This window comes from Nostoc sp., assembly GCF_036917935.1.
Lineage (GTDB): Bacteria > Cyanobacteriota > Cyanobacteriia > Cyanobacteriales > Nostocaceae > Nostoc.
This window is the reverse complement of sequence record NZ_JBALEL010000037.1, coordinates 230,687-346,029: the sequence shown is the minus strand read 5'-3', so window position 1 is coordinate 346,029 and position 115,343 is coordinate 230,687. Positions and strand designations below refer to the sequence as shown.

The 115,343-nt window shown below is 41.6% G+C and carries 100 protein-coding genes, 2 tRNA genes, 2 pseudogenes and 1 CRISPR repeat array (2 of these 105 running past the window's edge); of the genes and pseudogenes, 60 read left to right on the top strand and 44 right to left on the bottom strand.

All coding sequences use genetic code 11. The features are described from left to right. Both V7K62_RS16625 and V7K62_RS16620 read right to left on the bottom strand, forming a co-directional pair. Nucleotides 1–2,227 carry the 5' portion of a choice-of-anchor D domain-containing protein gene (locus V7K62_RS16625; protein WP_334865768.1) on the bottom strand. Its footprint begins 662 nt before the window's first position, so only the first 2,227 of its 2,889 coding nucleotides appear in the window; the start codon lies at nucleotides 2,225–2,227; its stop codon lies beyond the left edge, outside the window. Nucleotides 2,228–2,487: 260 nt separating this feature from the next. Continuing rightward, the gene (locus V7K62_RS16620; RefSeq protein WP_334865766.1) at nucleotides 2,488–2,679 is read right to left on the bottom strand and encodes a hypothetical protein; all 192 of its coding nucleotides are present in this window, start codon (nucleotides 2,677–2,679) and stop codon (nucleotides 2,488–2,490) included. 420 nt (nucleotides 2,680–3,099) lie between these two features. Between V7K62_RS16620 and thiD the strand changes: the two genes are divergently transcribed. The 3 genes from thiD (at nucleotide 3,100) to V7K62_RS16605 (ending at nucleotide 5,440) form a co-directional block, all read left to right on the top strand. Next, nucleotides 3,100–3,933: a bifunctional hydroxymethylpyrimidine kinase/phosphomethylpyrimidine kinase gene (gene thiD, locus V7K62_RS16615; RefSeq protein WP_334865764.1), complete on the top strand. Its 834-nt coding sequence runs from the start codon at nucleotides 3,100–3,102 to the stop codon at nucleotides 3,931–3,933. Between the two features lie 207 nt (nucleotides 3,934–4,140). Next, nucleotides 4,141–4,749, top strand: coding sequence for a cell division protein ZapB (locus tag V7K62_RS16610; RefSeq protein ID WP_334865762.1), 609 nt, complete (start codon nucleotides 4,141–4,143; stop codon nucleotides 4,747–4,749). A gap of 352 nt (nucleotides 4,750–5,101) precedes the next feature. Beyond that, nucleotides 5,102–5,440 carry a P-II family nitrogen regulator gene (locus tag V7K62_RS16605; RefSeq protein ID WP_012410794.1) on the top strand — a complete coding sequence of 113 codons (339 nt, stop codon included), beginning with the start codon at nucleotides 5,102–5,104 and terminating at the stop codon, nucleotides 5,438–5,440. 116 nt (nucleotides 5,441–5,556) lie between these two features. Here the strand turns inward: V7K62_RS16605 and rdgB are convergent, their stop codons facing one another. Beyond that, a complete protein-coding gene (gene rdgB / locus V7K62_RS16600; protein ID WP_334865760.1) occupies nucleotides 5,557–6,135 on the bottom strand; it encodes an RdgB/HAM1 family non-canonical purine NTP pyrophosphatase in 579 nt (192 codons plus the stop codon). Nucleotides 6,136–6,214: 79 nt separating this feature from the next. After that, nucleotides 6,215–7,651, bottom strand: coding sequence for a phosphoglucomutase/phosphomannomutase family protein (locus V7K62_RS16595; protein WP_334865758.1), 1,437 nt, complete (start codon nucleotides 7,649–7,651; stop codon nucleotides 6,215–6,217). 309 nt (nucleotides 7,652–7,960) lie between these two features. On the opposite strand from V7K62_RS16595, the gene V7K62_RS16590 reads away from it, so the two are divergent. Further along, nucleotides 7,961–9,133: a DNA cytosine methyltransferase gene (locus tag V7K62_RS16590; RefSeq protein WP_334865756.1), complete on the top strand. Its 1,173-nt coding sequence runs from the start codon at nucleotides 7,961–7,963 to the stop codon at nucleotides 9,131–9,133. 43 nt (nucleotides 9,134–9,176) lie between these two features. On the opposite strand, the gene V7K62_RS16585 is transcribed toward V7K62_RS16590, so the two are convergent. The 5 genes from V7K62_RS16585 to V7K62_RS16565 form a co-directional block, all read right to left on the bottom strand. Beyond that, a complete protein-coding gene (locus V7K62_RS16585; protein ID WP_334865754.1) occupies nucleotides 9,177–9,920 on the bottom strand; it encodes a SinI family restriction endonuclease in 744 nt (247 codons plus the stop codon). A gap of 217 nt (nucleotides 9,921–10,137) precedes the next feature. Beyond that, complete coding sequence (locus V7K62_RS16580; protein ID WP_334865752.1) at nucleotides 10,138–10,617, bottom strand: plasmid segregation centromere-binding protein ParR; 480 nt, start codon at nucleotides 10,615–10,617, stop codon at nucleotides 10,138–10,140. Nucleotides 10,618–10,622: 5 nt separating this feature from the next. Continuing rightward, nucleotides 10,623–11,777, bottom strand: a complete 1,155-nt coding sequence (locus tag V7K62_RS16575; RefSeq protein WP_334865750.1) for a ParM/StbA family protein — start codon at nucleotides 11,775–11,777, stop codon at nucleotides 10,623–10,625. 240 nt (nucleotides 11,778–12,017) lie between these two features. Then, nucleotides 12,018–12,641, bottom strand: a complete 624-nt coding sequence (locus tag V7K62_RS16570; RefSeq protein WP_334865748.1) for a DedA family protein — start codon at nucleotides 12,639–12,641, stop codon at nucleotides 12,018–12,020. Nucleotides 12,642–13,237: 596 nt separating this feature from the next. Beyond that, nucleotides 13,238–14,320 carry a Gfo/Idh/MocA family oxidoreductase gene (locus V7K62_RS16565; protein WP_334865746.1) on the bottom strand — a complete coding sequence of 361 codons (1,083 nt, stop codon included), beginning with the start codon at nucleotides 14,318–14,320 and terminating at the stop codon, nucleotides 13,238–13,240. A 339-nt stretch (nucleotides 14,321–14,659) separates the two neighbouring features. Between V7K62_RS16565 and queC the strand changes: the two genes are divergently transcribed. Next, nucleotides 14,660–15,337 carry a 7-cyano-7-deazaguanine synthase QueC gene (gene queC, locus V7K62_RS16560; RefSeq protein WP_334865744.1) on the top strand — a complete coding sequence of 226 codons (678 nt, stop codon included), beginning with the start codon at nucleotides 14,660–14,662 and terminating at the stop codon, nucleotides 15,335–15,337. Nucleotides 15,338–15,375: 38 nt separating this feature from the next. Here the strand turns inward: queC and V7K62_RS16555 are convergent, their stop codons facing one another. Together V7K62_RS16555 and V7K62_RS16550 are read right to left on the bottom strand one after the other, a co-directional pair. Continuing rightward, nucleotides 15,376–16,770: a hemolysin family protein gene (locus V7K62_RS16555; protein ID WP_334865742.1), complete on the bottom strand. Its 1,395-nt coding sequence runs from the start codon at nucleotides 16,768–16,770 to the stop codon at nucleotides 15,376–15,378. Nucleotides 16,771–16,901: 131 nt separating this feature from the next. Further along, nucleotides 16,902–17,603: a hypothetical protein gene (locus tag V7K62_RS16550; RefSeq protein WP_334865740.1), complete on the bottom strand. Its 702-nt coding sequence runs from the start codon at nucleotides 17,601–17,603 to the stop codon at nucleotides 16,902–16,904. 296 nt (nucleotides 17,604–17,899) lie between these two features. On the opposite strand from V7K62_RS16550, the gene V7K62_RS16545 reads away from it, so the two are divergent. After that, nucleotides 17,900–17,972 (top strand) — tRNA-Ile (locus tag V7K62_RS16545). Nucleotides 17,973–18,201: 229 nt separating this feature from the next. Here V7K62_RS16545 and V7K62_RS16540 read toward each other — a convergent pair. Then, on the bottom strand, nucleotides 18,202–18,636 hold the full coding sequence (locus V7K62_RS16540; RefSeq protein WP_334865738.1) for a hypothetical protein: 435 nt from the start codon (nucleotides 18,634–18,636) through the stop codon (nucleotides 18,202–18,204). A gap of 100 nt (nucleotides 18,637–18,736) precedes the next feature. Here V7K62_RS16540 and pyrE point away from each other — a divergent pair, with 100 nt between their 5' ends. The 11 genes and pseudogenes from pyrE (at nucleotide 18,737) to V7K62_RS16480 (ending at nucleotide 33,509) form a co-directional block, all read left to right on the top strand. Further along, nucleotides 18,737–19,360 carry an orotate phosphoribosyltransferase gene (gene pyrE / locus V7K62_RS16535; protein ID WP_334865736.1) on the top strand — a complete coding sequence of 208 codons (624 nt, stop codon included), beginning with the start codon at nucleotides 18,737–18,739 and terminating at the stop codon, nucleotides 19,358–19,360. A gap of 521 nt (nucleotides 19,361–19,881) precedes the next feature. Beyond that, nucleotides 19,882–22,938 (top strand): response regulator, encoded by a 3,057-nt coding sequence (locus V7K62_RS16530; protein WP_334865734.1) that lies wholly within the window; start codon nucleotides 19,882–19,884, stop codon nucleotides 22,936–22,938. Between the two features lie 155 nt (nucleotides 22,939–23,093). After that, nucleotides 23,094–24,008 (top strand): annotated as a pseudogene (locus V7K62_RS31590) (DUF4058 family protein). 57 nt (nucleotides 24,009–24,065) lie between these two features. Next, a complete protein-coding gene (locus tag V7K62_RS16515; protein ID WP_334865728.1) occupies nucleotides 24,066–25,028 on the top strand; it encodes a GGDEF domain-containing response regulator in 963 nt (320 codons plus the stop codon). Nucleotides 25,029–25,429: 401 nt separating this feature from the next. Continuing rightward, nucleotides 25,430–27,184, top strand: a complete 1,755-nt coding sequence (locus V7K62_RS16510; RefSeq protein ID WP_334865725.1) for a Mu transposase C-terminal domain-containing protein — start codon at nucleotides 25,430–25,432, stop codon at nucleotides 27,182–27,184. A gap of 3 nt (nucleotides 27,185–27,187) precedes the next feature. Next, a complete protein-coding gene (locus tag V7K62_RS16505) occupies nucleotides 27,188–28,018 on the top strand; it encodes a TniB family NTP-binding protein (protein WP_334865723.1) in 831 nt (276 codons plus the stop codon). Next, a complete protein-coding gene (locus V7K62_RS16500; protein WP_334865721.1) occupies nucleotides 28,018–28,521 on the top strand; it encodes a TniQ family protein in 504 nt (167 codons plus the stop codon). The genes V7K62_RS16505 and V7K62_RS16500 overlap by 1 nt, the downstream gene beginning before the upstream one ends. Before the next feature lie 67 nt (nucleotides 28,522–28,588). Next, complete coding sequence (locus V7K62_RS16495) at nucleotides 28,589–29,503, top strand: PD-(D/E)XK nuclease family protein (protein WP_334865719.1); 915 nt, start codon at nucleotides 28,589–28,591, stop codon at nucleotides 29,501–29,503. Next, complete coding sequence (locus tag V7K62_RS16490) at nucleotides 29,500–31,896, top strand: hypothetical protein (protein ID WP_334865717.1); 2,397 nt, start codon at nucleotides 29,500–29,502, stop codon at nucleotides 31,894–31,896. The genes V7K62_RS16495 and V7K62_RS16490 overlap by 4 nt, the downstream gene beginning before the upstream one ends. A gap of 20 nt (nucleotides 31,897–31,916) precedes the next feature. After that, complete coding sequence (locus V7K62_RS16485; RefSeq protein ID WP_334865715.1) at nucleotides 31,917–32,354, top strand: hypothetical protein; 438 nt, start codon at nucleotides 31,917–31,919, stop codon at nucleotides 32,352–32,354. Between the two features lie 9 nt (nucleotides 32,355–32,363). Next, nucleotides 32,364–33,509, top strand: a complete 1,146-nt coding sequence (locus V7K62_RS16480; RefSeq protein WP_334865713.1) for a hypothetical protein — start codon at nucleotides 32,364–32,366, stop codon at nucleotides 33,507–33,509. Nucleotides 33,510–33,723: 214 nt separating this feature from the next. Here V7K62_RS16480 and V7K62_RS16475 read toward each other — a convergent pair whose 3' ends face one another. The 4 genes from V7K62_RS16475 to V7K62_RS16460 form a co-directional block, all read right to left on the bottom strand. Continuing rightward, nucleotides 33,724–33,867, bottom strand: coding sequence for a hypothetical protein (locus tag V7K62_RS16475; protein ID WP_334865711.1), 144 nt, complete (start codon nucleotides 33,865–33,867; stop codon nucleotides 33,724–33,726). Between the two features lie 59 nt (nucleotides 33,868–33,926). Beyond that, nucleotides 33,927–34,127, bottom strand: coding sequence for a hypothetical protein (locus V7K62_RS16470; protein ID WP_334865709.1), 201 nt, complete (start codon nucleotides 34,125–34,127; stop codon nucleotides 33,927–33,929). 103 nt (nucleotides 34,128–34,230) lie between these two features. Next, nucleotides 34,231–34,533: a helix-turn-helix domain-containing protein gene (locus V7K62_RS16465; RefSeq protein WP_334865707.1), complete on the bottom strand. Its 303-nt coding sequence runs from the start codon at nucleotides 34,531–34,533 to the stop codon at nucleotides 34,231–34,233. Then, on the bottom strand, nucleotides 34,533–35,087 hold the full coding sequence (locus V7K62_RS16460) for a hypothetical protein (protein WP_334865705.1): 555 nt from the start codon (nucleotides 35,085–35,087) through the stop codon (nucleotides 34,533–34,535). The genes V7K62_RS16465 and V7K62_RS16460 overlap by 1 nt, the downstream gene beginning before the upstream one ends. 172 nt (nucleotides 35,088–35,259) lie before the next feature. On the opposite strand from V7K62_RS16460, the gene V7K62_RS16455 reads away from it, so the two are divergent. The 5 genes from V7K62_RS16455 to V7K62_RS16435 all read left to right on the top strand — a co-directional run bounded on the left by V7K62_RS16455 (nucleotide 35,260) and on the right by V7K62_RS16435 (nucleotide 43,683). Then, entirely contained in the window at nucleotides 35,260–35,430 is a 171-nt protein-coding gene (locus V7K62_RS16455) for a ribbon-helix-helix domain-containing protein (RefSeq protein WP_334865703.1), read from the top strand. A 296-nt stretch (nucleotides 35,431–35,726) separates the two neighbouring features. Further along, nucleotides 35,727–37,985 (top strand): type I restriction-modification system subunit M, encoded by a 2,259-nt coding sequence (locus V7K62_RS16450; protein ID WP_334865701.1) that lies wholly within the window; start codon nucleotides 35,727–35,729, stop codon nucleotides 37,983–37,985. Next, a complete protein-coding gene (locus V7K62_RS16445; protein WP_334865699.1) occupies nucleotides 37,982–39,208 on the top strand; it encodes a restriction endonuclease subunit S in 1,227 nt (408 codons plus the stop codon). The genes V7K62_RS16450 and V7K62_RS16445 overlap by 4 nt, the downstream gene beginning before the upstream one ends. A gap of 135 nt (nucleotides 39,209–39,343) precedes the next feature. Further along, nucleotides 39,344–40,192 (top strand): DUF3800 domain-containing protein, encoded by an 849-nt coding sequence (locus tag V7K62_RS16440; RefSeq protein ID WP_334865697.1) that lies wholly within the window; start codon nucleotides 39,344–39,346, stop codon nucleotides 40,190–40,192. Between the two features lie 278 nt (nucleotides 40,193–40,470). Next, the gene (locus tag V7K62_RS16435) at nucleotides 40,471–43,683 is read left to right on the top strand and encodes a type I restriction endonuclease subunit R (RefSeq protein ID WP_334865695.1); all 3,213 of its coding nucleotides are present in this window, start codon (nucleotides 40,471–40,473) and stop codon (nucleotides 43,681–43,683) included. Nucleotides 43,684–43,694: 11 nt separating this feature from the next. Here the strand turns inward: V7K62_RS16435 and V7K62_RS16430 are convergent, their stop codons facing one another. Further along, the gene (locus tag V7K62_RS16430) at nucleotides 43,695–44,147 is read right to left on the bottom strand and encodes a MerR family transcriptional regulator (protein WP_334865693.1); all 453 of its coding nucleotides are present in this window, start codon (nucleotides 44,145–44,147) and stop codon (nucleotides 43,695–43,697) included. 81 nt (nucleotides 44,148–44,228) lie between these two features. On the opposite strand from V7K62_RS16430, the pseudogene cas12k reads away from it, so the two are divergent. Beyond that, nucleotides 44,229–46,148, top strand: a pseudogene (cas12k, locus tag V7K62_RS16425) (type V CRISPR-associated protein Cas12k). Between the two features lie 445 nt (nucleotides 46,149–46,593). Next, a CRISPR array of direct repeats spans nucleotides 46,594–47,494; the repeat unit is 37 nt; unit sequence GTCGCAACCCTTCTTCCAGCGATGGGAGGGTTGAAAG. A gap of 297 nt (nucleotides 47,495–47,791) precedes the next feature. On the opposite strand, the gene V7K62_RS16420 reads toward cas12k, so the two are convergent. Beyond that, nucleotides 47,792–47,863, bottom strand: a tRNA-Thr gene (locus tag V7K62_RS16420). Between the two features lie 143 nt (nucleotides 47,864–48,006). After that, nucleotides 48,007–48,225, bottom strand: a complete 219-nt coding sequence (locus tag V7K62_RS16415; RefSeq protein WP_334865691.1) for a hypothetical protein — start codon at nucleotides 48,223–48,225, stop codon at nucleotides 48,007–48,009. A 7-nt stretch (nucleotides 48,226–48,232) separates the two neighbouring features. Here V7K62_RS16415 and argF point away from each other — a divergent pair, with 7 nt between their 5' ends. From argF to V7K62_RS16375, 8 genes are all read left to right on the top strand, one after another. Next, a complete protein-coding gene (argF, locus tag V7K62_RS16410) occupies nucleotides 48,233–49,153 on the top strand; it encodes an ornithine carbamoyltransferase (protein ID WP_334865689.1) in 921 nt (306 codons plus the stop codon). Nucleotides 49,154–49,378: 225 nt separating this feature from the next. Beyond that, entirely contained in the window at nucleotides 49,379–49,984 is a 606-nt protein-coding gene (gene lexA, locus V7K62_RS16405; protein ID WP_334865687.1) for a transcriptional repressor LexA, read from the top strand. Between the two features lie 150 nt (nucleotides 49,985–50,134). Continuing rightward, a complete protein-coding gene (locus V7K62_RS16400; protein WP_334865685.1) occupies nucleotides 50,135–51,610 on the top strand; it encodes a DNA phosphorothioation system restriction enzyme in 1,476 nt (491 codons plus the stop codon). A 438-nt stretch (nucleotides 51,611–52,048) separates the two neighbouring features. Next, nucleotides 52,049–52,222, top strand: coding sequence for a hypothetical protein (locus V7K62_RS16395; protein WP_334865683.1), 174 nt, complete (start codon nucleotides 52,049–52,051; stop codon nucleotides 52,220–52,222). Then, entirely contained in the window at nucleotides 52,219–54,291 is a 2,073-nt protein-coding gene (locus V7K62_RS16390) for an AAA family ATPase (RefSeq protein ID WP_334865681.1), read from the top strand. Before V7K62_RS16395 ends, V7K62_RS16390 begins: the two co-directional genes overlap by 4 nt. Before the next feature lie 11 nt (nucleotides 54,292–54,302). Next, the gene (locus tag V7K62_RS16385) at nucleotides 54,303–54,872 is read left to right on the top strand and encodes a Uma2 family endonuclease (protein ID WP_334865679.1); all 570 of its coding nucleotides are present in this window, start codon (nucleotides 54,303–54,305) and stop codon (nucleotides 54,870–54,872) included. Between the two features lie 200 nt (nucleotides 54,873–55,072). Then, complete coding sequence (locus tag V7K62_RS16380; RefSeq protein WP_334865677.1) at nucleotides 55,073–55,624, top strand: Uma2 family endonuclease; 552 nt, start codon at nucleotides 55,073–55,075, stop codon at nucleotides 55,622–55,624. Between the two features lie 115 nt (nucleotides 55,625–55,739). Continuing rightward, entirely contained in the window at nucleotides 55,740–56,201 is a 462-nt protein-coding gene (locus V7K62_RS16375; RefSeq protein WP_334865675.1) for a DNA phosphorothioation-associated protein 4, read from the top strand. A 29-nt stretch (nucleotides 56,202–56,230) separates the two neighbouring features. On the opposite strand, the gene V7K62_RS16370 is transcribed toward V7K62_RS16375, so the two are convergent. Both V7K62_RS16370 and V7K62_RS16365 read right to left on the bottom strand, forming a co-directional pair. After that, the gene (locus V7K62_RS16370) at nucleotides 56,231–57,421 is read right to left on the bottom strand and encodes a DNA sulfur modification protein DndB (protein WP_334865674.1); all 1,191 of its coding nucleotides are present in this window, start codon (nucleotides 57,419–57,421) and stop codon (nucleotides 56,231–56,233) included. Between the two features lie 108 nt (nucleotides 57,422–57,529). Further along, on the bottom strand, nucleotides 57,530–59,131 hold the full coding sequence (locus V7K62_RS16365; RefSeq protein WP_334865672.1) for a DGQHR domain-containing protein: 1,602 nt from the start codon (nucleotides 59,129–59,131) through the stop codon (nucleotides 57,530–57,532). Nucleotides 59,132–59,303: 172 nt separating this feature from the next. Here V7K62_RS16365 and dndC point away from each other — a divergent pair, with 172 nt between their 5' ends. The 10 genes from dndC to V7K62_RS16315 all read left to right on the top strand — a co-directional run bounded on the left by dndC (nucleotide 59,304) and on the right by V7K62_RS16315 (nucleotide 69,695). Continuing rightward, a complete protein-coding gene (dndC, locus tag V7K62_RS16360) occupies nucleotides 59,304–60,923 on the top strand; it encodes a DNA phosphorothioation system sulfurtransferase DndC (RefSeq protein WP_334865670.1) in 1,620 nt (539 codons plus the stop codon). 176 nt (nucleotides 60,924–61,099) lie between these two features. Next, nucleotides 61,100–61,741: a Uma2 family endonuclease gene (locus V7K62_RS16355; RefSeq protein ID WP_334866033.1), complete on the top strand. Its 642-nt coding sequence runs from the start codon at nucleotides 61,100–61,102 to the stop codon at nucleotides 61,739–61,741. 346 nt (nucleotides 61,742–62,087) lie between these two features. Continuing rightward, nucleotides 62,088–64,076, top strand: coding sequence for a DNA sulfur modification protein DndD (dndD, locus tag V7K62_RS16350; protein WP_334865668.1), 1,989 nt, complete (start codon nucleotides 62,088–62,090; stop codon nucleotides 64,074–64,076). Nucleotides 64,077–64,137: 61 nt separating this feature from the next. Then, nucleotides 64,138–64,524 carry a DNA sulfur modification protein DndE gene (gene dndE, locus V7K62_RS16345; protein ID WP_334865666.1) on the top strand — a complete coding sequence of 129 codons (387 nt, stop codon included), beginning with the start codon at nucleotides 64,138–64,140 and terminating at the stop codon, nucleotides 64,522–64,524. Nucleotides 64,525–64,575: 51 nt separating this feature from the next. After that, a complete protein-coding gene (locus tag V7K62_RS16340; RefSeq protein WP_334865664.1) occupies nucleotides 64,576–66,033 on the top strand; it encodes a DNA phosphorothioation-associated putative methyltransferase in 1,458 nt (485 codons plus the stop codon). 143 nt (nucleotides 66,034–66,176) lie between these two features. Further along, entirely contained in the window at nucleotides 66,177–67,478 is a 1,302-nt protein-coding gene (locus V7K62_RS16335) for an AmpG family muropeptide MFS transporter (protein WP_334865662.1), read from the top strand. Continuing rightward, nucleotides 67,463–67,879, top strand: a complete 417-nt coding sequence (locus V7K62_RS16330) for an ABC transporter permease (RefSeq protein ID WP_334865660.1) — start codon at nucleotides 67,463–67,465, stop codon at nucleotides 67,877–67,879. Before V7K62_RS16335 ends, V7K62_RS16330 begins: the two co-directional genes overlap by 16 nt. Before the next feature lie 183 nt (nucleotides 67,880–68,062). Beyond that, on the top strand, nucleotides 68,063–68,251 hold the full coding sequence (locus tag V7K62_RS16325) for a hypothetical protein (RefSeq protein ID WP_334865658.1): 189 nt from the start codon (nucleotides 68,063–68,065) through the stop codon (nucleotides 68,249–68,251). Between the two features lie 22 nt (nucleotides 68,252–68,273). Further along, nucleotides 68,274–68,762, top strand: a complete 489-nt coding sequence (locus V7K62_RS16320; protein ID WP_334865656.1) for a GNAT family N-acetyltransferase — start codon at nucleotides 68,274–68,276, stop codon at nucleotides 68,760–68,762. A 174-nt stretch (nucleotides 68,763–68,936) separates the two neighbouring features. Next, a complete protein-coding gene (locus V7K62_RS16315; protein WP_334865654.1) occupies nucleotides 68,937–69,695 on the top strand; it encodes a HEAT repeat domain-containing protein in 759 nt (252 codons plus the stop codon). 118 nt (nucleotides 69,696–69,813) lie between these two features. Here V7K62_RS16315 and V7K62_RS16310 read toward each other — a convergent pair whose 3' ends face one another. From V7K62_RS16310 to V7K62_RS16280, 7 genes are all read right to left on the bottom strand, one after another. Further along, entirely contained in the window at nucleotides 69,814–70,200 is a 387-nt protein-coding gene (locus V7K62_RS16310) for a phosphomannose isomerase type II C-terminal cupin domain (protein ID WP_334865652.1), read from the bottom strand. Between the two features lie 216 nt (nucleotides 70,201–70,416). Beyond that, nucleotides 70,417–71,763, bottom strand: coding sequence for a PQQ-dependent sugar dehydrogenase (locus V7K62_RS16305; protein WP_334866031.1), 1,347 nt, complete (start codon nucleotides 71,761–71,763; stop codon nucleotides 70,417–70,419). Nucleotides 71,764–71,923: 160 nt separating this feature from the next. Next, the gene (locus V7K62_RS16300; RefSeq protein WP_334865650.1) at nucleotides 71,924–73,135 is read right to left on the bottom strand and encodes an EAL domain-containing response regulator; all 1,212 of its coding nucleotides are present in this window, start codon (nucleotides 73,133–73,135) and stop codon (nucleotides 71,924–71,926) included. A gap of 92 nt (nucleotides 73,136–73,227) precedes the next feature. Next, nucleotides 73,228–73,914: an ATP-binding protein gene (locus tag V7K62_RS16295; protein ID WP_334866029.1), complete on the bottom strand. Its 687-nt coding sequence runs from the start codon at nucleotides 73,912–73,914 to the stop codon at nucleotides 73,228–73,230. A 301-nt stretch (nucleotides 73,915–74,215) separates the two neighbouring features. Beyond that, complete coding sequence (locus tag V7K62_RS16290) at nucleotides 74,216–77,047, bottom strand: family 10 glycosylhydrolase (RefSeq protein ID WP_334866027.1); 2,832 nt, start codon at nucleotides 77,045–77,047, stop codon at nucleotides 74,216–74,218. Between the two features lie 1,022 nt (nucleotides 77,048–78,069). Beyond that, entirely contained in the window at nucleotides 78,070–79,395 is a 1,326-nt protein-coding gene (locus tag V7K62_RS16285; RefSeq protein ID WP_334865648.1) for a TIGR03279 family radical SAM protein, read from the bottom strand. Nucleotides 79,396–79,637: 242 nt separating this feature from the next. Continuing rightward, on the bottom strand, nucleotides 79,638–80,462 hold the full coding sequence (locus tag V7K62_RS16280; protein WP_334865645.1) for an undecaprenyl-diphosphate phosphatase: 825 nt from the start codon (nucleotides 80,460–80,462) through the stop codon (nucleotides 79,638–79,640). Between the two features lie 447 nt (nucleotides 80,463–80,909). On the opposite strand from V7K62_RS16280, the gene V7K62_RS16275 reads away from it, so the two are divergent. The 3 genes from V7K62_RS16275 (at nucleotide 80,910) to nadB (ending at nucleotide 84,563) form a co-directional block, all read left to right on the top strand. Continuing rightward, nucleotides 80,910–81,689, top strand: coding sequence for a DUF3120 domain-containing protein (locus V7K62_RS16275; protein ID WP_334865643.1), 780 nt, complete (start codon nucleotides 80,910–80,912; stop codon nucleotides 81,687–81,689). Nucleotides 81,690–82,209: 520 nt separating this feature from the next. Beyond that, entirely contained in the window at nucleotides 82,210–82,638 is a 429-nt protein-coding gene (psbU, locus tag V7K62_RS16270; protein ID WP_292736746.1) for a photosystem II complex extrinsic protein PsbU, read from the top strand. Nucleotides 82,639–82,886: 248 nt separating this feature from the next. Then, a complete protein-coding gene (nadB, locus tag V7K62_RS16265; protein WP_334865641.1) occupies nucleotides 82,887–84,563 on the top strand; it encodes an L-aspartate oxidase in 1,677 nt (558 codons plus the stop codon). 151 nt (nucleotides 84,564–84,714) lie between these two features. Here the strand turns inward: nadB and V7K62_RS16260 are convergent, their stop codons facing one another. The 4 genes from V7K62_RS16260 to btpA form a co-directional block, all read right to left on the bottom strand. Beyond that, nucleotides 84,715–84,921 (bottom strand): hypothetical protein, encoded by a 207-nt coding sequence (locus V7K62_RS16260; protein WP_334865640.1) that lies wholly within the window; start codon nucleotides 84,919–84,921, stop codon nucleotides 84,715–84,717. Between the two features lie 1,033 nt (nucleotides 84,922–85,954). Further along, complete coding sequence (locus V7K62_RS16255) at nucleotides 85,955–88,159, bottom strand: CHASE2 domain-containing protein (RefSeq protein WP_334865638.1); 2,205 nt, start codon at nucleotides 88,157–88,159, stop codon at nucleotides 85,955–85,957. 484 nt (nucleotides 88,160–88,643) lie between these two features. Next, complete coding sequence (locus V7K62_RS16250) at nucleotides 88,644–89,627, bottom strand: vitamin K epoxide reductase family protein (RefSeq protein WP_334865636.1); 984 nt, start codon at nucleotides 89,625–89,627, stop codon at nucleotides 88,644–88,646. 139 nt (nucleotides 89,628–89,766) lie between these two features. Next, nucleotides 89,767–90,615, bottom strand: coding sequence for a photosystem I biogenesis protein BtpA (gene btpA, locus V7K62_RS16245; RefSeq protein WP_334866025.1), 849 nt, complete (start codon nucleotides 90,613–90,615; stop codon nucleotides 89,767–89,769). 757 nt (nucleotides 90,616–91,372) lie between these two features. Between btpA and rimO the strand changes: the two genes are divergently transcribed. The 3 genes from rimO to V7K62_RS16230 all read left to right on the top strand — a co-directional run bounded on the left by rimO (nucleotide 91,373) and on the right by V7K62_RS16230 (nucleotide 95,276). Then, nucleotides 91,373–92,692, top strand: a complete 1,320-nt coding sequence (gene rimO, locus V7K62_RS16240) for a 30S ribosomal protein S12 methylthiotransferase RimO (protein WP_334865634.1) — start codon at nucleotides 91,373–91,375, stop codon at nucleotides 92,690–92,692. Nucleotides 92,693–92,961: 269 nt separating this feature from the next. Next, a complete protein-coding gene (locus V7K62_RS16235; RefSeq protein ID WP_334865632.1) occupies nucleotides 92,962–94,494 on the top strand; it encodes a DEAD/DEAH box helicase in 1,533 nt (510 codons plus the stop codon). 203 nt (nucleotides 94,495–94,697) lie between these two features. After that, nucleotides 94,698–95,276, top strand: a complete 579-nt coding sequence (locus tag V7K62_RS16230; protein WP_334865631.1) for a Uma2 family endonuclease — start codon at nucleotides 94,698–94,700, stop codon at nucleotides 95,274–95,276. Nucleotides 95,277–95,286: 10 nt separating this feature from the next. Here V7K62_RS16230 and V7K62_RS16225 read toward each other — a convergent pair whose 3' ends face one another. From V7K62_RS16225 to V7K62_RS16210, 4 genes are all read right to left on the bottom strand, one after another. After that, nucleotides 95,287–96,234, bottom strand: coding sequence for an aldo/keto reductase (locus V7K62_RS16225; protein WP_334865629.1), 948 nt, complete (start codon nucleotides 96,232–96,234; stop codon nucleotides 95,287–95,289). Nucleotides 96,235–96,459: 225 nt separating this feature from the next. Then, nucleotides 96,460–96,684, bottom strand: a complete 225-nt coding sequence (locus V7K62_RS16220) for a hypothetical protein (protein ID WP_334865627.1) — start codon at nucleotides 96,682–96,684, stop codon at nucleotides 96,460–96,462. A 458-nt stretch (nucleotides 96,685–97,142) separates the two neighbouring features. Next, a complete protein-coding gene (locus tag V7K62_RS16215) occupies nucleotides 97,143–97,394 on the bottom strand; it encodes a hypothetical protein (RefSeq protein ID WP_334865626.1) in 252 nt (83 codons plus the stop codon). After that, complete coding sequence (locus V7K62_RS16210; protein ID WP_194003523.1) at nucleotides 97,391–97,606, bottom strand: DUF2811 domain-containing protein; 216 nt, start codon at nucleotides 97,604–97,606, stop codon at nucleotides 97,391–97,393. The genes V7K62_RS16215 and V7K62_RS16210 overlap by 4 nt, the downstream gene beginning before the upstream one ends. 223 nt (nucleotides 97,607–97,829) lie before the next feature. Between V7K62_RS16210 and V7K62_RS16205 the strand changes: the two genes are divergently transcribed. Further along, nucleotides 97,830–98,168 (top strand): hypothetical protein, encoded by a 339-nt coding sequence (locus tag V7K62_RS16205; protein WP_334865623.1) that lies wholly within the window; start codon nucleotides 97,830–97,832, stop codon nucleotides 98,166–98,168. A gap of 46 nt (nucleotides 98,169–98,214) precedes the next feature. Here V7K62_RS16205 and V7K62_RS31585 read toward each other — a convergent pair whose 3' ends face one another. From V7K62_RS31585 to V7K62_RS16195, 3 genes are all read right to left on the bottom strand, one after another. After that, nucleotides 98,215–98,493 (bottom strand): AbiU2 domain-containing protein, encoded by a 279-nt coding sequence (locus tag V7K62_RS31585; protein WP_442937302.1) that lies wholly within the window; start codon nucleotides 98,491–98,493, stop codon nucleotides 98,215–98,217. Then, on the bottom strand, nucleotides 98,480–98,869 hold the full coding sequence (locus tag V7K62_RS16200) for an AbiU2 domain-containing protein (protein WP_334865621.1): 390 nt from the start codon (nucleotides 98,867–98,869) through the stop codon (nucleotides 98,480–98,482). The genes V7K62_RS31585 and V7K62_RS16200 overlap by 14 nt, the downstream gene beginning before the upstream one ends. 353 nt (nucleotides 98,870–99,222) lie before the next feature. Next, nucleotides 99,223–99,606, bottom strand: a complete 384-nt coding sequence (locus tag V7K62_RS16195; RefSeq protein WP_334865619.1) for a surface-adhesin E family protein — start codon at nucleotides 99,604–99,606, stop codon at nucleotides 99,223–99,225. A gap of 391 nt (nucleotides 99,607–99,997) precedes the next feature. Here V7K62_RS16195 and V7K62_RS16190 point away from each other — a divergent pair, with 391 nt between their 5' ends. Then, nucleotides 99,998–100,270, top strand: a complete 273-nt coding sequence (locus V7K62_RS16190) for a hypothetical protein (protein WP_334865617.1) — start codon at nucleotides 99,998–100,000, stop codon at nucleotides 100,268–100,270. Continuing rightward, nucleotides 100,267–100,632, top strand: a complete 366-nt coding sequence (locus V7K62_RS16185) for a clan AA aspartic protease (RefSeq protein ID WP_334865615.1) — start codon at nucleotides 100,267–100,269, stop codon at nucleotides 100,630–100,632. The genes V7K62_RS16190 and V7K62_RS16185 overlap by 4 nt, the downstream gene beginning before the upstream one ends. Nucleotides 100,633–100,899: 267 nt before the next feature. On the opposite strand, the gene V7K62_RS16180 is transcribed toward V7K62_RS16185, so the two are convergent. Next, nucleotides 100,900–101,733, bottom strand: a complete 834-nt coding sequence (locus V7K62_RS16180) for an Rpn family recombination-promoting nuclease/putative transposase (RefSeq protein ID WP_334865613.1) — start codon at nucleotides 101,731–101,733, stop codon at nucleotides 100,900–100,902. 246 nt (nucleotides 101,734–101,979) lie between these two features. Between V7K62_RS16180 and V7K62_RS16175 the strand changes: the two genes are divergently transcribed. The 4 genes from V7K62_RS16175 (at nucleotide 101,980) to V7K62_RS16160 (ending at nucleotide 106,120) form a co-directional block, all read left to right on the top strand. Beyond that, a complete protein-coding gene (locus V7K62_RS16175) occupies nucleotides 101,980–103,413 on the top strand; it encodes a BCD family MFS transporter (RefSeq protein WP_334865612.1) in 1,434 nt (477 codons plus the stop codon). A 63-nt stretch (nucleotides 103,414–103,476) separates the two neighbouring features. Beyond that, nucleotides 103,477–104,283: an inositol monophosphatase family protein gene (locus V7K62_RS16170; protein ID WP_334865610.1), complete on the top strand. Its 807-nt coding sequence runs from the start codon at nucleotides 103,477–103,479 to the stop codon at nucleotides 104,281–104,283. Between the two features lie 218 nt (nucleotides 104,284–104,501). Beyond that, nucleotides 104,502–105,074: a hypothetical protein gene (locus V7K62_RS16165; RefSeq protein WP_334865608.1), complete on the top strand. Its 573-nt coding sequence runs from the start codon at nucleotides 104,502–104,504 to the stop codon at nucleotides 105,072–105,074. 89 nt (nucleotides 105,075–105,163) lie between these two features. After that, nucleotides 105,164–106,120 (top strand): MDR/zinc-dependent alcohol dehydrogenase-like family protein, encoded by a 957-nt coding sequence (locus V7K62_RS16160; RefSeq protein ID WP_334865606.1) that lies wholly within the window; start codon nucleotides 105,164–105,166, stop codon nucleotides 106,118–106,120. A 160-nt stretch (nucleotides 106,121–106,280) separates the two neighbouring features. Here V7K62_RS16160 and V7K62_RS16155 read toward each other — a convergent pair whose 3' ends face one another. From V7K62_RS16155 to petP, 4 genes are all read right to left on the bottom strand, one after another. Further along, nucleotides 106,281–106,568: a hypothetical protein gene (locus V7K62_RS16155; protein WP_334865604.1), complete on the bottom strand. Its 288-nt coding sequence runs from the start codon at nucleotides 106,566–106,568 to the stop codon at nucleotides 106,281–106,283. Between the two features lie 315 nt (nucleotides 106,569–106,883). Further along, nucleotides 106,884–107,948: a chlorophyll synthase ChlG gene (gene chlG, locus V7K62_RS16150; protein WP_334865602.1), complete on the bottom strand. Its 1,065-nt coding sequence runs from the start codon at nucleotides 107,946–107,948 to the stop codon at nucleotides 106,884–106,886. A 141-nt stretch (nucleotides 107,949–108,089) separates the two neighbouring features. After that, nucleotides 108,090–109,190, bottom strand: a complete 1,101-nt coding sequence (locus V7K62_RS16145; RefSeq protein ID WP_334865600.1) for a Get3/ArsA fold putative tail anchor-mediating ATPase NosAFP — start codon at nucleotides 109,188–109,190, stop codon at nucleotides 108,090–108,092. 119 nt (nucleotides 109,191–109,309) lie between these two features. After that, on the bottom strand, nucleotides 109,310–109,501 hold the full coding sequence (gene petP / locus V7K62_RS16140; protein WP_292832168.1) for a cytochrome b6f subunit PetP: 192 nt from the start codon (nucleotides 109,499–109,501) through the stop codon (nucleotides 109,310–109,312). A gap of 157 nt (nucleotides 109,502–109,658) precedes the next feature. Between petP and V7K62_RS16135 the strand changes: the two genes are divergently transcribed. The 6 genes from V7K62_RS16135 to V7K62_RS16110 all read left to right on the top strand — a co-directional run. Then, nucleotides 109,659–110,471, top strand: a complete 813-nt coding sequence (locus V7K62_RS16135; protein ID WP_334865595.1) for a Uma2 family endonuclease — start codon at nucleotides 109,659–109,661, stop codon at nucleotides 110,469–110,471. Between the two features lie 18 nt (nucleotides 110,472–110,489). Beyond that, nucleotides 110,490–111,245, top strand: a complete 756-nt coding sequence (locus V7K62_RS16130) for a Uma2 family endonuclease (protein WP_334865593.1) — start codon at nucleotides 110,490–110,492, stop codon at nucleotides 111,243–111,245. Nucleotides 111,246–111,482: 237 nt separating this feature from the next. Continuing rightward, nucleotides 111,483–112,328, top strand: a complete 846-nt coding sequence (locus V7K62_RS16125) for an ABC transporter permease (RefSeq protein WP_334866023.1) — start codon at nucleotides 111,483–111,485, stop codon at nucleotides 112,326–112,328. A gap of 62 nt (nucleotides 112,329–112,390) precedes the next feature. Further along, complete coding sequence (locus V7K62_RS16120; protein ID WP_334865591.1) at nucleotides 112,391–113,749, top strand: ABC transporter ATP-binding protein; 1,359 nt, start codon at nucleotides 112,391–112,393, stop codon at nucleotides 113,747–113,749. Nucleotides 113,750–113,763: 14 nt separating this feature from the next. Further along, nucleotides 113,764–114,486 (top strand): N-acetyltransferase, encoded by a 723-nt coding sequence (locus V7K62_RS16115; protein ID WP_334865589.1) that lies wholly within the window; start codon nucleotides 113,764–113,766, stop codon nucleotides 114,484–114,486. A 7-nt stretch (nucleotides 114,487–114,493) separates the two neighbouring features. After that, nucleotides 114,494–115,343: the 5' portion of an acyltransferase family protein gene (locus V7K62_RS16110; protein WP_334865587.1), read on the top strand. 359 nt of this gene lie beyond the right edge of the window; 850 of the gene's 1,209 nt are visible here — the first part of the coding sequence; it begins with the start codon at nucleotides 114,494–114,496; the stop codon falls past the right edge of the window.

The following is a 115,343-nucleotide window of genomic DNA, read 5'->3' as shown; positions in this document are numbered from 1 at the left end:
CTAGCTTTTCTAAGTTAAAGTTTTGCAGAGTAACTTTGGTATTACCCAGATTTTCAAAGGAGACTTCTAAATTGTTGCCATTTTGAGTTAATTGCAGATTTCTTGCAGTCAAGTCAGTCCCAATAAATTGCAAGGTGTCTACTTTGGCAATCACCGCAGCCGGAGGGTTTGAGCCAAGACCTACACCACCAAAGTCGGCGATGCTGTAATTGCCATCGCCTCGTCGAATAATAAAGGTGTCATTGTGGTCAGTGGCATTGAGAACTTGAATTTGCGGGGCAGGAGCGGGTCTAACTGTGCCACTAATCGCAAAGTTAAAGGGGCTTTCATTAGTATCGTTGTTGTTTAAACTGAAGCTGCCACCATAGGTGCCGGATGTAGTGGGGTTGAGTGCCACCGATAGAGTGGTAGAAGTATTAACAGCTATGCTCGTTGGAAGAGTTCCGACCAAACCAAATCCGTCTGGAAGTTTAAGATTACTCAGCTTGAGTGCGCCTGTACCGCTGTTCTTGATGGTAAAGGTTTTGGTCAAGGTGTCACCAACAGTCGTTTCACCAAAGTTAATGGCGCTGGTGCTGCCATCTGTAATGTCAACAGTACCATTGAGAACTTGAATTTCCGGGGCATTAACTGTGCCACTAATCGCAAAGTTAAAGGGGCTTTCATTAGTATCGTTGTTGTTTAAACTGAGGCTGCCACCATAGGTGCCGGGTGTAGTGGAGTTGAGTGCCACCGATATGGTGGTGGAAGCATTGGCAGCCACGCTCGTTGGAAGAGTTCCGACCAAACTAAATCCGTCGGGAAGTTTAAGATTACTCAGGTTGAGTGCAGCTATACCGGTGTTCTTGATGGTAAAGGTTTTGGTCAAGGTTTCACCAACAAGGGTCTCGCCAAAGTTAATAGCGCTGGTGCTGCCATCTGTAATATCAACAGTGCCATTAAGAACTTGAATTTCTGGGGTTTTGGTAGATCTGCCTGGAGCTTCGTATGCACCAATATCAATCACTGTGCTGCCATTACCATCACCATCCTGAGGAATGTTCTTAGTGACGCTATTGAAGGCATTGGAACCAGCATCGATCGCAACACTTCCAGGTTTGAGTGCAAAATTCCTTTTGTCTGCATCAACAAATTGAGGATCTTGGCCCAAAATATTCTGCAACCCTGTGGCGTTTAAATTATCTGAAGCTTGGAATAGGTTCGAGTTATAAACAAGATTGTGATCGAAGGTTACATTTGTGGCATACTTGATGCTGTTAGCATTTTGATTGTCGCTTGCGTACAAAATGTTGTTGTAGACACGTACATTTTCTGAGTAAAGAACACCAATCTCTCCAGCACCTGTAAGAACTTGACCATTCTGGTAAGCCGTGTTATTGATAACATCAACATTGGTAGCTTGGAAAACTTCAATGCCTCCACCTCCATTGTTGTAAGTGATGTTATTTGCAATTAATGCCTTACCTGTATAGGCCACATTATCTCTGGTGAGATTGGTAGTATCAAGCATAATCCCATGTCCCTCGGTGATTTTGTCAGTGCCACCGTCTTTCCACGGAACTAGACTTTGGTTATCGTAGACAATGTTGTCTCGATAAATCATCCTGTAGTCAGTGGTATTGTTATCAAAATTAAAACTGCGGAGAGAGGTGATTCCCTGATTGCCGTGAGGCGAATACCAAGCGTTTCCAGATACAATGTTTTTCTCAACAGTGATGTAGTCTGAATTATTGAATCCTATGCCTCCACCTGGAAAGTTACGGACTGTGTTACCAGTGATGACAATATGATGGGGATTAGTACCACCTACACCAGCGGTGTTTTTCCATGCATTAACAGCAATCCCATTACTATTAGTCAAGGGGTTATTAAGGTTATTCTTCTCTTGTAAGGCATATTCTAGAGTGATGTTTTCCCGATTGCCTTCTAGATCAAGTCCTTCAATCCGCACGTAGGATGAACTAAGTATATTAATGCCACTTCCGCTTGTTGTTATCGTAGGCGTAGCACCTGCATAAGCTTTTATTGTTGTCCAGTTATCTGATGAACCATTTAAGTTAAAAAGCGTAATCCCTCTCGTTTCATAATTTCCATTCATGACGTAGAGCGTATCGCCTGTTTTCATCTCATACACGGCTCTGCCCAAGCTGCGAAACGCAGATCCTTCATTTAAGCCATTACTTTTATCATTGCCTGTTCCAGAAACGTAGTATGTTTTGCCAGCCATCTGTTTACTCCGAATTATGTGTAAGGGGAATTGGTAGTACAATCTCAGCAACTTTCTTCAGTTACTAAGTAGTTATTTGAATGGGTGATCTATCTGGGCTTTTCAGCACAGTCACAGTTGTGCGATCGCGACTTCAAATCGCGTCGGTTGTAGAAACGCTGTTGTAAAACTGAAAATTTTTTTGGTGTCAACCGTTGATGGTTAAACCAGGAATATCGATACCGTCAATCGTCAGGGTTTTGTTGAGGGTGATCGGACGATTAGCGCGTAGACGCTTCGCCTCCAGACTTGTTGTCAGACATCATCTGATTAGCAAGACTGGATGGAGTCGAATTAAATCGTATCTTCATGTTTAGCAACCGTGACGCCGAATAGCCCGTCGTAGACATCGCTGCTCTTTGCAAACCAGCTTTAGCATCTGCTGTATTCGATAAAAAGATCGTATTTGGCATAGTAATTCCTCTGAACTTTATGCGTTGTTTTAGGTAAAGAGGTTGCCAAATCTGCATGGTAAAATTCACCCTTAGCTGATAACTGGGGACTTAAAGTTAAAGCGATCAAAGTTAAATTGGTTGAAACTTTAGTTAGGTTGACCCTTTAACTTAAGGGGACTAATGTAACAACTTAGTTGAACCTGTTATTAAGCGGTGTAACTGAGCGTTGTGAACTTAGTTAAAACTAACCTTTACAAATAGCACTTGTTATCAGTGAATCCCCGGAATGTGGTAAGTTTTTTTACAACAAAATCAAAAAAACTATGGAAGTGTCTGGTGGAGATCCTATTAATTTCCAGAGTGATATGGGAATAAAGAGCGCTAGATTTAAGAATCCTCGTGTCTTTAGACGGGGGAGTGTCAATTAATCTTCATAATATGAACACTGAAATAAACTCCAGAATACCTGTTGCTTTAACCATTGCTGGTTCAGATAGCGGTGGCGGTGCCGGAATTCAAGCTGATTTACGCACCTTTGCTTTTCACTGTGTCCACGGTACTAGTGCTATAACCTGCGTCACGGCACAAAACACTCTCGGAGTGAAGAGGGTTGATGTCATGCCGACAGAGGCTGTTGTGGCGCAAATTCAGGCAGTAGTTGAGGATATTGGCGTACAAGCTGCCAAAACGGGAATGTTGCTCAATCAGGAAATTATCTTTGCTGTTGCCCAGCAAGTGGAAGCTTTACAAATCAATAATCTTGTAGTTGATCCAGTAATGGTGTCACGTACGGGAGCACAATTGATTGATGATGATGCTGTGAAGACTCTGTGCCATACCCTGATTCCCAAGGCGGTTATAATCACGCCCAATCGCTATGAAGCCCAGATTTTGAGCGGTTTACAAATTAATTCTTTGGAAGATATGCAAGCCGCTGCTGAAATTATTCACAAGACTTTAAAGACAAAGGTTGTTTTAGTCAAGGGCGGAGGTATGCAGGGAGATTTGCGTGGCGTTGATATCTGGTTTGATGGGGACAAGTTGGAAGTTTTGACTTGCCAGCAAGTAGAGACAAAAAATACCCACGGTACTGGTTGTACACTATCGGCTGCGATCGCTGCTAATCTAGCTAAGGGAAAAGATTTGTGGCAGGCAGTGCAACAGGCAAAGGAGTATGTTACTACTGCACTCACTTACGCCCTAGATATTGGCGAAGGGCAAGGCCCTGTGGGACACTTCTTCCCATTGTGGGGACTGCGGACTAGGGAGTAGGGACTAGGGACTGGGGACTAGGGAAAAGTTTTCTTAATACCCAATACCCAATACCCAATACCCAATCCCCAATCCCCAATACCTCATAATAAATTCTTTGCCCTTTCGCCATTTTTCTATTATTCTTGGGCATAGTTTCAGGGGTGACTATCTCTGTTAGCATCTCTGTACGATCTAATTACCTTGATTTTTAATACCAAGCCCCCGATGCGAACAACCATAGGTTCTGTTCACAGGAATTCGCCAACACCGACTACTCAAGCCTACCCTTCCTCTGTACCACTATCTGTATACAGGGAATTGTCAACAGAGTTGCAAGCAGCACAGGCGAGGCTAAATGCACTCACCACCCAAAATCAGCAACTAGCACAAGAAAATCAACTATTACGCCAAGAAATTACCAAAGTCGTTGAGTCTTTTTCTCGTTTGCAAAATTTTGTGGATTCTCATGGTACACCTAATTATCACCAAGCTACCCAAGCTTCTGGCGATGTTAAAAGTGCCGTCAAACAGCCAGTAACAGAAGCGCGTCCACCTCAGCCGGTTTCTCGTTCGCGTCCATCTGTTGTGCCCAAAGCACCACCCGAAAAAAGCCGCCGCCAAGACTTTGCTACACCTGTAATGGAAATGAATTTTCCGATACCAGAACCAGTTTTTATAGAAGAACAACAAGTAAGTTATTATTCCACTACTGAGCCAGATGCCAAGGGACTGAATGGCTGGTGGTTAATTATTACCATCTTGTTAATCATGCTGACTGCCTTTAGTGCTGGATATTTCGTTGTGCGTCCTTTGTTTGAACATCAGAAACGTTAGTTGACAATTCCCACAGTCAGCAGGCTTTCGGGCTACCGTGCAATTTGTCTGCAATCACTTTCTAAATATCCGAACAAATCTGCCACATCGCGGAAATGATCTATTTTTAGGTTATAAAAGCTACATAAAATGCTAAATTGACAGCAACTTCTTTATCTTAGAACCTCAAAGATTATCCAATTAATAAATCCTTGCCGCTTCTCATGTCCCAAACCCTCAAGCAAAGCATCTAGACTTTAAAAAAGTTGTAATTATTACATATCTTTTAGGAAAAGCACTGCTAGTTACAGCTTCAGACAGCGGATCTGGTTAGATATATAAACGAAGCTAGTAGAAGTCAGGAGTCAAGAAGATGAAAAAAGTAGAAGCTATTATCCGCCCATTTAAGCTAGATGAGGTAAAAATTGCCTTGGTTAACGCTGGTATTGTTGGCATGACTGTTTCTGAAGTCCGAGGGTTCGGACGGCAAAAAGGTCAAACTGAACGGTATCGCGGTTCTGAGTACACCGTTGAGTTTCTGCAAAAACTCAAAGTGGAAATCGTAGTTGACGACAATCAGGTTGATATGGTGGTAGACAAAATTATTGCTGCTGCCCGCACTGGTGAAATCGGCGATGGTAAAATTTTCATCTCGCCTGTTGAGCAAGTGATTCGGATTCGCACCGGCGAAAAGAACACAGAAGCTGTTTAAAAAAGTTATGAGTTAAGAGTTCAAAGTTATGAGTTGTGAGTCAGGACTAATGAATGAAGATTTAGCAGAATTCATAAATCCTAACCGGAGCAACGGAAACGTCTCCGGCTCCGCTCTTAACTCTTAACTCTCTCTAGTTGCGGAAGTAAAGCTGTAAAAGCCTTACCTCGATGGCTAATTGACCCCTTCAACTCCCGTGTCATCTCCGCAAAGGTCAATTGCAACTCTTGCACATAAAAAATTGGATCGTAGCCGAAACCACTATCACCACGAGGTGCGTGGAGAATTTCGCCGCGACAAATACCTTCAGATTGTAATACGATCGCACCATCAGGACGAGCGATCGCTACTGCACAGACAAATTGAGCTTGCCGATTTACCTCGTTGCCTAATTCGCTCAATATCCTAGCAATGCGTTCTGAGTCGGTTTTGGCGTAACGTGCAGAATAAACTCCTGGTGCGCCATTTAGGGCATCTACTTGCAAGCCCGAATCATCAGCAATTGCCCAGTTTCCCGTAGCTTTAGCAATTTGTGACGCTTTTAGACAAGCGTTGGCGGCAAAAGTTTCGCCCGTCTCTTCAATTTCCAATTCTTCAGGTTTGAGGGTTAATTCCCAACCAGAATTTTCCAGGTAAGCTTGCATTTCCCGCAACTTACCTGGATTTCCTGTGGCTACTACAAGTAATTTAGTCATTGGTCATTAGTCATTGGTCATTGGTCATTAGTCATTAGTCATTTGTCCTTGGTAAATGACTCATGACTAATAATGAATTTTACTCCGCCCACTGTTTCGCCCAAGCAAGAGTTTGATGCACTTGCTCAATTGTTGGGGCTTCGCAGTAGAGGCGTAAAACTGGCTCAGTACCGCTAAACCGAATCATTAACCAGCTTTTATCAGCTAGGCGATATTTGTAGCCATCAATTGTTTGGCAATCAATGACTGCTAACCCGGCAATTTCCGTTAAGGGTTGGGTTTGCAGTTGTTGCAAAAGACGCGATCGCACTTCCATACTTGCTAAGGGTAAATCAATGCGATCGTAAGCTGAGGTAAACCCTGTTTGTTTCTGCAACTGGCGATAATACTCACCTAAATCCAAACCAGATTCTACAATCGCCTCTAGGACGTACAATGCTGACAGCAGAGCATCGCGTTCGGGAATATGACTACCATAGCCAATTCCTCCCGACTCTTCGCCACCCAGTAACACTTTTGCTGCTAACATTCTGTCAGCGATGTATTTATAACCAACTGCTGTCTCAAATACTGACAGGTTATGTAGTGCTGCCACAAGGGGCATCAAGTCGGAACCACTGACAGTTTTGACTATTTCACCACTAAAGCCGCGCCGTAGGGTTAAGTGGTCAATTAATATCGGGATTAATACTTGGGAACTTAGGAAGTTGGCTTCTCCATCTACCGCTGCAATGCGATCGCAGTCTCCATCAAATACCAACCCCACCGTTAAACCTGATTTATCGGTTTCTCGGTGAGTCTTGATGACTTCAAATAGCTTTGAAAGGTATTTAGGCAAGGGTTCCGGCGCACCGCCACCAAATAGGGGATCGCGATCGCTGTTGATTTCTTTGACCTGATTGCCTAGTAGTCTCGCCAATCCGCCAGCCGCAGCGCCATGCATGACATCGGCAAATAACGTTAATTTACCAGAGGCGATCGCTTCTCGAAGTTTGGCAATATCAACTTTACCCTCTAGTGCTTGCGTATAACTAGGCCAAGGATCGAATTTCTCTTGCTTACCTGGGGTAGCTGCTAGTGGTACTCCAACCGACAACTGCGCTTCTATCTCTTTTGTGACTTCTGGCGGTACTGAACCACCAAAATAACCCTTGACTTTTAAGCCCAAATATGTGCCTGGATTATGGCTGGCTGTAATTACTAGTGCCCCTAAAGCATTGAGTTGTTTTGCTGCCCAACTATAAGCTGGGGTTGGGGCATAGCTTTCGCTCAGTAGCACATCAAAGCCGACAGCGGTGACAGTATCAGCAACAGCACGAGCAAAGTCTTCAGCCATAAATCGGCGATCGTAACCGACAATTATTGTCCGGCTACCCACCGTAGAAAAATATGTATTATATAATACTTTTGCGGCAACTGGTGCGACCAGGGCTAGGCGTTCAAAGGTGAACTCGTCACCAATAATGCCCCGCCAGCCGTCTGTACCAAACTTGATTGAGTTAGCTAGAACTGGCATCTAAGTATCCTAACTGTCTACTTGAGGATTTTAGCATTTCTACAGTGTGTAAAGTAAAAAAAGAATCTAGTAAAAATATGTACTAATAATATTCAACACAAAAATGAGCAAATTTGTGTATTGTACAGGTGCAATGTTTAACGATAAGCCCGTCTACGCGTGCCAAATTTGAAAGAGAATAGCGCCTCTGTAACATACTGTTTCAAAAGTCTTACACTATTAGAATTGCAGGTATCTATCGTTAGCATGAAGTAGACTTGAGGGTTCCAGCAAATCGTATATTTTATCAAGGCTGTAAGGATAAAAGCAGTGATAGACAATCGGGCAATATCAATCAGTTTATTTACAGGAGCAGGTGGACTAGATATTGGGATAGAACAGGCAGGTTTTCGGGTAGTAAGTGTTGTTGAGAAAGATCCTGATGCTGCGAAGACTATAGCTTTCAACCGGCCTCACCTAAATAGTGCCGTAGCAAGAGATATACAGAACATCACTGCTCAAAATCTTTTGGAAGAAGGGAGATATGTTATTAACCTTGGTAGACCCCTACGCATTGGAGAAGTAGATTTAGTAACTGGCGGTCCCCCTTGTCAACCCTTCAGCACAGCAGGAAAACGTGGTTCAGTTATGGACCCGCGTGGCAGCTTGTTTATGGACTTTATACGTATTGTTGAACAAGTGCAGCCACGCTTTTTTGTCATGGAAAATGTTAAAGGTTTACTCTCGGCTCCTATTCGTCATAGACCTCATCTGGAACGGGGAACGGGTTATGCTCCTCTGGAACTAGATGAAATGCAAGGAAGCGCTCTTGAGATTGTTCTAGAAGAAATGAAGCGCCTTGGTTATCAAGTTATTTATAAAGTAATGGAAGCAGCAGATTACGGTGTCCCGCAAAACAGAGCGCGAGTCATCTTTATTGGCTCAAGAGATGGTGAATCAGCTACATTCCCTTTACCTACTCATAGTAAAGATGGCTCTTTATTACCTCAATGGCGCACTCTTAAAGATGCCCTAATCAACTTAGAAGATCCACAACCGGAGTATACTTCGTACTCAAAAAACCGTCTTCAATATTTAAAGCTTTTAAAAAGTGGTCAAAACTGGAGAGATTTACCTAACGACTTGATAAAAGAAGCAATGGGAGGAGCTTATAAATCTGGAGGCGGAAAAGTAGGGTTTTACAGAAGGTTATGTTGGGATAAGCCGTCTCCTACTATCACCACAAGTCCTTACCAAAAGGCTACAGATATGTGTCATCCAGAGGAACTGCGACCTCTAAGTATTCGAGAGTGTGCCAGGATTCAAACCTTTCCAGACTCATGGATTTTCTATGGTTCAACAGCCTCTAAGTACCGACAGATAGGTAATGCTGTACCTGTACTCTTAGCTCAAGCTATTGGTGAATATTTACATAGTTTAATTAGACAGGAGAAACCTAAAGGAATACCAGTTTTTGAACAGCTTTCACTATTTAATCACTAAATTTATAGCCTGGTAATTATTTTTAGGACTTTAATTACTGAATTTATTGCCAATAATTACTATTTTCTACATAGAATGCTCCGGGATTGTTAGCTATAGTTTTTCTAACAAAGGCAGCATAGTCTTGTTCAGATAGATCAGAACATCCTATTAATTCATTCAGTTTTGACCAACAGTGTGATCCATTCTTAGCATTGAATCTATGCCATTTCTTAATTTTAGTATCCTTTCGTGTACTGACACCTGAACTATTTTCAGTGCCACTGCCGGATTTAATTTGTAGCAAATCACCTTTCTCGGTGCAAAAATCTATTTTATTCATAGTCGCACCCCAAGCGCATTGCCAACCATAAGACGACAACTTTTCAGCAAGATATTCTTCTAAAAGAAGACCTAATATGTTTTCTGCCGACATGCAAAGACGATGAGCATACTTTATGTGATTAATACTGTCAGTGCTGAGAGTAGGTAAACGATCTGAAATAATTGTGTCAATAATATCGTCTGAAACAGTGCCTATCTTCTTACTAATTCGCTTTGAGGGTCGGTTATTATAACCACCAAAATACTTTTTTAACCACTTGGTAATGTAATCTTCATTTGAACTCCAGCTTTTTATTTCTGGAAATAGAGTAGGCGAATCACAACAAACGGACAAAACTGTTTTCACGGAATCATTCCATGACATCTCAGTCATATTTGTAGCTTTTATTTCAGCATAAGAGATTATTTCTTTGCTATCGAAATTAGATATCTTTTTATTAGATGTCTCTTTTTTTATACTCACAGTTACTATTGGGTAAAATCTACTGTTTCAGTTACTTGTTATAGTTTTCCCAACAATTCACAAGGAGTAACGGTAAACCAAAAAGTTTTTTCCCAAAGTGCTATCGCCCCCATCTACACAAATGTTTTTCTATATATAAATATTAATAATCCTTAATAGTATTAACTATTAAGGATTGTTGAGATGAGCAAAAACTGCTCACAAACCTGATTTTTCCTTAAAAATCATCGAGAAACTGACTAAGGCGACTGATTACGGGGTCAACCTCTTGAGGAGGGGTAGCAACAGTATAAGAAGTATTATTTACTACTTCTAATTGAGTTGGAGACGGAATGAACGATCGATCATTGACTATCAGCGCCAGTTGTGCAACTTGTTGAGAAAGTTGCAGTAGATGGTGTTCCATCGCCTCCAAACGATTAGATCCCTTGGCAAAAAAGCGTTCCTCAAGTCCAGCCACTTGACGTTGCAGTTCACCAATTTGTTGTTCAATCGGTGTTGTTGCTGCTGTTTGTGGAGCAGGTTGTACAGGTTCCGGTACACATAAAGATTGCCATAAGGCTTCTTTACAGAGGTCGCTGAAAGTCTTGTCTGGTTGTTTTTCCAAATAACTTTCTACTTGCGCTAACAAGCTTTCATCAGCAAGCTCTGGGTTGAACGTGACGGATTTAACTACCTTTTTTGACCATTGGAACATCAGCTTTATGCCCTAGCAGCGCGATTGGAGGATAATTGTGCCTCTCCATAAATATACTGCCCCAAAGCATTCGCCTGTCGGGAAGGTGCTGCTAAATGAGCATTAATCTTTGCTTCTTTGAGCAGACGTTGAACGTCGTCCCAGAAGAACTCACCACCCCCGCCAGTGAGAATTACATCAGTGACGCGTTCTGGCAACCAGGCTAGCACACGGCTACAGATTTCGCGCGAAAACATCTCCGTAAGGTTGGGAAGAAAATCGTCTAGGTTGGTGGGCTTGCTAGCGCCTTTAGGACGGTAATAACGTTCACCTCTGGGTTTGTTAACAGCAGAAATCAGCGCTAGAGATTGACTATCTGCTCCCTCGATTTCGGCAGACACCAATTCATAAAACTTATTCATCCCGAAGTCTTCGCTTTTAGAAGCACCTCTGGCAAAACGGAAGTTATCTACCATCAAAAGATCGACGGTTTGATGTCCAATATCAACGATCGCCACCGATATTTTTGTAAAATCGGGACTGCCAGGACTTTTCTTCGGTTGAGCTTCAGACCACAGCAGGCTGCCGTAGCCTTCTGGCATTACCCATACCTTACTGACGTTCAGCGATACAGATTCGCCTCGGAAGTTCAACACATGAGGGCCACCTACTTGGCTAATCAACTGGGCTTTTTCCTTTTCAAATTGTTCTAAAGAAAGAAAAGGCAGACCCAGTACGACTGAGATATCGTCTCTAAGTTTGAAGTAGCCAGCACTTGCTAACACTTTTACCAGTGCAGCCTCTACTTTAGATTGGCCCACTCCTAGATTTGCCCCAAAATCGGCTGCTAGTTGACCAACAGCATATCCATTTCCTTGATACTCCAGCCACAAATCCATTAAGGGGTCAGTAGCCCTGGCTTCAAAAACACCACCGCGTACTTGTTCTATTGACATCTGCTTGACGTTGGCAGGTACGAACACCACATTGCCGGGTTCGCGACTCACACAAGTTTTTGTGGAAGTTCTGCCTAAATCAACACTGAGAATGGTTTTCCCTGGAACACCGCCTGTCTTGGGAGGAACATTATTAACAGCATTGATGGGAGTGGATGCTGACACTCTATTCATGGGTATAGCAGCAGCATTGATTGGGGTAGCGGCGGAAGGTTGGTCTGTCATGAAAGCTCCTAGTTCAAACTTAACTGTAAAAAGTTGTCATGCTCATCTTACAAAAATGCGAGCAACCAGAAATTCTAGGTTGCGTCAAGTGTAGCTAGAAATACGCCAAAAATTAATTCCGGCGATACCTCCGATGGGCTTATGCCAACGCACATCTAGTATTATTTGGCATAGTGTAGGCGAATTTTGGCCAGATGTAACCCCTGCTTTCACTGCTTTCAAACCAAAAGCGTCCGTGTTTCATCTTCTAGTACGTCTTAACTGGCGCTTAAATATCCAGAAAACAAATGCTAGAACCAAACCGCCAAGTACGATTTTGGATACAGGAGCAAGGTACTTGTCCACAAGTTCATACTGACTACCCAATATGTATCCTGAGTATGTTAGCAAACCCACCCAAACAGCGCTACCTAATGTTGTGTAAAACAAAAATGGTAGCAAAGGCATATTGCTGATCCCTGCGGGAACAGAAATCAAGGTGCGGATTCCTGGTACAAGACGACCAATTAATACTGCTTTTCTACCTTGTTGGTCAAACCACTCTTTGGCCTTGGTGATATCTTTACTGGATATAGCCAACCATTTGCCATACTTGTCAGCCCAAGCTTTCAAACGGGTTTCGCCCAAAAACTTACCTGGATAGTACCAAATAAGTGCGCCCAATACAGAACCTAAAAGGCCTGCAAAAAACACACCAACGATATTCAGCTTTGCCCCTCCTGGTTGATATGGACTTGCTGTAAATCCAGCCAGTGGCATGATCAATTCTGAAGGAATGGGGGGAAAAAGGTTTTCTAGGAACATTAGTAGGGCGATTCCCCAATAGCCAAAATAGTTGATAGTATTAGTTATCCATTCAAGCATTGAGTCAAGTCCTGAAATTGCTGCACTAGTCTTGTTACTAAGATTGATTCAGCCTTAGCTTTTTTAAAAGGTAATTATCCCCGCTTGCTAGAGTCAAGGTAACTTGACTGCACTAGAATTTGGCATCGCAACGAAAAAACAGAGTAAGACGAGTGGAAGCTAGGGGTCTGTTTGATTAATTTTGAGGGTTATTAAAAGTTCGTAAGTAGCTCTAAACCTTAGACCTCTTGCAAAAGTCCCCTAACACCCCACCCCCAACCCCTCCCCGCTCTTCGGGAGGGGAGACTTTGACGTAAGTCAAAGGCGGGGTGGGGTTCTTTTTTTGATTTATGCAAGAAGTCTCTTGAAATTTAGCGGTTTATCGCTCACTACGAACCTGATAAAATTGATGCAACCAACCACTAGATTTTGTTTTCTAATTTTTTAGATCCCCCTTAGTCGATTTTTTAAAAGGACTAGGGAGGATCTAAAGATTTGATGGCAAATTCAAAAACACACTTGAGGTTTTTTTCTCAGGTTGAGGTTGTGGGAAAGATGAGGGAGGGTGGAGAGAGAAGGGAGAAAATTTTACCTTATCCCCCTCATCCCCTCTTTTTCTAGGCTGTCGGGGTCAATGATTGTACCCTTGGTTCCGATTGCCAGTCTAAGGGATTCCAAACTCGATCTTCCAGCGCCATCTGCTCAATTAAACTTGCGAGTCTTAGGGCTTTGAGAGCTTGTTCACCGCCTACTGAGGGTTGATTGCCACCATGTACACAGTTGACAAAATGCTCTAATTCTGCGCTAAGGGGTTGAATATTGCTGGTGTAGACTTTTTCAATTACACCATCTTGCCTGTAAAGTACTTGTCGGTGGTCGGTGAGAGAATTGGCAGTGGTTTGCCGATGAATCAAAATTTCATTCTTGAGGAAATCTGCCTCAGTAAATGAATTTTTGCAATGGGCGACAATCCGGCGAATTTTTCGGTGGGTGACTTTACTGGCAGTCAGAGTAGCAACAATACCATTGGCAAACCCCAAGGTGGCGGTTACATAATCTAAATAACCAGAGTCTAGGGAGCGAGTACCGCTAGCAGTCAATTTTGTAACTGGGGAAGCAGCTAATTCCAGAAGTAGGTCGATGTCATGGATCATTAAGTCCAGCACAACTGAAACATCGTTTGCCCGATCTGAGTAAGGACTCATTCTGTGGGCTTCTAGCGCCAGCAATTCTTCTGTTTTCAGCACTTGGCTAAGTTCTTTAAAAGCTGGGTTAAAACGCTCAATATGACCTACTTGCAGGATACACCCAGACTCAGCTGCGGCATTTACTAAAGACTCTGCCTCAGAAATACTGGCTGCGATCGGTTTTTCAATCAAAACATGAATTCCCGCTAACAGACAGTTGATGCCCACGGCATAGTGCAGACGGGTGGGAACAGCTACACAAACTGCTTCCACAAGGGGTAGCAGATCGCAGTAATCTTCAAAAAAACGCACCTTGTACTTGCTGGCAGTTTCTAATCCTCGCTCGACGTTAATATCTGCCACTCCGACTAGTTCAACATCTTTCATTGAACTCAGCACGCGAGCGTGGTGTTGTCCCATGTTACCCACTCCAATCACGCCTATGCGGATCGGTCGTGGCTGGTTGCGCTGTGTATATGGATTCGGTTCTGCCACTGACATGCTATTTTGCACTATTATTCTCTCCTCAACCACCAAATTTAGAGACGCTACGGCCGTTGGCGTTTATACTCGAAAGCCGGTTACGATCCGTCTAAAACCATCCAGATGGTAACATAGAGCCTATGTTTATGAAGAATTTCAAAGTTTGTGATCGGTTCCCGTAATCCAAATATCTTTTGTATAGATATTTCGGGTTTGCTTTAGATTTTGCACTTTCTACAAAAAATATATGTCTTTTGATTAACTTTAACAATTTCAGTAAGACCTAAGTATAAATTCTCCTTGGCATTGCTTTCTGGCATCTTGTTAAGGTTTGATTTGGCGATTTGAAATCCAAAATTTGCAACTGAGATGAAAGCTGTAATTCTGTTATCTGGGGGATTGGACTCTTCCACAATTCTGTACAAAGCTCAGGCTGATGGCTGTGAATGTCATACTATTTCCTTTGATTACCAGCAGCGACACCGACGAGAGTTACAGTCAGCCCTGACTGTCGCAAAAAAAGCTGCGATCGCAAAACATCAGGTAGTTAACTTTGACTTACGACTATGGGGCGGTTCAGCACTTACCGATGACGCCATTGATTTACCCCAGGAGCGATCGCTAGATGAAATGTCTCAAAATATTCCTGTCACTTATGTTCCGGCTCGTAATACCATATTTTTAAGCTTTGCTCTTGGTTACGCCGAAGCGATCGCAGCAGAGCGTGTCTATATCGGCGTCAATGCCCTAGATTACTCAGGATATCCTGATTGTCGCCCCGACTATATCCAAGCAATGCAAGAAGTTTTTCGCCTGGGAACTAAACAAGGGCGTGAGGGACAACCAATTAATATTGTTACACCCCTAATCAACCTGAAAAAAACCGAAATCATCCAACTGGGGAACCAATTGGGAGTTCCTTGGGAGCTAACTTGGTCTTGTTATGCCGGTGGAGATGTCGCCTGTGGTGTGTGTGATTCTTGTCGCTTGCGGCTAGCAGCTTTTGCCGAATTGGGACTTGTTGATCCACTGGCGTATGCTTCTTGAGTGAGGAGTTAGGAGTTATCAATTTTAAATCCTAACTCCTAACTCTCAACTCCTAACTCTTCTAACCGTCGCAGTTGAATCTGATGCAGTCGTGGCCCAACAATTGATACCACAGTGAATTCGAGATTTTGATAACGGAAGATTTCGCCTTTGACAGGAATTTTCTGTAACTGATACAGCAGAAAGCCCCCTAGTGTTTGGTATTCTCTTGTCAAAGGCAAATTGAGATGCAAAACTTCGTTGAGGTCTTCGAGGTTGATTTGTGCCTGCACCAGAAATTTCTGCTCATCTAACATCTGAATCAGTAAGTCGTCGCTGTTTTCAGGTTCGCTGGGGTCGCCAATGATTTCGGCAATGACATCTTTGATTGTCACTAGTCCGACAGTAGAGCCAAATTCATTCACTACCATGACCATAGCGGGTTTCTCTTGCTGCATCATGGGCAAAAGTTCACTCAAGAGCGTGTGTTCTGGAACGAACCGGGCGGGACGCATCCAAGGTTGGATCTGTGTCTCTAAACTTAGTTTTCCTACAGCTAAAGGTTGTGCCAAATCTTTAAAATAAACAATGCCGCGAACATCGTCCAAAGATTCACCAATGACGGGATACCGAGAGTAACCAGTAGAAGCCATTTCCCTGAGTAATGTCTGGAAGGTAGCATCTTTTGGCAGCGTGACAATACTGGTGCGGGGGATCATCACATCTTGGGCCATGACATCCCCAAACTCGAAGACATTATTCAGCAATTCTCGCTCCGCACGCTGTAAACCAGTAGTTCCCCATTCTGTAGAGATAATCAGTTGCAATTCTTCGGGAGTTACAGGCGGTCGCCAGCCTTGACCTGTGTATTGGATGCCAAAAATCCGTAATAAAAAACGAGTTGATTGGTTAAGAATCCAGATGAAGGGGCCAAAAAAACGCACGATCGCTTTTACCGAAGGCCCCAAAAACCGGGCTAGCTGTTCTGAGTACAGCATTGCTAAGGATTTAGGACATAGTTCTCCGATCACAATTTGCAAATAGGCAATTAAGAAAAAAGCAATGGGAATTGATAGAGAATGGGCAAGGAATGTAGTCATCCCACTCGGTAGAGGCCAGGATCTCAACCATGCATTCACCAGGACGACAATCGTACTTTCGCCAATCCATCCCAGCGCCAAACTAGAAAGGGTAATGCCTAACTGGGTGGTAGATAGCAGTCGGTCAATACTGCGTTGTAGCATTTCCACAGCGATCGCGGGAATATCTCCAGCCTTAACTAGCTGGTGAATACGCGATCGCCTTACGCTCACCATCGAAAATTCCGCCGTCACAAAAAAGGCATTTATGGCAATCAGTAGTAGCACTGACAACAACCGCAGCGCCACATCTGTCCAAATTAAATTAGGAAAACCACTCACCGCCAAAGCTCGTGTAAAACTCACGCCCTCCATTCTTGAATTTGGGATTTGGGATTTGGGATTTGGGATTAAATTTTGAGTATTAGGGATTAGGTAAATTACTTAGTACCAAGTCCCCAATCTAAAATTTAAAATCTAAAATCTAAAATCTCCAGTTGCCCAATCTACCTGCCTACAGGAATATCCGATGCCTCTAGCTTCAATTTTTGAGCGGGATAATCAGTGAGAGCAAGTGATATTTTCTTGACATCATCAAGTAAAGCTGTGGGAATGCTCACTGTACCTGAAAATGCTGGCCCATTTACAGGCAATTCTGTTGGTAAGCCCTCTGTACTAGCACTTAGGGTTCGTCCTTTATCATCGGTAACATCTAAAAAACTATACAGGAAGCGCACAGAATCCTTACCTTTGTTCTGCATTTTCACTTTCAGTAGCAAATCACCACCAGAGTAGCGAGCAGATTGCACAGTCATGGTTACACCCTCACTCTGGGCAGTAACCGGAAAACCTGGCAGGGGTTTTTCTTCAACCACTTCTGGGGGTTTTTCCTCTGGCTTCTGCTTGCTGCTATTGGTTTCTTCATCATCTTCCTCTAGCTTTTCTGATTTAGCAGCCTTGGTCTTACCCTCAATTCGCGCCTTGACAATTTTCAGAATCTCTTCCTCTTTTAATAGCACTAGCCCTCCCTGTTGGGAGTTATTTGTCTTATTGCTGGCAAATTTGGTTGTGGGACGCCCATCTGGTGCGGTAACGCCTTTAAGTGCTGAACTCCCTAGTTCAAACCCCAAAAGCGCGCTCACCGAACCTGCTCCCATCATCAGAATTAACAAAATCAAAGTAAGAAGTACAGTAGAATTTATTTTCATCGCTGACAAGCTATCACAATAGAATGCTGGTCTATTTAAGAATAGTGAAGCTTTTGACCTCAATCCTTAAAGGAACTTAATCAATATTAGTTTGCACTATATCCATGATCAAATTATGTAGTATAAAAATCTGGGAAATTATTGTCCAGTATTCACAAGCGGTAAATTTATGCTATAATTATGGAATTGGCTAAACTCAGTGCATGAGGTATTTTCCTCAATCTAAAATTAGCAAATAAAGTTGACCTAAGAGTGAAAGCAATTTACTCATAGCAACCCGAAACCCAACAAAACATGCGCCTTTGGCCGATTGGGGAGGCAGCGAACTCATAATTCGCCTTAAGGCTGGTTCGATTCCAGCAGGGCGCACTGAATCATCAAAAACTAGTAATGTGTTGTTTTATCAGGCTCTCAATGATGATTGAGGTATGAGTAATAGTACATTCTCTTGATAATTGACTAGTAGTTAAACTCCTACACTCTAGATTAATCAGTCCTAAGTACTCAGCACAAAGGGGCAAAGGGGTAGGGGATAATTTCTATAACTCCCAACTCCCCATTACCCCTTATCCCCAGGGGGGGGCCACCTGACCCAATCTTACCGAGATGGTAAAGTTTCAAACCGGAATTCAGTTCCCACTTTGAGTTTGTTGCTATTTAAACGAGGAGACATCATCAGCGACGTGTTATAAGGATTTGGTAAATCAGGAGTGCGAATATAAGGATCGTTGCCAACTTGCTGAGTCATGACATCATGATATAAAGTGTTAACCAACTCAGCATCGTGGGCAATTTCATTTTCTGGGAAGGAACCACCGAAACCGGAACCTGATCCGAAAAATGAGTCTAGCTGACGCTTGAGGCTGCCATTTTCGTAGAAATTGCGATCGTGACTAAAATAAGCTCGTTCAAATACATCACTGGTAGTTTCATAATTGGGTGTTGCGGTTTGGGCAGATGCAACTGAGGGAAAAACAATACCAGCAGCAAGCAGCACTAATAAACCACCAAAGGTTTTGAATTTTATACCCACGTTTCTGACTCCTCAATTTTTGGGCAATCTTAATTTATGCTTAAGTTCAGAACTCTGATAAGTTCAACCTTTGGTGTAGCACAATTTTTAATGTTTTGTAATGACGTATCCTACTGAAACTCTTACCCACTCAGATATTTGGGCAACCACTACTGATTTGACTACCTTGCGCCACAAGTTACTAGATTTATTTTGCCAACTTGCTTATCAAGAGGGTGATTTCGTTCTCGCTTCTGGGCTACGTAGTTCTTATTACGTGAATAAGATGCAGGTAACACTCCATCCTCAAGGGGCTTTGGCAGTTGGACGCTTGCTGTTTCCTTTGTTACCTGTAGATACACAGGCTGTAGGTGGTTTAACAATGGGGGCTGACCCAATTGTGACAGCAGTGAGTATAGTTTCTGTTTATGAAAACCGACCAATCCCAGCGCTGATTATTCGCAAGGAAGCCAAGGGTTATGGGACGAGAGCTTGTATAGAAGGCCCCAATTTACCAGAAGGCGCAAAAGTAGTAGTTTTGGAAGATGTGGTAACAACTGGGCAATCTGCTCTGAAAGCGGTTGAGCGTCTTAAAGATGCAGGTTATACCGTAAATCAAGTAATTTCACTGGTAGACAGAGAGCAAGGGGGAGGTGAGTTGTACCAGTCTGCTGGGTTGAAGTTTGAAACTTTGTTTTCGATTCAAGAAGTTCAGCAACGCTTCCGGCAACTTGCGAATTTATGAACAATAGGACTTGTGCTAATTCGTAATTCGTAATTAAGAATTACAAATTGGTAGAAGTCCTGAATATGAAACAATAGGGTTCAGTTAAAGAGTTACGTATTAATAAAAAATAGCAACTTGAATTAATCGGGTAAAAATTCTTCATATAAATATTTATACGCACTTGTACATTCATAAATTCAATGTCGGCATTTCACAAAATGATGTCGCATTTTTTGGCTACAACCCTTGTAGAGCATAGGTTGTATTTATTATTACCAAAGTCTGCTGTAAATGGGTATTTCACATAGATATAGCAGTTTTCGTTTGGATACAACAGATGGTAGGGGCACAGGATTGCGGTGCCCTTACGAGTAGTCTGTATTCCATACAATTGAGAACCGCTATAGTTAAGTAAAGATGTATTTTTAGTTACAATTCTTAGCCGCATCTACGCCCAATTTAGGCATCGCTCTTTTGAAAAAAACTTTTCAATTTTTAGATTCACAATTTTTTGATTTCCAAAACCGCTTACCTAAATTATGCAATCACCAAATCAGATATCGTTCTCCTCACTCACCTCTGTACTGACGGCTTTAGAAGTGTGCAGTGATGAATCAGTCTATGCTCCCGGTTATATTCAGCCACATGGAATGTTGCTGCTGCTGCAAGAGCCACAGCTAAGAATCTTGCAGATTAGTGAAAATGTGGAACAGTTTTTTGGGATTTCGGCAGAAGCATTGCTGGGTCAACCCTTACAACGGTTGTTTTCCCGCGATCAAGTGCAGCAACTTGCTGGCTATCTGTCTCAAGATAATCTGGAGCTTTACAATCCGTTTCAGCTAAAAACGCGGCGGGTTACTGAAACTGGGCAAGGGAAAAATCAGACATTCACAGGTGTAATGCACCGGATAGTAGATGGGTTGATCCTGGAACTAGAACCTCAAGGATCGCTCAAAAGCACCCATTTAATCGAGTTCTATCATCGCCTGCAAGCTGTGATCGCCAATTTCCGTAATGCCACTAACCTGAAAAGTCTGGCTAAAACCCTTGCCAAAGAGATGAAACAAATGATTGGGTTTGATCGGGTTATGATCTACCGCTTTCTGGAAGACGGCAGTGGTGTGGTGATTGCGGAGGATAAACAGAGCCATCTAGAAAGCTTTTTGGGACTGCACTATTTGGCCATAGACATTGCCGCGCCAGCCCGCAAGTTGTTTTGCCGCAACTGGATGCGATTCATTCCCGATATCAATTACACCCCTGTCTACCTGATTCCCACCAACCATCCTCTGACGGATACACCCCTTGATCTGAGTAATTCTGTGTTACGAGGAGTATATCCGTGTCACATTGAATACTTTAAGAATATGGGTGTTGCTGGGTCGATGACGATTTCGTTGATCAACGAGAAAGGTCTTTGGGGATTAATTTCCTGTCACCACTACAGCCCGAAATTAGTGGATTATGAAACTCGCAAAGCCTGTGAATTTTTAGGACAGTTTGCCTCGATCGAACTGGTGTATCAGCAAGAACGAGAATTGGATGTTTACCGAACGCATGTGAAAGCGATTCAGGATCAACTGCAACAGACGTTATTGCAGGAGTCCAATTTTATTGAGCAAGTGTTGATCCGAAATACTTCTCAATTGCTGGATCTAGTTCATGCTCAAGGAGCCGCGATTTTGCTTGACGGTAAGCTGACATTAGTTGGTCAAACGCCATCGGCTACCCAGGTGCAGGAACTTGCGGCGTGGTTGGTGCAACACAAGGTGAAACGAGTGTTTGCTACCGATTCCCTCTCACGTTTATATCCAGAAGCGAAGGCATTCCAAGATCAAGCTAGCGGCCTCCTGGCAATTTCAATTTTATTCAACCATGCTAAACAAAAGTCTTACCACATTATCTGGTTTCGACCGGAGCAAATCCAGACGGTGAATTGGGCAGGCAACCCTCAGGATTCGTTAACAATGAACGAAATTGGAGAGATGCAATTGTCTCCCCGCAAGTCCTTTGCAATGTGGAAAGAAACCGTGCGGGAAACTTCCTTGCCTTGGGAGGTTGCGGAACTGGAAGCCGCTACTGAAATGCGAAATATGCTGATGTTGGCAGTGCTGGAGTTTTCCCAGATCGCCCTAGAACAAGCCGCAGAACAAGCCGCGATCGCCAACCGCGCCAAAAGCCAGTTCCTCGCTAAAATGAGCCACGAACTGCGGACTCCCCTGAATGCCATTTTGGGATTTACTCAGTTGATGAACCGCAGCGACAAAATTCCATCGGAGTTTCAAGAGGATTTAGGCATCATCAGTCGCAGTGGAGAATACTTGCTAACTCTGATCAACGATGTGTTGGAAATGTCCAAAATTGAAGCGGGTCAGTTACAGCTAACAGAAAACTCTTTCGATTTGCATCAGCTAATCCACTCGATCAGAGATATGGTTGCCCTCCAAGCTTTAGAGAAAGGAATTGATCTCAGAACAGAACAGCATCCCAGCGTTCCTCGCTATGTGTATGGTGACGAATCAAAACTGCGGCAAATTCTGCTGAATCTGTTAAGCAATGCGATCAAATTTACGACAACAGGTAGTGTCACCCTGCGATTAAAAGCTTTGACCGGGAGAGTGGGCAAGGTCAACTCCCTGGATTCAATTTCTAGCGATGATTCCAAACCAATCATCACCCTTCATCTGGAAGTTGAAGACACTGGATGTGGTATCGCTCAGTCGGATATCGAGGCTGTGTTTAAAGCCTTCACGCAAACAGAACAAGGTCGCCAGGCTAAAGGTACAGGCTTAGGCTTATCGATTAGCCGTCAGTTTGCCCGTTTAATGGGTGGTGATATTACAGCGCAAAGCATCCTGAATCAGCAGTCAACCTTCATTTGTGAGGTTTTACTGAGTTTGGTAAGCTCAGTGGATGTCATCGCGCCGGAAATGACTGGCGCTGTTATCGGTCTGGAACCGGGACAGCCCACTTATCGGATTCTGGTGGCGGAAGACGTTAAAGAAAATCGTCTGTTGCTCGTCAGGTTATTAGAATTAGTTGGGTTCGAGGTCTGTGCAGTCGAGAACGGAAAGGAGGCGATCGCTCTCTGGTCAGAATGGCATCCCCACCTGATTTTAATGGACATTCAAATGCCCGTGATCGATGGCCACGAAACTACGCGGCAAATTCGAGGGAGGGAGGGAGGTAAAGACGTGGTGATTATTGCGCTGACAGCTTATGCCTTTGAGGAAGACTACACCACCAGCATTCAGACAGGCTGCAACGACCACATCACCAAACCATTTCTAGAAGCTGTCCTCTTTGAGCGGATTGCACACTACTTAGGAGTCCGCTACCGCTACAGCGAACAAGCTTTACCGGGGTTAGACCAGCAAACCTTAGTTCATAAATCCCTAACCGCCAAAGATTTACAGGTAATGTCGCCAGAGTGGATTATTCAGGTACATCAAGCAGCTCTGGATCTTAACGATACCGAACTCTACAATCTCATTGCTCAAATCCCCAACCAGGAGCTAATTCTCGCCAATGCTCTGAAATCTCTGGTGGATAACTTCCATCTGGAGGCGATCGCAACTCTGACCCAAACTCAGTAAAGGACGAAGGGGGAAAGGAATGGAAAAGAAGAGAATTGAAACTTTTGAGGATTTAAGAATGTGGCAAAAAGGGATTGAGTTACTTATTTTATTCCCCAGAAGCTAGCGCGTTAATTTAGAATCATCCCAATCCCCCATTTCGGGATAGTAAAACTATGAATTCTCCATTTCCCGGAATAAATCCTTATTTAGAAAATCCTGTGTTTTGGTCAGAAGTACATCATCGATTGATTACAGCGATCGCAGATACTATTGAGGAAAATATTCCCCCACAGTATCGAGTTGCAATTGAACAACGTACTTATTTAAGCGATCGCTCCGATTCTGTATTAGTTGGGATACTTGATATTTCTGTTTTTTCTCAACAAAAATCACCGCAGCAATACTCATCAACTGCTACCCAAACAGCGACATCAGAAGCCATGACGGTGATGATACCGTTACCTGAACATATTACGGAAAATTACTTAGAGATTCGAGAAGTTTCTACAGGTTTTGTGGTGACTTTTATCGAAGTTTTATCTCCTAAAAATAAACGCCCAGGCGAAGGTAGAAAAGCATATCAACTGAAACGCAAACAAGTTTTAGCTAGTCTTTCTCACTTAGGGACTGACAAATAAAAAAATACTCAACTACTTCTTGTGGGGTGGGTGTCTCACCCGCCCGTATACAAAGGCGCTCATGTTGCCCACCCCACAAGATTGGGTAATTTATTTGTTGTCAGTCCCTTAGTTGAAATTGATTTACTCAGAAGTGGAAAACCGATGTTAATTTTAGGGGAAGTTCCTGTAACAGATGATCAAATTATTGTGAGCAGAAGTGAAATACGTCCTCAAGGTAAATTATACGGATTTAGCATTAGAGAAACGATTCCCGTATTTCCATTACCATTACAGTCAGAAGATACAGAACCGATTGTAGATTTGCAATCTTTATTGCATGGTATATACAATCGTGCGAGATATTACTTAGCTATTGATTATAATAAAGAATCAGTACCACCCCTAAAATTAGAAGATGCTGTATGGTCTGATACCCTTTTACGCGAACAAGGGTTAAGGAGGAATTAGTAATTGGTAATTGGTTAAGAATTTTTCCCATTCCCCATTCATTCCCCCTTTCCCCTTATGGCTAATTTACTTAAATCCCCTTTGGAAACGAATATCCTAGTCGTAGACGATACCCCCGACAATCTAAGATTGTTAGCCAAAATATTAGAGTTGGAGGGTTATATCATCCGTAAATCCCTCAACGGAAAAATGGCATTACAAGCTGCTTCTCGACATCCGCCCGATCTGATTCTGCTTGACATCAATATGCCCGAAATGAATGGCTATGAGGTTTGTCAACAGTTGAAAGCATCAAAAGCAACAGATAAAATTCCGATTATTTTTATTAGTGCCCTTGACCAAATCAATGATAAATTGCAGGCATTTGAAATAGGTGGACAAGACTATATCACCAAGCCCTTTCAAGAACTTGAAGTGCTAATGCGAGTCAGAAACCAGCTAATCATTAAACAGCAACACCAAGAAATTATTGAACAAAATCAACGCCTAGAGCATGAAATTCAGGAACGCCTGAAGGCTGAAGCAGAGGTAATGGAGCTATCCATAACTGATGAGTTGACAGGGCTATATAATCGACGTGGTTTCTTTTGGTTGGCAAATCAGCAATTTAAAATTGCCCAACGCACACAAATATTCTGCTGTCTTTTATTTGTTGATATAGATGGTTTAAAGCAGATTAATGACTCTCTAGGGCATGAAATAGGAGACAGAATGATCGTTGACACAGCCCAAATACTAAAGCAAACCTTCCGTGATTCGGATATTGTTGCCCGTCTAGGAGGAGATGAGTTTGTAATATTTGTTCCTATCTGGCCCAGGAATACAGATGAATTTTATCCTCGATTGCAAGCAAATATTGATCGCTATAATCAAGAGCATAATTACTCATATCAAATATCCATAAGTGTTGGCATGACACAATCTGCCTTAAATGAAAACGTTTCACTAGAAACATTGATCCAAGAGGCTGATAGGCTCATGTTTGAGCAGAAACGCCTTAAACGCCTCCTAGATCATTAATTGTTCTATATGAACTACCCCACCCTACTACGTTAGAGGATGTTTGAAAAGTCCTTAGTGATGTATCAAATACTCTTAGATCCCCCTAAATCCCCCGATAAATTGGGGGACTTTGATTCCGTTTCCCCCCTTTTTAAGTGTACAGTGACTAATTATCTGTCATCATGACAAATTAATGTCATCGATAAAACCCTTGTACAGCATAGATTATAGAGCTTTCGCATGATTAGCATCAACTTCTTGATAGTGACAAAATAGATGTCATTGTCCGTAAGTGTGACAGATTAACTGTCGCTTCATCGAAGAGAAAAAAGCTTTTGTGTATTTTCATAATGACAAATTGACTGTCGCTTTGTGTACATCTAGAATAACAATATGTATTTATAAAAAATTTATGTATTATGAACAGTCAGCAAAATCTTGATTTAGCTGTTCATACCTCGGCAATGCCTACAGAAGGCTTACAAGGAGAAAGCGATAAAACTCTTGAGAGGAATGTGATTGTCACAGCACTCTCAGAGGAAGCCCAACTTAAGCTAGAGGTAATTCAAAGTTTGCTTGAACCTTGCGATCGCACAACTTATGGACAAAAGTTGCGGGAAGCAGCAGAGAAACTAAATGTATCGTTGCGAACGGTACAAAGGTTGGTAAAAAACTGGGAACAAGATGGTTTAGTCGGACTCACTCAAACAGGTAGGGCTGATAAAGGAAAACATCGTATTGGTGAGTTTTGGGAAAAATTCATTACCAAAACCTACAACGATGGTAACAAGGGTAGTAAACGTATGACCCCTAAACAAGTTGCTCTCAGAGTCGAGGCTAAAGCCCGTGAATTAAAGGACTCTAAGCCGCCCAATTACAAAACCGTGTTACGGGTATTAGCGCCCATCTTGGAAAAACAAGAAAAAACTAAGAGTATTCGTAGCCCTGGATGGAGAGGGACAACGCTTTCAGTTAAAACTCGTGAAGGAAAAGATTTATCCGTTGATTACAGTAACCATGTTTGGCAATGTGACCATACCCGCGTAGATGTGTTGCTCGTGGATCAACATGGTGAATTGCTCAGTCGTCCCTGGCTAACAACAGTAATTGATACTTACTCTCGTTGCATTATGGGTATCAATTTGGGCTTTGATGCGCCCAGTTCTGGGGTAGTAGCATTAGCATTACGCCATGCAATTCTACCCAAACACTACGGTTTCGAGTACAAACTGCATTGTGAGTGGGGAACCTATGGTAAGCCAGAACATTTTTATACTGATGGCGGTAAAGACTTTCGCTCTAACCATTTAAGTCAGATTGGGGCGCAGTTAGGGTTTGTCTGTCATTTACGCGATCGCCCTTCTGAAGGCGGAGTAGTGGAACGTCCCTTCAAAACATTAAATGACCAAATATTTTCAACACTTCCTGGATACACCGGATCTAATGTGCAGGAACGTCCAGAGGATGCAGAAAAGGATGCAAGACTTACTCTGCGAGAACTCGAACAGCTTCTTGTGCGTTACATCGTAGATCGTTACAACCAAAGTATTGATGCGCGAATGGGTGATCAAACTCGCTTTGAGCGTTGGGAAGCAGGATTGCCCACAGTACCAGTACCAATACCAGAACGAGATTTGGATATCTGTTTAATGAAGCAGTCACGGCGCACTGTGCAAAGAGGTGGTTGCTTGCAGTTCCAGAACTTGATGTATCGAGGAGAATATCTGGCAGGTTATGCCGGAGAAACTGTCAACTTAAGGTTTGACCCCAGAGACATTACAACAATTTTGGTTTATCGCCAGGAAAACAATCAGGAAGTATTTCTGACCCGCGCTCACGCTCAAGGTTTGGAGACAGAGCAACTGGCATTAGATGAGGCTGAGGCAGCAAGTCGCAGACTCCGCACCGCAGGCAAAACTATCAGTAATCAATCATTATTGCAAGAAGTCGTTGACCGAGATGCTCTTGTAGCAACCAAGAAAAGCCGTAAAGAGCGTCAAAAATTGGAACAGGCGGTTTTGCGATCTACTGGGGTTGATGAAAGTAAAACTGAGTCCTTGCCTTCCCAAGTAGTTGAACCAGATGAAGTGGAATCTACCACTGAGGTTAACTCTCAATATGAAGACATGGAAGTGTGGGACTATGAACAACTTCGTGAAGAATACGGGTTTTAAACAATGACAGAAGCTCAAGCGATCGCCAAGCAATTGGGTGGGGTAAAACCGGATGATGAGTGGTTACAAGCTGAAATTGCTCGTCTCAAGGGTAAGAGCATTGTGCCGCTACAGCAGGTAAAAACTCTCCATGATTGGTTGGATGGCAAGCGCAAAGCACGGCAATCCTGTCGAGTAGTTGGGGAATCACGGACTGGCAAGACAGTTGCCTGTGATGCCTATAGGTACAGGCACAAGCCACACCAAGAACTTGGGCGACCTCCGATTGTGCCTGTAGTTTATATTCAGCCTCCGCAAAAATGCGGTTCTAAGGATTTATTCAAGGAGATGATTGAGTACCTCAAGTTTCGGGCAACAAAGGGAACTGTTTCTGATTTTCGTGGGAGGGCGATGGAGGTACTTAAGGGGTGTGAGGTAGAAATGCTGATTATTGATGAAGCCGATCGCCTCAAACCAGAGACATTTGCTGAGGTGCGAGATATTTATGACAAGTTAGGAATTGCTGTGGTATTGGTGGGAACAGATCGCTTGGAGGCAGTAATCAAGCGAGATGAACAAGTTTATAACCGCTTTCGGGCTTGTCATCGCTTCGGCAAGTTATCGGGGAAAGATTTTCAAGATACTGTGCAAGCCTGGGAAGATAGAGTTTTGAAGCTGCCTGTTTCTTCTAATTTAACTAGCAAGGATATGCTGCGGATTCTCACATCAGCAACTGAAGGTTACATTGGCCGCCTGGATGAGATTCTTAGGGAAGCAGCGATTCGTTCTTTATCTAAGGGATTTAAGAAGATTGATAAGGCTGTTTTACAAGAAGTGGCGAAAGAGTACAAGTAATGACAGCACCAGATGTTAAGCCTTGGCTTTTTATTATAGAACCCTATCTAGGGGAAAGCCTGAGTCATTTTCTAGGTCGGTTTAGACGTGCTAACCATTTATCTCCTGCTGGGTTGAGTAATCTAGCTGGGATTGGTGCTGTAGTGGCACGGTGGGAAAGATTTCATTTTAACCCTCGCCCTAGCCAAAAAGAGTTGGAAGCGATCGCATCTGTAGTAGAAGTAGATGCAGACAGGTTAGCTCAAATGCTTCCACCGGCTGGAGTAGGAATGCAACATGAACCCATTCGGTTATGTGGGGCTTGTTATGGAGAAACACCTTGTCACCAGATTGAGTGGCAGTTTAAGGAAACGGGGGGATGCAATCGCCATAATTTGCGTTTACTGTCCAAATGTCCCAAGTGTGAGGATAGGTTTAAAATACCTGCTTTATGGGAGTATGGACTTTGTGGCAGATGTAGAACACCCTTTGCTGAGATGACTGAGTGCCAAAAGAAGATTTGAGTCTTTGTCTTGTCGATTCAGCCTAAATAATTGAGAATGTAAAAATAAAGACTTAACCCTCTTGATAATGAAGTGGTCTATATCTACCCATAATTGTTTTCGTAGGTGTCAAAAACAGTACTTCTTCAGCCAAACGATGGCATCTCACAATGCCAAAGATACTCTTCGTCGGGAAGCATTTATACTTAAACAGTTAAGTAGCCTTGATGAATGGCGAGGATCTCTAATTCACAAAGCTCTTGAAGAGTATCTAGCACCATCTTTACAACAGCACCAAATCATCTCTGTTAATGAACTCATTGAGCAAACAATTTCTTTGGCGAAAAAGCAGTTTGAATTTTCAAAACAGAAAAAGTATAGAGACGCTAATATGAGTAAAAAAGCAGCAGGCGACTCATTTTTGGCTTTGCGACATCACGACTATGATATCATAATTCCTCAAACATTTATTGATGATTTATATAAAGAAATAAAGCAGTGTTATGAATATTTATATTCTCAAGAAAGATTCATTCAATTTTTGCAGCGAGGAAATGATTATTTCACAGAATGTTTAATACAATTTAATATTCATAATTGTCCGGTTTCAGCTAAATTAGATTTAGTAATGGATTACGGAAAAAATAAGTTGTGTGTTATTGACTGGAAAATTAGTCGAAGCAAAACTAGTGATTATTCCAAGCAGTTAAATCTATATGCTCTAGCAGCTTTAAATAAATGGAAATGGAAAAAATATAATCCAGAAGATTTATTACTAGTTGAAGCTAATATTTTTCAAGGTAAGCTGACAAAACATTATGTGAATGAAGACAGCATAAATACCATAGATAATTTTATTTATCAAAGCATTTCACAAATAAAAGCTTTATCTGGTGATAGTAAATATAATCTCGATAATCTAGAGGATTATGATTATGCAAATAGTCATTTATCTTGTGAATATTGTAATTTTCAACAAATGTGTGTGAGGCTAACTTCATGACGAATCACATTCTAAATTTATTTGCCATCAAAAATTTATCTGAACTATCCTATAAGTACAGATTGTTGGAAGTCACTAAACTTCCACAGAAAAATAAAAACTACCTCGAAAATCTTCATCGATTAGCTGGAATGGTTGCATCTTCATTATGCAAACCTGTTTGTCTATATTGGCAAGGAAACAAAGTCTACCTTGCTACTACTGAGCTTACAAAGGATATAAAAACAGAATGGCGTTTAATTCCGCACGTAGCAGTTCTTGTACCAGATTCCAATATCTATGAACTGAATTTTAGTGATATTACTCCTCATCAAATCAAGTTAGCACTTAGACTGTTAAGCTATAATATTCGCTCCGCTTTAATAAAAGTACCAGAAATTTGGAATGATAGCTATGGCTCATTTTATTTTCGAGAAGCTATCAATGCAGGAGATGATAGCCAAGTCGATGTATTACGAGGCTTTGTTTATCGTCTTCACTATTTAGCGGACAAAAATATTTATATATCCTTAGATCCAACAATCCGTTATGTAGATAGAATATCTCTTTGGGCGCGTGTAATTAATGGTGAAGATGTAAATCATTACAGAATGCACCATTTTCTGTATAAATTTGGCGTTCAATGGTATCGAATACAATTTTTAGCTTCTACAGATTACTGTATTAGCGAACAAATCTTTTATTCTGAAAGAGATAAGAAAACTTATAATGTGTATGATTACACTAAAAAATTTGCGACTGCTTCTGATTTAGAAGTTGCCACACAAGTAGATCCAAATTCAATAGCTATTGTTTACCAATATCCTTATAAAAATCTAGAAAGATATGGAGCATCTGATTTATGTTACAAAACCTATAAAACTAATGATCAAAAAGTGGCAAAATTGCATCCTTATTCCATTTTAAAGCCAATAGACAGATTAGAAAAAAGCAAAGAACTGATAGATAAATACTTTCACAATATTGATTTTGGCAATAATTTTCAATTAGTCATACCCGCAGAACCTTTAGAAAAAAATATAGATAAGTTTGAAATACCTGATTTAATTTTTGGTAATAATAAAATCTTACACATTAAAAGAAATGATGAAAACACAGGAATAAATATTCAAGATTATGGAAAAACTAGGTTGAAATTATTACTAGAGAAAGAAGCAGGATTATTAACTAGAGATTCACTTCAGGTTCAGTATATATTTATACCTAGTTCTATAGATCGCTCTATTGCTCAGAAGTTTCAAGAGGATTTTGAGTATCAAATGGGGAAATTTTTTCCCCATTCTTACAAATTTAAAAAAATAATCTATGATGACAAAAAAGCCAAAAACTTGCGCCAGCAAGTAGAAGTTATTAAAGCAGAAGTAGAGAAGAATGAAATTGATAGAGGTTGTGCTTTATTAATACTACCGGAGAACGCACACTCTGATTTCCATAATTTCATTAAAAGAGAATTGTATGAAACTTTGCAGTTTCAATGTGTGGATGCAGGTAATGTAAAGAAGTTCTTTATATTACAAAATAATGAATATCAAATAAATGAAAATCCAAAACAAAAACAAAGATATTTCTCTTATATACGCTGTACAGCTTTAGGAATGCTGTTGGTTAATCGTCAATGGCCTTTTGCTCTCAAAGATTCTCTGCATTATGAAGTATATATAGGAATTGATGTACTCAACAATGTTGCGGGATTTACTTATATATACAATGGGGGAAAAGATTGCTATTTTCGTCCATATCCATCTGCTCAGGGAGAAAAACTTACAGAAAGACAAATTCTGAGCATACTAAAGAAAGATTTACAGAAAGATATTAACTCTCTAGATTTGCACCCGAAATCAATTATCATTCATCGAGATGGGCGAAGTTATATAGAAGAATATCAGGGATTTATCAAGGCAATTAATGCTTTACAGCAAGAAGGATTTTTAGTAAAAGATGTTCAGGTAGGAGTAATAGAAATTCACAAAAGCAGTTCATCACGTTTACGGTTGTACTACAAGCCAACCAACGAACTAAGTAATACTGTAGAAAATCCTAGTATCGGTGACTACTTTATAATTGATAATGCAGAAGGTATTGTCTGTACAACTGGATGGCCATTTAATTTTTCAGGTACAGCGAATCCATTACATATTAAAATTGCATATAGCAATTTAGAGTTAGATATAACACAGGTACTCAGTGATGTCTTTAGCCTATCACAATTGGGGGCTTGGGCTGCCCCTGACAAATCTGCTCGATATCCCGCTACTATAAAATTAGGAGATACTTTCTTAGAACCTATAGCTAGTGAGTCTGATGATCAAGCTGCTCTTTATAGTGAAGATGAGCCTGATGAAGAGGAAAGAGGTGCGTATTTAACTGATGAAGATAAAGATGAAGATGAATAAAATAAGTGGGGTAACAGATTATGAGCGGAATTGGAATAATTTCTCAAGAATACAAAAATACCGCTAACTTGTTCAAAAATCTTAACGATTATATTATTCTGCTAAAAAAGCACCACTTTAAGCTACAGAGTGCAAATAAAATAACGTATCAAGAAATTATTACGGCACGAAATTATCTTGCTAATATCTTAGGACAAATAGTTGCACAACTAAGTGACAGTAATGGGGTAGGGGAAGGTGAACAAAATCTTTCTCAAGTACCACCCTTTTTTATTAAGCGTTTACAGGAACAACATAAAGGAGATATCTCTTGGTATAAAAATGATCTTGAAGAAGTTCAACAGGGTCTAGTTGGCAATGAACCTCTAACAGAGAAGTTTATTGGTCATCTTGATGAACTATGTGAACAACTTGACGCTGAAACTACAAGGCTATATCGCAAATTGCGAAGAAGGTAGATAAATTTTATGATGTCACAATTTTTCTGCGGACAAGTAATGTTATTACTTAAACGTTGCCATACATTAATTGAACATTTGAAAGATTTAAACAATTTACCAGAAGAATTGAAATTACATATTAACAATGTATCTACAGAATTAGAAAAATTGGCTTATGATATAGAGGAAATTATTAATGATCCTGATTTTGGTGTAGAAATTCTACTAAAAAATCAAATTAACTCATATAGACGTTATGCAGAAGACGTAAATATTTTAGAAACATCTAAGCTGACTTTATTATATCATTTTAATAGAAAAGATTACTATTTTTATAAATTTGCTAAACTCTTTTGTGAGCAAGTAAATTACTGTTGTGAAGAGTATCCTTTAATCAGTACTCACAGTTCAGATTATTTTTCTGCCCTTCCTATAGAAAATATAATTAATGTTCCTTTATGTGAAGATAATTTTTTACTAGCTATACCAGATTTTGTACATGAACTAGGACATTTGCTATATAACTATTACGAAACAGAAATTACTCAACCTTTCTCAAAAATTCTATGTAAATACATTAAGGAACAAAGGGACATCCTAAAAAATAAAACTCCATCAAAAGCTTATCAAAATCATTTTAAGCTATTAGAGCAAACATGGTTACAGGAATATATAGTTGAGTTTTCTTGTGATATCTGTGCTACTTACTTAGTTGGTTCTGCGTATGGCTGGTCTCATTTAAGATTGTTGCTGGAATCTGATCCAGAAATTTACTATCCAAGTTTTGGGGAAGAAGGAAGTCATCCTGCCGACGAAGCAAGAATGAGAGCAATTTTATTAACACTAGAGGAACTTGGAGAATCTGAACAAGTAGAAAACATAACTCAAGAATGGGAACATTTTAAGTTAATTCTAGTAGATTCTCCTGATGGAGAATATGAATACTGTTACCCAAATGAAATTTTACGGCAACTGGCTAAACAAGTAATAAAGGTATGGGAAAAAGTTGGTCTAGTTCCTTACCACAAGCAACCTGATAGTAAGGACAATCTACCATTTCTTATGCGGAAAGCATGGGAAAAATTTCATGAGAACCCAAGAGAGTATACGAAATGGGAAACAAAGACAGTAACAGAGTTACAATCAGTTTTGTTGAAAGACACAAATTATTAATAAAAGTTATTCATATTTGTATACATTTAAAAAATCCTAAAAACCAACCAAACTTCTTAAGCATTCTACACTCTTAATTGGCACAATTTAGTTTTTAGTGCTTATGAGTAAGCAATAAAAATATCTAAAATACTCTGCCTGAATGTTCACGTAGCAGGACTTATAAAAACTTCGTGATGTACTGAATGTTATCCTCCAAGGTGTAGAATGTTTGCTAAAAGTCTTCAGCAAGATTACTAAAGCTTTTGAGATTATCCCTTAATTGTTGATGAATGCGATCGCCCCAAAAAGGAATCATAGTTTGTCGTTGACAAAGTGCTTTTAGCGCCACTTGTTTGTCAAACTCTGTCAGTTGCAAAGGTTGTTGTTGCGATCGCCCAGTGACGGTTTCAGGTGATACGAGGATGCGATCGCTACTTACTTTAAAGCAGTCAAATCTTGTTGCTCTACCCCCACATTGAAAATTAGTGTAAAATTCACACCGGGGATGAGTCGGCGCAAAACTTGTAAATGCGCTTCGGCATCACTGCGGCGACGAAAACGAGCTACAATCTGGTTCTGCATATTAGGTAAAAGCCGGACTATACACCAAGGACTGAGTTTTTCAAGGTATGTCATAAAGTTCTCCTGGTAAAATCTGTAATTTCCAAGACAAAAGCCAGCCTACTTTGACGGTGGCTGGCAAGAAATATCATTTTGATATTGAAATTAGATGCAGTTTCTACTCACTTTCGTCTGGAAAACACAGCTTCTGCAACAGTTCTTCGGGAATCTCTTCAAAGTGTTCCAGTAGAAAATTCATCAGTGCAAGGTGGCGTAAATCGGCTGGCATGGGACGGCGGTAGTTTTTACCTCTAGCAAACCAGCGTCGAACTGTGGACAAGGAACGATCGCAAATCTGAGCAATTTCTTCGTGGTTCACTTGCCACTTGGTGTAAAACTGCTTAGGAGTTATTCCCAATTGACAATAACTATAGAATTGCATCAAATCTTGCTCTCGCTGCTTGAGTGGATGAGGATTCATCAGTGTGTCTCCTCACTGATTGGTTCTAAATCTTCTTCCCAAGCAATATCGGCAGATGTCCAAGCAGCACTCTGGCTCTCTTTGCTCAACCAAATCAGGTAGCACCAACTCCAACAGCAGCGATCGCAAGCAAAGCTATAAAATCGACCTATGACAATACCCCAGTCAGTATCGCTTTCACTAGAGAGCCAACGCAAGCGATCGCCATATAAAAATCTGGGTGTCTTCGCTACATTAGGAAAGTTAGCGGGAAGCTCAATAGATGCGTCTGGGTATTTGAGGTTAATCAAGCCTGGGGCTATATCTTGGTGATTGTGCCGGATGAGATTGAGATAATTGGCAATCAATTTACCATTGATGCTGTGAGTTAACTGTGAAATCAGAATCGCAGCTAGACTTTCTATTTCTTGCTGCTGGAGTTGCATCCAAGTGCTATCAAAGTCTGCGTCAGAGTAGTTGTTGAGTTTTGCTAGTAATTCTGTAATACCGAAATCATCTAAAGCTTGTTGATAAGCTCTGTGTTGATCTGTTTTGTAGCTAACAGGCTTTAACATTGTATATGTCTCCTGTGATATGGGGGCCAAAAGCCAGCATCCGCCCTGAGAAAGTTGATGGCTGGCTTTTGACTTATAAGTAATTATACGCTAAAATAAAGTGTTTTTGTGTTAATCAGTGTGTTTTAATGCATTTAACATAAAAACAATCAAAATTGCTTATGATAATGACATGGCAAAAGTAACTGTAACTATTTATATGGAAGAAGAAGACAAAGAAGCTCTCCAACAATTGGCTGATACAGAGGAGCGGTCTTTGTCTCAGATGGCGGTGTTAATTGTGAAACGAGCGATTAAACAAGCTCAGAATGACGGGAAAATTCCACCAAGTCAGGGGAAATAAGGTGTAAACGCTTAGTGGGTTGAAGTTGCGATCGCCTAATGTGTCAAGAAATAATTAACGAATAGATTTGCTGTAGAGACGGCGATTTATCGCGTCTCTCTCCAACCGTCTGATCACCTTTAGGACGTTATTTTAGGTTAAAAAATTCCTATCAAGGGATTAAACGTGCTATGTATATTTGTTTGGACTAGGCGAAAGGATAACAGATTACCTAGTTGCCAAAATAGTTAATATGTAAACTCCTAATTTTTTAGGCGAAGTAGACAGTCATAATTTCGCCTAATTGCTCACAAAGCATGCTCAATATCAGTCAACTTGAATCTTCCCTCTGGGAAGCCGCAGACCAACTCCGTGCTAACTCAAAACTCAATGCCAATGAATACAGTATGCCCGTACTGGGGCTAATTTTTCTTCGCCATGCGACAAATCGCTTCAATGCTGTACAAGCGGAGATTGAAAAGGGTTTATCCTCGCGGGGTGGAAAAAAACGCCCGATTACCAAAGATGACTTTAAAGGAAAGTCAGCAATTTTTTTACCAGAAGAAGCTCAGTACGATCGCATCTTGAATTTGGCAGAAAATGCAGATATTGGCAAGGCGATCAATACAGCGATGAAAGCCATTGAGGATGAAACTGAGATGTTGCAGGGGGTGTTACCGAAGGAATACACCAGTTTTGAGCCGGATTTGCTGTATAGTTTGGTGCGAATTTTTGACCGGGAGGAGTTACGGAAAGCCACGGGTGATGTGTTTGGGCGAATTTATGAGTATTTTCTGAATAAGTTTGCTATGAGTGGCGCACAGGAAGGAGGAGAGTTTTTTACACCGCCTTCTTTGGTGCGGACGATTGTAAATATGATTGAACCTGACCGGGGAAATGTCTTAGATCCGGCTTGCGGTAGTGCGGGTATGTTTGTGCAGACAGGACATTTTGTCGAAAATCGCGGTGAGGATGCATCAGCGAAAATCACTTTTTACGGACAGGAAAAATCGGATACCAACACCCGTTTAGCGCGGATGAACTTGGCGGTTCACGGGTTAGAAGGGATAATTCGCCAGGGTAATACTTTTTACGATCGCTGGGAAGAGTTGCTTGGTCAATGTGATTTTGTCATGTCTAACCCGCCGTTTAACGTCGATGGGGTGAGTCCAGAGAAGGTGAAGACTGACTCCCGGCTGTTTACTGAGAAAAAGATACCAGGAATTGCTGCCAAAACTAAAGCAGTGAGCAATGCAAATTACCTTTGGATACAGTATTTTTACAGTTATTTAAATGAGCGGGGTAGAGCCGGGTTTGTGATGGCGAGTTCTGCATCGGATGCGGGACACGGGGAAAAAGAGATTCGAGAGGAGTTAATCGCTACCCAAGCGGTGGATATGATTATCTCTATTGGCACAAACTTTTTTTACACAAAATCTCTACCTTGTACATTGTGGTTTTTTGACAAGGGAAAACCAGCAGAACGCCAAGACAAGGTGTTGATGATTGATGCGCGGAATGTTTACCGGGTAGTGACGCGCAAAATCCGCGATTTTAGTGAAGAACAACTCCAGAATATCACTGCGATCGCTTGGTTGTATCGCGGACAGCAGGAACGTTATTTAGGATTGGTGGGGGAATATTTAAATAAAACCCATCAGGAAGCGGGGACTATTGCGGGTGCGTTGACAGAGTTAGAGTCACCGTTAATTAAGTTGACGCAGTTGTTGCAGACTTTTAGTGATAGTCTTGGCGCTTCCCTTCCTTTATTAAAGAATTTACCGGAAGTTGAGGGATTAGTTGCTGAAGATATCGCTAATCAGAATGTAGAGACTTTCCGCGCTACTTTGTCTGAATTGGAAGCGGGAATTCAAGAATTTACTGCGGTAAGAGTTGGTTTAATTAGTGAGTTACAAGTGCATCTTGCATGGTTTGCAGAGAATAACCTAACCCCCCTACCCCCCTTCCCTACTAGGGAAGGGGGGAAAGATCATAACTCCCCTCCCCTCTCTCCGAGACGCTACGCGAACGCAGGGGAGGGGTTGGGGGAGAGGTCAATCAACGAAGCGCAAAAAGAATGTGCAGCAAGGTTTGCACCTTTTATTCCCCAATTGAAAACTCTGCAAAAGCACATCAACGAAGTGCATAAAGTCGGTACTCGCGCTGTGGATCTGGCGGAGAAAAAGCTAGAAGCGCGGAAACAGGATACTTGGGATGGGAAGGAAGTTAAAAAACAACGTGATGCACTGGATACGGTGCGAGATCAGGCTATTTTTGCTATTAAGTCTACGCTGTATATGAAAGCGCAAGTTACCTGGTTACAATCTCGCTTTCCTGAAGCGGTGTTTGTGGATGTACCAGGGTTGTGTAAGGTGGTAACGCGGGATGAAATAACCCAGCAGGATAGTAGTTTAACACCAGGGCGTTATGTGGGTGTGACTGCGTTGGATGGGGAAGATGAGGAGGATGTTGAGGAGAGGTTGCGGAAAATTCATTTAGAATTGGCGAGTTTGAATGAGGAAGCGGTGGAGTTAGCAATGGCTATTGCTAAGAATTTTGAGGAGTTGGGAATATGACGTGGAGTAAAGCAACTCTTGGTCAAATTGCTGATGAAGTTGGAGGAAGCATTCAAACCGGTCCATTTGGTTCTCAACTACATCAAAGCGATTACCAAAGTTATGGTACACCCGTTGTCATGCCACAAAATATCGTCAACGATAAAATTACAGAAGATTCTATTGCTTATGTAGATGATGTTATGGTGCATAAGCTATCCCGCCACGTTCTCCAAGTAGGAGATATTGTTTATCCTCGTCGTGGTGAACTTAACAAAAGAGCAATTATTAGCGAGAGAGAATCAGGGTGGTTATGCGGTACTGGATGCGTCAAAATTAGCTTAAATAATAGTCCTCTTGTACCATCATTTTTATTTTATTACCTCAAGCAATCTCAGGTTGTAAAATGGATTGAAAATAAAGCAGTAGGTTCAACAATGCTGAACCTAAATACTGGAATATTGAGGTCAGTTGAAGTTCAATATCCTAATTACCCAAGCCAACAACGTATTGCTGATATTCTCTCAAGTTACGATCGCCTCATCGACAACAACAACCGCCGAATAGCACTGCTAGAAGAGTCCATCCACCTGCTTTACAAGGAATGGTTTGTGCATCTGCACTTCCCTGGCTACGAGTCAGGGAAGGTAGTTGATGGCATTCCAGAAGGGTGGAAGGTGTCTTCTATAGGTCATCTTAGCGAGGTAATCACAAGAGGTATAACTCCAAAATACGATTCAGAATCAAAAACTATAGTCCTGAACCAAAAGTGTATTCGTAATTATCAAATCAACTTCGAGTTTGCACGACAACATCACTCTCAAGTATCAGAACATAAAAAAATCATATTTGGAGATGTCTTAATTAATAGTACAGGCATTGGTACTTTAGGTAGAGTTGCTCAGGTTCTTGCTAATTTTGAAGACCTAACAGTAGATACCCACATTACTATAGTTAGACCAAAGGTTGAGCTTGAGAAGCATTTTTTCGGGGTAGCCCTTGAAAATCTTCAAGATTATTTCGATACTTTAGGGGAAGGAGCCACTGGTCAAACTGAACTCAAAAGACAGCTTCTTAACGTTGTTCCACTTCTTTTACCAGATGAAAATATCAGAAGATATTTTGACGAAAAAGCTTCAGTTGCTAGGCTATTAGTACAAAAACTATTAGAGCAAAATTACAAACTCAAAGAAGCCCGCGACTTACTCCTCCCTCGCCTCATAAATGGAAGTATAGCTGTATAAATTAAAAATTTTCCTGATAATATAGTACAAATTAACTAGCAATTAACTAGCTGGTAGCATTACCATAGGAAAAAACAAATAGTACAAACCAACTAGTAATCAACTAGCAGGTAGCATTATATAGGAGAAGAGAAATTGTCTAAAGAGTACATAATTGATTGTGACGAATCGATTGGCAAAGGACGTTTCTTTTCTCACTTTTATGGTGGTGCGTTAGTACGTTCTCAGGATTTGCGCGAAGTCCAGAAAGTTTTAATAGCGAAGAAAAATGATTTAAATTTGCATAACGAGGTTAAATGGTCAAAAGTAACATATCAATATTTGGATAAATATATTGATTTGATGGAAGCATTTTTTGACTTCATCGAAGCTGATATCGTCAAAACCAGAGTCATGTTTACTCAAAATTGTAATATTCCTAACAACTTAAGTACTGAGCAGGATCATAACGAGTATTTTTTACTTTACTATCAATTTATTAAACATGCTTTCGGATTGCAACACTCTAACTCAGAACAGGAAAGAATAAGAGTTAGGCTTTATCTAGATGACCTTCCTGATACACGAGAAAAAGCAGCCAGCTTTAAAAACTTTTTGCTCGGCTTAAATAAAAATCCCCAATTCCAAAATGCAGGTATTTTCCTTGATAAAAACCAGATAGCTGAGATCAAATCACACGACCATCCAGTATTACAATGCTTAGACGTGGTTTTAGGAGCAATGCAGTTTAGGCTAAACAATAAGCATAAAGAAAAACCTGATGGAGCAAGATATAGAGCTAAACGTACAATTGCTAAAGAGAAACTATACATTCATATTTACCAGCGCATCAGCAAAATATATCCCCGCTTTAATATCGGAGTCAATACTTCTGTGCGTGGAGATATAACAAACAGATGGTTTCATCCTTATCGACACTGGCTGTTCAAGCCTGAAGATTTTAGTGTAGATACCAGTAAAACAAAATCTAACTCAAAAATTTAAAGCCCCGCTCTTGCTATGCCCGTAACATATCCCGAAGGATTGCTTTTGGGCGTATCCCAAGTGGAACTTGAGACTTCGCAAGTAGCAGGGTAAATATATCATAACAAAATTTTAGTAAATTTACAATAATAACATATTTGACATTGTGGCGACTGGATATCCACAAGATTAACCAAAAATCAGATAGATATTATTTACGTGCATTATAAGTGATAGTTGCTACTTTACCATTAGCAAGGCTATTTTTAGAATAGCTACTCCTATTACCTATCACCCCCATGAGTGCCGAATATTCCGAAGACCGCCTGGTGCAACAAACTACCGCTAATTTTCTAGAGCAATCCCTGAAATGGCACTCAGTTTACGCATACAAAAAAGAAACTTTCGGCACTAACGGTACACTAGGACGCAAAGACAAACGGGAAGTTGTCCTCACACGCTATCTGCGCCAAGCACTAGAGAAACTTAACCCTGGTCATCCACAGCAAGTATACGACGATGCGATCGCGCAATTTACCACCTACAACATCTCAGACCAATTAATCACCATCAACCAGAAAAAATACCAACTCATCCGCGAAGGTATCCCAGAGAAACCCTACAAAAACCCAAAGGGTGAAACCATCAATCCCCGCCTCAAAGTGATTGATTTTGAACACCCCGAAAATAATCATTTCCTAGTAGTGCGGGAGATGTCTATTCAAGGTTCCCTCTACTCCCGTCGTCCTGATATCATCGGTTTTGTTAACGGAATACCTTTACTATTTATAGAACTCAAAGCCATCCACCGCAACGTTAGGGTCGCTTACGAAGACAACTATACCGACTATAAAGACACCATCCCGGAACTTTTTTACTACAACGCCATAGTCATGTTGAGTAATGGCATAGTGGGAAAAGTCGGTAGCATTACCAGTCCTTATAGCTACTTCCAAGAATGGAAACGTCTAGAAGAAGAAGAAAAAGGTAAAGTTGACTTCCAGACAATGCTAATGGGAATGTGTCCTCAAGATAATTTCCTCGACATCCTCGAAAATTTCATCGTCTTTGATGACAGTAGCGGTAAAACTCTCAAAATCCTGGCTCGAAACCATCAATTTCTAGGCGTTAACCGTGCCTTTATCGCCATTCAAGAACGGGAAGTCAGGAAAGGGAAACTCGGCGTTTTCTGGCATACTCAAGGTAGTGGTAAATCCTATTCCATCGCATTTCTCACCCGCAAAGTCCACCGCCAGCTAATAGGTAATTTTACCTTTGTCATCGTTACAGATCGTCAAGAATTAGATACCCAAATTGTGAAAACTTTCGCTGGTGTTGGTGCTATCAAAGATACCAACACTCAAGCCACAGGTGGTGACAACTTAGACGAATTACTAAAAGATAACCATCGCTACGTTTTCACCTTAATTCACAAATTCAATAAACCCAATCACATTTATTCCCGCCGTTCCGATATTATCGTGATCTCTGACGAAGCACACCGCACCCAATACGGTAAGCTCGCGGAAAATATGCGTAAAGGCTTAAAAAATGCCTCTTTTATTGGCTTTACTGGTACACCCTTGATGGGGTTAGAAGAAGAACAACTCACCCGCAATGTTTTTGGTGACTACGTTTCTACCTACGACTTTCAACGTGCAGTCGAAGATGGTGCTACAGTCCCCCTCTACTACGACAACCGGGGCGAAGAATTATATTATGACGATCAAGGTACTCAACGCCAAGTCGCCGCTTCTGAGGAATTAAATAAACGTCTAGCCGCAGCTATCGAACAATTTAACCTTGACACCGAACAGGAAGAAGCTGTTTATCGTCGCCTGGGGCGAGAATATTTAATACTAACAGCCGAAAAACGTTTAGATCGTATTGCTCAAGACTTAGTAGCTCACTATACCCAACGTTGGCAAACAGGAAAAGCCATGCTTGTCTGTCTGGATAAAATTACATCGGTGCGAATGCACGGGTTGATTGATAAATATTGGAAACAAGCAATACAAAACCAGCAACGCCTACTTAAGCAAGCCACTGATGAACAAGAAGCCATTGAACATCAACAACATTTGCAATGGTTGGAGGAAACAGAATATTTAGTCGTCATCAGTGAAGCTCAAAATGAAGTTAAAACCTTTAAAGATTGGGGTTTAGATATCACTCCCCACCGTCAAATTATCAAAAACCGCAATTTAGAAGAAGAATTTAAGAAGGAAAAACACCCTTTCCGTCTCGCCATTGTCTGTGCCATGTGGTTAACAGGCTTTGATGTTCCCAGCTTGGCTACCCTTTACATGGATAAACCCTTGCAAGGCCATAATCTCATGCAAACCATCGCCCGTGCAAACCGTGTCCATGAGGGGAAAAACAATGGTTTATTAATTGATTACAACGGTATCTTGAAAGCCTTACGTGCTGCCCTTGCCAGATATGCCCGTACAGATGTAGACGATAGCAACGATGGTATTTTACCTTACAACGATCTGAATCAATTACAGGCAGATTACGCAACTGCCCTTGACGCTTGTATTAACCACATTGCTAGTCTGGGCTTTGATTTGCAAGAATTGGTAGAATCGACAGGATTTGATAAAATTGCGGCTCTAGTCAGTGCGGTTAATGCAGTCTGTACCAATGATGAATCCCGCGCACGCTTCGACGTACTAGCCAGGGAAGTCTTCAAGAAGAAACAGGCATTAATTACAGAGCCAAAATTAACTGCGCCCTATCAAGACAAATATAACGCTATAGAAGCCATCCAAAAGCATTTACAAGAACAGCACAAAAAATCTGTTGACATTAATGCTGTTCTTTATTCCCTACAAAATGTCGTTAGCGATTTAATCAATGTTGATACTTCCCGTCTCCCAGGTGCAGATTCAGGGAAAATTTACAATATCAGCAAGATTGACTTTGATGTATTAAAAGCAGAATTTGCCAATTCCCCAGCTAAAAATATTTCTGTCCAAAGCCTGAAAGAAGCCGTTGAACGCCAACTTCAGAGAATGTTAAAACAAAACCCATCTCGTATTGACTACTACGCATGTTATCAACAAATTATTCAAGACTATAACCGTGAAACAGACAGAGTAACCATTGAACAAACTTTTGAGGAATTGCTAAAACTTGTTCAAGACCTATCAGAAGAGGATACCCGCGCTGTCCGCGAAGGCTTAAGTGAAGAACACTTAGCTGTCTTTGACTTACTCTGCGCCTCTAAAGATAATTTAGATGCTAGAACAAGAAACCGTGTCAAACAAGTTGCTCAATTGTTGATTCAAGCCGTAAAAGTACAATTAAAGCAACTGGAAAATTGGCGGGATAAGGAATCAACAAAAGCTACAATTAAAAGTTTTATTTATGATTATCTCTACAGCGAAGATAGTGGCTTACCGATAGATGCCTATGATGATAGTGATGTAGATAACCTCAGTAATGTAGTATTTCTCCATGTCTATCAGCAGTATGAAAGTGCTGATAATAACGCTTATGCAGCGTGATATTGCTGCTATTACTCAGTAAAAAGTTTGAGGTTTTGGTGCAATAGTTCGTGAATGCGATCGCCCCAGAAAGGAATCACAGTTTGTCCCTGACAAAGTGCTTTTAGCGCCACTTGCTTGTCAAACTCTACCAGTTGTAAAGGTTGTTCAGGCGATCGCGTGGGTAATAACATTAGCCGCTTCATCTTTTCTTCGGGGACAGACTCATCAAATAACCAAGGTTCCCGTTCGCGCAGTGTTTCCAATGCTGCATGGCAAACCTCAAAATTTAAACCGATTGATAGCAACTGTTCCATTACCGTTAACGCCAACAGGTCAGCTTTGGAGTAGTAAACATTACGACCTTTGCCAGTACTGTTAACCGTAGGTACTATAACTCCCTTCTCCCGCCAATACTGCAACTGGCGGCGAGAGCAATGAGTAATTTCTGCTGCTTCTGTGCTTGTGTAGAACTTTCCTTCCATAAGAATCATCCTATAGAAGCATCTCTTAAAACACATTAGTTTTCTGTACAACATTATGTGTTTTTATGGTATTTTATTTTTATGAGCCAGATTACTATTCAATGTCGTCTAATTGCTAGTGAATCTACCCGCCAAAAACTCTGGAAGTTAATGGCAGAATTGAACACGCCCCTAATTAACGAACTACTTCAACAGCTTAGTAAACACCCAGATTTCGAGAAATGGCGAAAAAATGGCAAACTGCCGTCAACTGTTGTTAACCAACTTTGCCAACCCCTGAAAACTGACCCTAGCTTTACAGGTCAGCCCAGCCGTTTGTATATATCAGCAATTCATGTTGTGGATTACATCTACAAATCTTGGCTGGCCATACAGAAACGGCTACAGCAGCAGATAGATGGCAAGATACGCTGGCTAGAAATGCTCAATAGCGATGCCGAATTAGTAGAAATTAGCGGTTGTAGCTTAGAGGCAATTCGTACCAAAGCTGCTGAGATTTTGGCAATGGCTACGCCAGAATCTGACATAGCTGCTCCTTTGACTAAAAGAGGAAAGACTAAAAAATCCAAAAAATCATCCGCTTCTAACCCTGACCGTAGCTTATCTCATAAATTATTTGATGCTTACCAAGAAACGGACGACATACTCAGCCGTAGCGCCATCAGTTATCTGCTGAAAAATGGCTGCAAACTTAATGATAAAGAAGAAGACCCCGAAAAATTTGCTAACCGCCGTCGTAAGCTAGAAATCCAAATTCAACGGCTAACAGACAAGCTAACAAGTCGAATTCCCAAGGGGCGAGATTTAACCAATGCTAAATGATTGGAAACGCTCTTTACTACTATAACCACCGTTCCAGAAGATAATACTGAAGCCAAACGCTGGCAGGATATTCTGTTAACCCGATCAAGTTCTCTTCCTTTTCCCCTGGTTTTTGAAACGAACGAAGACCTAGTTTGGTCAAAAAATGAAAAAGGTAGACTGTGCGTTCACTTTAATGGCTTAAGCGATTTAACTTTTGAAGTGTACTGCGATAGTCGTCAACTGCACTGGTTTAAACGCTTTTTAGAAGATCAACAAACTAAACGCAAAAGCAAACATCAGCATTCAAGTGGTTTATTCACCCTCAGAAATGGTCGTTTAGCTTGGCAAGAAGGTGAAGGTAAAGGAGAACCTTGGAACCTTCACCACTTGAGTCTCTATTGCTGTGTTGACAACCGGCTTTGGACTGCTGAAGGAACAGAACAGGTTCGCCAGGAAAAAGCTGATGAGATTACCAAATTCATCACTAAGATGAAGGAGAAAAGTGGCTTAAGCGATACACAACAAGCTTTTATTAAACGTAAAGAATCAACGCTAACTCGAATTAACAATTCCTTTGAGCGTCCTAGTCAACCCGTTTACCGAGGTCAATCACACATTTTAGTAGGTGTCAGCCTGGGGCTAGAAAAACCTGCAACTGTTGTTGTAGTAGATGCGATCGCAGGCAAAGTTCTAGCTTACCGGAGTATCCGCCAGTTACTTGGGGAAAATTACGAACTCCTAAATCGCCAAAGACGACAACAGCGATCATCATCCCATGAGCGCCACAAGGCACAAAAAAGCTTCTCTCCCAATCAATTTGGTACATCTGAGTTAGGGGAGTATGTAGACAGACTATTGGCTAAAGAAATTATTGCGATGGCACAAACCTATAAAGCTGGCAGCATCGTTTTGCCTAAGCTAGGGGATATGCGAGAGATTCTCCAAAGTGAAATTCAAGCCATAGCCGAAGCAAAATGTCCTGGCTCCGTAGAAGTTCAGCAAAAATACGCCAAACAGTATCGAGTTAACGTACATTCCTGGAGCTACGGCAGATTAATTCAAAGCATTCAAAGTAAAGCCGCTCAGATAGGAATCATGATTGAAGCGGGAAAACAACCTATTCGCGGCAGTCCCAATGAAAAAGCAAAAGAATTAGCCTTTTCTGCTTACCATCTGCGCCTAGCTAGGCGAAGTTGACAAATATCTGAACCTTGATAATAAAATAATAAATAGCGCCGCAGTTCATGCTGCTTGCAGCCTCTGAACTGTGTTAAATGAGGGTTAGTTTGACTGTAGCAATACAGTCTTGCTTTCTGACCCTAGTAGCTGCTCACCCTGATGCTGCTGTCTTCGGACAGGATAGGTGCGCTCCCAGCAATAAGGGCGCGGATGTACTGCTGTAGTGGCTACTGAATCACCTCCGATCAAGGGGGAACCCTCCCCAATTCTTCATTTGACGCTTTTTAGCAAAGTTAAATTTGCTAGTAAATTCGCGCAAACTCTGAAAACCTTACCATACAAGGAATTTAGTTATAAATTTATTTTGTGAACAATTCAAAAATTACATCCTGGAAGGATATTTGACGAGGTTCGCGCAAGTACGCTCTGGAAACCTTGCTAGGCAGGCGTTTGATCTACTGGCGTCGCAACCCTTCTTCCAGCGATGGGAGGGTTGAAAGGACATGATAATTAATTGTGAGTGTGACAGCTTGAGTCGCAACCCTTCTTCCAGCGATGGGAGGGTTGAAAGAAAAAGAGTAGCAGTATTTCGCTGGCAAAAAAGCGTCGCAACCCTTCTTCCAGCGATGGGAGGGTTGAAAGTAACGTAACAGCAGGGTTGCTAAGACGTAGAAAAGGTCGCAACCCTTCTTCCAGCGATGGGAGGGTTGAAAGATATACGTCGTACAACTACGACGTTCTCAGAAGTCGCAACCCTTCTTCCAGCGATGGGAGGGTTGAAAGTAGATATTAAATCACAAAGAGCAGCAGCTAGCCTGTCGCAACCCTTCTTCCAGCGATGGGAGGGTTGAAAGCTACTTCTCTTGTTGCACTTAATAGTGTAGAAGAGGTCGCAACCCTTCTTCCAGCGATGGGAGGGTTGAAAGTATCCAAGTTTGATAGTCCATCCCATAACTCAAGTCGCAACCCTTCTTCCAGCGATGGGAGGGTTGAAAGGTCCTCTTCAAATTCAGGGGCATTCCAAACATCATGTCGCAACCCTTCTTCCAGCGATGGGAGGGTTGAAAGGGCACTGTTACGTCTGCTGAGGGGACTGCTGGTTTTAGGTCGCAACCCTTCTTCCAGCGATGGGAGGGTTGAAAGTGTAACGGCGTAACTATGCTTGTATTCGAGGCAAAACTGTCGCAACCCTTCTTCCAGCGATGGGAGGGTTGAAAGTTGATGCCAAAAAAACCTAAAACCAAAAAAATTACTTGTCGCAACCCTTCTTCCAGCGATGGGAGGGTTGAAAGATAACTATAACGGGTGAATAACAGACCTCCCGCGAGTCGCAACCCTTCTTCCAAGGATGGGAGGATTGAAAACCAACTTGATATAAAATTGCCTTATTCTGTCTGATGTCATAATTTATTCCCAAGAATTAAGAGGGTTGAAAGCAAATCCCGCTGCTGGCTTGATATCATATACATTAAAGCCTACAGGAGTGATGAATTCTATATTAGATGACATTAATTAGTCACTAATTCTCTAAAAAGGCTTAACTAGTTTCAGTGACATCAATTTGTCTTCAACGACAACAATTTGTCACCGACGACAGATAATTAGTCACTGTACAACAGCGACATCTAATTTGTGAATGTACACCTGCCAAAATCAACAAAAGCCAGCAGCGGGATTTGAACTCGCGACCTTCCGATTACAAGTCGGATGCACTACCACTGTGCTATGCTGGCAACCTTGGCGTAGGCCACCGTAGTGTATCGCTTTTAAATTAGCAACCACGATTTTTTATTGTATCATAATCTATTTATTTGTCTAGCTGTAGTTGCTAAAAAATATCTACCTCTGACTAAATTAGGCTAGAAGACCAAAGATTTTAGCAATATGGCTGCTTTTGTACGCCTAGATGGTTGAGTTGGGGTTGCAATTGTGATGAACCAGAAAAAATCACCGATAAAGTTGATAAATTAATATTCATCGCAAAAGCTAACTCAAATCTTGGGCTGGACGCAAAAATATCTGGTACAGTTCTCAAATTGTATTTTTTTGATCCGGCTAGTAAAGCAACAGAAATATATAATTGTTGTTTACACATCACAAGCATGGCAGTGTTGATCGGACGAGATTTATTAAGTTTGGCGGACATCAGTCCAACGGAACTTCAAGAACTCCTGCAATTGGCAACTCAACTGAAATCACAACAGTTGAAGTTGCAGTGTAATAAAGTTTTGGGGTTGTTGTTCTCCAAAGCTTCAACTCGCACGCGGGTAAGTTTTACTGTGGCGATGTACCAACTGGGTGGACAGGTAATCGATCTCAACCCCAATGTCACTCAAGTTAGTCGCGGGGAACCTTTGCAGGATACGGCGCGGGTGTTAGATCGATATCTAGATGTTTTGGCAATTCGGACTTTTGCACAGCAGGATTTGGAAACTTTTGCTCACTATGCCAAGATTCCGGTAATTAATGCGCTTACCGATGCAGAACATCCCTGTCAGGTTTTGGCTGATTTATTGACGATTCAAGAAGGCTTTGGTACCCTTGCTGGGTTAACTTTAACCTACGTGGGTGATGGGAATAATGTGGCTAATTCTCTGATGTTGGGCTGTGCTTTGGTGGGGATGAATGTCAGAATTGCTACTCCTAGCGGGTATGAGCCAGATTCTAGGATTGTAGAACAAGCAAGAGCGATCGCTAATCACAAAACTGAAGTCTTGCTCACTCACGATCCAGAATTAGCTGCTAAGGGAGCTGCTGTACTTTACACTGATGTTTGGGCGAGTATGGGGCAAGAAGCAGAAGCAGATAACCGGATGCCAATTTTCCAGCCTTACCAAATTTCTGAGCAGCTCTTGAGCCTTGCTGATCCAGAGGCAATTGTTTTACACTGCTTACCAGCCCATCGCGGTGAAGAAATTACCGAAGAAGTTATTGAAGGTTTGCAATCACGAGTTTGGGAACAGGCAGAAAATCGCCTCCATGCCCAACAAGCTTTGCTTGCGAGTATATTAGGAGCAGAGTGAAAGAAGTTAGGAGTTAGGAGTTAGGAGTTAAGAGTTAAGAGTCAGAATAGCGAGTGTGCGGCTGGCTCTTGACTAGTTAATTTGCAAAAAATCCCAAATAAATGGGTAAAAGAAAAGAGAATATTCTTGCTTTTGCCTTTCATATTTTTACTTTTCTCTTGTTATCGGGAGTTTTTTGTAGTACTAATGTTCTAGAGACATTAATAATTACTTCCCGCTTTCTTTATGGAACGTCTAACTGAAGCTCAACAAGAACTTTACGAATGGTTGGGAGAATACATCCGATCGCACCAGCATTCGCCTTCTATTCGGCAAATGATGCAAGGGATGAATTTGAAGTCACCAGCACCAATTCAAAGTCGTTTGGAACATTTACGCACTAAAGGATATATAGAATGGACTGAAGGCCAAGCGCGAACGATTCGGGTTTTGCGTGCTGTGAAGCAAGGTGTACCAATTTTGGGAACGATCGCAGCTGGTGGTTTAATAGAACCATTTACTGATGCTGTAGATCATTTAGACTTTTCTAATTTCGAGTTACCTCCCCAAACTTATGCTTTGCGCGTAGCTGGCGATAGTATGATTGAAGATTTAATTGCTGATGGCGATGTAGTATTCCTGCGTCCAGTCGCAGAACCAAATCATTTGAAAAATGGCACCATCGTCGCCGCCAGAGTTGATGGTTTTGGTACCACATTAAAACGTTTTTATCGTCAAGGCGATCGCGTTACCCTCAAACCAGCAAATCCTAAGTACAATCCCATTGAAGTCAGTGCTGTGCAAGTGCAGGTGCAAGGTTCACTGATTGGTGTTTGGCGTGGTTACAACTGAGTAATGGGGAATGGGGGAGCAAGAATTTTAGATTTTAGATTTTGGATTTTAGATTGAAATTTAATCCAAAATTTAAAATCCAAAATCTAAAATTGAATTGCCCAATGCCCATTAATTAGGGTTCGTTACCATCTTTGTGCTTAACATTTTATGTACCTGACGAAAAATTCAGTGCAGCAACTGCCCACTTTCCGCTTGAAATTTCCAATTGCAAGGGAAAGTCAGGGCAGTTATTACACTTCGCAACCATTACCAGGATGCCCAAGAATGCCTCTATCTCTGCAATTGCGGCAATATCAGCGAGAAGCGATCGCTAGCTGGTTTACCAACAATGGCAGAGGGACGCTGAAAATGGCTACTGGTAGTGGTAAAACGATTACTGCATTAGCGATCGCTTGCGAATTATATCAGCAGATTAATTTACAAGTTCTGTTGGTGGTGTGTCCCTACCGCCATCTTGTCACCCAATGGGCGCGAGAATGTGAAAAATTTAATTTGCAACCCATTTTAGCTTTTGAGAATTTACGCACTTGGCAAAGTCAACTATCTACGCAAATTTATAATCTGCGTTCTGGTTCTCAACGGTTTGTGACGGTGATTACTACGAATTCCACTTTAATTGGAGATGGGTTTCAGTCTCAACTCAAATATTTTCCCGCCAAAACTTTAATTATTGGGGATGAGGCGCATAATTTAGGCGCACCCAAGTTAGAAGAAAGTTTACCGCGCACTGTTGGGTTGAGATTGGCTTTATCTGCCACACCGGAGAGGTATTTTGATGATTTTGGTACGCAATCTCTGTTTGATTATTTTGGCCCAGTTTTGCAACCAGAGTTTACTTTGAGGGATGCGATCGCTCAAGGTGCTTTGGTACATTACCTGTATTATCCGGTGTTGGTGGAGTTAACTGAAGCTGAAAGTATTGCCTATTTAAAGTTAACTAAAAGAATTGGGCGATCGCTACTTTATCGAGATCGAGAAAATGGCGGAAATTTTGAAGACAATGAAGATTTAAAGCCATTGTTGATGCAAAGAGCAAGATTAATTGGTGCGGCGGAAAATAAATTAACTGCTTTGCGGGATTTAATGGCAACTCGCCGCGAAACTACTCACACTCTTTTTTATTGTAGTGATGGTTCACAAGATGCGGGAGAACGTTCATCCCTACGCCAACTTAAAGCTGTTGCTAAAATTTTGGGAGTGGATTTAGGGTATAAGGTAAGCACCTATACGGCTCGAACAACTTTACAAGAAAGGGAAATTTTGCGCTGTCAATTTGAAAGTGGAGAGTTGCAAGGTTTGGTGGCAATTCGTTGTTTAGATGAAGGTGTTGATATTCCGGCAATTCAAACTGCGGTGATTTTATCAAGTTCTGGAAATCCTCGCCAATTTATCCAGCGACGGGGGCGAGTTTTACGTCCCCATCCGGCTAAAGAACGCGCCACTATATTTGACATGATTGTTTTGCCACCAGATTTAGATAGAGAAACTATCGAAGTTGAGCGTAATTTGTTGAAAAAGGAATTACGGCGCTTTGTAGAGTTTGCTGATTTGGCTGATAACGCAGGCGTTGCCAGAATGAAATTGCTGGATTTACAAAAGCGATATGGCTTATTAGATATTTGATCATGAATCAGAGAATAGTTGTATTTTTTTGTAAAATTTTTCGAGTTTTAAAAAAAGGTGTATTAAGTATGAAATAATAAGATTATGAGTTTGATAATAATGGGATGTAAGCTGCGTTAAAAATTTCACTTACATCCCATTATCATCAAGATACTTTAATAATAACAGAAAACAATTAAAGAATAAAGTGTTTTTTCAAAAAAAATTAGGATTTTAAAAATAATATCATGTCCGGTTAATTAGTTGTGATTCCCATAGTCATTGCACCCCTCCCCGCTCTTCGGGAGGGGAGACAAAGCATAGCTTTGGCTCTTTGGGGTTCTTCGGGTTTAATAAGCAATCAAGCGGACATGATATAACACAAACAGTGGCTTTACTGATGCTATTCCAGCACTAGAGAAAGTTAAAATATAGAAAAAGTATATTTGAAAACTCAATATGTCACAAGAGGCGAATATCGAAGATGTGCAGGAGCCAATAACCAGCGCACCGCCGGAAGTACGGCAAATTATTGAGCGGGTATGGAAGCTGGAAAAAGGCAGGCTAGATAAGAAGATTAACAGCCATATAAATGATAATATTTTGGACATTATTAAGGAAGAGGTGCGATGAAGCTAACTTCAATCAAGCTCTGCAACTTTCGCTCCTTTTATGGTACGACACCAGAGATGCTTCTGGCTGGTGGAGATGTTCACAACACGACGATTATTCATGGCAATAATGGCTCTGGAAAAACCAGTTTACTAAATGCCTTTACGTGGGTATTATATGATAAATTTAGTGCAGCATTTGCATCGATAGAGCAGTTAGTGAATAAGCGTGCGATCGCAGAAACTCAAAAAGGTCAAGCTGTAGAATGTTGGGTAGAAATTGGCTGGGAACATGAAGGTAAACGCTATCGAGTCAAACGCGCCTGTCGGGGTTATAAAAACGAAGGTGATTTTGATGCTGGTAAAACTCAATTAACCATGTGGGTTGGTGCGGATGATGGTAAATGGAATATACCAATTCAGCAACCAGAGGATATAATTAATCAAATTTTACCCGCTACTTTACATCAATATTTTTTCTTTGACGGCGAACGAATTGAAGAAATAGTTCGTTCTGACAAAAAAGCTGAAATTGCCGAAGCTACAAAAATTTTCTTGGGTGTGGAAGTAATCAACCGTTCCATCAGACATTTGGGAGATGCCAAAAAAGCTCTAGAAAATGAGTTAAAAGCTATTGGTGATTCTGAAACCAAACAGCTATTACGACAGCAAGAGAAGATAGAACGAGAACGTGAACGCATTACCAAACGGCAAACTGAAATTAAAGAAGAGTTAGAATATCAACAAACTTTTAAAAAAGAGACAAGTAATCGTTTGCGAGAACTGAGTGCTGCTAAGGAATTGCAAGAAAGATGGCAGGATTTAGAATCACAGAAAGCAGCGAATCAAGAAGAATATAAAAAAACCAAGGAAGCGCTGAAAAAAGTTATTTCCGCGCGGGGTTATACCGTTTTACTGTCAGAAACCACAGCAGAGTTTCGCGGAATTATCAATGATTTGAAGCAGCGCGGCGAGTTAACATCAGGAATTTCGCGGGAATTTGTGAATGATTTACTGAATTCTCAACGCTGTATTTGTGGCGCAGAATTACACGAGGGTAATCATTCTCATACTCATGTGAGTACTTGGTTAAATAAAGCAGGTTCTTCGGCGGTAGAAGAAACTGCAATTCGGATGAGCGCTCAAGTAGATGAAATTGATAAGCAAGCAATAGGATTTTGGGAAGAAGTTGATAGAGAACAAACTAGGATTAATCAGTTAAGGCAAAGCATATCTCAAATTGAAGGCGATTTAGACAATATTCAAGAACGGTTGCGAAAAGATGCTAATGAAGAAATTAGCAGTTTGCAAAAACGGTTAGATGAAATTGAAAGTAAAATTGACGAATTAAATCGAGAACAGGGTGCAAATCAGCAGCAAATTGCTCAACTGACAACTGAAATTGAAGGTTTAAACAAACAAATTGCTAAACAAAAGCTGAATGAAGATAAGCAAACTTTGGCACAGCGACGAATTAACGCGACTCAAGATGCAATCGAGCGATTAACGGAAGTTAAAAATCGCCAAGAACAACAATTTCGCCTGCAACTAGAAAAGCGAGTGCAGGAGATATTTATGGAGATTTCTGTTACTCCATACATTCCTAAAATTAGCGATAAATATGAACTGACATTAGTAGAAAATACCACGGGTATAGAAGCACCAGTTGCAGCTTCCACCGGGGAGAATCAAATTCTTAGTTTATCTTTTATTGCCAGCATTATTGACAAAGTACGGGAATGGAGTGAGAAGCGAAAAATGATGATGATTCCCGATAGTAGTACTTTCCCAATTGTCATGGATTCACCCTTCGGTAGTTTGGATGAAAGTTCGCGGCGACACATTGCTAAGACAATTCCCCAATTAGCGAATCAATTGATAGTTTTAGTTACTAAGACTCAGTGGCGGGGTGAAGTAGAAGCAGAAATGACAGACAGAATCGGTAGAGAATATGTGCTTACGTATTATTCATCTAAGCCGGATTGCGAACAAGATTATATTGAGTTGGGTGGGGAAAGATATCCTTTGGTGAAACAAAGTCCGAATGAGTTTGAATATACGGAAATTATGGAAGTCGAACGTAATGTTTAGAGGATAAAGTTATGGTTGCGAGTCCAGATGGAAATTATATGTCCCCCCAGGAATATCTGGAATGGGAAGAACGCCAAGAAATTAAATATGAATATATTGATGGTGAAGTTTTCGCCATGACTGGGGGTACTCTTCCCCATAATGATATTGCTTTAAACTTCGCTTCAGCGTTAAAAAGTCACCTGCGAGGGAGTGGGTGTCGTGTGAATATGGCAGATGGGAAAGTAGGTGTATCTGAGAAGGGGCCTTTTCATTATCCCGATGTTGTGGTGAGTTGCGATGAACGGGATAAACAAGCTATTCAATTTCTCGAATATCCTTGTTTAATTGTTGAAGTTCTTTCCCCAAGCACGGAAGCTTACGACAGAGGTAAAAAATTTACGCGGTATCGTCGTATTCAGACTTTGCAAGAATACATCCTCATCGATGCTGAAAAAATTGGTTTAGATTGCTTCCGGTTAAATGATAGAGGACTCTGGGAGTTACACCCTTATGAAGCAGGGGATGAGGTTCATTTAACTAGCGTTGATTTCCACTTTCCGATTTCTTTGGTGTATGAGGATGTTCTGTTTGCAATATAAGTTTTGGAGAAACGTAGACGCATAAGCGGCTTGCCGCAGGCTACCGCAGAGGCGCAGAGAACGCGGAGAGAAGAGAAGATGTAAAATTGAGATTATCGCTAACTAATTAGAAGATTAAAACCTCACCCCCAACCCCTCTCCTTAGTAAGGAGAGGGGAGATAAAGCTTAAGCTGTACCTCACTAGATTAGGAAACGCTATATGAATATTAAAACTGAAGCAACTATTGAAGATTTGTACCACTTACCTGACAATTGTAAAGCAGAGATTGTCAATGGAAAATTGATGCTGATGTCTCCAACTGGATTTTTACCAGGACGTGCAGGCGGTGAAATTTATGGTAATTTGCGTGATTATGAAAGACTAACAAAAAGCGGTTATGCTTTACCTGATAATGTCGGTTTTATTGTCAATCTCCCTCATCCTCGTTCTTTAAGTCCTGATGCCGCATTTTATACTGGGAAACCTACGGGTGGGAAGTTCCTTAATGGTGCGCCTGTGTTTGCTGCTGAGGTGAGAAGTGAAAATGATTACGGTGATAAGGCTGAAAAAGATATGGAAAGTAAACGCCGTGATTATTTTGCGGTTGGTACTTTGGTAGTTTGGGATGTGGATGTACTCAAAGAGGAAGTTATCAGAGTATATCGCGCTAGTAATCCCGAAGAACCGCAAGTGTATCGTCGTGGCGAGGTGGCGGAAGCTGAACCCGCGTTACCAGGATGGACTATGTTGGTGGATAATTTGTTTGTTTAGTGTTTGTTTAGCGAGCGCCCACATACTATCATAAAATCATACCTTGGCAAGTGCGTAAACGTAGCGATCGCTTTTGCCTATCGGTTAAGATGGCAACAATGTAAATATTAAAACAATGGCTGCAAATAGAATCAGGGTTGCTAAAGATAAGGCTGAGTTAGTGAAATCTCTAGTCGCATCAAAAGACACAACTGGGCCTTTTCAAACTTATGTAGAAGTAATGGTGTTTGCAGCAGCATTGGGCGTTAAAAATAAAAAGCGCATTCCTTTAGACTTAATTTCTAAAGATTTATCCCCACTGCGACAAGATTATTTTACTAGCAGCTTCACTTTATTAATTAATTTGTTGGCTATCACCGAAACAGAAAACATTAAAATTATAGATGATGATAATGTAGCTGACGAGCAACGCATTCACATTTTTGAAGAGTATGCTAATGCTGGTTTAGAAATTATACAAAATGAACTGCGTGGAGCAGTAGACTATTCAGAGCGACTTTTATTGATTATTAGTTATGAAAGAACGAATGTAGAGCAGCAAGATGAGGAATTTGATCTAACCAAATTCCTATCTTAATTTTTAAGTAATGGTTAAAAGCAATAACTTTACATCCACCCCAGTGTAATTTTTACTGTTTTGACTGCATCTGTTACTGCACTAACAGTAGCAGATATTCTATATGGCTTGTCTGGATTTTTAGGTTGGGCATCTATTCTAATTACGTTATCCTTCCAAAGTTGGTTTTCTCTTGACCAATCTAACTGTGCTAGTTGTGAAATTTTTTCTTCATGAAAATAATTATTTTCTGGATCATATATATAGTGCAATAAACGCCCTAAAACTTCCAGTCCAACGCTTATACCTAGAATACAGTCTTCTTTAAATGCAGTTACTTCATCTGTTGTGATTTCTTCAACAGTTGTATCAGCAATATACTCAGTGTTACTACATTCTGAGAAAAATTTATTAAGACAGATAACCAAAACATCAGATGCTTGATAAACATCATAATCTCGAAGCTGATTACCTGGATCGTTAGTGAAAACGCAACTTACAAACCTAGCTATAAAATTGGTTGTGTAAATCAGCTTTTGTTTAGTTGCAGGACTTGCTTTAATCTTTTCTGTCTTATCCAGAAACATTGGTACTCGTTTTATTAATTCTTTAGTAATACCAACTCGGCCAGAGAACTCACCAAATGATAATAATAATGATTTATCTAGTTGTTTGGTTTGAGCCATATCTCTGAAATCTGCCTGACACTGTTGAAAATCACCCTCTAAAACTAGAGTAATTGCAAAATCATCATCACTGATTAAGTGGCTTTCAGTACTTTCTATCAATTCGTGAATTGCACGTTTACGGTGTTGTCCATCAGTTATGTCCAACTTGACTCCACGACGAATAACAACTAGACAAATGCCCCTACCAAGTTCAAGAATTGTTATGTCTTTTGGAGCTACATTAGCAGTCAAAGTTCCTACAATCCAAGGTTTTTCTTTTCGAGAACGGTCAACAATATATTTTTTAATTTCATCAGCATGACCTTTAACCTCTGGGCGATTTTTACCAGAATCAGGATCATTCCCAGTGGATGGTTTAGCTTGGAGAAGACCAGAAAAGTCACTTGCAGGTACATTAATTTGCAGCATTGTCCGCTTTCCCTGCCTAAAAATAAGTCCTGGATAGCAGCGATCGCGATGATATTGTGAGAAAAATGGCTCAATAAAGGAGCTAAACTGAGCTTTGATCTGAGGAGAAATGTTATTATTAGCATCCTCAATTGGTTGAACCATATCAATACCTAATATAAATTAGTAGTAGATGTTAGCAAACATGATATGCAACCCTTATAGGCTGTAGCATCGGTAAAAACCACACCGAAAAATCCATACTTAACTTGGCTAGTTCAGGATATGTGGAAGTCCTACCGCTTTCGGTTCAACAAACTCGCCATCAAAACTTATAGTTTTATCTTCCACAGTCCTAGCATCCGCCAAAGCCTTACGCAGTTCAGCACGTTCCATCTGTTCCTGAATTCCACCCAGGATATAAACCAATAACTTCGCCGCCAAATCTCGTCCAGCAACCTGCACCCGCTTTTTATTTGGGTCATACAAAACCCCATACCAGAGGGATTGCGGATACTCCATACCACTAAAACCACCTTGCTGGTCAAACTTCCGCAGTTTATTAAAAATATCTGTCAGCGAAAAACCTTTTTTAAATACCAAAATTCCCAAAGCTTGGGCTAATGCAACTTGACCAACTGGACGGAAAAGCATATTTCCTTCACCTCCATCTTTCTCAAAGCTGAAGCGCCGTAAAGCTGGTGTATCCTCGTGTTCTAAAATCTTATAACTGGAAAGACTAGCCAAATAATCAAATAGCTTGCTAAATTCCTGAATCCCCTGCTGAAGTTCTTCATCCTCTGGACGCATGGGAATTAGACCTTTCTCCAAGGGTTTCCAGTGGGGGAACTTTTGAGCCAAATATCGCTCAGACATATCTTGCAGAGCTTGCAAAGTCGTCAAAACTGTAGAATTGGAAGCCACTGTTGCACTATTCCAATTAACACGAGGATTGCGCTCTTGTCGTTGTTCTAATAGTGGATGTGTAACTGCAATTTTTCTAGCAACGATCGCAAAACCATCATCCTCATTCAACTGTGTTAGTTGCCCTTTAGTCAAGGGTGCAGCCATCAAGTTGACATGAACAAAAATCGATCTTACCCTCCGCCTCGCCTGGGTGCGAGTTTCCCCAGCCGCTACCGCACAGATGAACTCAATACCAATTTTTTCCTTGGGTAAATTTTGCAAGTAAGCAAAGTCTACTTGATACTTTTCTATCAAATCATTGACTGTAATAAAACTGTCATCAGCACCTTTATCTTTTTTATAGCGCTGGAGTTTGCGAGTTTTAATTAACTCCATCAACCCCTGTACACCCATTAATCGGTGTTGACCATCTAACGCATAAATAGTTACATCATCCTCAGAAATATTTAACAGACCTACTTTAGCGTCTTTATCTAGGGGTATAAAATCAGTCGTAGACTTTGTGGCGCGTCCTTCGTTATCCCACTCAGCAGCTTTGGGATTATCCACCCACGGTTGATTAATTACTACCAGCACCGGCGGAAATTTATGATTTTGTCGAGCTGCTAAATACTGGACTAGCGGTGCTTGACGTGACCAATCAAGGGGACGCTGCTGAATTTCATCAATACTATCCGCGTCAATCTCGACATTATCAGTCTCATGATTATACTTTTTTTGAAACAGAGGTAAGCCAGAGGCGAAGTGAACCCGACCTGCAAACCATTCCAAGGTAACAGAGCTAACATAAGCCTCAGTACCACCCATTTCGGTTTTTTGAACGAGAATCTGATCTTTTCTCCCTAAAAAGTTCTCTAGGAGTAAAGCTAGTACCTGTTTTTCCTTGTTTTCCCGTTCCAGGTACTCTCTAGCGATGTCAGCAGTTGGGTCAGATGTACTATCTTTCATGTTAAATTTTAAAAACAGAATAGAATTATGTCGTTTAATTATCCAAAAATTTGGATATTAGCAGTAAAGTTTTTAAAAACTTTTATTCAACCCACGGAGGTGGGTTTTGTTTGTATAGCCGCAAATTCTATTCGCCCAGATATTACGCCAGTGTTTCCAGAGAGAAGGAAAAATGACTACAGCACAACAACCAGAAAATAAAGTTCAGCAAACACGTACTGTAGCAGAGTTAGTGGACTCTATCCAAGCTCTCAACACTGAAATTCAAGAATTGTATTGTTTAGATGAGATACCTTGGGTTTTAGGCGTGTCTTGGGGAAAAGACTCTAGCACAGTATTGCAGCTTGTGTGGAATGCGATCGCTGCTCTTCCTCCAGAAAAAAGAACTAAAACAGTCTATGTAATTACAACTGATACTCAGGTAGAAAATCCTGTAGTGTCTGCTTGGGTTCGCAAATCCTTGCAGAATCTCAAGGTAGCTGCGAAAGAACAGGGGATGCCGATTGATCCACATTTACTACAACCAGTAATTCAAGACACATTTTGGGTAAATCTTATTGGTAAAGGATATCCAGCACCTCGTAACCAGTTTCGCTGGTGTACACCACGTTTAAAAATTAATCCTGCTAATCAATTCATCCGTGAAATAGTTAGAGCTAACGGTGAAACAATTCTTGTATTGGGTACTCGCAAAGCAGAAAGCGCCAAACGTGCTGCCACAATGAAAAAGCATCAAGTTGATCGAGTACGCGATCGCCTGAGTCCTAATGCCAGCTTACCCAACTCCTTAATCTATACCCCTATTGAAGATTGGAGTAATAACGATGTCTGGATATACCTGAATCAGTGGAATAATCCTTGGGGACAAAGCAATAAAGAATTATTTACTATGTATCGAGGTGCAACAGCCGATAATGAATGTCCACTAGTTGTTGATACTTCTACTCCTAGCTGTGGTGATTCACGATTTGGCTGCTGGGTTTGTACACTAGTAAATAAGGATAAATCAATGGAGGCAATGATCCAAAATGATGAAGAAAAAGAATGGATGCAACCATTATTAGATATCCGTAACGAACTAGATATTAAAGATGATCGGGACAGAAGAGATTTTAGAAGAATTTGGGGTGAAGTCCAACTTTTTGAGCGTAACAAAGATGGAGAAATATCTGTTGAACCAATACCTGGCCCTTATACTAAATATTGGCGTGAACATTGGCTTAGACGATTATTAGAAGCGCAAACAAAAACCCGTCGTACAGCGCCAGAAAATATGCGCGATATCACCCTAATTAGTCTCGAAGAAATGAGCGAAATTCGCCGCATTTGGCTAGAAGACAAACACGAATTTGATGATAGCTTACCCCGGATTTATCAAGAAGTGACTGGCGAAGAATTTCAAGATCCCCGTCCTGGTGCTGACTATAGCCTACTAGGTCGTGATGAATGGATAGTATTAGAAGAAATCTGTGAAGGTGACGCGATGCACTTGGAACTCATGGCGAAATTGTTAGACACAGAACGCCAGTATCGCAAAAAAACTCGTCGCGTGGGAATATATGAAACCCTAGAAAAATGTTTTAATACGAGTTCCCGTTCTCCAGAAGACGCAATTAAAAATGCTCGTTTAAAACGCGAATTAAGTGAAGCAGTTAGTCAAGGTGACGTTGCAAAAGTCAAGCAGATGACTTTGGGCGATGTTGCAGCAATCGATGAAGTAGATGAAGGTGAAAGTGATGAACAGGTAACTTGGGCAAGTATGAAATTTAAAAAGGAAAATTTAGAAGAATAGAAAACAGCAGTCAACAAACTACTAGTCTGTCAAATTCATTTTGACGAGTTGGTAGTGCTCGCGTCTCGCTCACGACGCGAGCAAGATGCTCGCACTACCCATCAATTTAACCTTGACAGACTACTACTTAAAGAACACTTGACAAACTTTGGTTATCTTAAGACAAGCGAGGTTCTATTATTCAAGCCATACACAAATTAGTAACTTTTGAAGATTTTGCAGCTTGGCTGCCTGAGGGTGGAAGATACGAATTACATGATGGCGTGATTGTTGAAATGGCTCAACCAGTGGGAGATCATGAGGATGTTGTTGGTTTTTTGGCGCTAAATATATCTATCGAAATTGGGCGACAAAAACTTCCTTACTTCATTCCAAAAACTGTATTAGTCAAGCCATTTGAAGTTGAATCAGCTTATTCACCAGACATCTTAATAATCAATCGACCAAATTTAGTGAATGAGCCTTTATGGAAAAAACAATCAACTGTATCTCAAGCTACATCTATTCCATTAGTTATTGAAGTTGTTAGTACTAATTGGCGAGATGATTACTACAAAAAATTAGCTGATTATGTTCGCGTAGCGTCTCGAAGAGAAGCTATAGGTATTCCCGAATATTGGATTATAGATTACGCGGCTTATGGCGCTAGGAAGTTTATTGGCAATCCTAAACTGCCTACTATATCCATTTATCTATTAATCGATGGTGAGTACCAAGTTACTCAATTTAAAGGCGATACCCATATTGTCTCGCCTACTTTCCCAGAATTGAATTTAACCGCCGAACAGATTTTTCAAGCTGGAGGTGTGCAAATCTAGCCACGCTTACCAATACCGAGACAGATGCGATCGCATTTCTTAACAGTTAGTGATGGTATTATCTATATTTTATAGATAATATTTTTTCTCAATGCGTCAGACAAAATCATCTAATTAGTTTTATCTTATTCATTTTATCACGAACTTTCTGCTTCTGCGATCGCCGTCGAACTCATGTTAATCTTAGAGGATATTTTAAAAGTCGTGATTGATGTATCAAATATTTTTACCCCACCCTAACCCTCCCCTTATAAAGGGGAGGGAACTTGATTTTATTGTTTCCCCCCTTTATAAGGGGGGTAAAAAATCACACCGTATAACTTTTCAAACACCCTCTTAAAAACTAATGATATTTCTTGAACTCGTTCTACAAAACTTTGGTCCCTATAGTGGGAAACAAGTAATCAATCTTAACCCAAAAATTGATGAGGAAAACTCGCGTCCAATTATCCTATTAGGTGGCATGAATGGCGGCGGAAAAACTACGCTGATGGATGCCATTCGTCTCGCTCTTTATGGGCCCCGCGCCCAATGTTCTACCCGTGGTAATTTAAGTTATAGCGATTTTCTCAATCAATGTGTTAATAACAAAATAGATCCAGTTGCAGATACCCGGATTGAATTACTTTTTGAACATATTGAAAACGATAAACCAATAAAATACCGTGTTGTGCGTAGTTGGACAAAAAATCCTAAAGACGGTAAAGATACATTAGGTATTTTAGGTGACAGTGATACCTGGCCTGATGCTTTAGTTAATATCTGGGATGAATATATAGAAAATCTTTTGCCATTAGGAATTTCTAACTTATTCCTATTTGATGGTGAACAGGTTAAAGAACTCGCAGAACAGGAAATACCACCACCGATTGTTGTTGAAGCTATTCGCGGACTTTTCGGGCTAGAGTTAGCAGATCGTTTAGCTGTTGATTTAGATATTTTAGTTAACCGTAAACGCAAAGAATTTGCTGATACTAAAGATTTAGCTAACCTAGAAGAAATTGAAAAAAGATTGACCCAACAGCAACAAGATTATCAAGAAAATGAACAGAATTTAGAAAATATCAAAAATCAGCTAGAAGAATTAGAAGTAAAGCAGCAAGAAGCTTTTGATAAATTCATTTCTGAGGGTGGTAAAATTGCGGCAGAACGCAATCAACTAGAACTACAACAGAAAGCGAAAACTGCGGAAGTTGAACAAGTGCGTCAGTTAATGTGTGAATTGGCGGCTGATGTTTTACCCCTAGCATTAATTCCCAATTTACTTAGTCAAGTGCAAACGCAGGGAGAAAAAGAATTTCGCCATCGACAAATCCAAATTTCCAAAGATTTGTTAATTGAGAGAGATCAGCGCTTACTTAGTTGGCTAAGTCAGGTAGAAATTGCTCTAACAGAAGTTGAAAAAATTCAATCATTTCTAGTCGAAGATGTCGATAATTTATATGCAAAGACTCTCCAAATGGAAGCACCTTGGTTATTAGCTGATGATGAAACGTTAAGTCAGCTAGATAATCTCATATATCACTTGCAAAATTCTCAAATCTCTGCGAAAGAAAAATTAGCTATTATCAAAAATAAAGAAGAAGAAATTATCACTTTGGAAAGACAAGTACAAACAGCAGCAGCACCAGAAGATTATACAAAGCTGCGTCAGACAGTAGAAGCGGCACAAAATCAAGTTGTTGAAGCTAAAGCAAATTATGAAACAATTCGCCGCCGTTTAGCTGATTTAGAAACTATTATTGCTAAGTCAAAAAAAGAATTAAGTGATTATACTGTAGAAAATATTAAATATAAAAATAACGAACATATTATTACCTCTGCGGCTAAAGTTCAAGAAACACTCAAGATTTTTCGTGAAAAATTAACCTTGAGAAAGCTCAATAAATTAGAGGAAGAAGTTAAAAATTGCTTCCTTTATCTCCTCCACAAATCAGACTTAGTGCATCGTATCGCCATTGATACTAATACTTTCGGACTTTCCTTATATGATTTCAATGGTAAACCCGTCCCTAAACATCGCCTTTCTGCTGGTGAAAAACAACTACTAGCGATCGCATTCCTCTGGGGTTTAGCCAAAGTCTCTGGACACCGCCTACCAGTAGCAATCGATACGCCACTTGGTAGATTAGACTCCTCCCACCGCAGCAACTTAGTTGAACGTTACTTTCCATCCGCCAGTCATCAAGTAATTTTGTTATCTACGGATACTGAGATTGGCAAGAAAGAAGTCGAAACGCTGCGAGAAAATGAAGCGATCGCTCGTGAATACCTGCTAAAATACGACTCCTCCACCCGCCAAACAACAGTGCTAGAAAATCAATATTTTTGGTAAAAGTCCACCTTTCCTTCGGAACGCTACGCGAACGTGGACTAATACAAATTGACGAACTATTATGGAATCCCCAATCGAAAGAATAAAACTCTCCCAAACAGCCAAAGACCAACTTACCAAACTTAGGCGCAGCACCAAAATCGACCAATGGAATATCTTATGCCGTTGGGCGTTTTGTCGCTCCCTCGCAGAACCAACCACACCCTCACCCGTCCCAATTCCCCAAGATAGCAACGTCGAAATGACTTGGCGCGTCTTTGGCGGCGAAATGTCCGATATTCTCCTCCTCGCCCTTAAGCAACGCTGTCACAATGACGGTTATCCCACCGACAAAGAAACCCTCGCCACCCAATTCCGCTTACATTTGCATCGCGGTATTGGCTACTTAGCAGGCGATCCAAATATCAAGAAAATTGAAGATTTAATTGAACTAGCGGTTAAAGATTGAAAGGATATTAGTTGACTGTTAACTGTTCACTGTTAACTGACAACTAATATTATGCCTGAAGCGCTAGAAATTGAGCGTCATAGAGCTGCGATCGCTCGCACTGACCTATCCCGCCCTGTACGATTGGCTATAGAATGGGCAATCCTCAATCCAGACACCACTTTTTTTGATTACGGTTGCGGCTACGGTGGTGATGTCCAGCGAGTAAAAAACTTAGGCTACACCAGCGCAGGTTGGGACCCTTACTACTATCCTGATGTACCACGCACCGCCGCCGATGTGGTCAACTTGGGCTATATCCTCAATGTCATTGAAGACGCAGAAGAACGCCGTCAAAGCCTAATCCAAGCTTGGGAACTCACCGGTAAAGTTTTAATTGTCGCGGCTCAAATACTGATTAACGCACCCAGCAAAACCCAACTTGCTTACAACGATGGCATTGTGACGCGCCGCAATACTTTTCAGAAATATTACGAACAAGAAGAACTCAAAACTTATATTGATGAAGTCCTAAAAGTTGATGCAGTACCGATCGCACTAGGCGTATACTTTATTTTTCGAGATGAAGCCGAAAAAGAAAGTTACAAAGCTATCCGCTTCTTTTCTACCACCTCTACACCGCGAGTCCGCATCCCCATCAAGCGGTTTGAAGACTATCAAGAACAGTTACAACCACTCATGGCTTTTTTTACCAAGCGGGGTAGACTACCTGCCAAAGGCGAATTGGAAAATGAACAGGAATTACTGAGCGAATTTGGTAATTTTCGCCGTGCCTTTGGTGTAGTTTTACAAGCTACTGACGAAGCAGAATGGGATGCGATCGCTTACCGTCGTTCTCTAGATATCCAAGTTTATCTCGCCCTCACCCATTTTGACCAACGCCCGGCATGGCAAAAGCTAGCAGCAGAAATGCGTCACGATATCAAAGCCTTTTTTAGTAGCTACGAGGAAGCTTGTCAAGTCGCCGATCAAAAGCTTTTCAGCTTAGGTAAAGCTGGGGTGATTCAAACTGCTTGCGAAAAAAGCAAAATTGGTAAACATACGCGCGGTGCCCTTTACGTCCATGTTTCGGCACTAGCAGCACTTGACCCCGTGCTGCGAATTTGTGAAGGTTGCGCTAGCCGTACCATTGGGCGTGTAGATGAAGCCACATTGATCAAATATCACACTGATAAGCCGCAAATATCCTATCTGTGTTACCCTGATTTCGACACTGATCCCCATCCAGCATTAAAAGCTAGTATAACTATTGACTTAAAAACCCTAGTCGTCACTCACCGAGACTATGCAACTAGAGCAAATCCGCCGATTTTGCACCGTAAAGAAACATTTGTTACCAGTAACTACCCTGGTTACGAAGAATTTGCTCAACTCACCCAACAAGAAGAACAATTAGGATTGCTCAATCACAAAAGCGACATCGGTACGCGAGAAGGTTGGGAAAAATGCCTTGCTGCACACGGGGTAGAAATCAGGGCACATCAGGTTTATTCCATTAAGGAAAATTAAGCAATAATCACACTGTTAGAGTATTGCTGATATGTATCTTAAATAAAGAAAATCTTAGCAGGTTTGTGTGCTTACACGAAATTAGACAGCAGTTATGGCAAGATAACTGCAATTCAATTAAATAAAAAGGAATCTTCAAGATTGTGGAAGTAAATAAATCGCTGCTACGAATTTTTGGCAGCCCGAAGATGGGAGCTTTGTTATTTCTTGGCTTTTCATCAGGGTTGCCGTTATATTTAACCAGTCAGACATTACAAGCATGGTTGACCAAAGAAGGAATCAGCTTGGCAGCGATCGCCGCCTTTAGTTTAGTAAAGCTACCCTATTCTTTAAAATTTCTCTGGTCGCCTTTACTAGATAGATTTGTACCGCCTTTTTTGGGGCGGCGTCGAGGTTGGATGGTAATTACACAAGTAGCATTACTGTTAAGTATAGCTGCAATGGCTGTACAACACCCATCCCAAGGGCTACAACCTTTAATAATTGCTGCTGTGGCTGTTGCTTTTTTTAGTGCCAGCCAAGATATTTTAGTTGATGCTTACCGCACTGATGTAGTGGAAGTAGAAGAAAGAGGTGCTGGAGCATCTATTTACTTATTGGGTTATCGCATTGCCATTCTAGTAACCGGTTACGTCACCCTATTTTTAGCAGACAGAATGCCTTGGCAAGCTGTTTACTTGTTGATGTCGCTGTTGATGCTCGTAGGCGTGGTAAGTTGTATTTTTGCGCCAGAACCAGTCCTACGCGATCGCCCGCCTCAGACTTTAGGAGCCGCCGTCAAATTACCCTTCATTGAATTTTTCCAGCGTCATGGCTGGCTACAAGCACTTTTAATCCTGATATTCATTGTGATCTACAAGTTAGGGGATTCTTTACTAAAGAATGTATCCACCCCATTTTTGTTAGATAAAGGCTTACATTTCACTCAAACCGACATCGCATTTCCTGGTGCGCTGGGAATTTTCGCCACTATTATTGGTACCTTGGCCGCAGGAGCAATAATGACCAAAATTGGTGTTAATCGCTCGCTCTGGATATTCGCTATATTGCAAGCTGTCGGCAATTTGGCTTTCTTTGCGTTAGCAGTAGTAGGTAAAAACTTTTATCTAATGTTAGCTGCCGTTAATATAGAACAATTCTGTGCTGGTTTAGAAACTGCTGCTTTTGTAGCATTTTTGATGAGTCTTTGTAACCAAAGCTTTTCAGCTACACAGTACGCCTTACTTTCCAGTTTGCAAGCTTTTAGTAGAGATATTGTCACGGCTCCAGCAGGTACATGGGCACAAGCCACGGGCTGGTCTACATTCTTTCTACTGACAGCAATAGCTGCTTTGCCAGGATTACTATTATTGCCATTCTTTGCCCCTTGGAATCCAAAGCCAGTGGTAGTATTATCCAGACCAGGATTGGAGAACGAAGAAGAGGATATATGGGGAATCAAGTAGTTATTGCTGTCGGCACATTTATTCTCTTACTCACTGGTTTATTACTTGGCTATGTTCTCTCGCAGTTAGTTCTGGGATTCCTAGCATTTAACCTCCTAACTTTTTTCGGAACACTCAGCCTAATTTTAATTTTTGGTACACTTTATTACGTTTTATTTTGGCAATTGCGGAGAGAACAATCCCGACCATCAACTCCATCAACCATAAATCAAGGGATACCAAACCAGGTAGACGATGGTGGATCTGATAGCTATCTCAAAAATAGGCTAATCGCTAAATTATCCGGTGATACTGCCGCTGTCGAAAGATTAATTGAACAGGCAAAGGAGACTTATCCTGGGATGCCGGAGAATTGGTATTGCGAAAGAGTACTCGATGACTTAGAACGCGATCGCCAATAGTGCCGAAGCAGGGGAGCAGAGGGGCAGGGGAGCAGAGGAAGAAGAACTATTAATAATTGACCAATGCCCCATGCCCAATTCCCAATTTCCATGCACAGAAAATTGCTAAAATAAATCAAGAATACTTCACAAATCTTCAGCTAAGTTCTCATAAAAGTTCGTAGCTCCCTTTGCAATTAAAATATGGCTATTTTTCGTCAATACATCGCCCCACTGCTTGCAGTATTGGTATTTCTCTTTGCCCTAGTCGCAGTCAGCGCCCGGATCTTTTTACCTTCTGATATGGCAGCACCCGCACCAATTGAAGAGGTAGGGATAATTTCTCAACCGACTCCAACTGATTTCCCACCAGCAGCACATAACGCGAGCTAGCTAAGTCAATAAACATATTTAAGTGTCTGAGCAACTACTACCTGGGTATATTATTCGCCGTGGCTCTGCTTTGGAGCGATCGCTGCTGCTTAAATTCATGCAGCGAACTTACCAGGATCTCTTTCCCAATGAGGATTTTTCCCACCTAGAGCAAACAGTTAAGCAATACTTTTCTAGCGATACGCCCTTGTGGTGGGTAGAAGAAGAGGGGGAGCAGGCAAGAAATAACCAATACCCCATCGCCTGCCTCTGGGTGGGCAATGCCATAGATCAAGTACATGGGAACCGTCATGCTCACATCTTTATCCTCTACGTTGTACCAGAACATCGGCGACAGGGTATTGGTACAGCCTTGATGCGATATGTGGAAAATTGGGCTATTCAAAGAGGCGATCGCCAGATTGGACTGCAAGTGTTTCAATCAAACAAACCTGCATTAAATCTTTACAATCAGTTAGGTTATCAAACCCAATCCATCTGGATGGTAAAATTCCTGAATGCAGAAAAATAAACTAAAGAATAGCGATAACATACTGTAGCGTCTGAGTTATAGAGGTTCTCGTTTGGATAAAACTCAACGAGGAAGAAGGGAAAATGTATAAGAACCCAACTAATATATATAAAGCTTTAAGTTATTGGCGCAGGAGATTATGTGTTAATCCCTTTTCGGGATTGAAATGAAATTATGTATGACGAAGACGATCTAAGCCTACTCGATATTGAGGAGGAGCTAGAAAGCCCCTTAGATAAAATAGAGCCGCTAACTGCCGAATCAGTTGTGGCCAAGCCTGATCCAGAAGTGATGCTAGCCCTGCTGGAAAATCCCCAGCCCCAGCAACGAATGTTAGCGGCGCGTGCTTTTTGTGATATTGAAGATGCCCGTGCTACTCCCCATCTGATTCGCCTGTTAAGTGATATCTGTCCCTTAGTGCGGGTGAGTGCAGCTTATGGCATCGGACGCAATCCTAGTTTAGAAGCAGTCAGTCCATTAATTGCTCAACTAAACAGTGATTGGAATGGCTATGTACGTAAAGGTGTTGTTTGGGCTTTAGGAAACTGTCGCTCACGCCGTTCTTTAGCACCTTTAGCAGATGCCCTAAGAACTGACATTTCCGCAGTGCGTTTGTGGGCTGCTAGCGCCTTAGCACAAATGGCAGAAGTCGGTTATGAAGCAGTTATAGGGGCAATACCACCATTAATCGAAGCCTTAGTCCAAGATCCCGTGGCAGCAGTCCGTAGTAACAGTGCCTGGGCAATAGGTCAACTGTGCCGCGAACTACCTTCTAATGTAGTTTATGCCACAGCGATCGACGCCCTAATTCAAGCCTTTGCCGAAGACCAAGATTTGGGAGTCCGGGAAGACGCCAAAGCTTCACTGTTAGGAGTGGGTGATCCCCGTGGCTTGCAGCTGATTGAAACCCTAGAACAAGAAGGGTGGTTTTGATTTGGCATTGGGCAATTCAATTTGGGATTTGGGATTTTAGATTGAAATTTAATCCAAAATCCCAAATCTAAAATCTAAAATTCTTACTCCCCAGCCCTTACTGACCTTCAGCTACAGGTTAAACCAAATTTAAGTCATAAGGACGCTCAGTATCATCCTCACCCAAATATTCACCATTTTGAATTTCGAGAATAATTAGCGGGATATGTCCAGGATTTTCTACCTTATGTAGTGTTGCTGCGGGGACATAAGTTGATTCGTTTCGATTCAGTAATATTTCCGCATCGCCACAAGTCACCTTCGCCACGCCGGAAACTACAACCCAATGTTCATTACGGTGATAATGAATTTGTGGTTTAATGCCGTGCCTGGGCTTGATTTCAACACGACTAATTCTATAGGTTTCTCCCTCCTCGATTACCTCTACTTCACCCCAATATCGTGTACCTGAATGTGGAGACAATTCGTTGATATTTGACTGAGTATTATTTTCATTGGGAGTCATAATCAATTTCTCAACCAGATGAGTATTAGTATTTATCAGTAATTTACCGTAAACGAGATCAACCTGGGTAGGAAGATGCCCTCACCAAAGTCCTGGCGCCGTGGAAGCCCCTGCATTCATGCATGGGGGTAAGGCGCTTACTTTCTATCAATAATGAGAACTGCTCTAATTTGACCCCAGGTAACAGATTCTATCCCCGAATTTATTAATTTTGAATTATTTACTCCCGGTATATTGAATCCGATAAATCCGATTATTGGCTTCTTCTGTCAGTAGTAAACTGCCATCTGGCAACACAAGTAAACCTACTGGTCGTCCCCAAGTGGTTGGTACAGAAGGATTTAGCAAAAATCCTGTGAGAAAGTCTTCGTAGTAGCCAAGCGATCGCCCTTTAGCATCGAAGGGAACAAATACAATTTTATAACCAGTGCCGCGATCGCGGTTCCAAGAACCACGAAAAGCAGCAAAAGCACCGTTCCGGTATTTTTCTGGAAACGTTTTACCATCATAAAACTGCAAACCCAATGCTGCGGAGTGCGCCTGGAACAACACATCTGGCGTTTGAGTCCGGGCTACTAAATCGGGGCGTTTACTTTTGTCATCCGTCTTTTGGCGTGGATCGAGGTTGTTTGGTGTTAGATAAGCATAGGGCCAGCCGTAGAACTTCCCCCGTTGAACGCGTGTTAGATAGTCTGGCACCAAATCATCGCCAATTCCATCCCGTTCGTTAACAGTGGCATAAAGTTCCTTAGTTACAGGATGAAAGTCTAAACCAACAGGGTTACGCAAGCCGGAGGCGAAAGTTTGCTGCTGGGAACCATCTAAATTCATCACCTGTATTGAAGCCCGTGGTAGGGGTTCCTCATCTACATTGCTTCCTGAACCAACTGAAACATATAATTTATTGCGATCGGGCGAGACAACGACATTGCGCGTCCAATGGTTGTTATAACCTTGAGCAGGCAAGTCGGCGATTTTTTCCCCCTTACCTGTAATCTTGTTTTGATCTTGAGTATAGGGAAAACGCACCACAGCATCTGTGTTCCCCAAAAAAAAGGAATTACCTACAAAAGCCATCCCAAAGGGTCTATTGAGTCCATTATCCCGACTAGCAAAGGTTTCTCGAACGTCAGCTACACCATCGCCGTTGCTGTCACGCAACAAACGAATGCGATTTTGCCCGGTTTCAGTCACTAAGACATCACCATTGGGGGTTAAAGCTAGCCAGCGTGGGGCATCTAAACCTTCAGCAAAGACTTTTACTGTGAAGCCTGCTGGTACGCGCAGTACCGGATTTTGCGGAATGGGAACAACCTCTGGTCGTTTTGAGGCGCTTTCTGTTGCGAAGGGTGGTGGTAAATTCTTCAGATTGATTCGGATGGGTGTAGGTGAAAGTACTTCACTACGGACGATATTTTTTGGCTGTGTAGGATTCTGTGTCAGTTGGGCAGAAGGTACAGATATTTGTGGTGTGGGATTATCTGAGTCAGCGCGAGTCTGGTTACAGGCTGCTGCCAAAGTTAGTAAAAAAACTGGCAGCAAGAAACGCGCAAAGACTTTCATGGTAGTAGACACTATACATAACTTTCCTACTTTAGGCTTGAGACTTGATAATTGTCGCCAGTCAAAAGTTTGATTTTTACTAGTTAGTTAAGGTACTGGAGACTCGCGCCTGGGGATTGGGGGGATGAGGGAGACAAGGGAAATAACCAATGCCCCATAGTTAAACATATAAGCATTTGTTCGTGAACAAAAAATGTTCAAATTCGGCTGCTGGTAAGGGACGACTAAATAGAAACCCTTGCATAAAATTACAGTTGTGTTGGCGTAAAAAACCTAGTTCTGCTTCCGTCTCTACACCTTCAGCAACTACATCTAGATTGAGATTATGAGCCATTTGAATTAATGCTTTAGTAATGGCTGATTTCTGCGGATCGTTAGCAACATTATGGATAAAATAACGGTCGATTTTTAATGTGTTAATTGGTAAGTTTTTCAAATAAATTAAAGAAGAATAGCCCGTACCAAAATCATCGATTGCAATTTTTACACCTAATGTTCGTAATTTACTCATAGTAGCGATCGCACTAGTTACATCTTGCATAATCATACTTTCGGTTAGTTCTATTTCTAAGTAATGTGCTTCCAAATTATTGATAGCTATAAAATTGACTATATTCTGAATAAAATCTGGTTGATTAAATTCAATTACTGACACATTTACAGCAACAGTCAAAGAATTAATTCCGACATCGTGCCAGGTTTTAATTTGTTTACATACCCTTTGTAATACCCATTTCCCAATCGGAACAATTAAGCCTGTAGACTCTGCTAAGGGAATAAATTCGCTTGGGTAACTCATCCCTAAATCTGAACTTTTCCAGCGCAATAAACTTTCCGCAGCTACTATTTTTCCAGAAGCGATATCGACTATTGGTTGATAATAAATTTCAAATTCTTGAAAATTATGTTGTTTGATAGCTCGGTGTAAACTAATTTCTAACAACTGCATTTTAGGAGACAAGTTGTTAATCACAGTCTGAGGAGATAAATACCTTTTTAAAGTAGCGTGTTTTTGCAACCTGTTGATGATGGCACTTAATAATTCAGCCCGAGTGAACGGCTTAGTTATATAGTCATCAGCACCCATATCCATGCCTTGACGGAAGTCAGATTTTGCAGATTTGGCCGTGAGAAAGATGAAGGGAATTATTGCTGTTGATGGATCTTGACGTAATGCTGTTAGCACACCATAACCGTCAATTTCCGGCATCATCACATCACAGAGAATTAAATCGGGAACTTCGGAGATAGCCAAATCTACCCCGATTCTGCCATTAGCCGCAGCAAGAGTTTCAAAATCCTCAGCTTCTAGCAAATCTAAAATGTTTTCACGGACTGCTTCCTCATCTTCTATTATTAAGATTGTGGGCATAATTTACCTCAATTTATATTTTATTATTTAATGTCAAAATGACAGTAAACTTTGTACAGATACTAGCGTACTTGTAAAAAAAATTCACCTTTTTAGATATCTACACACTTTTTTATAATTGCCATTCCTAATCCAGTGCCTAGTATATTACCGTCATTTATGGCGGGATCAAAGGATTCAAATAGATATGGTATATCTTTTTCTGGAATGCCAATTCCCCAATTTTGAATTTCAAATACTGCTTGCCCATCCTGACAATCTCTAGAAACTCCAATGAGCCGAGCGTGTTTGCATATCGTATCTTTACGTACTAGAGCGTGTGTTAGTAAGCATTTGTACTTGATAAATTGTCTCTCAATGAGAATCTGATGTTCTACCTCAAAGGAACCAATACTAGTGTTAACTCTAGTTTTCTCGGTTTTTTGTACTAGTGCTTGACAGATACTTTTAGGGGTAATATTACTTACAATGTTACCTTGTTTATCTACAACTGGCAGTAGATCCAACTGCTGCTGGCGTAACAGTAAGAGTACTGAGGCTATCTCCGAAAACTCTGACACGTTCAATGTTATGACTGAGGTATGCATAACTTCAAAAATATTGGCTGTTTTCAAGCTAGTTCCAGAAGCTACAAGCAGTACCGTATCATGCTTGGTGAAGTACTCTACTACCTGCGAAGATGAAAAAAACAAAACACTCTTATCCCGTGCTACATCAGTGCGTAGGCGTAGTCCGTCGTAGACATCGCATCTAAATAGTGATCTTTCTCGGACAACCATCAGCGGCAAATAGTCAATTCTTGACTCTAAGCTTTATAGCCCGATAAGCTGAGGTAAGGTTTGCATAGATTTTGATGATAGCTATTATCAAATAATAGTTATCTAAAACTAGTTATCTAAGTATTTTCCAATATTTTGACGCTAAACAAGTAGTAATATTTGGGATATAAACACTACAAAAAGTGTGTTAAGAATTACAAACTAGCTTATATCCAGCTAGTTGGCATTGGGGATTGGGAAGAGACAAAGAAGACAAGGAAGAAACTTGTTTAATAATTCTCCCTAGTCCCCCCAGTCTCCCTTATCCCCCGCTGCTCTGCTGCTTCTTCTGCACCCGCCGTTCGCCATAACGTAATAGCCTTTCTATAGTTACGAGCCGATTTTCCCAAACTTTGACTTGATAGGAATTCGATTTAAGTTCTTGGCTCATCAATACCCGAAATTGAGACTGGAAGCGGGTTAGAGAGGCTTTCGCTACTAGCAACTTACTAGCAGAAGGGGAAGTGGCAAGCTGATTTAAAGCACTGCGTAAAACTTCTGCCTGGTTGTTAAAATCTGAAATTTTCTGAGCAGACCTTTGTAGGTGCTCTTTTTGGAAAACAAATTTCCATTCGCGTTGTAGCGCGGTGTAACGGATAGCAGCAGTTTGAAAAGGTTGGCGGTGAGGAATCGGTTCACTTGTTGTGGATTGAATCCTACCTTGGGTACTACTAAAGAGTTTTTGTAGATCGTTGTTAAAATTCTCTGCGGCAAAGAGCGCATAACCACTAACTGGCAAGTCTCTTACCAACTGGAGTTGATCGAATGCGCCGATTGTTGGCAAAGAAAGTAAGCGAATTCCCGGCACCAACAACGTAGCTCCTAATTGTTTAGAGGCAATCCAGGGTTGGGCCAATCGTTGAAACCGAGAAGTATCCAGAGCATAAGTCATGGGAACAATTAAATCTACATCCCCCCGCCTGGCCCAAGTTTCCCAATTTTGTTGAATTTTCTGAATCCGCTCTAGTTCCGGCAGAGGAAATACTGCAACCGACAAAATTAAATTCGGTTGCTTTTGTCGCAACTGCTGTGATACTTGGGCGACAAAGCTATCAATTTGCTCGGTGCGAAATATTGTCCATTTTTGCCACAAGTCTGCTTGGCTAGGAGAAATATTCACTGGATCTACACCAGTAAGTTGCTGAAATTGCGCTCTTGCAGCTTTCCCATAGCCATAAGTTCGACCTGCTGATGGGTCTTGGAAAGGGTAGCGAATGTAGTCTAGCTGTAGACCATCTACGTTATATTTAGTGACAATTTCCTCATACAACTTCAGCAAGTACTGCCGCACTTCGGGGTTGGCTGGATCGAAGAATGGCTTAGTCTGCCCAACAGGAATCATGTTGCCAAGGTTATCGTAGTTTGCCCAATCGGGATGAGCCGCCAGTACTGGCCCTGGATAATTAGGATTAAGGTTAAGAATTTCATTATGACGTTGGTTGCCAGCAGCAAAAGTCCAAACCCAAGCGTGTAATTCCATGTCTCGCTCATGGGCTAATTTCACTGCCTCTGCCAGTGGGTCCCACCCACGAATTAATGGGTTTTGCTCTTTTGCGACTTGGCTTGGATAAATTGTATAGCCAGCATTAACAGTTTCAAAGAAGATGGTATTAATCCCAGCTTGGGCGAGGCGATCAAAAATCTGGGCTAGTCCCGCCTTGCTACCAGCACGAACAATCGTCCCCCGATCTAACCAAACTGCCCGAATTTCTGGTTGAGCCAGTCTCCGATCAACAGGAAACTGCTGCCACAAAGTCGTTTTAGCGACCAGCCACTGCTGACGAGCCAGAGCATAGTTTTTTTGGGCAATCAATAGGGGTAAGTTTTTAGCAATTACCCTTACCTGTGCTAGAGCTTGCTCTTTACTCATGACTAGCGCCCCCAGTTTGGTTGAGGCCAATTGCGTTGGCTGCTCTTTGACAGACTCAGGAGCATAATTGCGTAGATGCCTAGAAGACTGCTTTTCCTCAGATATCGCAACGCCTTCATTAGCCGCATCGGCTAACACTGCTAAATTAGCGCTTTCCACCCGACCAATCAGATTTTCTAATTCTTGCTGGAGGGCGATCGCTTGGTTGTTGTCAATCGGCTCATTGGAGTTGGGTGCAACATCCAGACGCACCGTTTGTTCTAATTGGTCAATAGGCTCCTGAGAACTTGGGGATTTGACTATAGGCAGCGGTCTAGGTATGGGAGCAGTGGCAGTTTTAGGAGGAGTGAATGAAGGAGAGGAAGGAGAGGAAGGAGAGGAAGGAGAGGAACTGCTCCTCTGTGCCCCTCTGCTCCCCTGTTCCCTCGGTGCAGCCGCCACAGTCGTAGAGCAGCTTTGGGAACCTCCTGCTATTTTTTTCATGCGATTTGATGGCGCTGGTGCTGTCAAATAGTGATTGAGAGTAGTTTTTAACCAGGCATTATCTAACTCGGCGGCTGAGGCTGTATCTGTTCCCCAGCGCCAGCCCAAAAAGGTGGAACGCTCAGTTGTCACGACTGCGGCGGGATTATCTTTGGAATTCCAAACAGCAGGAGATTGAGTACCCATATCGTTAGGAATTACAACACCGCCGCGCACTTTCCCAAAGAGTCCAGTTTGATTTGCCCATTCTGGAATTTTGGTTTTTGCAGGTTGAATCTGTTCTTTGTCACTCAGGCTGAATCCCCAATAACCTCCCAAGAGCGATCGCAATAACTGCCGTACTCCCGCTGATGACAAACTACCTACAGGGCCACTAGCAATCAAACGCCCTCCCTTACTCATCCAGTCTTCTAGAGCGATCGCTTGGGTTGGTGTTAATGTCTCGACGTTTGGCAAAAATAATACCCGGCGATCGCCCCAATCTGCCCCACTCTTGACATCATTTAGGGAAATTACACAATATTTCACCCCTATTGTTTGTAAGCGATCGCTTATCCCTGTCCATTGATTTGCATTTTCTTGCCCATACACTACGCTCAATACAGGTTCTTCGGTGGCTGCGCTTACTGGCAAAATACCCAAAAAACTTAAAATTACAATTTCGCAACTTAAAATAAATAATTTTCTAGCTTCTTTAATTTTTAAACTTATATCTTTTTGGTTTTCCTGATACTTCACCAGTAACTCCTCACTTCATTATTAATTAATTTAGTTATTAGTCGGAATTCATTAGTACACAATATAGGACTCTAGTTTTATTCCTGGTAAGTCTACTGAGACTCTTACCTAGATTAAGTAAAGCTAATATTTGGCTTTTCAAAAATCAAATAGGATTCCTATAGGCTTTTTGTAGAAGTACTTAGTGAATGACCTTCATCAATCTAGCCTATCAAAACCAGTAAAAAATGCCAAGATGGATACTCAACTTGTCACAAGTGATTCTATAGAAATTGTTGGCTATAACATTGTGAATTTAATTCCATTGGTGACTAGCTTTTTAGAAAGCTTTGCATTTAGCAATTCCAATAGGCGTTTGCGTAATTCCAGAGAGTTCTCACTGAAACCCAAAATAAAAAATGTCACTCTTGTTGTTGTGAGTTAAAAAAGTCATGCTGGTGCTACCTGGAACGGTACTAAGTAGAGAATTATTACTCTTGAAAATCACCCCTTTAAGCAGGGTTTTTCCAGGTTTTAAAGTAGCATTTAATAGATAGGAATCAAATAACTTTTCAAATAATTGTGAGGTTAAGAACTGACTGCGATCGCTAGAGTTAAGCTAATAATAATTTATCATGATTTTGTCGAGCGATTTTTATATACGGAGAATACAATAGATATCTTGCAAAAGTTCCTAAGTAGGTAGGCACAAATAAACCTAACTATGTAACGAAAAGTAAAAGCGGTAAAAACCTTGCGATTGCTTGTCTACGACACGCTACGCGAACACTCCACTCCGTTGCGTACCCTGCGGGAACGCCAAGGGCGAACGCAATGACATAGTTATAAATTTTCCCGCCCACCTACTTAACAGACCTTGCATAACGTAGTTAAATTGTCTATCGTGTTTCCTAATAAAAATGCTCTACAGCTCAACCTCACCCTCAACCCCTCTCCTTACCAAGCAGATGGGTTGAGGGTGAGGTTTTGATATGTAGTTCATGCACCGGGAAACTGCTATAGACTAAAGAGCTAACAAAAATAGCTTAAATAATACAGGTATTGATTAAATCTTCAACTCCTCCTACTGGTAAGATTTTTGTCTCCAATTTGCGGGCTAATTCTTCAATACTCATATCATCTAAAAATACCAATTCACCATGTTTAAGCATTACATTTGGCAGTAATATTCCTTCTCCCAAATCTTGGTTTCGTAAGTTCAACAGCAAATCATGACCCGTTAGTAATCCCGTGACAGTGATACTCTGTCCCCAATAATCGCTGCATAAAGCACGCATATTTACTTTTAAACCTTCAACAGAATTTAACCGTTTCAATATAGGTTGAAAGGCGTTTTCTACTGCGTTGCCTACTACCCAAGTTAATTTTCTCTGAGGATAAACTTTTGGCGGTAGTAACTCTGTTGCGGCGGCTGCAAATTGCTTGATAAACAACTGAATTGAACCAACACCATTATCAATTTGGGGATACTCTTCATATTCAGATTCGCTCGGTAATTCCTCACCTGCAATCAAAAACCACTCATCAGCTAACCAAGCGACGCTAGAGGAAAACTTTTGGCGAAATTGCTGCGAGAGTATTCGCACTTGAGAAATCACTTCTTTCGCTTTTTCTCTGGTTACGGGTGTGAGTTCGTCTTCTGGAGGCCGAAACCTTGTCAATCCGACTGGTACAACTGCCACCGATGCCACAGTAGGGACTTCACCAGTATGAAAAGATGCTAAATCTTTTAGGGTTTGCTCCAGGTGTTCGCCATCATTTATACCAGGACAAACAACCACTTGAGCATGAATTTGTAGCCGTCTTTTTTGAAACCACTTGAGTTGTTGCAAAATTTGTCCCGCACGGGGATTTTTCAGCAGTCTAATTCTAACTTCCGGCTCTGTGGCATGAACAGAAACATACAACGGAGATAAGCGCATTTGTTCAATCCGCTGCCATTCTCTTTCTGGTAAATTGGTCAGGGTAAGATAAGAGCCATACAAAAAGCTTAGGCGGTAATCGTCGTCTTTAAAGTACAAGCTGGTACGCTTACCTGGTGGCTGTTGGTCGATAAAGCAGAATGGACAGCGGTTATTACACTGAATTAAGCCATCAAATAGGGCAGTTTCAAATTCTAGCCCCAAGTCTTGATCGTAATCCTTTTCGATTTCTAGGCTATGAGTTTTACCAGCAGCGTCTAAAACTTCTAATTCCAAGACTTCATCAGCACACAAAAACTGATAATCAATTAAATCGCGGGGACGTGTACCATTGATTGCAACGATCGCATCCCCAGCTTCAAAACCAATCTCTGCGGCTATTGAGTCTAGAAGAACCTTGGTAATTCGGGCAGGATGAATGGTAGTCATTGGGCATTATTGGGCATTGGGCATTGGGCATTGGGCATTATAGCGTTCTTAGTTGAGTCTAATACAGACCTAAGCCCCACCTCCTTCCCTACTAGGGTTGGGGAGTAAAATTCCATTCCTCTCTCCTTTTAGGAGAGAGGAATGGAAGTGAGGTTAGATTGTATTACATACAAAGGAGCGGTCGCTATAGTAATTTGCTTTGGACAAAGGACAAATGACTAATAACAAATGACAAATGACTATTATCCTTTCCAACCTGATGCGATCGCTAGTAAGATCGCACTACCGAATGCTAATCTATACCATACGAAAATCAAAGTGTTTTTGGTTGCTAAGTATTTAATCAAAAATGCAATTGATAGGTAGGAAAAAATAAAGGTTGAAATAATCCCTACAATTAACAGTCCAACAATGTTATCTGGCAACTGGTGGGCTTGAAACAACTTGAATATTTTCAGGCTTTTATACAGCGTCGCAATGGTAAGAGTTGGAAACCCTAACAAAAATGAGAATTTCGCTGCTGTATCGCGTTCTAATCCTAAAAATAAGGCGGTCGTCAACGTCGAGCCAGAACGAGAAACGCCCGGAATCAAAGCAAGTGTTTGTCCCAATCCAACTAAAATACCATCCCGAATCTGCAATGAATCGAAACCTCTCTTACGAGTGCCAATTTTTTCTGCGAAAGCTAGTACAAGTGCCATGATAATTGACATAATGGCAATAATTAATGCACTTTCAGGTAAAATATCTTTCAGCAGAAAGCCGAAAATTAAGGCCGGCATTGTTCCGACTACAATACCGACAAGAATTTTCCATTCTTCGCGTTGCCAGTCCTTCTCTTTTAATGCTTCGATTCCACCTTTTATAATATTAGAAATCAGCGACCAAAAATACCCCAAAATTGCGATAACACTACCAAATTGAATCGCATCAACAAAATCTTTAGAGCCTAGTTCTTTCCAACCAAATACCTTTGTCACAATCAAAAGATGTGCAGTGCTGCTGATTGGCAAAAACTCTGTAACACCTTGAACAATACCCAAAATAAATGCTTGAATAAACTCCATCTGCAATTAATACCTTTTTCGTGTTTTAGACATTATCTTGAGGTGATGATGTTGTTTTATATACTCTCTCTTGCACCCAATCTTGTAGAAAATTCAATTTTACCGATCAATAACATCATCGAAGACGCTGACTATGTTCTTACACCCACCTCAATAAGTCAACGCAATTTGAGAAATTCATCAAACTTTAATATTTAGCGGACTGATGCCAGTTCACTTTTTAACTGTTAAATTTTACCCATGACCTCTCTGTAGTTCTTCATTACAAGGAACTACAGAGCAGTTCTGTACATAGTGCAACCTTAATGGATTCGTCTGAGGCAGAATGTTTTGTTTGGTTTGCGCCAACGCTCTTGAAAATTTTAGTATAATTACAATGCCCCAGGGGGGGATTTGAAAATGTGATATCTTAAATAAGATAAAGTTTAGTAACAAATATTAAAAACTTTGATTAATAATACACTGTCCTCCTACAGCGCTTCTACCCCTTCTATTGATACCGAGTTGGATTTAGCTGATACTGGGCAGAATGGTATCAGACAATTGGAATCTACACTTTCCTTTTCTCCCTCTCTCCCCTTATCTATTTCTGCCCGACAAAGTTGGTTAGTGTTTGCGGCGGCGGTGTTTTTGGTAACAGTGCCAGTATTTATAGAAGCGCCAATAGTGCGATCGCTACCAAGCCTGAGTCTAGCCCTGACAGGATTTTGGGTGTGGCTAAGTTTTGCCTTAATGTCACGTCCTGCAACTTACGTCTGGGGGGATTTGCTCTTGGGGTTTAGCTGGAGTTGGTTAGCAGGAGCGATTTACTGGGGCTGGTTACGTTGGGAACCTGTATGGCATCTGCCGGTGGAGTTTATCGGTTTACCGTTTGCTTGCTGGTGTCTGGCGAAGAATTGGGGCAAGGTAGGTAACTGGTTTTATTTAGGTTCTTTACTCGGTACAGTTTTAACAGATGTATATTTTTATATAGTAGATTTGATGCCCTATTGGCGGCAAATCATGAGAGTAGATGCAGATTTAGCACCGCAAATCTTACAAAATGCTCTCATACAAGTACAAGCACCTTGGGGACAAACTTGGGCGATAATTCTCGCCCTAGTGCTATTAACAGTAGGAATTTCAGCTTTAGGTCGAAATCAAAGACACTGGTATGCCTTTGGTGGCGCAGTTTTAAGCACAATTTTAGTAGACAGCCTATTTTTGTTAGCTGCGATCGCAGCGTGAAAAAGGTAGGAGGCACTTATGTTGCAATCAGCGTGTAGGCTTCTCTTAGCGAAACTTTTCCCAGCCCAATCTCCGGCGCATCAAAAATGATGCTGTAGATGATTAATTAGTTAAGAAATATTACATAAAAATCAATCAGCATCAAGTCTTTTTTGGTAAGGTTTTCGGCCTTAGACATCGTACAGTTTGGTGTCTGCTTGGGAGGTAGAATCAGCCACCCCGAAAAGATTTCGTCTAGCTCTTAATGCTACTGGGATCATGAATGCAACACTATTGCAGCTATGCAGACACTCTGACCACAATGAAAATTTTTGGCAAAAGTACAGTCAAACCCAGCAACGGCAAATATTGTGCATATTAATACGCTGTATATTAGTTTCTGATGACTGCTGTGTTGACTAAGCTATCAGCTTTTGTCTCTTGTCCTTTGTCTTTGGCACTCTGACTAATGACTAATGACTGCTGACGGCTGTTAGCTTAAAACTTTTATTTCTGTTTGATGGAAAGAGGTAGAAAAATCGTGAAAGGATTGGCGCGTTTATTAACAGTGTTTAGTTTGTTACTTAGTTGCTGGGGATGGTTGGGAACAACTCAGATAGCCCAAGCTGCTAGTTTCAACAGTTTTGCTTTTCCACAAGTCCCGGTTCTGGCAATCGAGCGGCAGAATCGGGCAGACGCTAAACTAGGAACGGAATTTGGTAAAAAAATTGATTTGAATAATACCAACGTCCGAGCTTTTCAACAGTTTCCAGGGCTTTATCCCACCCTGGCTAAGAAAATCATCACGAATGCTCCCTACCAAAAGGTAGAGGATGTATTGGATCTTGCCGGATTGAGCGATCGCCAAAAACAAACCCTACAAGCCAACCTCGATAAATTCACCGTGACAGAATTAGAGCCTGCCTTCAATGAAGGAGACGATCGCTTTAACAACGGTATCTACAGATAACTGAATTCCAGTTGATGTAGCAAATAGCAGCCCACTCCTGATTCTAAGGAGTGGGATTATTCTATTAGAGATAAGGGGGATAAGGGGGATAAGAGAAACAAGGAGGACAAGAGGGACAAAGTAAAATTTTTTCCTTGTCTTCCCTGCCTCCCCTGCTCCCCTGCTCCCCTGCTCCCCTGCTCCCCTGCTCCCCTGCTCCCCTGCTCCCCTTCTCCCCTTCTCCCCTGCTCCCCTTCTCCCCCATTACCTTGTCTCAGATAGATATTCCTAGCCAATTTGATGTCTTAGTAGTCGGCGCTGGTGCCGCTGGACTATACACAGCGCTGTGTCTGCCAGAGTCCTTGCGAGTCGGCTTGATTACCAAAGAAACCGTTGCTTTGTCCGCCAGTGATTGGGCACAAGGTGGCATTGCCGCAGCGGTAGCCCCAGAAGATTCTCCCACGCTGCACATTGAAGATACGATCCAGGCAGGTGCGGGTTTATGCGATCGCACCGCTGTCGAATTTCTCGCCCAACATGCCCCTAACTGCATTCAATCCCTAGTTAACTTGGGGGTAGCTTTTGACCGTCATGGTCAAACCTTAGCTTTAACTTTGGAAGCTGCCCATTCTCGCCGCCGTGTTCTCCACGCTGCGGACACCACAGGCAGGGAAGTTACCACCACCCTCACCGCGCAAGTATTACGTCGCCAAAATATTCAAGTCATTCAGCAAGCTTTGGCTTTGAGTTTGTGGATTGAACCTGAAACTGGTCGCTGTCAGGGAATTAGCCTGTTTTATCAAGGTAAAATCACCTGGGTAAGATCTGGTGCTGTGGTACTGGCAACAGGCGGGGGTGGTCAGGTATTTGCCCAAACCACTAATCCGGCTGTGAGTACGGGTGATGGCGTAGCGATCGCATCTCGTGCTGGGGCTATCCTCCGCGATTTAGAATTTGTCCAATTTCACCCCACTGCCCTCACTAAACCCGGTGCCGATCGCTTCTTGATCAGCGAAGCTGTACGCGGCGAGGGGGCACATCTCATCGATAATGAAGGGCGGCGTTTTGCCTTTGACTACCACCCTGCGGGTGAACTCGCTCCTAGAGATGTCGTTAGTAGAGCAATTTTCAGCCATTTACAACGTACCGCCCTTGATTTGGCTACTGCCCATGTGTGGTTGGATATGCGCCCCATTCCCGCCGACAAGATTCGTCACCGCTTTCCCAACATCATCAAAGTTTGTCAGCATTGGGGCGTTGATGTCTTTCATGAACCAATTCCTGTAGCGCCAGCTGCCCATTACTGGATGGGTGGAATTGTTGCGGATCTGATGAATCGTACAAATATCCCCGGTTTGTACGCAGTGGGTGAAACCGCTAGTACCGGGGTGCATGGGGCAAATCGCCTTGCCAGTAATTCCCTGTTGGAATGTATTGTGTTTGGGGCCCAAATGGCTAATATTGAGTTAGAAAATATTGGGCTGCCCTCAGAAACACCAGTGCTGCCATTACGGAAATTTAGTCCTGATGCTAGTGAGTGGCATATCCAACAAGCACAGCTAAAAGCACTCAGGGAGAAGTTACCACGGCTAGTGTGGGAAAGTGCTGGTATTTGTCGGGAGCAATCAAGGCTGGAAACTGCGATCGCTACTATTGAATCTTGGCAGCAAGATTTCGCTCTCTTGCCTTTAAGTCAATTCTTGCTTGCTTTACGTCCAGCAGAACCGGCTAGTTTTGACCTACCAGATGTTGAACGGCAATTGGGACTTTGGGCAGAAACCCGCAATTTATTAGATGTGGCTGATTTAATTCTCAAAAGTGCTGCTTTTAGAACCGAGAGCCGAGGCGGACACTTCCGTTTAGATTATCCTCAACCAAACCCAAATTGGCAAGTCCACACACTTATACAAACACATCATTGGTGGAAATCTCCACGATTGTCTTGAATAAATTACCTTAAAGAGGCTGACGGCTGAGGTGAGGGTTTTCAGCAACCCGATGACATCCTGCAATAAGCCGCCAAGTAAAGGATCTGGTGTTTAATATGGGGTCTGCCCACTCCACTGCTTCATCAAAATCTAAAATTCAAAATTGCCATTAGCGAGTGCCGCTACCATGACGACTGTCAGGGCCACCATAATTTGGTGGAATATACATGTCTTTTAAATTTTGAGAATTGACTTTGCGGGCCATTAAGCTATTACTACTAGTAGCGCCAAAAGCATTAGCACTTCCAGTACTGAATATACCTGTGCAATCGGCAATTTTTGGTATTAGTATGTAAGCACCTATACAGAATATCATAAACTTTGTGATTCGGAAGTTACTTTTCATAGCTTTCAGTAAATTTACTAGTTTTTCATTTCAAAACGTCTTTTTTCTTTTCCACCGTATATTTACTGTGCTTTTTGAAAAATAATATTTTAACTTTATGAAATTATTGCTGGTAGTGTACAAATCATTGTGGTATCTGCTTGTAGATTAACCTTAATCTGCTGATATTCAATAGTCTTCACACTTAAGTGGTATTCTTAATAAGCCGTTTTTACATCAGTCTAAAGTTAGATATGATAACAAATAACTGTGAGCATTTTGCTTTACTCACTATTTATTAATAGGAACTTCATATTTGTAAGTATAAACACTATATTTACGGAATCGAGAGTTCAAAAATATGAAAAAATACGTACTTGATTGTATAATTAAGATATAATTAGAGTAAAGATGTGTAAAGATAAAATAAGGTAATTGTAATCATATTATAAGGATTTTCCCAACTATATACAGCAGCATAAACCGAGGCAGTACAAGTATAACTTTATCGGTAAAAATACCTACATACTTTATTTCTTTTCCCAATTACCTCTGATGACTAATTGCTTTCTCACACAAGTTATTAGGTTTAGTCTTCAAGTAAAAAAGCCTTGCTAGGTCTATATCTTGCCTCAAAAATCACCTTTTTCAAGATAGTGCCTTAGAGGATGTTTGAAAAGTCTACGCTTGTATCTAGATCCCCCCTAGCCCACGCCAGTCGCTCCACTTGGGGAGACCCCAGACGCTCTCTACGAGACGCTGCGCGAACGATGACTCGCTACCGCTTCGCTATCGCTTTTAGCGTCTCGTAGAGAAGACCGCGCTGGCTCCCCTTAAAAAGGGGGGAATAACGTTCTCAAAGTCCTCCAATTTATCGGAGGATTTAGGAGGATCTAAAGTTTTGGATACCTCAGTCACCACTTTTCAAACAACCTCTTAGACGTATCTCCAGTCCACATTCCTAATTTGAAGGTAAAAATATTGACTAAAGTGAAAAAAATGTCGAGGTTTGACTCTTGAAGAATTAAGCAAACTCGTAGCGATTTTTACCTAGATACTTGGCACGATACATTGCTGCATCTGCTTGTTTCATCAAAGTTTCACTGTCTTGACTGTTGTGTGGGTAGAGACTAATGCCAATACTGGCAGAGACTTGGATTGGATAGCCGTTCAAAATAATTGGCTTGGTAATACTGCTTAAAATTTTTTCGGCTACTTTACCAGCTATTTGGACATTAGGAATTGCCCGTAAAATCACAGTAAATTCATCGCCACCCAAACGAGAAACTGTATCACTAGCGCGTAAAGAATTGGTGAGTCTGGTAGCGATCGCCATTAGCAAGCGATCGCCTGTCTCGTGTCCCAGAGTATCATTGATTTGCTTAAAGCCATCTAGATCAATAAACAGCAGTCCCAGCAACAAGTTATTGTGTTGCGCCCAATGTAGCGACTCGTAAAGTTGCTCGGCAAAAAATTTGCGATTGGATAAACCGGTCAGGGGGTCGTGATACGCTAAATAACGTAAGTGGTCTTCTTTGAGTTTTAATTCATTGTTAGAGCGCGATAGTTCAGCAGCAGTACGCTTAAGCTGTTCTTCCATCAGCTTGCGCTGAGTAATATCTCGGATGACCCCAACTAAGAAGAAATTGCCAGCTGAGTCTTTGTGAAGCGATCGCTTAGTGGCAATTTGATGAGTCTGACCATCGGCATTTGTAAATTCTTCTTCATGTTCCTGGGGTTGCTGAGTCAGAAAAACAAGATCATCCTGTTGGCGAAACACATCAGCTTCATGTTTAGGGAAAAAGTCATAGTCTGACTTTTCAATTAACAACTTATTCGGATAACCGATAAATCGACAATACGCCTCATTTAAAACAATCCACTGGTGTTGTTCATTTTTTACAAAAATTGGATCAGGAATCGTGTTGATAACGTGATGCAAAAATTCTTTGGAACGTTTCCACTCTTCCTGTACATGGGCAATATGACTGATAATCCAAATAGCTGAACTGCCAAAGCTAAACAGTGAGGGAATGAGCGGTATCCACCAACCGTACAAGAAAGCAAGGTATGCACTCATGGTCAATGCAAAGCAAGAAACTAGGACACTGAGGAGGCTTGTAGTGGGGTGTTGTATCCGCCATGTTGTCATCGCTCCCAGATAAGACCAGACAAAAACCCACAAGTATTCTACCAAGTCAGGCCAGACTTTGAGTAATGGTCGTCCATCAACAGCAGCGGAGATTAACTCACTAATAAAATAAGCTTGCAGTTGAATACCAGGTACAGGCTTTGCCGTACCCATTAGACTGCTGGAGTAAGGAATAAATACAAAATCCTGGAGACTAGGGGCGGTGGAACCAATAAGTATAATCCGATCTTTTATTAAGTTTTCTTTGACTTTATCAGCCAGTACATCTTTCATCGATACCTGGCGAAAACTACAAAATTCTCCAGATGAACTTTGACATTTGGGTTTGGGAAAATTAACCAAAATTTGGTAGCCTCTATCATCACCTCCTACATAAGCACCATCATTAGCCTCAAAACGAGTAAATGTTGCCTTACCCAATTGCAAATACTCAGGGTTGCTTTTTGCTTTGGTGGGAGTAATTCCTTTTGACTTTAAATACAATAAAGCCAACTTCAGGGCAAAACTTTCGTGTACTTGATTTTTAACGTGCCAATACAACAAACTGCGACGTACTTTCCCATCAAGATCATAAAGCACGTTATTAAAGCCCACTTGATCCTCATTCAGTCCCAGTGGAGGCAAAACACTAAAGTTTTTGTTGTTGTCATTTGCTAGTAGTTCAATACCAATCAAGTTGGGCATTGACTGATAAGCATTATGCAGTTCTTGATTACCAGTCCCTACTGGCAAATTTCTGTAGATATCTAAGCCAATAGCACGGGGTTTGTGGACATTTAATTTTTGCAACAGCAGGGCAATGTTCGTATCTGGAATCGGCCACGAACCTACTTCGTTTAAATAGGCCTCATCAATCACTACGATCGTAATCCGGTCTTCTGGTGGTTCATTTGGACGTAAGCGAAAAAATTGATCCAAAGCTGGCAACTCCAAAGATTGCAATAATCCAATGGAGTGCAAAAGCAGGATGCAGACTACAACGCTGGCGGCAGTAATCAATTCTCTGTGTCCTCGACTAAGCGATTGTTTAAGTCCAAAGATTAACTTCACAAAACGCTTGCCTAGCTGCTGATTCATTCCCATTACCTAGTAGGGAGAAATATTCTCTATTTCCGATAGCTATTAACTATCGGACTAACATAGCTCAAGTGGGAGCTAAATAGAGTTTCTAAGAGTTTTTTTAATTCACCAAGGTTCTTCAATATATCGTGGTATTTGCGATGTATTACCATATATTAAGGCCAATCATTCTCACTAAACGGCAACAGGGACTTCTGTGGCTATCAGCAGAGTGTAAAAATAAATTAAAGTATACATTCTCTAAAGTAGATATACTTGATTAATTTCCTTGAAATCAAGGTATTTGGGGATAAAAACCACAGGAGAATTGGTAATAGGGTATTGGACAACACCTATTATCTATTAGCAAAAACAAAAAAGCCAACTAGAAACAGATTTTTCTGTTTTTATCCAGTTGACTATCGTGTGTGAACTACTCCGTAGCGCTAGGTTGGTGTAGGCTTCCCAATTGAGAACCGCAACTGAGGATTATTCAAGGCAATTACTTGAAATACTTGAAGTTACGAGGCCCAGTGTAACCAGATACTTTGGCTAGTTCCTCTAAGTTTTGGACTCCGGTATAGCTTTTGCCACTGATAATCCAAGTGGGAAAGCCTTCAATTTTTGCAGCTTTACACAGTTCTGTTTGAGCTTTGAATCCATCGGGAGCGCACTCTACCTTAATATCATTATTGATTATTTCCTCAGCTTCTTTACCAAAAAGCAGCTTTTGTTCATGGCAGTGAGGACACCAATAAGCACTGTATTCTTTCGCGCCTACCTTTGCTAGATGGCGTGCTAAGGCTATTTCTGCCTCACCCGAAGTCGTGGTAATTTCCCAACCAAAGGCTGGGTTAGGGTCTCCTTTGGAAGTAAAGGTAATTTTAACGGGTTGTCCAGGAGTTCCAGATGTAACATCTGATTTATTTACACCAGCATAAACGCCTAAAGTACCAATCAGCGTTACCATCCCGACAATCAGGGCAGTAAAGAATATTTGTCCAATATCCTCCCAAGTCCGACCGATAATCGTCAGTACCAAAAGACTCACAGAGAACAAAGCTGAACCGATACAGTAAGGACAAATAGCTTTGATTTGAGATGCCAGCACGTACATTAAGTAGCCGCTAAAAACAGACATAGCGATCGCACCCGCCAGCAGCAAAAACCACGTCCAATTTTCCAATTGTTTGCGGCTATTATTTTCCCCTGAGTTGAATACCAAGGGAGCCAAAGCAAATATCACCATACTGGTGTATGCCAAAAACCCAAATAAAGCTAATGGCTGACCAAAAACCGTTGCCCAAGGGCTGGAAAGCACATCATTGCAGCCTTTAGCACCAACCTGTGCCACACAAGCGGCACTGCCTCCGGTTAACTTTTCTATGGTGAGATAACCTGTTGTCAGGGCACCACATCCAGCGATCGCGGCAATCAATGGACGTGACCATTTATGAATCCAAGGAGTAGAACGGCGGCGAATCATAAACTGTTATTGGTTAATGGGCATTGGGCATTGGGCATTGGGCAATTCAATTTTGGATTTTGGATTTTAAATTTTGGATTAAATATTCAATCTAAAATCCAAAATCTAAAATCTAAAATTCTTGCTCCCCATGCCCCATTTAAGAATGTAACTTCACTTGTTCTGCTGATTTACTTTCAGGTTTGGAGTTCCAATTGCGACGGGCAGCTTCCACAAATTGACTGACGCGAATTGGGTCAATTGGTTGCTCTATCCGTCCGTGTCGTTTCAGGGAACTGGAAACTATTACACCATCTGCTGCCTGCATTAATGTATCAATATTTTCCCAATTGGCCCCACTACCGATAAATACTGGCGTGCCGTTTGCTGCACCACAAGCTAGTTCCAAATCTTCTAAGTTAGGAGGACTACCAGTAGCCCAACCGGATAAAATCACTCCGTCTGCTAAACCCCTTTCAATGGTGTCTTTCACGGCGACTGTGAGATTTGGAGAACTCAAAGGACGGGCGTGTTTCACCAACACATCGGCCAGGATTTTAACATCACAACCTAACTCCCGTCGATAGCGGAGTAGTTGATGGGCTTCTCCCTCAATTAATCCTTGGTCGGTTGCCATTACGCCTGTGAGGACGTTGACGCGGATAAATTGCGCCTGTACACAGCTAGCGATCGCCATTGCACTTTTGCCATCGTTTCGCAAAACATTTAAGCCTATAGGCAAAGTCACCAAGTTCTGTATGCGCTGTACCACAATGGTCATGGCACTCACAACAACTGGATCGACTTGGTTTTTGGTAAAGGGCGCGTCGAAAAAATTCTCGACAATCAGACCATCAACCCCTCCACTTGCCAGGGCTGCGGCTTCTTGTTCGGCACGGTCAATCACCGCTTTTAGGCTACCTCCCCAACGGGGTGAGGTAGGCAGTGGTAGCAGGTGAACCACGCCAATAATTGGTGAGCGAGTTTTAAATATCTGATATAAGTCCACGTCTTTAATCCGCCTCGCGGAGTCCAGAGTCCAGAATTTTTTGACTATTGAACGCCAGTTCAACACCACTCCCCTGAAGGTCGGGAACCTCCATACAGGGGTGGCTCTTCAACGGGGGAAACCCCGCACGTGACTGGCTCCTCTTGACCCTTGACTCTTGACTTTTCATTAACTAGTCAAATGTGTTTTATGATAGTCGGTTTACTGCTTCCTTCCTTAGATGGAAATTGGCGTGAAAACCTCCCATAAGATATGTTAAGATAAAACCTGGCTACAAGAGGAGTTTGCCACTCACTAGACGCAAGGCAGCTTTCCGTGGTTTAGGCGTCTTGTCCGCGCACAGTCGTAGGACTTGCCAATCGCCAGGGTAGCATTACTGCTTTATAGGCGTAGTCGCTTTCGTCGATTTCCCTGAGGGTAGCGACTTCTCACAACAAGCCCTTTGGGCGGCTTCCCGATGGGCAGGTTAACAACGCACACGCTGCGGTAATGTAAAATACCAATAGGCGAATTGTTAAAAAACATTACAAGTGTCATAAGTACCCAAAGACACTTCAATTTACCCTGGGGAACAGATTGATAAAAATATCATAACATGACCTCTATTTTTATTATTGATAGGGTCATAAGTCTACGGACAGTTACTGACAGTGAGAATCTGCCGCCGTACTGTTATTAGAAGGATAGCGATCAGAGAAAAGCGAAATTAACGCTGAAATGTTTGACTACAAGAAAAAAATGAAGATATTTTCAAAATATGGGTGACAAGCCAACAATTGCCATTTCTCACCTGGGCTGCGAGAAAAATCGAATTGATACAGAACACATGCTAGGACTGCTCGTGGAAGCAGGCTACGGTGTAGATACAAATGAAGAGTTAGCAGATTACGTTATTGTTAATACTTGTAGTTTTATTGAAGCGGCCCGCCAAGAATCTGTCAGAACTTTGGTAGAACTGGCAGAGGCAAACAAGAAAATCGTAATAACTGGCTGTATGGCGCAACATTTCCAAGAGCAACTTTTGGAAGAGTTACCTGAAGCAGTAGCCGTTGTGGGCACTGGCGATTATCACAAAATAGTAAATGTAATTGAGCGTGTTGAACTTGGCGAGCGGGTCAAACAAGTTAGTATTGAGCCAACCTACATTGCCGACGAAACTACACCGCGCTATCGCACTACAACCGAGGGCGTAGCTTACCTCCGGGTTGCGGAAGGATGTGATTATCGTTGTGCATTTTGTATAATTCCTCATCTTCGAGGGAACCAGCGATCGCGTACTATTGAATCTATAGTCGCCGAAGCCGAGCAGTTAGTTAGTCAAGGGGTAAAGGAAATTATTCTAATTTCCCAAATCACCACTAATTACGGTTTGGATATTTACGGTCAGCCAAAATTAGCCGAATTACTTCGCGCTTTGGGGAAAGTAGATATACCGTGGATCAGAATGCACTACGCTTATCCCACGGGACTGACCCCAGATGTGATAGCGGCGATTCAAGAAACACCAAACGTCTTGCCTTATCTGGATTTGCCCTTGCAACATTCTCATCCAGATATTCTTCGCGCCATGAACCGTCCTTGGCAAGGGCGCGTAAATGATGGGATTATAAATCGCATCAAAACGGCGCTACCAACAGCCGTATTGCGAACAACATTTATTGTTGGTTTCCCAGGAGAAACAAACGAGCATTTTGAGCATCTACTAGAGTTCGTTCAGCGGCATGAATTCGATCATGTTGGTGTCTTCACCTTTTCCTCTGAGGAAGGAACCCCAGCTTACAAGCTACCAAATCAGTTGCCCCAAGAAGTGATGGACGATCGCCGATACCAACTGATGGAACTCCAGCAACCGATTTCTCAAAAGAAAAATCAACAGGAAGTAGGCAAAATCGTTGATGTCCTGATTGAGCAAGAAAATCCTGAAAGTGGTGAATTAATCGGTCGTTCAGGTAGATTTTCCCCAGAGGTTGATGGTCTGGTGTATGTCAAAGGCCAGGCAAAATTAGGAACCATTGTGCCAATAGCGATTCACCACGCTGATACATACGACCTCTATGGTCAGGTAGTCAATAACTAAATTGTTATTTGTCTTTTGTCCAAAGTCCATTTGTTAAATGACCCTTACAGATTCACCCTTATTCTGAGGTCAACGCTGCATTAATGGCAGTTTCCATGAGGGTTTACCTGAAGTTCGCGGATTCGTTGGCATAGCTTCTCCAAGAATTGAGGCTGCGCTATCGCCCTTGGCTCACTAATAGCCAATAACTAATGACTAATGACTAATGACTAATAACTAATGACTAAATGACTAATCCAAAAATCCTTACAAAAAATTTAGGAGAATTAATGACTCTTTCATTCCAAGAATTAGGCATTTCCCAAGAACGTGTCGAACAACTAGAAAAAATCGGTTTTACTGAACCGACTAACATTCAAGTGCAAGCAATTCCTCAATTGCTAGCTGGTCGTGATGTGGTTGGTCAATCTCAAACTGGAACAGGTAAAACGGCAGCATTTTCACTGCCAATCATAGAGCGGCTGGATATTAATCAAAAAGCCGTGCAAGCCATAGTTTTAACACCAACTCGTGAATTAGCAATGCAAGTTCACGATGCGATCGCTCAATTCATCGGCAATGAAGGATTGCGGGTGTTAGCAATCTACGGTGGTCAATCAATTGACCGCCAAATGTTACAACTCAGACGTGGCGTTCACATGGTCGTGGGCACCCCCGGACGGGTGATTGATTTGCTCGATCGCGGCTGTTTAAAGCTCGATCAAGTGAAGTGGTTTGTGTTAGATGAAGCCGATGAAATGTTGAGCATGGGCTTTATCGACGATGTGGTGAAAATCCTCTCGCAAGCGCCCGTAGATCGCCAAACAGCTTTATTCTCGGCAACAATGCCACCATCGATTCGGATGTTGGTGAATAAGTTTTTGCGATCGCCGGCGACTGTCACCGTTGAGCAGCCAAAAGCCTCTCCAAACAAGATTAATCAGGTAGCTTACTTGATCCCCCGCCACTGGACAAAAGCCAAAGCTTTACAGCCGATTCTGGAAATGGAAGATCCAGAAACAGCTTTAATCTTTGTCCGCACCAGACGCACCGCCGCCGAACTCACCAGTCAGTTGCAAGGGGCTGGTCACAGTGTCGATGAATACCACGGTGACTTGTCCCAACAAGCACGGGAACGCTTATTACTCAGATTCCGTAACCGTCAAGTCCGTTGGGTGGTAGCAACTGATATTGCTGCACGAGGGTTAGATGTCGATCAACTCTCCCATGTGATCAACTACGACTTACCCGATAGTGCAGAAACCTACGTCCATCGCATTGGTCGTACTGGTCGTGCTGGTAAAGAAGGAACAGCAATTTCTTTAGTTCAGCCATTTGAGCGGCGCAAACAGCAAACATTTGAACGTCATAACCGCCAAAATTGGCAATTGCTGACCATTCCTACACGCGCCCAGATTGAAGCAAGACACATTCTGAAATTACAAGAACTGGTGCGAGAGGCTTTGACGGGTGAGCGTTTGGCTTCATTCTTGCCAATTGTCAGCGAACTGATTGAAGAATACGATGCTCAAGCGATCGCCGCAGCTGCACTGCAAATCGCTTACGATCAAACTCGTCCCGCTTGGTTGAACTCAGACGTGGAAATTCCCCAAGAGGAATCTTCTGCTCCCAAACCCAGACTGGGCAAGCGTCGTGAATCTTCCAGCGATCGCCCTCGTTCTGCGTGGAAATCAGATAGCAGCAATGGTGAAGAAAGACATGCTTCTCCCAAGCCCAAACTGCGGACAAGTGGACAGGAGTCTTCTGCATCCCCTACGAGTAAAAAGATAGGTTCACCTACAGCTAGGGAATCAGCTTCTTAGTCAACAGTTAATCAATTTTAGATTTTAGATTTTAGATTTTAGATTTTTTCTTCAATCCAAAATCCAAATCTAAAATTGGAGAGTTAAGAGTTGAGAGTTAAGAGTCAAGATTTTGACTTTGGCTCTTGACTTTTTGGCTTTTTGGGTAACTTCTTCTACCGGTTTGTAGGAAGATAAATTAAAGATGCATTCTTAGTGGTCTTATGTTCACTATTCCCGACTTAGAGCAACTACAAGCAGAGCATCCAGAATGGCAGATGGAGCTAGTAGACGGAAATATACTTCTTATGGGGCCATCAGATTATCAGTCAGAGGAAATAGGTGCTGAGTTAGTTAGATTACTCGGCAACTGGGTGCGCCCACAGAGACTAGGACGGGTAACTGGTTCTAGCGCTGGTTTTATTTTGCCTACATTAGAAACTGAAAACGGTAAAGAAGCTGATCACGAAAAACGAAATCTCCGCGCTCCTGATGTCTCTTTTGTTCGTGCTGATAGACTTAAAACAAGCACGCGCGACTTTGTGGAACTGGTGCCTGATTTGATGGTAGAGATAAAATCTAAGTCAGACCGGATCAAACCACTGGTAGAAAAAATTCAGCTATTCCTACAACTTGGATCTACGGTTGGTATCCTGATTGATCCTGACAAATTGACGCTTACAGTTTATCAACTCAACCAAGAACCAATAGTTTTGCAGGACAACGACAAACTGACACTACCAGACTTATTACCAGGTTGGGAGCTAGTAGTGTCAGAAATTTGGCCTCCTGTGTTTGAGTAGTTAAAAAACACTACAGCCAAGGACGGCTAACTAGTTCTAATTCTCCAATTTCATCGTCGCTCAATCTCCAGCCCAAAGCACCAGCATTCTGCCGCACCTGTTCGGCTGTTTTCACCCCAGCAATGGGAATAACGTTCCCCTGAGCAATTAACCAGTTAAGAGCAACTTGAGCAGGGGTGCGATCGTATTTTTCCCCGAAGTTGCGTAACAAAGATATGACTGGGGCAATTTTTTGCAGACCTTCTTTCTTAAATCGCGCGTCTATTTTTCTCGCACCAGTGGGGGTTTCAGCACCATCAATACTGTACTTGCCTGTGAGTAATCCTTGTGCTAAAGGACTATAAGCCAAGATAGTTACACCCAACTCACGCGCAGTTGTGATAATACCTTTGCTTTCAACTTGGCGACTGAGTAAAGAATAGCGGACTTGGTTCACAGCCAAAGGCACTCCACGGGCCGCCAATATTTGATGCGCGTCTCGCATTTGCTCTGCTGAGTAATTACTTACACCGACTGTGGCAATTCTGCCGAGCTTCACTTCATCTGCTAGGGCATTCATCAAAGTTTCTTGGCTTAAAAAGAAGGCAAAAGGCCAATGGACTTGATACAGCGCGATTCGCTCAAGTTGTAGCCGTTTGAGACTATCTGTTAAAGCATCCGAGACAGATTGGGCTGTAAATCGCCACGGTAGGGGGCCAAATTTTGTGGCGATTTGTACAGGTTGTTGTGTCTGTTGCAGAAATTGTCCCAAAAATTTCTCTGATAGTCCCATTCCATAGACTTCGGCAGTATCAAAGAAGGTAATACCAGCTTCTAAGGCTGCTGTAAAGGCTTCTTGTAACTGTTCTGGGCCGTAGCGATCGCCATAATTCCAAAATAGTTTATCACCCCAAGCCCAAGTGCCGATGCACAAGGGCGTAACAACTGGGCCATTTTGCCCCAATGTGATGTTTTCCACGGTTGCAAAATTTAATTTATTTACATTTCTTTACTTTTATAGTGTATCGTTACAGCGCGATCGCCACCACTTGGCGGCAACTCTTGTTGTGTCGCAGCTACGCCCATCGTAGACATCGCGGCTTGCATAAAGATTTACAAATTACACTTGACAATATATCTATTCTCAGAATAAAGGGAGGCTAATAACCTCCCTTTTATAATAGTTGAGTGTATTTACTTGTATTTATGAATTAGATGATTTATCCTGCTTGGTTTTTTTGATTAATTCCATGTAGATATTAATCTCACTAATTTCTACATCATGCTCAACTCTGGTTACTTTCCATCTTTCCTTTTTTAGGTAAACTTCCTCTCCTACTCTGGGAGTAAATTGGAGATCATAGAACTTTTTTAGAAAATCTTTTTGATTTTCTTCCCATAATATTACTTTAACTGGTTCTTTAGTCATTGCTTATGCCTTTTTAGTTACTAGATGAAGGTAAGTAGTTTGATGACATACATACGGCAAGTTTATCTTAAAAATTCAATGTAATAGCGTAGTTAAAACCACATTCTTCACAATGTTTCAACTAACCTGTGTAATGATCAAGGAGACCACAATTCCAGACTCTTGAACCAACTCAAATCTCTGTAATCCAATGTCCAAACATTAGCGTCATAAAGTTGAGCGATCGCTACAGCAGAGGCATCCTCTAAGAGGATGTTTGAAAATTTCTTAGTGATGTATCAAATACTCTTAGATCCCCCTAAATCCCCTTAAAAAGGGGGACTTTGATTCCGTTTCCCCCCTTTTTAAGGGGGGCTAGGGGGGATCGATAAGTGCCTAATATCACAGCCGACCACTTTTCAAACAACCTCTAAAGTTCCTCGCCAGTCTGGTATGTGGCGAACTATGCTGTAAATCTCCTAAAACATTTCCATGCTCACTGGTACAGTCACTGTGTTCTCACTAATGACGCCTAGTGCAGTCATTGCAGGACGGCTCGATTGTTCTCGCAGCACAAACTTGTAAACTTCAAACAGCATTGGTAGAGGGGTTAGAACCTCACCAAACAACGCTGGTAACTTACTAAAACCCCCTTTGCATTCCTGATGATAGTCATCTTGGACAGAAACCAAGGCAATCAGGGGGCCTGCATCCAAAACGAGGCGCTTCATCCTTGTATCAAATAATCTTCATTAACTGAAGCGTCTGTAGGAGCATTTTCCACGATTCCTGCCAGCGATAGTAGCCTTGAACCATTTTTGGGGCGCAACTTTTCCGCCAGTGCTGCTTGTACAACACTTGATGGATTTTGCTCTGGGTGATCTTTTAAGTATTGGTCAAGTTGTGTCCACAATTCATCAGGAATATAGAGTGTCCGTTTCATTTTGCCTCTGGAGGTACAACTATTGTTGTACCCTGATTTTACTTGCTGGAGTGCGATGTCTGACGACAAGGCTAGCGCGATCGCTCTTTTTTAGCTAGTTGCTGTTCAATGTTGCGATCAGTCTTTGTTCAAGCTTTTTGACTTTTATAGTGCGATCGTCAAAACCATTCCTACTGTATCAATCGAGTAAAATGAAAGTTCAGTTGTTCCTGGGAGGTGTCCGATGACTATCCTTGATCGCCGCCGTCAACTTCAACAACAGATTGCTCAACTTCCAGATGACCAACTGACTCAGGTTGAGCAATATATAGCATTTCTTGTTTTTCAGAAAACAGTTCCATCTCAATCAGAAGTGACCAAATCACCTTCCACTGGAGCTTCGATTCTGGCATCTTTAGAGCAAGCACACACTCCGCCCGATTCTCCTCTAGAGGATGAAACCCTAGCACAACCACCTGAAGATTTTGCTGCTAAGATCGCTGAAATAAAACAACGTGGCGATCGTTCTCAATCTGTTATCCGACGAGGTTCTACAGGTCAGGAAGTTTTTTCACTTTTATAGTATATTGTCATGGGCAAAAAAGCCAAAAGTAGTGACACTATTGGGGTTACTTTGATTTTGCTTGTCTTACTGACTTCAAAACTCTCTCGTAATCTTCCTCACCAATCATCCTTGAAGACCACGAGGATGCTCTAAATAGGTTTTCATAGGTATTAAAAATTTCAAACCCTCGTGAAATAAGTTCTTCCATCTCTCCCCAAAGAATAGGGTCGGAATTAATACTACCGTTCAGAATATACCTCTTGTCTATGTGGGCGAGCTGTTTGTCCCTGAAGTCAGTTAATTTCTTAACAAGCGGATTTGTTTGTTCACTAACGTACTCTATGATCTCGTTTCAGGCTTTCATCATCTGGTACTCTTTGCGTTTTAGATAGTTCATCAACAAATGGTCTATCTTTAATCCTTTCATAAAAATACTCTTTCTCAAATAATGGACGTTTTGCAGAAATAATATTAAGTAGCTTTTTGAGATTTAAACTATCTTTGTGCTGGTCGTACACTCGACACAACATGAGGATTGTGACAATGGCATGAGCATTAATTGTCAACTCCCAGAATACTGGATACTGATTCATTTCTGCATAATATTCTTCATTTGCTGCACTAAGGTTTGTATGCAAACGATTATGTATGGAGGCATTCACCAAATTATCGGCAATTGTATCTAGTAATTTTCCCAAATCAACACTACTTATTGTCATAATTCAGTTGTTCTAAAAAATAATTTCTTTTTCTATAAATATCGTTAAGACAGTTATCCATACATTCGCATAAAAAAATAGTAAGCTTTATCTTTCGGAATTAACCTGTTTTCAATGCGATTAAATGTAATTGGAATTATGAAAACTCTACTTGATAATTTCATGTCTTTAAGATATAATCTTAATTTTTGTAAATCTATTTATTGGGAATAATTCTGTTTAACAAGCATCTCCATAATATCATCAACACTAATCGAAAAAGCTTTAAGAGTTTCTTTGATAGCAGCTTGTGAATTCATTGTACTTTTCTGATTTTTTCATCTGCTCTCTATAAAAAACTTATCAATTGCCAGTTAGCGAGAGCAGACAGCTTTAAAAATTTCTTCACCCATAGTACCAGGAACAAATTTGTTTAGAGGCCCATTATCTCCATCGTTCATACTGAAAATGACTTGACCTCTGTTGTTATAAGAAATTAATTGCCTTATGCGATAGGTACGATTACGGCAGTCTGTAGAGTCAAAGGATTTTGTGGAAATAACTCCGGTTTCATCAGGTTGTACTTCTTCTCTCATTCTCCAATACCACGCTATGGCTCCTCGTTTTTCATACGACTCATTATCAACAAAAATACGAGAACCGTCCAATGCTACACTAACTAAAACCCAATCAGCGGCCAATGCAGTCGAAGGAAATGCTATTAAGGAAGCAATTGCTAATCCTAGAATTCGTTTCATAAAATTGATATCTTAATTAAAAGTTTTGCGTGGTTAAAATCTGATTTTTGCCTACAAGAGTATAACTGCCTTTTAGCAGGTTTATCAGCTACTATATTTTATCTGTCTATTACCTCGAGCTGGTTTAGTAATTCTGCTAGTTAATTTATAAAGGAAGTATGAATTTCTATTAAATGTCCTATGTAAACAACCCTGTTGGAGCAGACTGCCAAGAGATATTGGTTCTATAAAGTTTCTTACTTTAGTTTTTGTTCAAGCTTTTTTACCATCTGCCGCTTTGAGGCGATCGCTCTTCCCAATTCCTACAGAATCAAGCATTGCTCTCTAACCTATATAGCTTCTGCTCTACAATGAAGTGAAGAATCTAGCACCTTAAACAGGGGATTTATTTATGTCCCACCCTACCCTCAGTAGCCAAGAAGTCGCCCGACGTGGAAAGGAACTCTATGAAAGAAGTATCCGTGCCAAAGTTGAGACACAAGAGAACATTGGCAAAATTATCTCGATTAATGTTGAAACAGGAGATTACGAAATCGGTGATGATTTAGTCGAAACAAGTCTTCGATTACGAAAAAAGCAAACCGATGCAGCACTTTGGGGAGAAAGAATTGGTTTTGATGCCGTTTACGCAGTTGGTGGTACATTGCTCAGGACGGCACAGTGATACACGGGACTGTAGTTGGACTTCAGGCAAGAATGAGTCTGATTATTCTTCCTCCAGAACATTCGAGTGTAGAAATCGAATGTGTTATTGATACAGGGTTTGAAGGGTTCTTAACCTTGCCGCCTTCTGTCATTGCTGCTCTTGGCTTGCCCTACCTCATCAACATCAACGCAAACCTCGCTAACAATTCCAGTGTGGAAACCGATGTTTATTTGGCAACTATTGTATGGAATGGTGTAGAGCGTAATATTGCAGCGCTAATGGGTCGTCGTCCACTCATTGGAACTGCGCTGCTTGAAGATTATCATCTCAGTATAGATTTTTGTGAGGGTGGTACGGCTCTGGTGGATGAAATTCTATGACCTTCTGCCAGAAGTGTGCAGTAGCGACGCAGCATAACAATTTTTCTGTATTACGTTTTTTTGCTTCATACCAAAGCATGGTATGAGCTTATTTTCTTATGCTTCCCATTTGGGCATCAGATGCGATCGCCTCCGATGAAGTCATGAGCATCTTAATCTGTCATATTTTGGCGCGATCGCTCTGAAAACCATAAAAAGGCAATTGAGGATTTTAATCAAGCTCTCCTCATTTTGCAAAAATATGACAACAGACATGAAATGACCATTCTATGTGTTTTGCTGTGCCGCAATCTGGATAGCTTCTATATCAACATTGAGGTGTTGAGCAATCTGCTCCACACTCATCCCTGTTTTTAGTAACAGAGGCACGGTAAGTTTCAACATTTCAGCTTTCTGTTCTTCTCGACCTTCTTCTCGACCTTCTACTCGACCTTCTTCTCGACCCTCGGCTTTCGCTTCCTGATAAACCCTTGTCTGCTCCAAAGTCAATCCCAGCATAGCTTCAACTTCCTCTCTACTCAAGGTCGAAAACTTATAAACGGCGATTGTGGTGATGATGTCTAGTATTTCGTTTTGCGGCAGTGTGTCCGTTTCTTCTAATTTTACTCGCTCAATCAATTGCTTTGCTTGCTCTGCCATCACTTCATCAGATGCTAGAGTCAACTGCATCAAGTTGATACCTATTGGCTGCTGATTAGTCGCGCCTAACTCATCTAAATAGATTCGCTGCACTTGGTCGCTGTTGAGAAATATTCGATGAGTTTTTTGATCCCTTGGTTCCAATGAGCGTGATGAAAAAATTACTACACAGAACCAGTCATCGTACTGAGAACGATTCCGGTTCAGGTACATCAGCGACTCGGTAAAGAACCGATGGTAAAGGGCTTCATCTCTTTGGAATTGAACTTCAGCAAAAAAGATCACCCTGGATGTTGCATCCTCTGGAGGTAAAAATACACCATCGATGCGAAAAGCGGTTTCTTTGACTTCAGGTGATTCAAATCTATAGTTTTGCCCTTGCAGAGGAGGATTATCAACCAGTTCAAAGAGCAACCCAGGAAAGCGCTTAAAAATTTGATAGTAAATGGAGTCTCGTTTCACTATTTCATCCTAAAATTCTCTGGTTATCCGTAGGCGTAGCCCGTCGTAGACATCGCGGATTTCAAACAAGCTCTAAAGATTTGTACTTCAACTGTTGCATGGTTGAGGCTTTCTTAGTTTCTTAAATGCAAAATTTCTTGCAAAATCGCAACTTCAACTTTTCGTTCGCTGATTTCGAGCGGGTAGGGTTTATCTTTATTTAAAGAGAGAGAGATTAAATCCTATAAATCATCCAAAAAAGTAGCTATGGCAAGTGGTGAAGTATTTGATACCAAAACAAAATCCCTATCTGTGCCAAGGGTAAACCTGCTAACCATGTTTCGGCTGGGTTTATTTCAGATGGGGTTGAGCATGATGTCAATTTTGACTCTGGGAGTACTCAACAGAGTCATGATTCAAGAAATAGCAATTCCGGCGACGCTGGTATCAGTAGTTCTAGCACTGCCCTTATTTGTTGCTCCTTCCCGTGTCTGGTTCGGCCAGATTTCCGATGCCAAGCCGTTATGGGGATACCACCGCACAGCTTATGTTTGGGTGGGCGCGGCAATATTTGCGATCGCAGCCTTTTTAGCTATACAAGTAATGTGGCAGCTTAATATTGCTGGAAATAGTACGGGAACTTGGGTATGGACAACCCAAACAATCGGCTGGACTGCGCTTCTGTCTACTATCTTCGCTATATACGGCCTAGGAATTTGTGCTAGCGGTACTGCTTTTGCTGCTTTGTTGGTGGATATATCTGAAGAAGATAACCGTTCCAAAGTAGTCGGTGTGGTTTGGTCAATGCTGATGGTGGGGATTATTTTGGGGGCGATTATTAGTGCCAAGTTACTACAGCCATTAACACTAGGCGCTTCCATCGCAACCTTGCAGCCAGCAATCAACAGGTTGTTTTTTATCGTCCCAGCAATTGTATTTGGTTTGGCGATCGCAGCGACATTCGGCGTAGAAAAAAAGTACTCCCAATACTCAACCCGTTCCACACTGATAAACCGGGAAGATAGCATTACTCTAAGCAATGCTTGGAAAATATTGACAGCTAGCCCACAAACAGGTGTGTTTTTCACCTTTTTATTGGTGATGACTATCAGCTTGTTTATGCAAGACCCGATTTTGGAACCTTATGCGGGTCAAGTGTTTAAAATGCCCATAGCGGAAAGTACCAAATTAAATATTTTTTATGGAATGGGTCTACTGATTGCCTACGGTGTTACGGGCTTTTACATTGTCCCGCGTTTGGGTAAACGCAGAACTGCACGTCTAGGCTGCATGTTGGTAGCATTCTGTGCAATATTGCTAGGTATATCAGGATTCACAGCTAATGCAGCAGTTCTCAAACTAGGTTTGTTCTTTTTCGGTTTAGCCACAGGTTTCTTAACTACGGCAGCAATTAGCTTGATGTTGGATCTGACCGCAGCAGAAGCCGCAGGTACGTTTATTGGGGCATGGGGATTAGCGCAGTCCCTTTCTAGAGGTGTGGCGGTAGTAATCGGAGGTACAGTTTTGGATATTGGACGCAAGTTTTTACCAAGTCTAGAGTTAGCTTATGGACTGGTATTCGTTCTAGAAGCCGTGGGAATGGTGGTGTCGATTTGGTTTCTGAATCGGGTGAATGTGGCAGAATTTCAAACAAGTACAAAGCTGGCGATCGCATCTGTTTTGGAAAGCGATTTAGATTAAACTGTATAGGGCATGGGGCATTGGGCATGGGACAAATGACAAATGACTAATGACTAATAACCAATGAATGATTTTTGGACAACAATTCTTGATTTTGCCCAAACTACCACTACTAGAGTGGGCAAGCAGCTAATGCAAGATTTTGGGCAAGTACAGGCTTCGCAAAAAGCTGATGGTAGTTTGGTGACGCAAGCAGATAAGTGGGCAGATCAGGAAATTCGGGATGCGATCGCTTCTAATTTTTCTGGTTACGGCATTTTGAGCGAAGAGAGCGATCAGTCATTTCCCGGTACTGAGTGGTGCTGGGTAATTGATCCTCTCGACGGTACAACCAATTTCACGCGCGGCATTCCCATCTGGACAATATCTCTGGGTTTACTGTATCGAGGCACACCCATTTTCGGGTATGTTTACGCACCAACCTTGAATCAAGCTTTTCATGGTTTCTGGGCGGGTTCATCTGGTTTAGTAACACCATCTGGGGCATTTCTCAATCATCACCCCATCCACAGCAGTGGTGATAATCCCAGCAATAATCACTTTTTTAACCTCTGTTCTCGTAGTACCGCAGTTATCCAAAAAGGCTTTCCCTGCAAAATTCGGATGTTGGGTGTGGCTAGCTATAACTTTTTGATGGTTGCAACTGGAGCAACATTAGGTGGTATTGAAGCGACACCAAAAGTTTGGGACTTAGCCGGGGCTTGGGTAATTGTTCAGGCTGCTGGTGGCGTCTGGTCATCACTTAAATCAGAACCGTTTCCGTTGTCACCGGGAGAAGATTATAGCGATCGCTCTTTTCCCACCCTTGTTGTCAGTCGTCCCGAATTAGTTCCGGTATTTCAACCTTTTCTCGAAGGCGTAAAAATTTAATTTGCCGCTATCATACCTGTAAACAGTGATTTTTTCACCCAGCTTAGGGACAGCGGCAGATTGATATTAATTAAACTTAACAAGACCCTAGTCAAACAAAGAATTTAGTATAAATAAAGCTGGTAATAATCCTGATTTAAGTACAAGACCAATGTAGTTATTAATTTAAGTAGTGTTGTGGCTTTCATCACACTGGTTAATTTAGTATAAAAAATTTTATGTTGTCTAATCTAGATTTAATCCGAGAGTTTGTGCAAAACTCTATCCAGAAAAAAGACGTTTTGTTGTCAAATCCTGCTTTGACAGCGCAAACAGTGTATAAGACTAACCAGCTGTCAGCAAAAGCCGAAGGTGTGATTGTCACTGTCCAATTATCTAACACCCTATCTGAATTCTCGATTTCTCCAAAATCATCCCAGTGGGAATTGATAAATCAGGCATTAGCAGAATATGGTTATCTCCTCAAAGGAGAAGTAGATAGTCGGGGTTTCTATCAGTATCAATACTGCGAAGTTCCCAAAGGCTATGAAATGCACTGTACTAAATGTGTACTTCTATGGCGAGCTTGGTGGAAATATCGTAAGTATACTTCAAGACTAGGGATTCCGCTGGAACTTCTGATTAGAACACGAGACTCCTGGTATCCAATTAGAGATTTAGTTATTAGCGACGGACTTCTTTATATCAAAACCTTGGGAAGTGAGATCGCACTTGGCTCAGATGACTTAGTTACTTGGTTAAGCAAAATTGATGTAACCAAAATTAAAGAAATACCTACTACAGAGACATAGGGTGTGGGGGTACAGATGTACGCCCTTATATTTGTAAAAATTTTTCAAAGTAGTATGACAACATAATTAGGCAAAGGACGTGAAGAAAAATGAAAGGACTTTGGCTCGAAAATAACCAGTTGCAATTACGCACAGATATTCCTATTCCTGAACCACCACTAGGAGAAGCCTTAGTACGTGTCTTGCGTGCGGGTATCTGTAATACTGACCTGGAACTACTCAGAGGCTACTATCCCTACACTGGTATTTTAGGTCATGAATTTGTCGGCATTGTTGAACAAGGGCCAGAACACTTAGTTAACCAGCGCGTAGTTGGAGAAATCAACGCTGTTTGTGGGCATTGTCGATTTTGTCGTAGTGGACAACCAACTCACTGCGAAAATCGTACAGTTCTAGGTATTGTCAACCGCCACGGCGCCTTTAGTGAATATCTCTGTTTGCCGATAGAGAATCTGCATTCCGTACCTGATAATGTGCCGACAGAAGTAGCAACATTTACTGAACCTATAGCAGCAGCTTTGGAAATTCAGCAGCAAGTGCCATTGCGTCCAAATGACCGGGTGCTAGTGGTTGGAGATGGCAAACTAGGGCAGTTGGTAGCCCAGACACTAGCTTTAACTGGCTGTGAACTATTAGCTGTAGGCCGTCATCGAGACAAACTGGCTAACTTAGAGGCACGGGGAATAAAAACGAGTCTAGCCGACGCTGTTACAGATGGATATTTCGATATCTCAGTAGAATGTACTGGCAACCCAGAAGGATTTGCGATCGCCCGCCGCGCCCTACGTCCCCGTGGTACTCTTGTACTGAAAAGTACTTATGCTGGCAACCTCAGCTTAGATGCTTCCTCGTTAGTAGTGGATGAAATCACCCTTATCGGCTCCCGTTGTGGCCCCTTTGCCCCAGCCCTCCAGCTACTAGCCACGGGACAAGTAGATGTGCAACCCCTAATTCATGCTACCTATCCCCTAATTGAAGGGCTTGCAGCTTTTGAACACGCTCAAAGTCGGGGTGTTTTAAAAATATTGTTAGAGATTGGTCAATAGTCATTGGGCATTGGGCATTGGTTATTCTCCTTCTCCCCCTCATCTCCCCCACTCTTTTTCTTCTCTACGAGACGCGGCGCGTCGCTTGCTTCCCTGCAAGGGTACAATTTGGAATTTGGAATTTGGAATTTGGAATTTGGAATTGATTTGTCCCCAGTCCCTAATAAAGATAAGGATTCGTCTTCGGTTGATAGTCCGAACAATCGATCGCTTGTTCTGTATTGGCAATAGATGGGCGTACAGTACATTTAAGACGGTAATTGTCGGTAAAAAATTGGCAACCAGTACAGGGGATTTGATGCATAAGCTTGGCTGTAGTCACACTATCTCGCGCTGCCGCCCAGAGACTCAAAACAACGAGAATAATTACAGTCCAAGCAACGACAAAGCAAATTGGGACTAAAAAAGGTTGAATCCCATGAATGAGGAAAGATATCAGTTTAAACACGGTATGTCATGATACAAATTAGGAGTTAGAAGTATATTAACTCCTAACTCCTAATTCCTAACTTCTCACTAGAGAAGTATAAGGTGAACTACCCCAAACTATAGACGGATGTAGCTCTCCCAATTCATCGGGAATAGCCTCCAGGACTCCGTAATTCTATTGGTCTGACATTCCCTCCAAGGGCAGAAGTCATGGCTGCCAAGACCCAAATCTTTTTCTTCTCCCAAGGGGAGACGCCAAGGGCGATGCAACATCTACCTATCAGCTTGGTTTTCGCTTGTGGCATTGATGGTCAAGATAGTAATTATCTTACCATTAAACCCCAGCATGACCGAGCGCTAAACCAGTGACAAGCATTCCCAGAACAAGGAAAGGTTGGGCGCTGGCTTGGTACTTAACATCATTCTTCACAGGATCGCGCAAGAAATACATATCCTGCAAGGTGATTTGTGGGATGATTAACAATACTAGTATTGCTGCATACAAATTCTCATGGATGCTGACGAGATAAGCTGCAATAAATCCTTGAAAGACATCAATTGTCACTACACAAATCCAGGATGCGGCGGTGATGCCAAACATTACAGGTAGTGAATTTAATCCTAACTGGCGATCGCCTTCTACACTCTTAAAATCATTGACAATGGCAATGCCCAATCCAGCCAAGCTGTAGAACATTGTCAAAATAACGATTGTGGAATTCAGTTCACCAAACAAAGCGTGTCCTGTAGACCAAGGTAGGGTGATATAGCTTGCACCCAAGGCGTAGCTACCCAGCCAGCCGTTTTGTTTGAGTTTCAGGGGAGGTGCAGAATAAATGTAAGCGATAAAAGAACCGATAATCGCGATCGATGTAATTGTCGGGAATTCATCACCAGACCACACATCTAGCACAAACGCCAAACCAATCCCAGCAATCAGTAATACCCAAATCTGAATAATTACCTGGGGTAGGGGAATTGCTCCAGAGGGGATGGGGCGATAAGGTTCATTGATGGCATCGATTTCGCGATCGTAGTAATCATTGAGGATCTGGGTGTAACCTGTCATCAATGGCCCAGCCAGCAGCATACAGGTTGCTACCTTCAAAACATTTTCCAGCGTCCAAGTATAGTTACCGGAAGAAGCCGCACCACAGACTACGCCCCAAATGAGGGGAATCCAGGTAATCGGCTTCATGAGCTGCAAACGAATTTTCCAAATTGAAGTTTCCCCAGACGCTGCACCTTTCATCCCCAACAGTTGCCTAGTTTTCGCACTGCTAGAGGCAGATCCGATCGCGCTTGGCGGAGCCATCACTTGCTCATTGAGATTATTTGCTACTGAGTCTAGTACCTCAGATGGGTTGGGGTCAGGGGTAATGGGAGTTGATTCTGACATAATATTTACTGATTAATAGGGTATTGGGCATGGGGCATTGGGCAATTCAATTTTGGATTTTAAATTTTGGATTAAATTTCAATCTAAAATCCAAAATCTAAAATCTAAAATTCTTGTTCCTCCACTCCCCATTCCCATAACTTAAAACGAAATTATCAAATAATTATTCTGAAACTTTGCTCCAACAACAGGTCTACCACTCAGAGCCGGGGGTAAGGGAATATTGCGCCGCTGATCTCCTGCTTCTATCGTGACTTCTGGCCCATATTGGGTTAGCTTTACCTGCTTTTTGTCAAATCCTGGCAAGAATAAGCGTACTTGACGATTGTGGATGTCTATTTCAATTGGTTTGGGAGCCTGTAACGCTTGTACTTCAAAGTTGGGTAGGGCGTTTATCAGTGGTTGCCAGTCACCTGTTGGCGAGTCGGGAACGACGCTCACAGGTAGGGGGATAAATTCCTCTGACAGGTTGACGTTTGTCTCACTAGACACAAGCAGAACACCACCCACAGTTAAACCGATTTGTTGAGCGCTACCCCACAAATAACGAGCATTTGCTACCTCAATGGGATCTCCTGTTGTCACCAAGAAAGCAGCGAGACGCTTGGGATCAGCAAGGGCGGCTCTGCCCTTTTCTAAAAAATTATTGACTTGGTTAGTGGGCCCTGCAAAGTTATCTGCTGTCCAGTTGACATTGAAAAAACTGCTAATCAGTGGTTGAATCAAGGGTGATTCAGTAATCGTCCTTCCCAAATCGGAGCTGACAAACAATTGCCGAAATCGCCGGACATACCAACTGAGAGATTCTGGCAAACCCAACATTCGCAACGTTAAAGAGTCACCCGTGCCATCGTAGACGATCGCATCATATTTGCCACTGGCATCATATTCGCGGATAGCATTTAGGGCTAGGGCGCTGTCCATCCCCGGCAATACTACCAGTTCTTGACCAAAAACGTCTTTGAAGATGGGCGTGCGGAGATATTGCGCCTCAAGTTTCTTCGCTTCGTCCCAGTTGCGTTCTAGTAGTACAGATGCTTGAAACTGGACTGCTTGCAGATTGGGAGCGATTTCCTGGGGATCAGCAGCAATGGGAGTACCCAGCAGAATTGGCAATGTTGGTTCTGCTTGTCCTGCTAGAAGTACGCGCTTGCCTTGACTTGCCAATAATTTGGCGGCGGCGATCGCAATTTTGGTACGAGCGGTGCCGCCTTTGCCCAAAAATGTCAATATTAGAGCCATTACTTGATTCCTATTTTCACCGCCGAGCTTTTCAACTCCAACTTAGCACTCAATAAAGACTCTGAGCTTGTGCTTTCAACTTCAGAGTCCCAGAAAAACCCGGTTCTGAGTTATTCCGACTACACAGGTTTGATTTCATCTTCAAAAAACCAGGTGGAAGTGTTGTCGTCAAACACCACCACTACACCGATTCCACCACCATCAGTGACTTTGTAGCCTTGGATAATACCCACTTGTCCGAGTTTTTTCACAACGGGGGGAGAAACGCGATCGCGCAAACGAAAGACTTTAACCTTTTGTCCGATTTCCATGCCTAATTACAATGCAATAAACCTTCGTCTCAGTGTACCGGAATCCGTGACTCTGCTCTCACAAATTCAGGGGAGATGAGAGAGATTAGGGAGAAAATTCCAAACTGTTGACCTAACAGCTTAAAATTAAATCAACAATCAAACAGGTACATACCCAATGTTTGTCACAGCGCAACAGCTAGAACAGCAGATGCCCGATGCAACTCGGTTGTTAAGTGATGAGCCGGAGATGGAAACTTCATTGCACTATATGCAGCTACTGCTGCTAGTAACTTGTCTGGAGTGGCTGTGGCGTGACTGTAATGATTTCTTTATAGGTGCGAATCAAACAATTTATTTTAGCCGTCAGCAGTTGCGAAATCGAGATTTTCGAGGCCCAGACTTTTTTTTGGTCAAAGACACCGAAAAGCGATCGCGCAATTCCTGGGTAGTCTGGGAAGAAGACGGTCGTTATCCAGATTTGATTATTGAATTACTTTCTGAAAGTACGGCTGATATTGACCGGAATTTAAAGAAAAATCTCTATGAAAATCGATTTCACACACCAGAATATTTTTGGTTTTCGCCGGAGAATTTGGAATTTGCGGGTTTTGAATTGGTAGGCAACAAGTATCAGGAAATTACACCAAATGCGCGGGGATGGTGTTGGAGCGATGTGCTTAGGCTCTATTTAGGCGTAGAAGGAGGTAAATTACGCTACTTTACACCCGATGGTGATTTAGTTCCAACACCAGAGGAAGCTGCTATTGCAGCGCAACAGGTGGCTATTGCAGCCCAGCAACAAGCATCAGAAGCGCAGCAACAAGCATTAGAAGCCCAGCAACAAGCATCAGAAGCGCAGCAACAAGTATCAGAAGCACAGCAACAGGCATCTGAGGCACAATTGCGGTTGGAACAAGAACGGCTGCGATCGCAACGGTTGGCGGAACATTTGCGATCGTTAGGAGTTAATCCAGATAGCTTGAGTTAAGTAACAAAGGTAGTAGTCATGCATCAAACAGATCCACCGCGTTCGCCACAAGAAACCATGCCGACGATGTATGATTTACCCAGTGAATTAATAGGGGAATCAGGTTTGCCAGATGAATTTCACCGCATTCAGGCAGATTTGCTCAGTGAGACTTGTCAACCCCTCACTTATCCATCTGAGGAAACTTTACTTGCTAGTGACTTAAATCTTTACTACGACCCCCGCCATACTTCGTGGTACAAGCGTCCTGATTGGTACATGATTTTAGGAGTACCTAGTGCTAGCCAACAGCAAGACCTACGCTTAAGTTACGTCACTTGGCAAGAGGGGATTGATCCATTTTTAGTAGTTGAATTACTTTCACCAGGTACAGAACAAGAAGACTTAGGAAAAACACTGCGGGAAGTAAACCGACCCCCAACAAAGTGGGAAGTATATGAACGCATTTTGCGGGTTCCCTACTACGTTGTCTACGATCGCTATAAAAATCGCTTGCGTGCCTTTAAACTCATAGGCACTCGCTACGAGGAAATATCTTTACCAGAGAACCGCTTCTGGTTGGAAGAGTTAGAACTAGGATTGGGTCTTTGGCAAGGCACTTATCAGCAGACAACGGGTTTGTGGTTACGTTGGTATAACGCAGCAGGTTGGGTGCCGACGCGAAGAGAACAAGCAGAACAAGAGCGCCAACGGGCTGAACAAGAACATCAACGGGCAGAGCGATTGGCAGAATATTTGCGATCGCAGGGAGTCGATCCGGATAGCTTGAGTTAAGCAAAAACTTGCTCCCTTGACAAATAAAGCAGCATTATCGACAAAAATTATATTTGTAGTCAAAAAACACTTGGGAATAGCCGATTTATTGTACAATCACCAAGACAATTTAGGTATTATTTTCTAGTACCGATATATTTTCGAAAGAATACAAGCGTACTTTGATAGCTATGAAGCTTTCTGGAGAGGAATTAGGTGTGTAGATAGGGAAGGACTAAGGATAAAATGTTACAAAAAATGCAAGTATTTGTACATAAGGCAGGGAAGCTTAGGCGCATTCTGCCGATAAATGAACGGTTGTGGGTAAAGTTTGACTTACTCAGAACTTTGGTGCGTCGGGATTTAGAGGCGCGGTATAAGGGTTCTGTTTTGGGCAATTTGTGGCCTTTACTAAATCAGCTATCACAATTATTGATTTACACTTATGTGTTTTCGATTGTACTAAAGGTAAAGTTAACTCTCAAAGGTTTACCAGAAAATAACTTCATCTTTGGTTTATGGTTGTTTGCGGGTTTGCTTCCCTGGATTGCTTTTACAGGGGGTTTGATGCAGTCTGCTAGTTCAGTTATAGTACAGCCCAACTTAGTCAAGAAGATTGTATTTCCCCTAGCTTTGTTACCAATTGTGCCAGTTTTATCAACGTTTATTGAGAGTTCCTTTGGTTTAATGGCGTTGATTTTTTTTGTAGCGGTAAGTTCTCATACTTTACATCCTACTTTGGCGCTATTACCCTTGGTATGGCTAACACAGTTATTACTAACAGCAGGATTGGGTTATTTAGCAGCAGGGCTAACGGTATTTTTGCGAGATATACCGCAGACTTTAACAGTGATTTTAAATCTTTGGTTATATCTGACACCAATTGTTTATCCAGCGTCAGCAATTCCCGAAAAATGGCGGGGATGGGTATTTTGGTTAAATCCTATGACGGCTATAGCTGAAGTTTATCGCGACTTAATTTTACTTGGGGAGGTTAAACATTGGTATGAGTGGGGAGTTGCTACTGCGATCGCCGCGATCGTATTTTATTGTGGATTTTCCATGTACAAACGTTTGCGTCCCGCCTTTGCTGATGTATTGTAAATATGGCAAATTAATTGCTTTTTAATTGTGGTGTGAAAGTTTTGAGGATTGACAGCAAAAGCATGGGAGAAAAAATTGCAATTTCCCTAAAAAATGTCTCGAAGTGCTACAAGCGATATACTCATCCGGTTGATCGGCTAAAAGAGCTGCTCTTACCAGCAAAAACTTATGCTCAAGAGTTTTGGGCAGTGCGGGATGTCTCTTTTGAGGTGATTAAAGGTGAGACTATGGGCATTATCGGACGCAATGGTGCGGGTAAATCCACACTCCTGCAACTGATTTGCGGAACTTTGACCCCAACGAGTGGAGAACTGCAAGTTAATGGCAGAGTTGCAGCTCTGCTAGAGTTGGGTGCTGGTTTTAATCCAGAATTTACAGGTAGAGAAAATGTCTATATGAATGGCGCAATCATGGGCCTTTCTAGACAAGAGGTGGATGAGCGCTTCGATCAGATTGCTGCTTTTGCTGATATTGGAGATTTTATCGATCAGTCGGTTAAGACATATTCCAGTGGGATGTATGTACGGCTGGCTTTTGCATCAGCAATTCATGTTTACCCTGATATTTTAATTGTGGATGAAGCTTTGGCTGTAGGAGATATGTTCTTTCAGGCAAAGTGCATGGCGCGGATGCGTCAAATGATGGATTCGGGAGTTACAGTACTTTTTGTTAGTCATGATATAGGTTCGGTCAAAAGTCTTTGTCAGCGATGCGCTTTTATAGAACACGGTCAACTAATAAATATTGGGAAAGCTTCACTAGTAGTAGACAATTATTTAAATAATATTCGTAAGACTACTAATCAAGAATTAAAAAAACAATTATTAGAAACAGTAACCAATGTAGAAACCCTTTCTAATAATTTATACCAGCAGCGAAATAATCAATTAAAAATAACCTCAGATTTTGAAATTTTAGTCAAAACTGATCGAGAAGTCAATTTTGGTGATGGTACTTACCGTTATGGAGATGGCGGAGCCAAGTTATTAGATATAAAAATCTTGAATAGTCAACACCAAGTAACAGAGCAGTTAGACTACAAAGAAGATTTTTATATTCAAGCTTCTATTTTATTTGAAAAAGAATTTTCCACTTTTTGTGCTGGATATTTAATTAAAGACTTAAAGGGAATTGAGATTATTGGTAGTACAACTACTACTGAAAATCTTGATATGCCTGCTGTACAACCAGGAGAAGTATATATTATTGAGACGAAAACACTCAATATTTTGAATGAGGGAATTTACACAATAGTTTTTGGAGTAGAATTACCAGTCATGCCTAATGAGCAACATATTTATCTAGATATAGTAGACAACTGTGTAGTATTTAAAGTTAATGCTCCGATGAATCCAATGCACCGATTTTGGTCAAGGGCTTATGCTCCTGTCAAAATCGATTTCACGAAAATTAGCGAGTAAAGTTTTTCATAAATATGATTAGTAAAACTGCTGTAGTAGAAACCAGTTTAATTGGGAATAATACAGAAATCAAAGATTTTGTAGTTATTGCTGCGGATGTCAGATTAGGAAATAATGTAATTATTCATCCTCATGTAACTATTGAATCAGGCGTTGTCATTGGCAATGGAGTAGAAATATTTCCAGGAGCTTATCTAGGAAAAGAGCCAAAAGGAGCGGGTGCAACCGCAAGAAAGCAGGAGTTTAGAAAAGAGTTATTCATACATGATAATTGTTCTATCGGGCCTAACTGTGTAATTTATTATGATGTTGAGATTGGTAAAAATACTTTAATTGGTGATAATGCTTCGATTAGAGAAAAAGTAAAAATTGGTGAATTCTGTATTCTGAGCCGAGGGGTGACTATTAACTATAATACCAAGATTGGCAACCGGACAAAAATTATGGATCTAACCCACATTACGGGTAATTGTGAAATTGGTGATGATGTCTTTATTAGCGTGCTAGTTGCTACAACTAATGACAATGCTATTGGTAAACTTGGATATGATGAAGAACGTATTCAAGGGCCAAAAATTAGTAACAAAGTAGCTATTGGTGCAGGAGCTAATATTCTTCCTGGAGTATACCTTGGAGAAGATTCTATTATTGCTGCGGCATCAGTAGTCAACAAGGATGTTCCTCCTGGGAAGATGGTTGCAGGTAATCCGGCAAGAGTAATTAAAACTATTAGTTGATTAAGTAATGCTTCCAACTATCCGAACAGATATTAATAATTCTAATCATTTAGATGCACTACTTGTTCTGCGTGGTTTTGCATGTTTAATGGTAGTAATTCCTCACTGTAGCCCTCCTAGAAATGCGATTTTTTATAAAGGTTATGACCTGAGTTGGCTAACATTTAGTCCAGGAGGTGTAGGCGTCTGGATTTTCTTTTCTCTGTCAGGATATTTAATGGGTAAAGCTTTTTACACTGAACGTTATACTGCCGATGTACCAGGAGTTATCAATTTTTGGCGTAACCGATTGTTGAGAATCTGTCCTCTCTATTATTTTGCTGTATTGATTTTGGCTCTATTCGTTTATACCGATATTCTTAAAATAGAAAACTGGGGATATTTGTTTAGAATAATTACGTTCACATATAATCAGTCATTGCCACCAACATGGAATGGAGCGATGTGGTCTTTGTCAACAGAAGTACAGTTCTACATACTTGTTCCCTTCTTATACATTCTTCTGTTACATCGTTTAGTTAGTAGAAAACAGATTTTCATTACAGCTATTCTCATCATTTTTTTTACTTTTGTTGTCAAGCTTATATTTTGGATTAGTTTACGTCATCAAATTAGTGAGGAAATCAAATACGTAATTCAATATTCCTATACTCCATTAGTGACAAATATGGATTTGTTCTTGTGTGGTTTTATAGTGAATGGATTACTTTTTCATCATAAAAAAATGAAAGTACCTCAATCATATATGAAATATTTCGCTGTTATATTGCTCATTACTCTTTATATATTGACTGCTCATCACTTATATCATCAAGAGCTATGCAATTTACCAGAGCGTGCTGGCAAAGGTATAAGGA

What these genes read in the sequence shown, in the direction of transcription:
- V7K62_RS16620 (WP_334865766.1), bottom strand. Translation starts at nt 2,679, where the DNA reads ATGCCAAATACGATCTTTTTATCGAATACAGCAGATGCTAAAGCTGGT.
- thiD (WP_334865764.1), top strand. Translation starts at nt 3,100, where the DNA reads ATGAACACTGAAATAAACTCCAGAATACCTGTTGCTTTAACCATTGCT.
- V7K62_RS16610 (WP_334865762.1), top strand. Translation starts at nt 4,141, where the DNA reads ATGCGAACAACCATAGGTTCTGTTCACAGGAATTCGCCAACACCGACT.
- V7K62_RS16605 (WP_012410794.1), top strand. Translation starts at nt 5,102, where the DNA reads ATGAAAAAAGTAGAAGCTATTATCCGCCCATTTAAGCTAGATGAGGTA.
- rdgB (WP_334865760.1), bottom strand. Translation starts at nt 6,135, where the DNA reads ATGACTAAATTACTTGTAGTAGCCACAGGAAATCCAGGTAAGTTGCGG.
- V7K62_RS16595 (WP_334865758.1), bottom strand. Translation starts at nt 7,651, where the DNA reads ATGCCAGTTCTAGCTAACTCAATCAAGTTTGGTACAGACGGCTGGCGG.
- V7K62_RS16580 (WP_334865752.1), bottom strand. Translation starts at nt 10,617, where the DNA reads ATGTTCCAATGGTCAAAAAAGGTAGTTAAATCCGTCACGTTCAACCCA.
- V7K62_RS16575 (WP_334865750.1), bottom strand. Translation starts at nt 11,777, where the DNA reads ATGACAGACCAACCTTCCGCCGCTACCCCAATCAATGCTGCTGCTATA.
- V7K62_RS16570 (WP_334865748.1), bottom strand. Translation starts at nt 12,641, where the DNA reads ATGCTTGAATGGATAACTAATACTATCAACTATTTTGGCTATTGGGGA.
- queC (WP_334865744.1), top strand. Translation starts at nt 14,660, where the DNA reads ATGAAAGCTGTAATTCTGTTATCTGGGGGATTGGACTCTTCCACAATT.
- V7K62_RS16555 (WP_334865742.1), bottom strand. Translation starts at nt 16,770, where the DNA reads ATGGAGGGCGTGAGTTTTACACGAGCTTTGGCGGTGAGTGGTTTTCCT.
- V7K62_RS16550 (WP_334865740.1), bottom strand. Translation starts at nt 17,603, where the DNA reads ATGAAAATAAATTCTACTGTACTTCTTACTTTGATTTTGTTAATTCTG.
- pyrE (WP_334865736.1), top strand. Translation starts at nt 18,737, where the DNA reads ATGACGTATCCTACTGAAACTCTTACCCACTCAGATATTTGGGCAACC.
- V7K62_RS16530 (WP_334865734.1), top strand. Translation starts at nt 19,882, where the DNA reads ATGCAATCACCAAATCAGATATCGTTCTCCTCACTCACCTCTGTACTG.
- V7K62_RS16515 (WP_334865728.1), top strand. Translation starts at nt 24,066, where the DNA reads ATGGCTAATTTACTTAAATCCCCTTTGGAAACGAATATCCTAGTCGTA.
- V7K62_RS16510 (WP_334865725.1), top strand. Translation starts at nt 25,430, where the DNA reads ATGAACAGTCAGCAAAATCTTGATTTAGCTGTTCATACCTCGGCAATG.
- V7K62_RS16505 (WP_334865723.1), top strand. Translation starts at nt 27,188, where the DNA reads ATGACAGAAGCTCAAGCGATCGCCAAGCAATTGGGTGGGGTAAAACCG.
- V7K62_RS16500 (WP_334865721.1), top strand. Translation starts at nt 28,018, where the DNA reads ATGACAGCACCAGATGTTAAGCCTTGGCTTTTTATTATAGAACCCTAT.
- V7K62_RS16495 (WP_334865719.1), top strand. Translation starts at nt 28,589, where the DNA reads ATGAAGTGGTCTATATCTACCCATAATTGTTTTCGTAGGTGTCAAAAA.
- V7K62_RS16490 (WP_334865717.1), top strand. Translation starts at nt 29,500, where the DNA reads ATGACGAATCACATTCTAAATTTATTTGCCATCAAAAATTTATCTGAA.
- V7K62_RS16485 (WP_334865715.1), top strand. Translation starts at nt 31,917, where the DNA reads ATGAGCGGAATTGGAATAATTTCTCAAGAATACAAAAATACCGCTAAC.
- V7K62_RS16480 (WP_334865713.1), top strand. Translation starts at nt 32,364, where the DNA reads ATGATGTCACAATTTTTCTGCGGACAAGTAATGTTATTACTTAAACGT.
- V7K62_RS16470 (WP_334865709.1), bottom strand. Translation starts at nt 34,127, where the DNA reads ATGACATACCTTGAAAAACTCAGTCCTTGGTGTATAGTCCGGCTTTTA.
- V7K62_RS16465 (WP_334865707.1), bottom strand. Translation starts at nt 34,533, where the DNA reads ATGAATCCTCATCCACTCAAGCAGCGAGAGCAAGATTTGATGCAATTC.
- V7K62_RS16460 (WP_334865705.1), bottom strand. Translation starts at nt 35,087, where the DNA reads ATGTTAAAGCCTGTTAGCTACAAAACAGATCAACACAGAGCTTATCAA.
- V7K62_RS16455 (WP_334865703.1), top strand. Translation starts at nt 35,260, where the DNA reads ATGGCAAAAGTAACTGTAACTATTTATATGGAAGAAGAAGACAAAGAA.
- V7K62_RS16450 (WP_334865701.1), top strand. Translation starts at nt 35,727, where the DNA reads ATGCTCAATATCAGTCAACTTGAATCTTCCCTCTGGGAAGCCGCAGAC.
- V7K62_RS16445 (WP_334865699.1), top strand. Translation starts at nt 37,982, where the DNA reads ATGACGTGGAGTAAAGCAACTCTTGGTCAAATTGCTGATGAAGTTGGA.
- V7K62_RS16435 (WP_334865695.1), top strand. Translation starts at nt 40,471, where the DNA reads ATGAGTGCCGAATATTCCGAAGACCGCCTGGTGCAACAAACTACCGCT.
- V7K62_RS16430 (WP_334865693.1), bottom strand. Translation starts at nt 44,147, where the DNA reads ATGGAAGGAAAGTTCTACACAAGCACAGAAGCAGCAGAAATTACTCAT.
- V7K62_RS16415 (WP_334865691.1), bottom strand. Translation starts at nt 48,225, where the DNA reads ATGTGTAAACAACAATTATATATTTCTGTTGCTTTACTAGCCGGATCA.
- argF (WP_334865689.1), top strand. Translation starts at nt 48,233, where the DNA reads ATGGCAGTGTTGATCGGACGAGATTTATTAAGTTTGGCGGACATCAGT.
- lexA (WP_334865687.1), top strand. Translation starts at nt 49,379, where the DNA reads ATGGAACGTCTAACTGAAGCTCAACAAGAACTTTACGAATGGTTGGGA.
- V7K62_RS16400 (WP_334865685.1), top strand. Translation starts at nt 50,135, where the DNA reads ATGTACCTGACGAAAAATTCAGTGCAGCAACTGCCCACTTTCCGCTTG.
- V7K62_RS16395 (WP_334865683.1), top strand. Translation starts at nt 52,049, where the DNA reads ATGTCACAAGAGGCGAATATCGAAGATGTGCAGGAGCCAATAACCAGC.
- V7K62_RS16390 (WP_334865681.1), top strand. Translation starts at nt 52,219, where the DNA reads ATGAAGCTAACTTCAATCAAGCTCTGCAACTTTCGCTCCTTTTATGGT.
- V7K62_RS16385 (WP_334865679.1), top strand. Translation starts at nt 54,303, where the DNA reads ATGGTTGCGAGTCCAGATGGAAATTATATGTCCCCCCAGGAATATCTG.
- V7K62_RS16380 (WP_334865677.1), top strand. Translation starts at nt 55,073, where the DNA reads ATGAATATTAAAACTGAAGCAACTATTGAAGATTTGTACCACTTACCT.
- V7K62_RS16375 (WP_334865675.1), top strand. Translation starts at nt 55,740, where the DNA reads ATGGCTGCAAATAGAATCAGGGTTGCTAAAGATAAGGCTGAGTTAGTG.
- V7K62_RS16370 (WP_334865674.1), bottom strand. Translation starts at nt 57,421, where the DNA reads ATGGTTCAACCAATTGAGGATGCTAATAATAACATTTCTCCTCAGATC.
- V7K62_RS16365 (WP_334865672.1), bottom strand. Translation starts at nt 59,131, where the DNA reads ATGAAAGATAGTACATCTGACCCAACTGCTGACATCGCTAGAGAGTAC.
- dndC (WP_334865670.1), top strand. Translation starts at nt 59,304, where the DNA reads ATGACTACAGCACAACAACCAGAAAATAAAGTTCAGCAAACACGTACT.
- dndD (WP_334865668.1), top strand. Translation starts at nt 62,088, where the DNA reads ATGATATTTCTTGAACTCGTTCTACAAAACTTTGGTCCCTATAGTGGG.
- dndE (WP_334865666.1), top strand. Translation starts at nt 64,138, where the DNA reads ATGGAATCCCCAATCGAAAGAATAAAACTCTCCCAAACAGCCAAAGAC.
- V7K62_RS16340 (WP_334865664.1), top strand. Translation starts at nt 64,576, where the DNA reads ATGCCTGAAGCGCTAGAAATTGAGCGTCATAGAGCTGCGATCGCTCGC.
- V7K62_RS16330 (WP_334865660.1), top strand. Translation starts at nt 67,463, where the DNA reads ATGGGGAATCAAGTAGTTATTGCTGTCGGCACATTTATTCTCTTACTC.
- V7K62_RS16325 (WP_334865658.1), top strand. Translation starts at nt 68,063, where the DNA reads ATGGCTATTTTTCGTCAATACATCGCCCCACTGCTTGCAGTATTGGTA.
- V7K62_RS16315 (WP_334865654.1), top strand. Translation starts at nt 68,937, where the DNA reads ATGTATGACGAAGACGATCTAAGCCTACTCGATATTGAGGAGGAGCTA.
- V7K62_RS16310 (WP_334865652.1), bottom strand. Translation starts at nt 70,200, where the DNA reads ATGACTCCCAATGAAAATAATACTCAGTCAAATATCAACGAATTGTCT.
- V7K62_RS16305 (WP_334866031.1), bottom strand. Translation starts at nt 71,763, where the DNA reads ATGAAAGTCTTTGCGCGTTTCTTGCTGCCAGTTTTTTTACTAACTTTG.
- V7K62_RS16300 (WP_334865650.1), bottom strand. Translation starts at nt 73,135, where the DNA reads ATGCCCACAATCTTAATAATAGAAGATGAGGAAGCAGTCCGTGAAAAC.
- V7K62_RS16295 (WP_334866029.1), bottom strand. Translation starts at nt 73,914, where the DNA reads ATGGTTGTCCGAGAAAGATCACTATTTAGATGCGATGTCTACGACGGA.
- V7K62_RS16285 (WP_334865648.1), bottom strand. Translation starts at nt 79,395, where the DNA reads ATGACTACCATTCATCCTGCCCGAATTACCAAGGTTCTTCTAGACTCA.
- V7K62_RS16280 (WP_334865645.1), bottom strand. Translation starts at nt 80,462, where the DNA reads ATGGAGTTTATTCAAGCATTTATTTTGGGTATTGTTCAAGGTGTTACA.
- V7K62_RS16260 (WP_334865640.1), bottom strand. Translation starts at nt 84,921, where the DNA reads ATGATATTCTGTATAGGTGCTTACATACTAATACCAAAAATTGCCGAT.
- V7K62_RS16255 (WP_334865638.1), bottom strand. Translation starts at nt 88,159, where the DNA reads ATGAATCAGCAGCTAGGCAAGCGTTTTGTGAAGTTAATCTTTGGACTT.
- V7K62_RS16250 (WP_334865636.1), bottom strand. Translation starts at nt 89,627, where the DNA reads ATGATTCGCCGCCGTTCTACTCCTTGGATTCATAAATGGTCACGTCCA.
- rimO (WP_334865634.1), top strand. Translation starts at nt 91,373, where the DNA reads ATGGGTGACAAGCCAACAATTGCCATTTCTCACCTGGGCTGCGAGAAA.
- V7K62_RS16235 (WP_334865632.1), top strand. Translation starts at nt 92,962, where the DNA reads ATGACTCTTTCATTCCAAGAATTAGGCATTTCCCAAGAACGTGTCGAA.
- V7K62_RS16230 (WP_334865631.1), top strand. Translation starts at nt 94,698, where the DNA reads ATGTTCACTATTCCCGACTTAGAGCAACTACAAGCAGAGCATCCAGAA.
- V7K62_RS16220 (WP_334865627.1), bottom strand. Translation starts at nt 96,684, where the DNA reads ATGACTAAAGAACCAGTTAAAGTAATATTATGGGAAGAAAATCAAAAA.
- V7K62_RS16215 (WP_334865626.1), bottom strand. Translation starts at nt 97,394, where the DNA reads ATGAAGCGCCTCGTTTTGGATGCAGGCCCCCTGATTGCCTTGGTTTCT.
- V7K62_RS16210 (WP_194003523.1), bottom strand. Translation starts at nt 97,606, where the DNA reads ATGAAACGGACACTCTATATTCCTGATGAATTGTGGACACAACTTGAC.
- V7K62_RS16205 (WP_334865623.1), top strand. Translation starts at nt 97,830, where the DNA reads ATGACTATCCTTGATCGCCGCCGTCAACTTCAACAACAGATTGCTCAA.
- V7K62_RS16200 (WP_334865621.1), bottom strand. Translation starts at nt 98,869, where the DNA reads ATGACAATAAGTAGTGTTGATTTGGGAAAATTACTAGATACAATTGCC.
- V7K62_RS16195 (WP_334865619.1), bottom strand. Translation starts at nt 99,606, where the DNA reads ATGAAACGAATTCTAGGATTAGCAATTGCTTCCTTAATAGCATTTCCT.
- V7K62_RS16190 (WP_334865617.1), top strand. Translation starts at nt 99,998, where the DNA reads ATGTCCCACCCTACCCTCAGTAGCCAAGAAGTCGCCCGACGTGGAAAG.
- V7K62_RS16175 (WP_334865612.1), top strand. Translation starts at nt 101,980, where the DNA reads ATGGCAAGTGGTGAAGTATTTGATACCAAAACAAAATCCCTATCTGTG.
- V7K62_RS16170 (WP_334865610.1), top strand. Translation starts at nt 103,477, where the DNA reads ATGAATGATTTTTGGACAACAATTCTTGATTTTGCCCAAACTACCACT.
- V7K62_RS16165 (WP_334865608.1), top strand. Translation starts at nt 104,502, where the DNA reads ATGTTGTCTAATCTAGATTTAATCCGAGAGTTTGTGCAAAACTCTATC.
- V7K62_RS16160 (WP_334865606.1), top strand. Translation starts at nt 105,164, where the DNA reads ATGAAAGGACTTTGGCTCGAAAATAACCAGTTGCAATTACGCACAGAT.
- chlG (WP_334865602.1), bottom strand. Translation starts at nt 107,948, where the DNA reads ATGTCAGAATCAACTCCCATTACCCCTGACCCCAACCCATCTGAGGTA.
- V7K62_RS16145 (WP_334865600.1), bottom strand. Translation starts at nt 109,190, where the DNA reads ATGGCTCTAATATTGACATTTTTGGGCAAAGGCGGCACCGCTCGTACC.
- petP (WP_292832168.1), bottom strand. Translation starts at nt 109,501, where the DNA reads ATGGAAATCGGACAAAAGGTTAAAGTCTTTCGTTTGCGCGATCGCGTT.
- V7K62_RS16135 (WP_334865595.1), top strand. Translation starts at nt 109,659, where the DNA reads ATGTTTGTCACAGCGCAACAGCTAGAACAGCAGATGCCCGATGCAACT.
- V7K62_RS16130 (WP_334865593.1), top strand. Translation starts at nt 110,490, where the DNA reads ATGCATCAAACAGATCCACCGCGTTCGCCACAAGAAACCATGCCGACG.
- V7K62_RS16125 (WP_334866023.1), top strand. Translation starts at nt 111,483, where the DNA reads ATGCAAGTATTTGTACATAAGGCAGGGAAGCTTAGGCGCATTCTGCCG.
- V7K62_RS16120 (WP_334865591.1), top strand. Translation starts at nt 112,391, where the DNA reads ATGGGAGAAAAAATTGCAATTTCCCTAAAAAATGTCTCGAAGTGCTAC.
- V7K62_RS16115 (WP_334865589.1), top strand. Translation starts at nt 113,764, where the DNA reads ATGATTAGTAAAACTGCTGTAGTAGAAACCAGTTTAATTGGGAATAAT.